Below are 115,343 nucleotides of genomic sequence, written 5' to 3'. Positions count from 1 at the left end.
ATGCAAAAAGTCAGGTGACTGTAGAGTACAATGATGTCGGTAAGCCCGAGCGCATCGATACTATTGTTATCAGCACACAGCACGATGAGTTTGTACAGCCCTCCGAAGATACCGATGAGGCACGCCTTATCGCCGATAAAGCTATGCAGGATCAGATACGCAAGGATATCGTAGATATTCTTTTGCCACGCGTAAGAGACTCGTACAATCACAAGGTGGCCAATCTTTTTCATGGCGACATCAAGCTATATGTAAATCCCACAGGTAAGTTTGTCATCGGAGGTCCGCATGGCGATACAGGGCTCACCGGTCGTAAAATTATTGTAGATACGTATGGTGGTAAGGCTTCGCATGGTGGGGGTGCATTCTCAGGCAAAGACCCTTCCAAAGTCGACCGCTCTGCTGCATATGCTGCCCGCCACATCGCCAAAAACATGGTGGCTGCCGGCATAGCTGACGAGATGATGGTGCAACTCTCCTATGCCATAGGTGTGGCAGAGCCTATCAATGTATTTGTAAAGACCAATGACACCGCTCATGTGGATATGACTGATAGTGAGATAGCTGAGAAGATTACCGAAATCTTCGATCTTCGGCCTTATGCCATTGAGCAAAGGCTCAAGTTGCGCAATCCCATCTATGAAGAAACCGCAGCTTATGGACACTTTGGTCGTGAACCTCAGACGGTAACCAAGTATTTCCCTACTTATCACAGAGGAATACTGGAATGTAACGTGGAGCTCTTTACATGGGAGAAGCTCGACTATACCGATAGAATCAAAGCCGTATTTGGCATCTGATTCTATTTTCCCTCAATAAAGATAGCCTGCCAATTCTTTGACGAATTGGCAGACTTTTTTATATATCATGTTTATCCAATAGGAGGGATTACTTACACCTTGTAAGGTTATGGCTGATATAACGGCATTCTGGATATATTTTTGCACATTGTGCGTGTGTTTTTACATGCTATAGCTTCCATTTTGACACATTAGCTAGGGCGAGACAATTATAGTTTATGAACATTTTTCACAAAATAAACGAAAGTGTGCATAAAATGATATTTATTTGATTCTAAAAGTGTTCAATATCAAAATTAATATTTCGAAAATGTTGTTAAGAGTTAAAAAATAAGCGTTAAATGTTATTATGGCTATGTAATATGAAAAATATGTTTAATTTTGTTTCGCAAAACTCTTAAATGGGTCTCTCTTCCCTTATTAAGACGTAAATTATTTTAGAATTAAAAAGAATAGATTATGAAAAGAATTTTTATGGCTGCCGCTATTATGGTTGCAGGTGTTTTCGCAGGTAATGCGCAGAGTTTATCTTATAAAGTAGAAGCCGGTGCTAACTTCTCTGACTTTGACACAAAGGTATTGGGTAGCACAAAAGATGTATCAAAGATCATCGTAGGCTATCGTGCCGGTGTAGGTATGGAAGTTAATCTTTCTGACAATCTTTACTTCTCACCTTACTTGATGTTCAAGATGAATGGTGCTAAGGCAGATAGTAAAGTTGAAATAGCAGGAAGGAAGACTTTAGATTTCAAGACTACTCTTCATTATCTTGCTATGCCTTTGAACTTGGGATTCCGTTCAGGTATCACTGATAATCTGGCTGTAGCTGTAGAGTTTGGTCCTTATGTTGCTTATGGTCTTAAAGGTACTCACTCTATTGCAGGTATCGATTTCGATGCATTCAAGAGTGACAAGAAAGCAGAGCTTTTCGAAGGTGGCGTAAAAAGATTTGACTGGGGTCTTAATGGTGCCGTAGCTTTGGAATATACTAACTTCTATTTCAAGCTTGGTGCAGACTATGGTCTTTACAACATCATGAAAGAGGGTAACAAGGACAATTCTTTCAAGAACATCGCTTTCTACACCAACGTTGGTTATAGATTCTAAAATCATAACTGATTAATCGTATGAAACGATTTATTATCACATTAGCCGTACTTGTTCTGGGAGCAAGTGCGGCTTCTGCTCAATTATTGGGCGGGAGCAATAAGTTGGCTATAAGGGTAGATGCTGCTGTAGGATTTAATAAAGGAGACTACAAGGTTGAGAATTTCTCGGATCTTACATCCAAGACTGTAGTAGGCTACAGATTCGGAGCTTCTGTGAATATACCGCTGTCATCCATGTTCTATGTAAGTCCCGGAATAGTGTTCCAATCAAAAGGATCAGAAACGTCTTTGGACAATTTAATTGTCGACACTATCAATCCTTTTGCTAACAAAGGTTCTATAAAGGTGAAGTCTCATTATATAGAAATTCCTGTACATGTAGGGCTTAGAATTCCTGTAACAAGCCTATTTGCTGTAAATATTCAGACAGGACCTTATTTCTCCTACGCACTCTCGGGAGAAGCTACATCGACGGATGAAAAAGGCTCTAAAACTACGTTTGATATTTATAAATCAGGTGTCAATGAAATCATGCAAGGCAAACGTTTCGATATGGGATGGGGAGCTGCAGCCATGGTAGATATTACTCACTATTATGTCCTTGTAGGAGCTGATTTCGGCTTTTTTGATACACTCAAGGATATTAAAAATTTCGATGCTACACTAAAGAATACATCTTTCCATGTAGGGTTGGGTATTCGTTTTTAACCTCTGAATAATATGAATGCAGATTCAAATAAAGGACTGCTTATCAAATCTAATCTTGATAAGCAGTCCTTTTTATATTGGGTAGCAAAAGATATTCAATGCACATAGTCTCCGCAAATATCTGATGGATATTTTTCTGATACCGCTAAAAGAAGAGACATCATCATCAAAATTACTACCCCAATTACCACCTCTGAAATTTCAGCCTATACGGACAACCGTTTTGTCGTACAAAGTCAGTCGTCCGTATACGATAAAACCTTGGTCCGTGTACGATAAAACGGTTGTCCGTATAGGATAGGTCAGTCGTCCGTGTACGATAGAATTTTCACTCGCGCTTTCCTTACTGAAAAGCCCTAGGGTGATAGCTAATAAATCTCTTAGCCAATCAATCTGTATCTTTTGAGACCGTTGCATAGCAGGCCAATTGCTTCGTTGCTTGCGAGATTCGCGCTTGGTCATTTACCTGAAGTAAACTCCCTGTGCACTCACTCTTAGCGCCTTGCACTTTACCTTCTCTGCCCGGTCAAAGTGTCTTTTGTCGGCTTTGCCTACAAAATCCACAAGACTGTTGACTTTTGCAACAGTCTCCTTTTACCCTGATGGGTTACTCCCTTCTTCTCCGGCATTCTGTTTTTATACAATCATCCGTTTTTCTCATGCATATTGTTTGTTACACTTCTGTAATTGGTGTTGATTCATTTACAAGATTATTTCTGTTTACTCTCAAAACAATCAATGATGCAGCCAGGAGCAGCCCGAAGACCAAGCTGTTCCAGCCTCCTCCTATTATCATGAGATAAGGCTGTGGCAGATATTGCCACAAAAAGCCCAGCCATAATGTAACCATAGGGTTTACAATTACTATCCAACGCGGATAGATAGTCTTTTTAGCCAGAACTATGCCGGCGAATATTAGCAAGCCTATTCCTACTAATATAAACATCCCGATGCCTAAATATGCGGCGTAGTTCATCAGCGGATCTATCAGCTCCGGATGTCCTTGTCTTGCCACAATGCCGAAAGCGGGAAAAAATGCGTGGTAGGTACCTCCAATTATGATGGCGATGCAGAGGATGGCAAGCATGATCTTTGCCATCATTTTTTGTGGCTCCCTTACGGCGAGGTAAAGATGATAAAATCCGATCAGATACATGCATACTGCTAACGGGCCGACCAATCCTCCCGCATACATCCTGCCGAGCGGAACACCTCCCATATTGGATAGTATCTCTTGTTCGATGTTGTCTACAGGCTTTGAGGTAAAGTACAGTAACATGTCGCCGGCAAACATGAGCAAGCTCCCCAGTAACCCGATATATCCGGTTATCATTAGTTGTCTGTAAGTTGTTCTATTCATATTTGTTTAGGTTTTGTATTTTGTTTTTTACATTCATAGTGTGGGTAAGTGTGATTATTTATCCATTATTTTACAATGGCGACATTTCCCTCTTATCAATCAAATAGGTGTGAACGAAGTGCCGTTAGGAAAGCCTTGAAGGAATCCGGTTATAACGTCTATCTTGTACTCCGGAGAAACAAGAATGAAAGGTAACTGAGTTATCTGCTCATGCTCATCCAGTCTAATAGCGTCCTTGGTTTTGCTTTTGCGAAGTATCATTGAGCGATATGAGTAATCTTTTTAGACGACAGTCGTACTGAAAAATTTCACACATGATTGCAATATTACAATATTTTAGTCACCTGTTGCAATACCCATAAATGATGATTTTTTCTTGTGTTTTTCATAAAGAATTCATCTATGACAAAGAATAATGACATGTATCACCATCCCCCATGTCCGTATAATAGGCTCAGGAGAGTAATTGAGAATACCTACTTATTTATAGTGAGGGGGGTACTCGTCTTTTGTGGAGAAATGTTTTCTTAGGGTATACTTATGCGGACTATCATAGGGGTGCGTATACCGGGTTTGATCTCACCGTTGATGACCAGTATATTGTGATCGTCTATTTTTACGGCTGTGGCTCCAGCCCGTGATAGTTTATGGGCATCGTGTGCACAGGTTTTCCATGTTGCCGATTGGGCTTTGTAGGCTAATAAGTAGGGGTTGAAACGATACCATGATACGGGATGTTTCAGATATATGCTCTGTACCTCTTTGAGAGAATCGAGGTTGGATACATTCACAGAGTCTGTCTGAAGTTTGTATATTCTATCCAAAGCCTCCATAAAGATATCCTTGTTCACACCTCCAAAGCATAAGATGTTGTGCCCCGTAGTCACGGCACATCCTCCCCCCACTGAAACGAGAGTGTCTTGATTTGTAGGGGCGGGTACTACCTGCCATGTTTGTGAGGAGTCTCCCACTGATAGGTCTAAGGAATAGGCATCGAGAGACAGAGTCGGTGGCAAGGATCCGTTACCCCCGTCGAATCCTCCCATGACAAAGAGGCGACTATCGCATACTGCGGACACCGGTTGCACTCGCGTTTTTCCCGGCAGATCACTAAGTCGGCGCCAGCCAGCCTGCATTTTGTTCAAATCAAGCCTCCATGTAGCCTTTGACGGTACATCATCCTGATTGCCGGCTACTACATATATATACCCTTTGTATAGAGACGCTGATCCATTGTCAAAGGTAAATGGTAATGGGGGGAGGGAGTCTAGTATAGCCTGTCCCTCCTTGTTAAGTCGCATACGCCATACATCACGGATAGCCTTGCCTACAGTCTTACCTCCGATGAGAATAAGTTCTTTACCGTTGCTTACCGTAGCTCCGTAGGCTATGTCGTAGGGCAACTCGCCTACCTTGTTCCATACAATGGTGTCACTATGCAGTGCGCCTTTGTAGATCTGCCGGTAAAAAATCTTTTGTCCACCCTCCGCTGCTGGGATAGCGGGAAAGTTGCACCCTCCCGCTATGAGTATATAGTCCTTGACACTCCCTGCAAAACAACCTGATACCCCTTTTGCATAAGCCGTATCAGGCATGATGCTCACTACTTCATGTAAGTTGGCTTGGCTTACATCAGCGCTTTGTGCACGACTGCAGCTCATACAACATGCTATCACACCGGGTAAGAATACTAGTGGGAGGATATAAATCAGGATCCGGCTTAGTTTTTTATTCATAAGATATAGGGGATGGAGGATGTGTCGGATTTATAATTTTACTTTGACAATGAGCTTACGTATTTTCCCTTGACCTATGAGTGGTGCATGTGCATCTTCGGGGTATACGATGGCGAATTGTCCCGGACACAGATCTACATAGGCCGAGGGCTCGTCGTAGTAAAGGATATAGTCATTCTCGTGATCAAATTCTCCTTTGGGCTTGGTACAATTGAAAGTTGGCTTCCAGCCGATGCGCTCTTTGCCTTCGAGTAGGATGTGGATGTCCAGATAATCTTCATGTACCTCCATGAGCTGGTCTTCTTGTTTCATGCTGTCAGGGTTTACGTTGTTGATAAAAAGGTCATTGCCTTTGATCTCAATACGCCCGAGTTCGTGGTGGAGCAAGTCGTTGTTCTTTATATATTCAAATGCATCTTTGAAAAGAGGGTGCAGTGATTCGTAACGGGCACTATCCCTCAAGCTGGCTACTATCATGATTATATTACGATTAGTTTTATTGATTTATACATTATTATTTCTCAGTCTAGAGTGTTGCACCATAGGCTATAGGTTCATCGTGCTTTTATAGTTTTCAGTATTCCCAAAGATAAGTGATTCATCCTTATCCGGTGAATAAATAATATTTTCGGCGACCTTACCTCCATCGGGAGTTACGCAAACGAAGGTAAACATCCATTTTACCAGTCGGATCTCAGGAGTGGTAAATTCTCTTACAGGCAACTTTATCAGGAATTCGTTCCACCCCTTTTTGAGATAAATCTTTGCAGGAGGGCGTGAGCATGCATTCTCATTTGTCAAGGGATGTTCGTTATCAGCACTTTTAGTTGAATTGATCCATTGAGGAGGCTGTATATACTCACCATTGACACGTATGCTACTCCCCCTATAGTCCCACTGCCTGAGTGGTGGAGGCATATCTTTTTCTGATCGAGAATAGTTCTGAAATTCAATCCATGCGCCTACTTCCTGTGCTTTATAGCTGTAGATATATGTATAGGCATAAACAGTACTATTAGGGTGCGGATGTTCCAGTAAGCTTTTTACCAGACTACCCCATGTATGGCGCAGATAGATGCCGGCACCCCGAGCGAGACGGGTAGTGTAGCTTTTACCTTGATAAGAATAGGTATTCTTAATCTCTTTCTCCGGCGGAAATGATTGACTCACATCTCCTGCGTTGGGAAATTGCTCCGTGACACGCCACAATATATCCGATTGTTTTACATAAGGGAAGCTTTCATCACGAAGTGAGTGTGCAGCATGACAGAGCATACGGTTTTCGAGCGATCTAAAGTCTGCCAGCCTACTATCATTGGGCTTTATCGGGAGGTTGGTACCATAGGTTCTGAAATAATCATACCCTCCGCCTCTCCAAGATCTTTCAGCAAAGACAAGTGCGTTGGGGTAAAAGGCATTCTCTTTCCATATTGCTTGTAGTGACTGCGGTATCCTGTCATTCCATACAGCTATCTCACCTCCGATAATATTCTCCTCGTTTTCCTGGTTATTGTAGCCTCCTATCTTACTATTGAATAGAGCTACAAGATCACCGAAGAGATCGAAGTGATTGAGATAATAATAGCGTGAATCTATGGCAGGAGTGCAGGATATGGGTTTTCCCCATGCACTCCAAAGTTGTACTCCGTCTATCTCTCCCGGTTTATAGCTCCAACCGGGATTCCATGACCAAGCTTTTACACCTTTTCCTCGGATAAATGCTACCATTTCGTTTACAAAAGAAGGGTCGGTAAACTTCACCTCATCAGTTCCTATATGGAGTATGGGGACTTTTACCTTGTCCAGAAACTCTGTGAGTAAGGCCTTAAGAGCCGCCTTGCCTTGCTCGCTTTGCATAGGGAAACCCAGAGCTGATGTAAATGCTTGGCTGTGCCCCGGCATATCTATCTCGGGCAGTAGAGTCATTCCATATTGGGTGCAATAATTGGCAAGGTCAGATAGTTCGTCCAAAGTATAGTATTTCCCTGCTTGGCGTAGTGTTACTCGGGGTTCATTGAGCTGTGGATAGATATGACTTTGTATACGCCAGGAGATATCTTCGGTGAGATGGAGATGAAAGTAATTGTATTTGAAACGTGATAATAGACGTATCTGCTTCTTTAATTCCTGCATTGGGATATAGTAGCGTGCCACATCCTGCATGACCCCTCTGTATTCGAAGGCCGGCCAGTCGGTAATGTCAATACACGGCAGTTGGTATCCGTATATTTCTTTCCACTGACTTAGCGTTTGTACTGCACGTAGCAACCCTCTTTTATCTGCCGCCTCTATAACGATCCCTTGTGGAAGGATGCTTAGATAGTAGCCTTCATGTTGTGCATAGTGAGGCACTGTGTCCAACTTCGCTGTCTTACGTATGCTGATGCGGGTCGCTTTTTGGTGCTGTGATATGTGGAATCCGTAATTCTCAAAAAACTTTTCACATTCTTTCCCAAATAGCTCATCATTGCACCAAACGGAAATAAACTCCTGAAGATGCAGCTTCCCCGGCATTGTCTGAAGGTATTGAGGATAGGGCAAGAGAGGGGCTTGAATCTTTGTTGTCGACAATGCGACTGAAAGATTCAATATAAAAATGCAACATAACGCAAGTAGCTCCCTCGATCTGTACATCTCTTATTCCATGTTATCTGTGGTGGGGCGCAGGAAGTAAAGTTGGATCAGGAGAGCTACCGCTACTATGGCACCAAGCCATGCAAAGCCCAAGCCGAGGTTGCCTCCATCTGTCCATTTGCCGAGCATCTGTGTCACAAAAGCCCCTGCAAAAACTCCTGTCATGTTCATGATACCGTATGCTGTGGCACGAAGTCGTGATGGGATAAACTGACACAGGATAGGCATGTTATTGGCATCGAACATTCCGAAACCTACACCAAACAGTACTCCCGCCATGATGATAAGCATAAGGTGATTGCCAAGCCCCAGTAATATCAGAGACGGAATAGTGAGTGCAAGCCCGATAGCTCCGGTATAGATACGGCCTCTGAGATTTTTTTGCACCCAACGATCGGATAAGGTACCTCCCAATATAACTCCTACGAATGATGATGCCGCAATGGTAATGGTGGATATGGGACCGGCTTCGGACATGGGGATATTAAGCTTCTCGGCAAAAAGAGTGGGGAGCCAGTTCTTGGTAGCCCATCCCGGAAGGCTGGGTACTGCGAAGTAGATAAGAATAGCCCAGAAAGCAATATTGGAAAAGAGCATCCCAAATCCACGGAGTATACTCATGTTGGAAGTCTTGTGCTTGTCATTTATGATCGTTTGCAATACAGGGCGGGGTTTTTCGTAAAGTAAAGCTATCAGGATTAAGGCATATACCATACCTACCAATCCAAAGATATGGAAGGTGGCGTGCCATGAATATGCAGCGGCTATAGTAGCTCCAAATCCTCCTATGGCCTGACCGGTATACAGTCCTGTCATGTGGATGCCTACGGCAAGTGATCGACTTTTGTTGGTATGATAGTCCGCAATTAGCGATAGCCCTGCCGGGATGTACAGAGCCTCACTTACGCCCATTAAGGCGCGGAGGATAAGTACTTGATTGAAGGTAGTGGCTACACCCATGAGATAAGTGACAAATGACCAAACGAAGATACTACCTACGATGAGCCATTTACGATTGATGCGATCTGCAATGGCTCCTGCAAAAGGACTAAGCAAGCCATATATCCATAGGAAAATAGACATCAAGCGCCCGAAATTGGTAGCGGATTGTAGCTCGGTGATATCTATCTGCATAGAATCTTTCATGGTACTGAGCATTTGTCTGTCCATATAATTGAGTAATGCTACTCCCCATAATAAACCTACTACTAACCACGGGTAAAACTTTCGATCTTTTAATGAATTTGTCATGATTTCTTGTATACTATAATCTTTATATAATGCCTTCTAAGGTCTTTAATTCAATGTTGAGTAATGGCGTACATTTTGTGTATCCGCCCCAAACGTACCCTGATATGCTGCATATCGTGAGTGCAATTTTATCTCTCTTGCTTATGGATTTGAATCTGCATGCAAGACAAATGCAGATGGTGAATAGGAAATAGCGAGCCTTCCATAGGGACCATGGAAGGCCCGCTTGTGATGCATTATTCTTTATTTATCATACCCGGGTGTTTGTAACACTTTCGGGTCAGAGTTAAGAACACCCTTGTCCAGAGGCCAGAGTGTTTTGTATGCCTCTTTAGTTTCCAGAATGGGGAATACTTCGGCAGAAGGGCTGAAGTTTACGGCATAATTAGCTTTTGCAGAGAATACGAGAGGTTTCTTCGTTGCATCTTGTAGGCGATTGACGTCAAACCAACGCTTATTTTCAGCCACAAACTCTTTGTCTCGCTCGTGCAAGATGGTAAGTTCATTAGTCGCAAAGTCTCCATCTTTGTATTCTTTACCGGCAAACTTGTCTCCATAGGCTCTTTTGCGTACCTGATTGATATATTCGGCACATGATTTACCCAATCCGTTTTGGACTTCTGCCATCATCAGCAAGGCATCAGCATAGCGGTAGATAATGATATTGGAGTCGAAGTATCTTTTGTTGTCATTACCCATTTGCCCCAATAGCTTCTTTATTACTGCTCCATAGGCTTGTACACCGTTTTTGTCCGGCTTCATCATATATTCCAGGAAAGTGCCGCTGCGACGAGTATCTTCTTTGTCGAAAGATTTTACCAACGCTTCTTTGTATTCATGACGCAAGAGTCCTGACCCTGATAAATCCAAAGGATCGGTTTCGTATAGCTTACCGTCGAGATCATACGCATTGTTTACAAGGTCACGTGGTGCATATACAAAGAGTTCTCCCCAGTTTGAGATTTCTTCTTTGTCGAAATAGATATTGAAGATAACCTCTTTGCCATTCTTATTTTTGGATGAGAAGATATCTTCAAACTTTGTTTCCAGAGAGTACTTGCCTATAACACCATTGAGAGCGGTTTCTGCTACACTAAAATCTTTGGATCGTCCGGGTTGATGATTGCCTGTAGCCACTTTTGCAGACCACAGGTAAATTTCAGCCTTGAGCATCTTGGTAGCATCTTTAGACCACAGGATTTTAGCATTGGCTGTTGCATCAGCTTCAAAATATTTATCAGACTTATTGATATCTTCTTTGATGAAATTCAGTGTACTTTCTGCATCCGAACGTTCTTTGTAGAGGAGTACCGCATCATCCACATGCTTGGCAACCTTTGGTTCGGTTTCTATCACTACACCACCATATGTTCTATAGAGCCAGAAGTAATAAAAAGCCCTTATACCATAAGCTTGACCTAAATAGTGATTGCGATCTCCATCAGAAAGGAATTTACACTCGTTCTGAACTTTTTCGATGAATTGATTGATTTGGAGTATTCGTCCGTAAAAATTACCCCAGTTGCCAATTCCGGTATTGTCTTTTGTTATCAGGTTATTCTTGATCGCATCATCGTCCAGAGAAGATGCTCCGGTACTCGCTGTTCCGGTACGCATGGTGCCTCCGCGTTCTTCTCCCAGTCTATAGAGGGTAGAGTAGGTATCTCTCATATCTTTGTGGACTCCATTCATAAAGCCTTCTACCTGACCTTTATTATTCCAGAAGTTATCAGCTCCGTAATAATCTTCAGGCTTTAGATCCAATCTATCGGCACAGGAGGTGAGCATCATGATGGATGCTACTATTCCTATAATTATATTGATTCTTTTCATGATTAATTTTGTTTGTATGATTAGAAGCTAACATTTAATCCTAAGATGAGAGTTCTCGGTAAAGAGTACCCACCCCATGAGTTTGCTCCGTATTCCGGGGAGTACACATGTTTAGCTGCAGTAAGGTAACCCAAGTTTTGTCCGGTAATGGATAACTCTGCACTTTGCAGGAATATCTTATTTACCCACTCCTTAGGCATTTGGTAGCTCAATGATATTTCACGGAAAGCAAGGTAGTCTCCTTTGTAAACAAACATGGACGATTCACGAGCGTAGTTTCTTTTACCCAACTGGTCTGCCCATGCGTATACAGGGTATTTGGCATTCATATTATTTTCACTCCATGAATTCTTTACAAGATCAAGCGTATTGAATGTTCCTTGCATATTACCCAATATCCAAGGAGTACGGCTATCAACAACCTTATGTCCTAAAGCATAGTCAAATCGTGCACTTAATGACAGACCCTTCCATCCCACACGGGTATTGAATCCTCCCGTAATAAGAGGTACTTCATTACCCACTTTAACTTTGTCAAACTGGTCAATCTTGCCATCATTATTAACATCGAGCCATTTTACATCTCCCGGTTGAATGGGTAGACCCTTTGATTTTTCTTGATCAGTCAGTTTGGCCCAAGCATCGGGTCCGTAAAGTATTTTATTGTTGGATCCGTTATTACCTAATGACATATCAATCAGATTACCTGCGATATCTTTGATGTCATTATAGATGCCCATAGCCTTATACACATAGATATCTCCCGGACGTTGACCTTCCTGATATCCTCCTACCCACATCTTCTCATCACCATTGCCGGTGTACACTTCAAATGCACCTTGGCGGTTGCGCTCGAGTTTGTTGTATGGCAGAGTGATAATTTTGTTCTTGTTAAACGCTCCATTCAGTGAGAAATCCCACTTCCAGTCTTTGGTGTTGATAATTTTAGCATTGAAATCAAATTCCAGACCGCTGTTCTGAATTTCACCGTTATTAGTTTTGAATGAGTTGATACCTACGTGTGATGGTAAGTCTATGTTTGCGAATTTATCTTTGGTACGTCTGTTGTAATAAGTCATATTGAGATTGAGGCGATTATCCAAGAACCCCAGATCTAGACCGATTTCAAATGTATTGGACTTCTCCCATCTCAATCCCGGGTTTGGTAGCCCCGTCATCAAGAATCCAGTATTACCACCGTATTTTACTAAGCTGTAACGACCTTGCAGATCATAATTACCGATACCTGAAACATTACCATTAGAGCCATAGCTTAGACGAAGTTTTCCAAAAGAAAGAACATCATTTATTCCTAAGTTATTCACAAAGTCTTCTTTGCTGAATACCCATCCGGCAGAGATGCCGGGGAAGAAGCCCCAGCGATTGTCAACAAGTTTGGAATAACCGTCACGACGCATCACCAATGATACGAGGTATTTACTCATGTAGTCGTAATTTACTCTTCCGAAATAAGAAAGTATTCTTTGTCTACTGTGCCATGAGTCTATTTCGCGAGCACCTTTGTCCGTGATGGTATATTCAAGATCCATGAAGTCTTCTACCGGAGCTCCATAGCCATATGCGTCAAAGCCTTTATAGTAAGAGTCGTAATACTCCATACCCGCCATTGCTGATATGTAGTGCTTTTCGTTGAGTTGTTTATTGTAATTAAATACACCGTTGTAGGTTTGATCAAGGAGCTCATCGGTAAAGGCGTAACTTTCGTGTTTTGTATCAAAAAGTTTTTCGCCATTTCTTGACCCTGTTAGCAGGTCTTTGTTGAATGCTTCCTTTTGTGTCTGGTTATAATACCAGTTACCACTCACCTTAAATGTAAGTCCATCCATGAGGTTTAGGGTAAATGCCTGTCCCATGTTGAACTTGTTGTTCGTATTATTGCGGAGGAAATTATTTTTATTCACATTATAGTTACCCTCCGATAAACTTCTTCCTAATAATAGCTCACCGTCAGCATTAGTGCCTCTGAATGTAGGAGGAATGCCCAGAACACGACCAAAATAATTGGCGATATCTGTTTCTCCCTTGATCCATTCTCTGTAAATCCCATACCATTTTGCCTGGGAGAAGGTTACATTAGATGTAGAAGTTAACCATTCACGTATCTTGTAATCTGCATTTACAGTAAAGTTGAGCCTCTTGTACCAGTTGCCTACGGCATTACCATTGCTCTTGTTGTAGCCGATGCTTGCATAGTAGTTACCTCTGTCGTTACCACCTGTGAAGTTGATGTTGTAGTCTTGTGTCAGAGCCACATCGTCAATGTTGGTATCTCGCAGGTTGAACTCTTTGAAGATAAGTTTATCCCCGTATATGGGGTCAGTCATCGTTTTCCAGCCTTCGTTGAGTAGAAACGCAAGGTTATCTGTATATTTCATGGTACTCCACACAGCACGCGGGTCCTTATTTCCGTCCAAGGGTTTGTTGGTTTTAGGATCGAAATAGAGGTTACCTGTTCCATAGGGTTGTATACCGCTGAGAGTACCCATGTTGGCAATGCCTTTCCAATCCCCTTTCGAGTCTTTCCATATTTGACCTGAACGCTTATAAGCTGTTCTCATGTAATAGAGATAGTCTTCACCTCCGAGGAAGTTGTAAACATCATTGAAGTAGTTGAAGCCGATCTTAGACTTGAAGCGGATTTCGCTGAAGCCGTTTTTACCTTTCTTCGTTGTGATCAGGATAACCCCGTTGTTAGCACGTGCTCCATAGATGGCTGTAGCACCGGCATCTTTCATCACCTCCATGGAGGAGATGTCGTCCGGGTTGATATCGCTCATGTTGCCTCGTACCTGGCCATCTACCACAACCAAGGGAGAACCTGTACCATCAAGATTGGTTCCACCACGAAGTACAATACGAGGAGATGCTCCCGGATCACCTGAGGTCTGTTCTACACGGAGGCCTGAGACTGCTCCTGACAGAGCTTGTGCGGGGTTGGCATAAAGTCCTTGTTTGAGTGTCTCGTCTTTTACTTTGGCTATAGAGTTAGTCACTTTGGTACGAAGCTGTTTACCCCCATAGGCGGTAACCACAACTTCTTGTAGGATTTCAGATTTCTCTTCTAAAACGATTTTTAGAGGAGTCCCTGTTTTGAAATCCGATGCGGGAAGTACTTTGTCGTTGTATCCGATGTAAGAAATCTGAATTTTTGATCCCGATTTTACGGTCAAAGAGAATTTCCCGTTGACATCTGTAGCAATACCGTTACCAGTATCCACTTCTTTGATGCTGGCACCAATAATAGGTTCATTGGATTTATCGACTATCACACCGGTGATAGTTTTATTCTGAGCCGATGCTACCAAAGAGCATAGGCTGAGAATAATAATGAATAAAGTCCTTTTCATGATAAATAATAATTATTGTGTTTGAGTATTAATTAGATTGACCTTAAGAGTTCATCACATAGCATGAAGCTTTTGATCATCATGCGCGGTATGTGGAAGGGCCCTTTAAAAATATTCCCCTTGGCAGGTTGAGATACCGATCCGTCACGATGTAGATATCCCACCCATTCTCCGAATTCATAGTCGGGAAAATGAGCGTATGTCCAGTCGCTGATACGGCGATGCATCTCCAAATATTTTTCATCATGAGTAGCCTGGTAGGCATATAATGTGGCTATAATCGCTTCTGTTTGCGGCCACCAGAATTTCATGTCGTGTGCGTAGTCTTGTGAGGGGAGCCCTTTACAGTCCCGGAAATTGATTATCCCGCCGTAAACTTCGTCCCAACCCCACTTCCATGACCAATCAAGTATCTTTACCCCCAAAGCTGTTAGTTCCGGATCATTATTCCTGTGTTTGGCTTCTTCGAGGATAAACCAAGCAGTTTCAATACAGTGCCCCGGATTGATAAGTCTGCCATTGATGGTATCGATAAATTCACCTTCAGGACCTACCATCTCCAGCAGAGCTTCAAATTCGGGATGGATGAAGTACTTCTTAAGGGTCGCTATAGATTCATCAATCTGTTTGTCAAGTGCGGGATCATTGATAGCTGCTCTCACACGGGCTGCCGTATTGATCAGGATCATTACAATCGAGTGCCCTTGAGCTTTGAGATTGTCGGTGTATTTGGGTTCCAATATGCCGGGAGTAGTAATAAAATGCTGAATATCCTTGAATAGCCTCAAGGCTTTTTCTGCGTATGACTTATCTCCGGAGGCAATAGCGTATTCGCTCATGGCTATGGTTGCAAAGGTTTCCGAAAACACGTACCTGCGTTTGCGTAGAGGAGTGCCGTCTTCTTCTACTTCGAAGAACATGCGCCCATCGGTATCGAAACAATGTTTTTCGATGAATTCGAGAGTGGTGCGTGATGCTTCCAGCCACTCAGGATTCTTTTCAATATGATTATAAGCAAAGGCTGCTACAAAAGCAAATCTACCCTGAAACCACACACTCTTAGTGGTGTCGAGCAGGTCACCGTTGCGGTCAATGCAAGTATATATACCGCCGTGTTTGCGGTCGAGTCCGTGACGCATCCAAAAGGGTAGGATGTCCGTCGTAAGATCTTCTTTATACCTATCTCTCCAGTAGGAGAGATAGTTTTGTATATTATTCATAATTATTTGTTAGTGCGCGCCAGGTGTGTGTTTAGAATTTATTGCCACGGTTGAAGAAATTAATAGCCTCGAGCTCAGCTTTCATCAGTGTTTCCTCTTCATCTGTCATATTACGGAAAGGCGTACGGTTGGGACCTAAATCCAATCCCATTAATTTCATGATACGTTTACCTCCTACGATGTTACCTCTATAGTGGCAGATGACATTGATGACTTCCTGATTGAAATTTTGCAGCTCACGAGCTTTTGCCAAATCACCTTCTTTCCATGCATCTATCACCCCTACCAATACATTGCCGCAGTAGTTGGCGGTACCGCTGATGCCTCCCTTGGTATCGCATGCTGCCAACGCTGCCAACAATGTCTCGTCCTGACCATGAAGCATATCGAACTTGCCGTTTTTGTAAAGCTTGCATTGGTTGTACTCGTAGAGACTCTCAAAGGTATATTTGATGCCGGCGAAATTGGGGATACGCCCGTCTACCGCTTGTAGGAAATCAAGCATGGGCAGATATGCACCGTTGAAAACCGGGATATGATAGTAGTAAAAAGGTAGTTCGGGAGCACCGCAAGCTATTTCCTCACAGTATTTTACCAGCTCCTCTATACGTGCCACTTTGGGGAAAGGTGATGCCATTGCTCCTATGCCCCAAGCCCCTATCTCTTGGGCGTGCCGGGCAAGTTTGTGGCTCGAGCGTACGCAGGTGCTACCTACATGCACGATGATCTTAAATTCCTTGGGAGCTGCCTTTACCCACTTCTCTGCAAGTTTCATACGCTCTTCGTCACTGAGCATGTAGCCTTCGCCTGACGATCCATTGATGAATACTCCTCTAAGTCCGTTTTTATGAAGCATTTGGGCATACTTCTCTATCGGCTCATAATTCACCTCGCCATTTTGTGTAAACGGCGTAAAGGGTGCTACAAGCAGGCCATCTATCTTTTCCATATTATTAATTATTTTAAATATTAGATATGCTAAAATCAAAGAATTGAGATATGTTCAAAGATAGAAAAAAAGAAATCGGACATCCGAAAGAAAATAGCAAAGAAATTGTAAAAGCGCCTAAATCGAGAAAATGGAGTAAAAATATTGATTATATATCCCCTGTATATAAAATAATTAAAATAACATGTGGGTTTTCTGCCTCCTGGATTGATTATATGTTGCACTCCTTGCCCCATTTACTAATTTTAACAAACCTTGTTTTTGTCCTTGAATTTAACTTTCTCATTGGTATATAATTATAAGTGTTTTTACGTGGCCAATTGGTCTTATGAGTGAAAGTCGCCAAGGTGTATATAAAAGTAGACTGAAAGAGCTCCCCGGATTGACACCCCGATGCGAGTTGTCATATCAAAACGAATCAGTCATTATCATTTTGTCATATTATCTCAATTTTTCCCATCTACCCATGTCTTAGCTCTTTTAGCTTTTTATGAGGTCTTGACAAAGGGGTGCTTGATGTTGTACCTTTGTTATTGTATGGATTGATGCTTATCCTAAATTGTGTTGATTAATATTAATATGTAGATATGACGACTATAAACTATGGTACATTACGAGCCTATACAAATCACAGCTTGAGACCGTTGCATAGCAGGCAAATTGCTTCGTTGCTTGCGAGATTCGCACTTGGTCATTTACCTGAAGTAAACTCCCTGTGCACTCACTCTTAACGCCTTGCACTTTACCTTCTCTGCCCGGTCAAAGTGTCTTTAGTCGGCTTTGCCTCCAAAATCCACGAGACTGTTGACTTTTGCAACAGTCTCAGCTTATTCTACCCCGAATACAGCCGATGTATCATAGCTTCTAATTCTCGAGCCCTGTTGTCATATTTAACATACCCCTGCTCTTCCAAGATCGCTAATCCTTAGCTTGTGCTTGGAATTGCATTTCCTTTCAAAACCACCCTCAACTCTTTTTCTCCAAACTTCAAATTCATGTGCCACCTGCTCCAACCTATGATAGTAGGTTGGCTGTTTCATGTACAAAGCCGACTGATCTATCATAGACAGTCGATCGGTTTGTCATATAAGGTCGGTTGACTTATTATGCACGGACGGTAGAATCATCCTAATAGGATTTCGAACATATCCGGCTAATCCGTCCAACCTAAGCATCATGATAATAAAATATAATATGTGGCACTTGGATTTTATGATTATTGGTTTTGTGGGCTCGAAATGGATCCCTGTTTTATTAACCGTCTGTTTAGACCCAATTACAGGTGGGTGTGGAGCTATTCTTATTTAGACTTTGTACAAATAAGCTCTTTATTTTAACTAAGACAAGATAAATTTCAGGTTTATTTTACACTTCTATAATTTATTTAGTTTACTTGTGCCTTGTTAGTTTTGTGAGCTTTTCTTCCTGATGAAATGGAGATGTGTTTTGACATATTGTCAATGAGATGTAGCTCTTACAACGGGCGAAATTTGTTGTTCTGAAAGACTCCAAATATGATTACTTTGCCTACATAGTAGTTACAAGTTAGTATTTTTATATCCTAAAGCTGTTATAAGGCGTTAAGAGGGTGTAAACTATAAAATTAATTATAGTACATTTGCAAGTGTTTTGGATGATAATTGCATTTGATTCACCACACACTTTATATTAAAAGCCAACTTCAATGACAGAAAGCGCAGAAAAACAGCTTGCATTAGACAAAAGATATTTGCGGATGGCGGAGATTTGGGCGGAAAATTCTTACTGTGTACGTCGCAAAGTAGGAGCCCTTATCGTAAAGGAAAACATGATTATCTCCGATGGATTCAATGGTACTCCCTCCGGCTTTGAAAATATATGCGAAGACGATAACGGAGTGACTAAACCCTATGTGTTGCATGCAGAGGCCAATGCCATCACCAAGGTGGCGGGTTCTACCAATGACAGCACAGGTGCTACTATATACATTACGGCCGCACCATGTATAGAGTGCGCCAAGCTGATTATTCAGAGTAAAATAAAACGTGTAGTTTATTGCGAAGAATACAGGCTCACCGACGGAAGCGAGTTGCTGAAGCGGGCGGGTATCAAAGTGGATTATATATCACTTAATGATTAAATAACGAGGAGGCATATTTCAATGAAAAAAGCCGGTATGCGCAACATCCTGGGTATCGTAGTGATCTCAGTGGTTATGTTTGCTGCGGGGTACGTTGGATTTTATTTTATAAACAGGAACAGGATCTTCAATGGATCCAGCCTGCTGGATCAGGTAGTGCGACTGATTGATAAGCACTATGTAGACACCGTAGATGTGGAGCAACTCCAGAGCGAGACTATTCCGCTTATGCTCAAAGGGCTTGATCCCCATTCGGCTTATTTGAGTAAGGAGATCAATCAGGCAGAGTCGGAAAGGCTGGACGGATCTTTCAGTGGTATCGGGGTACAGTTCAATACCATCACCGATACCGTTGTCGTAGTCAAAGTAATTCCCGGGGGGCCATCTGAGCGTGCGGGTATCAAACCCGGAGATCGCATCCTCCAAGCCGACAATAAGAAACTCTATGGCAAAGGGGTAACGCAGGATAGTATACTCAAGAGCCTCAAAGGGCCTCACAACTCTGTGGTGAAATTGGATGTGCTACGCAATGGATCCAATATCAAGGTGAATGTGGTGCGCGATGATGTCCCTGTCAATAGTATTGATGCGGAGTACAAAATCAATAATGACATACTCTACCTCAAACTTACCGGGTGGGGACGTAAAACACATGCTGAGGTACTTACGGCATATGCCGAGAATCGCAATAAGCTCAAAGGTATTATTCTGGATTTGCGGCAAAACAGTGGAGGTTATCTGGAGTCTGCTGTGGCTTTGAGTAGTGAATTCTTACCCAAAAATAAGCTGGTGCTGTATGCTGAGGGTAAGTCATTCCCTCGTGAAGATATCCGTACCGAACGTGACGGACTGCTAAAAGATGTTCCTCTGACCATATTGGTGGACGAGTTCTCGGCAAGTTCCAGTGAGATATTTGCGGGAGCCATGCAGGATCATGACCGTGCACGCATCATAGGACGCCGTACCTTCGGTAAGGGGCTGGTGCAACGCCCGTACTTATTGCCAGATAGCTCTGTGATACGCCTTACCGTGGCTCGTTACTATACACCGTCGGGCAGATGCATACAAAAGAAATATGGCAAGAATGACGAGCTTGGTTATGAAGAAGATATACAGAATAGGTTCTTGCACGGAGAGTTTTATTCCGCCGATAGTATCCAGATTGCTGATACGGTCAAATACTTCACCGATGGCGGACGCACAGTGTACAGTGGTGGTGGGATTACGCCGGATACCTTTGTGCCACGTGACAGTGTAGGAATCACCTCTTATTATTTGCGACTTATGGAGTCAGGGGTATTTCAGAAATTTACATTCCTTTACTCCGATAGAAACAGAGCCCGCCTGAGTGAGTTCAAGACTATAGAGGAGCTTGTACAACACCTTAGTCATCAAGATATTGCTCGTCAATTTGCTCGTTATGCCAATGACAATGGCGTGGAGATGCGCACCATGCTCTTTGAGCGCTCTCAGAAACTCATATTTAAGAATCTATGTGCACTCATTACGGAGTACTTCTTTGACAGGGAGGGGCTTTATCGCATACTCAACACCAATGACCGAGCAGTAGACTTGGCAGTGGAAGCGATCAAAAATAACGATACTAACCCCGGTAAGAAGAAGCCGATTGAGGGTGTTACTTCACTGAAGCGTGACCGCTATGAGTCTTCTGTATGGAACCAGACTGTATCGTGCTTTACACCTAAAACATTGATGCCTCGCAACAAGTACGCCAACCAAGCTTTATAAGAGCGGAATATACCCTCACAGTGGTGGGGGTATAGCCCTGCCTATACTTTCAATAACTGTGCTATGGAGATTACTACACCTAAACATGTGCTGAGGAAAAATCTTAGGACTTTGAGCCGAGAAGTGCTTACGGATGATATGAGGAGCCGTGGAGCTCGTAATATTTGTGAGCAGTTGCTGGCCGATCCTCATTTTGCCCGGGCTCAAAGTGTGGGGCTGTATGCAGCGTTGCATGATGAGCCCTCGCTTGATCACATTCTTCTCAATATGCATTCGGACAAAAAGTTTTTTCTGCCTCGAGTAGAGGGACCGGAATGCATCAACTTTTATCCGTTTGAGGGTGTGGATATGCTCTCTCGGTCATCTTCCTTCGGTATACAGGAGCCTACGGCGGGAATATCTGAAACTGTGGATCCCATGAGTCTGGATCTGATAGTGGTTCCTGCACTTGCTTATGATAGTTACGGCTACAGACTGGGGCGTGGTAAAGGTTATTACGACCGTTATCTTGCCCTTACGGATGCATATCGCATAGGTGTTACATTTGGGCTGCAAAAAATAGCATCTTTGCCGGTGGATCCGTGGGACAAGAAGATGCATATAGTCTATTACGCCTTCTAAAGCATCATAATCAATATCCGCCTTCTTTAATAGCACCCGGGTATGATGTATATTCGGATGAAAAACCATATATTAGGATTCATATAGACGAAGCCATAAACAGCCGCTGTGTATAATTACCAAAATTTATATTTTTAGAAAGATAAAATTATGGAGAAAACAAATTACAATTCAAAAGAACGAGAAGAGGTAATTGCGGGTAAACAGGAACTGCTCAAAACGCTGGAACACCATGTGAAATACCTCGCCGAAGTCAACAGAACTATCAAGATTATAGATGAGCATTTAGCGGAGATGACGGATTATTATTATAATGAATGGATCGATGACTACAATAATTTTGAATCGTCAGGAAACTATACCGTGCTTTCTCAGGATCATATTTACAATGCTATGCAAGATATTTATGAGAAAAAGATAAAAATCCTTAAGAAGATCGTAAGTAAATTACAGTAGCAATAATTACGATAAGCTCACATTTATTACCTATCTAGCACTACCCCGAAGGTTTCGGTTATTCCGGACTTTCGGGGTAATTGCATAATATTAGCACCGATCTTGTTAAAAAGAATAAAAGGAATTTAAATAAGATATTAGCCTCGAGGTATGCCGAAAGAAGCTATTGTTTTTGTCTATATTTGTATTGTGTCTTGGGGTATAACAGATCATGACACGGTCTGTAATGTACACACTGTAGTCATCTTAATAAACTATCTATAAATACAATACACATATTATGCATCCTTTTGTTCACTTACATGTACACTCTCAATATTCGCTACTCGATGGTCAGGCTTCTGTCTCCGGTCTCGTAGACAAAGCTATAGCCGACGGTATGCCGGGAATAGCTCTCACGGACCATGGAGCCATGTTTGGGATCAAAGAGTTTTACAACTATGTAAACAAGAAAAACAGCGGAGTAAAAGCTACCATCAAAGATTGTAAAAAAGAGATAGAATCTCTGATGAATAAGCAGGAGCTCAATAGCGAGGAAGCCGATCGAGTACAGAAATTACAGAAGAAGATACAGGAGAGCGAAAGCCAACTCTTCAAGCCTATTCTCGGCTGCGAAGCCTATTGTGCCCGGCGTACGCGGCATGATAAAGATGCCTCTGTGCAGGATCCTTACAGACCGGGTAGAGCCATAGATAATAGTGGTTGGCATATTATCTTGCTTGCCAAGAACCTACAAGGGTATAAGAACTTGATCAAGATGGTCTCTTACTCTTGGACTGAAGGATATTATTATCGTCCGCGTATTGACAAGGAATTGCTTGAGAAATACCATGAAGGTATTATTGTGAGTTCGGCATGTTTGGGGGGTGAAGTCCCCCAAATGATTATGGCTGGGCAACTTGACAAGGCTTCTGAAACAATAGAATGGTTCAAGAGCATTTTTGGAGATGATTTCTATCTCGAAGTGCAGAGACACGAAACACATAATCCGCTTGGCAATCAAAGTATATATCCTTTGCAACAAAAAGTAAACAGGGTGATCTTTGATCTCGCAAAGAAACACGATGTAAAGGTTATAGCCACCAATGATGTGCATTTTGAGAATGAGGAAGACGGTGAAGCTCATGATCGCCTTATTTGCCTGAGCACCAGCAAAGACCTTGACGATCCTAACCGTATGCGCTACACTAAGCAGGAGTGGCTCAAGAGTACGGAGGAGATGAATAAGATTTTCGAAGATGTGCCTGAGGTGCTTACCAATACGCTGGAGATACTCGACAAAGTAGAGTTTTACAGCATTGACAATGGAGCACTCATGCCCGACTTCCCTATTCCGCAGGAGTTTCAGGATGCTGATGATTACTTGCGGTTTCTTACGTATGAGGGAGCCAAAAAGAAGTATGGCGAAGAAAACCTCACGGAAGAAGTACGTGAGCGTATCGACTTTGAGTTGGGTGTGATCAAAAGCATGGGATTTCCGGGTTATTTCCTTATTGTCCAAGATTTCATTGCTGCCGCTCGTAAAATGAAGGTGTCGGTGGGACCCGGTCGTGGTTCCGCTGCAGGATCGGCTGTGGCCTATTGCCTCAACATCACAGATATTGACCCTATTAAGTACGACTTGCTTTTTGAGCGTTTCCTCAATCCTGACCGTATCAGTATGCCTGATATCGATGTCGACTTCGATGACGACGGACGTGCCGAAGTACTCCGATGGGTAACCGACAAGTATGGCAAAGAGAAGGTGGCGCACATCATTACTTACGGCACCATGGCTACCAAGAGTTCCATTAAGGATGTGGCACGTGTGCAGAAGTTACCACTTGCCGAAAGTAACCGTCTTGCCAAGCTTGTACCGGACAAAATACCTGATGTCAAGAAGATAAATCTGCGTAGAGCCATCGAGTATGTACCTGAGCTCAAACAGGCGTCATTGAGCCCCAATCCCGTTATGAGAGATACGCTCAAGTATGCTCAGATGCTCGAAGGTAATGTGAGAAATACGGGCGTGCATGCTTGCGGTGTCATTATCGGAAAAACGGATATTAGTGATATTGTGCCTATCAGTACCGCTCCCGATAAGGAGACGGGCGAAGACATGCTGGTAACCCAGTATGAAGGGTCCGTAATTGAAGAGACCGGACTGATCAAAATGGACTTCCTCGGACTCAAGACCCTGTCAGTAATCAAAGAAGCTGTACTCAACATCAAGAAGCGTCACGGTATCGATCTGGATATCGATAAAATATCGTTGGAAGACCCGGCTACCTACAAACTTTACAGTGAAGGGCGCACGGTGGGGACATTCCAGTTTGAGTCCGCCGGTATGCAGAAGTACCTGCGTGAGTTGGAGCCCACTTCATTTGAGGATCTTATTGCTATGAATGCGTTGTACCGTCCCGGCCCCATGGAGTACATACCATCATTTATCGCTCGTAAGCATGGGCGCGAACCCATTGCCTACGACCTGCCCCAGATGGAGCGTTATCTCAAGGACACCTACGGTATCACAGTGTATCAGGAGCAGGTCATGTTACTGTCGCGTGAGTTGGCTAACTTTACTCGAGGTGAATCAGACTCACTCCGTAAGGCGATGGGAAAGAAACTCATCGATAAGATGAATGCCCTGAAAGTCAAATTCCTCGAGGGTGGTAAAGCTAATGGACATAAGGAGCAAATACTCAATAAAGTGTGGGCCGACTGGGAGAAGTTTGCCAGCTACGCCTTCAACAAGAGCCATGCCACATGCTATAGTTGGGTGGCTTATCAGACGGCATATCTCAAGGCTAATTACCCTTCCGAATACATGGCTGGTGCTTTGAGTCGCAACCTCAACAACATCACGGAAATCACCAAACTGATGGACGAGTGTAAGAACATGAAGATACGTGTACTTGTGCCCGACGTCAACGAATCGGATTACAAATTCTCCGTAAATGCACAGGGGGATATCCGTTTCGGACTTAGTGCTATTAAAGGTGTAGGGCAGGGAGCTGTGGAATCTATTATTAAGGAACGTGAGGAAAACGGAGTCTACAAAGATATTTATGACTTTGTGGAGCGTACCAATCTATCGTCTTGCAATAGAAAGACCATGGAGTCACTGGCACTCTCCGGTGCTTTCGATAGCTTCGGGTTCTGCCGTGAAGCTTATTTTGCGGTTTCTGCCAATGGTGCTGAGGATTCCTTCCTTCTATCATTGATCCGTTACGGAAGTGTTTTTCAAGAGGATAAGCATCAGCAGGAATTCTCTCTATTTGGGTCCGACGATGGAGCTATGGCCATACCCCGTCCCATGCCGAGCGAGAATGTACAGCTCTGGACAGATCTTGATAAGCTCAATAAGGAAAAAGAGCTTGTGGGGCTGTACTTATCAGCCAATCCCATGGCGCCGTATCGTATCATCCTCGATCATTACTGCAATGTCCATATGTCGGAGCTTTCTGATCTTGCTGCTTTGGGGGTAAACCGGGAACTTGTTTTTGCAGGTATGGTCACCCGTACATTTGAGGGATTTACCCGTAAGAATACACCATACTCCCGCATGACATTGGAAGATCTCAGCGGTAATTTTGAGATTGCTCTCTTTGGTAATAACCATATCAAGTATAGTAACTATTGCAAGCAGGATCTCTTTCTTCTTATAAAAGCCACGGTGCAACCCCGACAATGGAACCCCGATGAACTTGACCTCAATATCAATAGTATCGAACTACTGCCTGATGTTGTGGACAATTTGATCCAAAAAGTAACTATAGACCTGGAGCTCGATGGTATAGACGATAACATTGTAGAGAGTATAGCAGCTACAATCAAAGAATACCCGGGCAATGCCGAACTCTCTTTTGCTGTGAGCGAACTTTCGGGAGAAAATGCTGTTATACTTAAAACAAATATAGGAAGCATCAACCCTACTCCGGACTTTTTTAATATATTTGAAGAGTTTGGCGTTACCTACAGGGTGAGCTGATATAAACGAAACATAATACAAACAATTAAATAAACATAGTTATGGCAAAGGAAATAACAGACGCGAATTTCGAAGCGCTCAAAGCTGAAGGTAAACCAATGGTAGTAGACTTCTGGGCTACATGGTGTGGTCCATGCCGCATGGTAGGTCCCATCATCGAAGAATTGGCTACTGAGTATGAAGGCAAAGTGATCATTGGTAAAGTGGATGTGGACGCTAACCAAACGCTACCAATGCAGTTTGGTGTACGTAATATCCCCACTGTGCTCTTTATCAAAAACGGCGAAGTGGTAAAGAAACTCGTAGGTGCGCAAAACAAAGATACTTTCAAGAAAGAGATTGACGCGTTGCTCTAATATAACACACATTACAGGCTATGATTACTCTCTGAGAGGTATATAGTCTTCTTGTACAAGCAAGTAGTATCCTGCCAAATAGGTTTTGTAACCTTTTTGGCAGGATTTTTATTTTCCTTATTTTTCACTTTTCTTCAAGGGTATCACCTATATGGTTTAACTAAAACACCGCTTTGTTTTAGTTAAAATACCGTTGTCCTTTAGTTAAAACACCGTGGTATTACAGTTAAAATGTTTTTGTGTTTTAACTAAAACGTTTTAGTGTTTTAGTTAAAGTACTTTAACCGCTATGCCACAAGATGTGTTTACCGCATTTGTGTGTCGATTTGCACCCCTATACTATATATAGGTGCTCCTGTATAGGCTTATCCTCATAACCTTTTACCGATTATGTTGGCAAACATAATTAAAACAATTGCTTTTTAAATAAATTCACTATCATAAAGATAGAACATTGTGGTAATTCTACTGTCACACGTTGCGATGTGCAGCATACCGACAAGATTTCAGCGTCGAAGGCTGTTATTTTGATAGTAAAATAATTTATATAGCTATTTGCAAAACAAGGATAGAGCATAAAAATTATGCCATCAGGTTTCAGTCCATTAGCTTCTCTTTTTATGAATTTTCATATCAATTTTCCTTATCAATCACTTCGTGTAAATCCAAATCAGAAGATATAGTCGCTCATATTCCTATAAATGGGAGTAACCGTTAGCCTCTGATAGTTCCTTCATCAACTCGAACAGGTATACGATCATCGTTTTTCCCAACATTAGGCTCCTTTATATGGTTTTATTATATGAAAGGCTATGGCATATTATTCTAATTAAAATATATCTTTGTAATAATACCTCTAAAACATAGCTTTATTCCATATGAATAGTAAATATCCTTATATCGAACGAGACGAGAGTTGGATGTATTTCAACAAAAGATTGTTGCTTGAAGCAGGCCGCTCTGATGTGCCTTTGCTTGAAAGGCTCAACTTTCTGGGTATTTATTCGAATAATCTGGATGAATTTTTCCGGGTACGTGTAGCATCGCTCCGCCGCATAGCCGAGTACAGTGGCAATATCCCCCGCAATACCCGCAAAAGAGCAGAGCACACTTTGCATGCTATCAGTTCGCTCAATACATGTTATTCCCGTCTTTTTGAAAAAACGTTCGATGATCTCTCTGTCGAGCTTGAAAAAGAGCATATACATATCATCAATGAGACACAACTCAATGAGCATCAGAAGGAGCAAGTGCTTTCATTTTACATGAATCAGTTCAACGGCTCTTCCAATCCCGTGTTTGTAGAAAGCATGACTTTCAACAAAGACTATCATCTCAAGGAAACGCTCTACCTCGCTGTAGAGGCTGGGCGTATCAATAAGCATGAAGAGGTCAAGGGTAAGGAGCTGGCCATCATTGAGATTCCCGTAAAAGAGTTTGGGCGATTTATCAGGTTGCCGGACGAAGCAGGTGAGTGCTACCTGATGTTCATCGACGATGTCATGCGCTTCTGCCTGCCTTACATCTTCACCGGTATGGACTTCGATCACTTTACAGCTTACAACTTCAAGTTTACCAAAGATGCAGAGGTGGAGTTTGAAGGCGACTTGCAGAGTAGTGTGCTGGAGAAAGTGTCACAGGGCATCAAGAAACGCAAGCAGGCACTAGCCGTGCGTATGGTGTATGACCACAACATGCCCAAAAGGATACAGGAAAGGCTGATGAACAAAGCCGGGCTGGAGAAGTCTGACATGCGCATTGCTGGCGGACGCTATCACAATCTCAGAGATCTCATGTCATTTCCTGACTGTGGCAGGAGTGATCTCAAGTTTGAGCCCCAGCCTCCGCTTTTTATGGACAAGGTGCAGTACTCAGAGAGCATGTTGCATAGGATTCTCGAGAAAGACTGCGGATTTCATTTCCCTTACATGAATTTCGACCATTTCCTCAGAGTGCTGCGTGAGGCGGCGATAAGCAAGGAAGTAACCAGCATCAAGATCAGCCTCTATAGGTTGGCTCCCAATTCCAAAGTTATCAAGGCTCTCATGGCTGCTGCCCAAAACGGCAAGCGAGTCACTGCAGTAGTGGAGCTCATGGCACGCTTCGACGAAGCATCCAATATCAACTGGAGTAAGAAGATGAAAGAAGCCGGGGTGAATGTCGTGTTTGGCCCCGAATCTCTCAAGATACACTCCAAGATGGTGCATATATCTACTGAGCATGGCGATATAGCCTGTATAGGTACAGGTAATCTGCATGAGGGTACGGCTCGTGTGTACACAGATTATATGATGATGACACATCACAAGGGTATTGTGAGTGATGTAAACAAAGTATTTCACTACATAGAGCGACCTTTTATCAATTTTAAGTTCAAAGAACTGCTGGTCTCTCCCAATGAGATGAGGCGCAAGTTTTACGCCCTTATCAATAAAGAAATCAAGAATAAAAAAGAGGGAAAGGATGCTTACATCCTGATAAAAATAAACCATATAGTAGATGAGAGTATGGTGCGCAAGCTCTATGAAGCCTCTACTGCCGGGGTGAGGATAGAGCTGTGCCTTAGGGGTAACTGCTCCATAGTGCCGGGTGTAAAAGGAGTGAGCGAAAACATATTTATCAATGCCATTATTGATCGTTATCTAGAGCATTCCCGTATCTTTATCTTCTGTAACGAGGGCAACGAAAAGTATTTCTTAGGATCAGCCGACTGGATGAATCGTAATCTCGACAGGCGCATAGAAGTGATATCACCCGTCTATGACAGCGATATCAAATGCCAGTTGAAAAGAATAGTGGAGTCCGGTCTACGTGATACAAGTCAGGGACACTATGTAAACTGCAACAAGGGAGAGCCTCGGCGCCTCACCGCCCCCAAACCTCTATACCGATCTCAGAAAGACTTGTATGAGTATTACAAAACGATATTAAACGATTGAGCTATGAACAAAGTAAACTATGCCGGTATAGATATCGGATCGAACGCCGTGAGGCTTCTGATAAAGTGTGTCAATGAAGAGGATTCGTTACAGCTCATGAGCAAAGTGCAACTGGTGCGTGTGCCTTTGCGGCTGGGTGAAGACTCCTTTGTAAAAGGACGCATATCCAAGAAGAAAAGTAAGCAGCTCATCAGCCTCATGAAGGCTTACAAAGAACTTATGACCATATATGAGGTGGTAGACTTCAGGGCTTGTGCCACCTCTGCCATGCGTGATGCTCAGAATGGCGACAAGCTGGTCAGGGAGATATATAACAAGACTGGGATCAAGATAGAGATCATAGACGGTGACGAGGAAGCCAAGATGGTATCTGATGACAGGCTGGAAAAGATTACATCCGGCGGAGGCAACTACCTCTATGTCGATGTGGGTGGCGGTAGTACGGAGCTCAACCTGAGTGTCAATGGTGACAAGGTATTCTCCCGCTCATTCAATATCGGTACTGTGCGCCTCCTGAGCGGTATGGTAAAGCCTAAGGTCAAAGAAAGTTTCAAAGCTTGTCTTGAGGAAATGAATAGTCAATATGACGATATTAAGATCATTGGTACGGGAGGTAACATCAACAAACTCATCAGGCTGGCTGCACCTGACCAATACACCGGGCAAATAAACTTCTTACCGCTGGAAAATCTACAGCGCATCACGGACGAACTCAAAAGTTACTCCAAAGAAGAGCGTATGTACCGGTACAACCTCAAGCCTGACCGTGCTGATGTAATAGTACCTGCAGGAGATATATTCCTTGCCGTGGCAAATGGTATCCATGCCAATGGGGTTATTGTACCTACTACAGGTCTTGCGGACGGTATTATTGACACGATCTATATGAAGCATCAGCAGCAGTAAGGCTTCTGAGTCCTGATCTTCGTAATCTATGTGAGAGCTTACTGCTTGCGGGTGGTAAGCTCTTGTACTGTACTTATTGCTGTGCCGTCGTGCAGGTCGGTGCGTAGCTTATCGCCGGGATGCAGATTTTCTACAGAGCGGATAAGTCTGCCTTCCGAGTCATAAACGAGGGCAAATCCTTTTTTCAGAATATTTTTGGGATTGGAAAGTCGTATGGCTTGTTCACTGCGATCGAGTTGCACTCTGAACTTCTCCGTATGTTTGCCTATGAGTAGGGGTAGTTTGTGCAGTGATACATCGAGTCGGCGACGGTATCGCTCGAGTCTGTTTTGCGCCGTATGGGGTAGCGTACGGTTGTACTTGTGTAGTAAAATCTCAGAATTGCGTATCATACGACGTGCATGGTAGCGCAGATTGCGCATGCTTGCATCTTGCCTGCCACGCTCTGTGCTTATACATCGGGTAGCTGCTGCGGGTAATCGATAGGTAAGCTCTTGTATATCTGTTTGTGACCGATATATTTGTTGGCGTGCACCTTTGCTCAGCTTATTAGTCAGCGAAGACTGTCTGGCAAATTCACCTGATATTTTGCGACTGGCAGCGGCGGGCAAGCGGTGGCTCAACTCCAAAACCTGCCTGTTGTAGCGGTATAGCTCTGTTGTTGTGGCCATAGATAGCCTCTTGCGATTGTTTTGTAGCAGGCGGTGCTGATCATGCAGTTTCTTTCGTGTAGCAAGGGGTAGGCGATAGCTCATATTTCCTATCCACTCATATCTGCCTGCCATAAGATAACGGTAAGCATTGGCGAGGCGCTCTGTTTTCCACACCAACTTCTCCAGCTCTCCATACAGGCGCATCATCAGAAAGTCCGCCACGGCCGTGGGTGTTTTCATGCTTACGTTGGCCACAAGGTCGAGTACAGACTGATCGCGCTCATGTCCGATACCACAGATGACAGGTAATGGATATTGGGCACAAGCCTCGCAGAGAGCATAGCTGTCAAAAGCCCTGAGCTCACTCACTGCTCCCCCTCCGCGTATGATCACCACAGCGTCGAAGATGTGCTCATATGCTGCGATGCGATCGAGTGCACTCAACACGGAGTCTTCCGTTTGGTCACCTTGCATCTTGGCGGGAAAAAGTTTGGTGTATATCTTGAGATTCCACTCATTGAGCGTAAGATGTCGCATGAAATCCTCATATCCTGCTGCTGTGGGAGAGGATATGATAGCTATCTTTCTGATAAGTCGTGGTAGGGGTAGTTCACGGTTGAGATCGAAAATCCCGTTTTTCTGAAGCCTGAGTATGACTTCTTGTCTTAGCTTGGCCACATCGCCTAAGGTGTAGGCGGGGTCTACATTGTTGATGACAAGGCTGAGCCCGAACTGCTCATGGAAGGAAATGCTCACCAGTGCCAAAATACTCATGCCGGAGTCCAGGGAGACTCCGGTCACTTTCTTAAACTCATGATCTATGGTTTTGAAGATATGAGACCATACCATCGCTCTCACTTTGGCTACGATGTTACCGGACTTGCCTTTTTCCAGCAATTCCATGTAGCAGTGCCCGCTTTGCATATTTACCCTCACGTCACTGGTTTCGGCTCTTACCCAGTATTGACCGGGGAGGCCGCTTTCCAAACATTTGCGTATGGCAGAGTTAAGCTCAAGGAGCGAGTATGTGGGCGTAGGCATCTACATGTATCAATTGTTATATTCCAAAAATATAAAATTAATACATTTCAAACGAATGCGAGTGTCTCTCTCGATACTTATTTCTCGGGTATGGAGATATTGCGGTAGAATCCCAGATCAAGAGAGATGAGCGTCTCGGTTCCTGTAATACCCGGTATTTCCTGGATAGTACCGTTGAGTATCCTCATCAAATCATTGTTGTCTGTTGCATATAGCTTTACCAGCATAGAGTAAGGCCCGGTGGTGTAGTGGCATTCTACAATCTCGGGGATTTCCATCAGCTTGGGGAATACTTCTTTGTAGAGAGAGCCCCGCTCCAACTTTACTCCTATGTAGGTGCAGGTATTGTACCCCAACGCTTTGGGGTTGATGCGATAACCTGAGCCTGTGATAATGCCCAATTCTATCATGCGCTGAACGTGCTGATGAATGGCTGCACGTGATACTCCACACTGCTCCGCCACATCTTTGAAAGGAATGCGGGCATTGTTTGAGATAATATTGAGGATCTTGAGATCCAGATTGTCCATTTTTTCCATATAGGTGTTATAATGGTTTATTTGATGACAAATATAGCAAATAAACGTGATAAAAATATCATAGTGTAAGAGAAGTCAATATATGTGATAGACTCGCATGTATTTATTTTTATTGTGCGATATGCTTCTTTTATATGAAGAATGCGCTGTGTATAGAGTCTTACGGATTGCGGAGCATAGCAAAGACAATGCCATGCCCGCATCATGATAGTAGTGCGTAGCCCTCTCTCCATCTACGTTTCGGAGGAGATAGTGTCCTCTCCCCATATGCTTTCCGTAGCGTGTTTAGTGTGATGAAAGTTTCCTTCACATCCTATAATATGTGGCAAATATATTTGCCACATATTATAGGATATTATCAGAAGGGGTATCCCACGGCAAGGTGTAGTCCCAATCCATCCTTGAATTTGGGGATATTGTAAAATCCTTTTCGAGAGGTTTCGTAAGGAAGATGCAGCCCTATACCGGCATCAAAGCGGATTACAAGATAGCTGAGGTCATAGCGCAATCCTGCACCAGTACCCAAAGCTATTTGCTTGAAAAAGTCTTTGGCTCCCTTGATTTCGCTGAGAGCTCCACCGGGACGTTGTTCGTCCTTGCGCAGTAACCACACATTGCCGGCATCGAGGAAGGCAGCTGCTTCCAACGCACCCACAAGTTTGATACGGTATTCGATGTTCGTTTCCAGTTTGAAATCCCCCACTTGGTCGATATAAGAATATCGGCTTTTGCCGGTGGGGATGTATTTACCCGGTCCCAAACTCCTCACCGTAAATGCACGTATACTATTGGCTCCCCCTACATAAAAGAGCTCGTTGTACGGGGCTGACTTCATATTGCCATAGCTGTAGATCGCTCCGGTGCCAAATCGGAAAGCCAAGCTCTGGTTACGATCCATCCGATGGGTGTAGCGTACTTCTGCCGTACCTTTTACGAACTGTGCGAAGGGAACCCCAAAAAGCTTCTTGGTATCATTGTATTTCTTACCGGCTGCGAGATAACCCAGATTGAGCAGATTACCTGCTTGTGAGAAGCTGCATCTGAGCCATAAGTGTTGATTAGCATTACCGTTGAGATAATTGTCGAAGGTAAAATAATAAGCCATCTGCGGGATAAACTGGCTCCTGAAGCTAAGCATCAGCGCAGGGTTTTGTGCCATAAGCTCCCTGAATCTTTCTGTTTGATGACCTAGCTTGTTGTATGCCAGACTGAGAGGTACAATGCGGTGATTGACCAGTCCATTGGGCTTGAAGTCATAGGCTATGCTGAGCCCGAAAGAATTCATACTGAAGAATCGAGCTCTGTTGAGTGTCGACGCACTGATCTTAAAGGTAGTGGATGTAGGGTAGGGATAGTACTTGTCCGTGAATTTTGGGAAAAGCAAAGCCGGAAACGTGAGCCCGAGGTCTGCCCCCAGTTGGTAACTATTGACATTGAATGATTTTTCGTTGGACGAACTTTGACCCGTAAGCCACTCATATGACCCATATAGATTGAGAGCCAGTACCTCTCCTCCTCCAAAAACATTGCTACGTGAAATCCCTACATTGGCTCCGGGGCCGATATAGTTGTTGCTTTTGAATTTGAACAGAGCCTCCAAAGATAAATCCAGTGGGCGGTCTTTGCGAAGAATCATGGTGAGGTCAAGAATCCCCGGGATAGTATCGGCTTTCATTTCCTCTATATTGGTTTCTCCCCCTGCCTTCTTTTCTTTTTTATCCTCGGAGCGCTCCTCTATCTCTTTCGGGTTACGTGGGCGGAAAAGAAACTCTGTCCCTGCCAGCGTACCCAAATTGGTGAGCGACATCAAGGTATTTTCCTGATTGGTCTGGCTGTAAAAATCATTACTATTGAGCCTGATGCGGTGCTGTAATACTTTTTTGCGGAAGGGAAGCTTGCCGTTGTGATAGACTGTAATCTTGTTGTCGAGCACCGTAGAGTCTTTGAGCTTGAGGTTTTCTTTCAAGTCTTTTTCACTCCATATCTGTACATTGATGTTCCCTATCTTCCACGGTTTTTTGGCTTGAGCTGGGAGGTTGGGCGCAAATAGCGTGCGTAGGTGTACTTTGTTGGGGGTAATGAGTGTGTCGGCTTCGAAGGCTACATCTTTGGCTCGGAAGTAGTAATATCCGTTGTCACGCAAGATATGTGTAATCTCTTTCCTGTCCGTGATCATATCATCCAGCATGAAATATCCGCCTTTTTTCAATACTGATATTTCTTTGTGATTGAGCGTGTCTCCATTGGCAAGGCGTATGGGAGGGAGGTATTCTATCGAGTCATAAGTGTAGGGCTTATTCATCTTGATGAAATAAGACACTTTGGCCTGTAACGAGTCCTTACGCATAGTGATCACACTGTCTCTGATCTCAGCATTGAGGTAACCATATTCATGCAGAATATTGGTGGCAACAATGGAGCGTGTGGGAGGATTGATATCAGAAATGAAAATGGGTTTGCTGCCAAAACGCTTGAATATCCATTTCCCCAGTCTTGTGGAGTCGTTGACATATTTGTTATATATAAGCAAACCTATGGGGGGGAGAGGTGACCGCATTTTGGCACTACCGAACAAAGCATTGTTGGGGGGAACCAATAGTGGCTTCTCCGCTGATGCTATTGCTTTTTGTCCATGAGCACTGCGATCTTCATCTTCAATCTTTATTTTTTTGACTCCAATATACAGTTGCTGTCCTTCGGGCAAGTTTTGGGTTACGGAACACCCTGCCGCTATGCCTCCTGCAAATAAGGCTGCAAGGACTCTGGTAAGTAAGATATGTTTGTTTTTGCGTCTCATCTTCATTGTATCGTTGCTTAGTCTTTAGGGGGAGTTATCACCGGAGGGTTGGCATACTTCTCATCAGGAACTTCCTTATTATTTTGAGGGATGGAATCAACCGGAGTTTTTGAGGGTTTCTTCTTCCTGAAGATGTCCAAGATATTATTGAGCTTACGACGGAAAATATAGCTACCACCTGTTTCGGTCAGCTCACCTTCGAGGATGTTATCGTTGGTGCGTTGGTGGAATATTTTGAGGAACTGAGATCCTGCTTGATCAAGTTGGTACTCCAGGGCGAAGTTGTCTATAAAAGTCTGCTCCCTGTCTGTGGGTACATTGCCTGACTGTACCTTACCTCCTATCACAGCTCGTAGACGATCATTGTAGAATCTCTTGCTGAATGAGTAGGTGTAGTCTGTGTATACATTCCCGCCATCGGCTCCGTCATGTACTTCCATACCCAGGTTGAAGTCGGTGCCTTGCAGTACTTTACCAAACATGTTGTTGATCTGCGACTGCAATACACTGGATAGTGTATGGTCAAAGTTGAAGCCTTGTCCTGAACTTTGGGAAGCAAGGAATACGCCTGTAGCCATGAGCCCTATAGCCTGCTTACCTCTTTCTTCAGGATTCATCCCGCTCAGGATGTTTTGTATAGAAAGATTTTCGGGGGCATTGAGGTCGAAAGTCACATTCAGTTTTTCCAAAGTCTCCTTGGCCTTGACACTCACGACGAAGTTGACACGCTGAGACGCTCGTCCGCCTTCACTCACGTTAGCTTTTACCTTTTGGTTTGCAAGGAAATCAATATAAGGATTCATCGGGTTGCCGTTCCATGAAATATAGCTTTTGGGGTCTATCTCAAACTTCTTTGCCCCTACTACAGGCATAGTGTATTTGAGGTTACCACCGCCCACCATGGCATATTTGCCGGTAAGGCTCATTTCGCCATAGGGAGGATAAGTAAAGTTGAAATCACCGCCTCCTATTACTTCTACAAAGTCACCAGACTCGCTGGACAAGTCTGCACGGAGCTGCACCGATGGATCGATATGAAGATTGACCACCATATCTAATCCACCCAATGACTTTTCGTCTATGGGCTCTTTGGTGAAAAGCGTATCGGCAAAGTCGGTAAAGGTCACTACATCCGACATGCGGTCATTGGTATTGAGTGTACCTCCCTTGACTACATAGGTGCAATTGGTACCTCCTTGTACAGACATATCTCCTCTCACCTTGAGAGCTTGTGCCGTACCGGTTACATGGAAGTTGGTCGAGCCTACAAGCTTGCCATAGACCAGCTGGTCGGCATGGCGTAGTTTTGTATTGATGATAGTTATATTATTGCCTTTGAGTGTAAGATCGGTTTGCAAAGCATTGTTTCCCATCAGAACAAACGAGCCGTTGAGGACAAAAGGATTGTCAAGATCGGCAGAAGACGTGATTTTGTATCGGTCAAAGAATATCTTTGATTCTTCCAGGCGAATAGGTATACTGTCCAGCTTGAGTCGTGTGCCGTAGGGAGTGAGATTGGCCCATGCATTTGCGAGATTGAATTTACCCGTGAGCAATGGTGCTTTTATGTCTCCGCCGAGATCGATCTTTCCGTTGGCTATACCTTCCAGCGTTCCTATTTCTTTCCCGATAAAAGGATTGGCAATGGCAAGAGGGAAGTCCTCCATGACTATGGTGCCGGTGAGTGCGGAACCTTCTTTTTGCGGTTGGTAAATACCATTGACCATCAAAGCCGGTATACCATTGTAGCTTATTTCACCTGTGATATAATGAGAGTTGTTGTCGCGAGGTTCATAGAACAAAGCCGAAGCGATGTGCCCCAATTCTTTGTTTTGGTATTTGAGTTTGTTGATAGAAAGATCCCCTGTGATTACCGGCTGGCTCTGTGAGCCGCCATTGCGGTTGAATCGCAGGTCTGTAAATACAGTCCCGCTTATCTCTGGCATGAATGGCATGTCTTTGAACCTGCTTAGCTCCAAGCGTTGTACCAGCAAATGTAATTCTTCGTAGCCCGGTACGCTGTCTACAGAGTGTAAACTTATCAAGCTGCTATCTGCTCCGGTGAGATCCAGATTGGCTTGTATGCGTTTGTCCTTTTTGTGAAGATAAATGTAGTTTTCACTATTGACTTTAAACTTATTATAAGCCAAAAGGAGCGTGTCACTTGTAATCTTGAGTCCGTATTTAGCTTTGTCCCATCTGCCCAATGCCTCTACTTTGTGTTGCAGTTGGTTGCGACTATCGTATAATGCCACTCCAGCCTTTGCCTGTTGCAGATTAAACAGCATTTCCATTGTAGCTATAAATGGCTTTTGGTTGCGATACTTTTCTTTGTTGATCACAACATTGAGTCCTAACGCCAAGCTATCGTTGCCTGTAATATTTTCGGCAAGCTTGGATTTATAGCGGTTGTTGCCCAGATCGGTAGATACATCTTCCAATGTTTTCTCATAGCGGTAGGTCTCCAGAAGCAACTGGGCAGAGTTGACTCTCAAGGTATCGAGCATAAATCCTTTGACATCCACAAAGCCTGTGATGCCGCTTTGCGCAGATGTTTTGATATGTGTGTCTAAGCGGTTGAAGGCAATTCTTTTCTCTTGCAAGTAGTATCGTAAAGCATTTTCACGTCCCATGTTTATATCAAGGCAGGCCGTAGGTAGCATCCTGACAAGTGTGGAAAGTTTGCCGTTGGTATCTTGTTCCTTGATGATAGATTCAATGTTTTTGTTGATCTCCTTGGAGAGATTGCTGGCGGTGATCTTAAACTTATTGATTCCTTCACCAATCCCTATATTTACATATAAATCTCCGGCTGTGACATTGGCTTTGATACTATCGGGGCGTGTATCTACCAATAGTTTGATTGCTTTGGGATCTATATTCTTCCCATTGAGGCGTAGCTTTGTGTCTGTGATATCAGCCGTGATATGGTGTGTTTCTTTGAGGTCGCTTTTGATCTCGCCGTTCATCTGCAAAGAAAGACTGAGCGGTGTGCCGTAAAATCCGAGGCTATACAAATCCAAGGTGTCAACATTGAAAAACATAGAGCCATCTATCCTCTTTTTATTGAGGAGTGCATCTATCTGTCCCGTGAGCATCGCATTGGAGCTTGTGCTGTTGAGTGCCATACTCATTACACCTTTCTTCAGTGAGCCGTCCAATGTGAGGTCTTTGATTACCATTTTACCGCGGTTGAAATAGTCTACCTTGGCTCTTATAGCTGCACGTGAACGCTCGCTCAAGATATCTGTACCTTGCCCTGAAGCTTTGATCGTGGCCTCTACGATACCAAGTGAATCTTTGGGCATAAAGCGTCGCAGATTGAATTGATGCGCCAGGATATCGGCCTGATATGTTTTGCTTCCTTGGGCAAATAACCCCTTCAGGGTGAGCTTAGAGTTGCGGTCTCTTACAAGCAGGTTAGCGTTATAATTGCCCCGCTTGATCTTCAGATCCCCATCGATGGTCATCCCTTGCGGAATGTGGTATTTGGCAGCTGTCTCCTTATTAATAAAAGACAGTAATGATGAGGCCTGCTCCTGAAAACCTGCACTGAGTTTGAAGTCTCCTGCTCGAGTTTTATCATTGGTCAGATTGTAAAACTTACCTTCGGCATCAAAGTCCATTACAGTGAGCCAAAACATAGACAGCTGATCTACGTTGAGCTCGGTAAGCGATCCTTTTGCAAATAGCGTGAGATCAATGGGTGGTAAAGACTCTTTGGATTCCCTGTGACCTCCGTATTCGCCTTTTACTTCTCTTAGAGCTATGAGCTTTTTGTCGGAAAATCGATTGAAGTCTTCAAGCCCCAATGAAAGCTGTACGCCGATGTCTGCTTTGGCTGTAGTATCACCACGGAAAATATTCCAAGGCATTTGGGCAGATCCGTATAACTCTGATTTCGAGGTGCGCATTGAGATGTCGGTCACAGACATTTGTAGCGAATCCATCTGATATCTTCCCTTGAGATACTCCAGAACAAGACCGCTACGTTCTTTGAAACTCCCTTTCCTTACTCTAAGATCGAGTTCAGAGCCGTGAGAATCTATCTTCTCTGCTATCAGATTGAGGTCGTCTGCATAGATATGCTTATAATCGAAGAAATCCTTGCGGGCAGGTAAGGAATCTTGAGCATATAGGCCGTAAGCTTTCTTGAGAGCCAAATATCCGGCTTTGAAATGCATTTCTTTCAAATCGGCTTTTACATCACGCAGTTTGCCTTCAGGGAGATTGATATCCAGAAGCAAACTGTCATACGGCATGATGATTTTGGTTTTCAGGCGGCTTATATCCAGTTTGTTCAGACTGACGTTCCAGAGTAATGTATCTTTCTTTTCCTCCGGCTTTTTCACCGTATCGGTGCTACTGTAGTAGACATAGGCATCGTCTATGTACCAATTGCCTAGTTTCGCTTTGTGCTTGTCCGGCTTTATCGATACTTCATATGCATCCAATGAGTTGATGAGCACTTTGGTGTGAGACAGGCCCGTACTATCGCTCATGGAGAAGCGAACCTTTTTGAGTTTGAGTACAGGGATAAGGTAGTCATTGGAGAGCAGCGGCAGGGGTGATATCAGAGTATGCAGTTCTCCCACTCTCAGCATAGTGTCTTGCGGAGGTTTTACTACCACTACATCGTCCAGTACGATTTTGAGAGGAAAAGAGAGGTGCAGGCTTTTTACCTTGATATCCATTCCCGTGGCTTTGGATGCCTTTTCGGCAACTAATTTAATGGCCCACTTTTGTACGGGTGGGGTATAAAGGAGCAATGCCGCCAATAAGACGAGTGCAATGGGGAGTAGTATGATAGAAAGAATGATTCGTTTCCAGAGTCTTTTCCGTATAGCCATCTGATTATATATGTGTTTCTATGCAAATGTAGTGAAAAGAGAATAAATTGATATAATCATATCCCTTATCTTCTGTGAGTATCACCGACAAAAGATATAGATTGACTCACCATTTCCGTTATTTATCCGCATAAGCCTACATGCCTCTGAGCAATGTAAAAAGCAATACCGCGACTATACTGATAAGCAAATAGTATATAAGTTTGAGCCATAATTTGTTTTTCGGGCTGTTGAGTTCCTTGTAGGAAAGCCATTTGCGGGCCTGCATATACAAGGTTTGTATTGCCACCAAAACGATGATGACTACCAATACTACTAAGATGATATATAGGGTAGGATTCATTGTTACGGGTATATTATTTGAGACTGTTAATTTAATAATAAAAGTGTTGAAACCAAACGTTTATGTCCTAAATGATATTAAATATCGGTTAAGATTTTATGTTGATGTGCGTTTTAGTGATAAAGGTTGGAAATAAGGATACAGTATAAAAGACGATGAAAACTGCTCAATTATCATAAATGCGTGAAATTACAGATGAAAAAGCTAACTTTGCAAAAATATTTAATTGCCATCATTATATATAAAAATGACAATACATAAAGAAGGAGCCGGTTTGCTCTTTAGTATGGCTGCCGTATTGGTAGCGATCAATACATCAGTATTCGCTTTTGCAGGAGGTATGGTATTCCCTTGGGTAGTACTCGTCCTCTCTTCCATATTATATCTCCTTGTCCTCAATTTCTTTCGTTATCAAGCTCGTAAGACCCCGTTGGCCGATGTGCCGGGATCAGTGATGGCTCCCGCAGATGGCAGAGTGGTTGTAATTGAAGAAGTGGAGGAGACTGAGCATCTTCATTGTCGTTGTAAGCAGATATCTATATTTATGTCTGTTTTCAATATACATGTCAATTGGATTCCGTGTAATGGTGTTGTGGAGCATTCTTCTCACCAGAATGGAAAATTTATGGCGGCGTATTTACCCAAAAGCAGTACAGACAACGAAAGATCTACAGTAATCATACGCACCCCTGAAGGTCATCGCATCCTGGTGCGTCAGATAGCCGGAGCTGTAGCACAACGCATTGTCACTTATCCGCAAGCCGGTGATGTAGCTCAGATCAACGATAATTTGGGCTTTATCAAATTTGGGTCACGTGTAGATGTCTTTTTACCATTGGACTCAGAGGTAATGGTAACTCTCAAGCAAAATGTACAAGGTAATATTACTCAAATAGCTCGTCTTCCATTATAATCTTATAGCACATACAGCTATGAACATCAAAAAACATATCCCTAACGCGATCACCTGTATGAATCTTTTGTCAGGTGTGTTGTCTATAATCTGTGTTTTGTGGCTAAACTCCGTTCAGTGGGCTATTGCCCTTATTATCCTTGCGGCTGTATTTGATTTTTTCGATGGCTTGGCTGCCAGAGCTCTGCATGTTTCGTCACCTATCGGCAAAGATTTGGACTCTTTGGCAGATGTAGTGAGTTTTGGAGTGGCACCCTCCATCTTACTTTTTTATGTTTTACAGCTTTCCGGTAATCTTTATCTTGCATTACCTTCTCTTCTTATAGGAGTTTTTGCAGCTCTCCGCTTGGCAAAGTTCAATAACGATACACGTCAGACCACCTCTTTTATAGGTCTTCCCGTCCCGTCCAATGCTTTATTCTGGATCGGTTTGTCGTCTATGCTCTATCAGCATCCTTTTGCTTTGTCTCCTTATTTTCTTTTCCCTGTCATGTACATTTTTATTTTGTTATTCTGTTGGTTCATGATTAGTGAGATCCCTATGTTTTCATTCAAAATTCACGGGTTGGGTTTCAAAGGCAATGAAAGCAGATACGCTTTGATTATTTTGAGCGTTATATCTATAGGAGTATTTCATCTTGGCGGATTTGCGCCGGCTGTATTACTTTATATATTACTGTCGGTTATTGGTGAGAAGAAAAACTAATTGATTATATTTGAATGTAAGTCTTACTTAATTATTCAAGGCAAAAAATGTTTTACATACTGTTATTAGTAATCCTGCTTGTTTATTTATTGTGGCCGTATATCAGCCGTTGGGCTTTTAATAAAGCCATGCGTACTATGCAGGAAAAAATGAATGAAAGAGCACGGCACTACACCGATGCCGGTCGTAGAGGAGATTATGATACTACACAATCAGAAGATGAAAAATCTGCCGAAAAGGTAGATTTCGATGATATAGCCAAGCGTAAATTTGAAAAAAAGAATAGTGATGACTATGTCGAGTTTGAAGAAGTAAATAAATAAATTTCACACATCCATAGGGCAAAATTCGATATCTTCCCCCTGGTTTTGATTGGATTTTGTTCTTTTGCGCCCTGAATTTGCCTCATATTTATCTTTTTTAAGAATAAATATGAGGTTTGTCTCATATTTATGCCATATATTTGTAGTGATTCAAATTACCTATTGATCATGGAAGATTTACAGGTTCGTAAAAACCCGTTTAAGAGGGTATATCATTTTTACAGGCAGGGATTTAGGGAAATGAAACTTGGACGTAAGCTATGGGCTATTATTATTATTAAGCTCTTTATCATGTTTTTTGTACTGCGTCTGTTCTTTTTCCCCAATTTTCTGAAGCAACAATCATCTGATCGTGATGGTCAGTCCCGTTATGTTCAAAAAGAACTTATTGAACGTGGTAACGAATAATAACAAATAATATATGACCAACATAATCAATAAATAATATTCATATGCACTTAGAAGCTTTACTCAATTGGTCCAGGGCTCAGTTTGCTCTGACCGCAATGTATCATTGGCTGTTTGTCCCGTTGACTTTGGGCTTAGGTGTCATTATGGCAATTGCCGAAACTAAGTATTATAGAACCGGAGAAACTTTCTGGAAAGAATCGGCAAAGTTTTGGCAGAAACTCTTCGGTATCAACTTTGCTATTGGAGTGGCTACAGGGATCATCCTTGAGTTTGAGTTTGGTACCAACTGGTCCAACTATAGCTGGTTTGTAGGAGATATATTCGGTGCTCCACTGGCTATCGAAGGTATCCTAGCGTTTTTTATGGAAGCTACTTTCATTGCTGTTATGTTTTTTGGATGGGGCAAAGTAAGTAAAGGTTTCCACCTTACATCTACTTGGCTCACTATTATAGGAGCAACACTTTCGGCTATATGGATTCTTATAGCCAATGCTTGGATGCAAAATCCGGTGGGCATGAAGTTCAATCCTGAGACAGTCCGCAGTGAGATGGAAAATTTTTGGGCTGTAGCATTGTCTCCTACAGCGATGGTCAAGTTTTGGCACACTGCTACTTCATGCTGGACTTTGGGCGCTGTTTTTGCCTTGGCTATCTGTTCATGGTATCTAATAAGGAAGAAAAACGTGGGCTTTGCTTTGCGTAATGCCAAAATGATCGCTCCTTTTGGCCTTTTGGCAGCTGTCCTTACAGCCGTAACAGGTGACTCTTCTGCCTATGACATTGCTCAGCATCAACCTATGAAACTTGCTGCGATGGAGGCCCTTTACGATGGAGGCCAAACTAATGCACAAGGCCGTAATGCTGACGGCAAAGGTACTCCCCTCAGCATGTTTGGTATTCTTAATACCAAAAAGACTATCGGCAATGACGGAGTTGATCCTTATGCTTTCAATATTCCTTTTCCCGGTATGCTGTCTTTGATGGCTACCCGCACTGTTGATGGCTTTGTCCCAGGTATTGATAACATTCTCGATGGCGGATATGTAAAGCAAGACGGTACAGTGGCTCTCTCTGCAGATAGCATGATGAGTCGAGGACAAGTGGCTATAGGTGCACTCAAGGATTTTAGTGAAGCCAAAGCCAAGAATGATAAGGTAACCATGGAATCGAGTCGAAAGACACTTGAAGATAATTTTAATTATTTTGGTTATGGCTATCTCAAGGATAAAAGCCAACTAGTACCCAATGTACCTATGATTTATTACTCTTTCCGTCTGATGGTTGGAGCCGGTATAATCTTTATCCTACTCTTCATCCTTACATGGATTTTTGCATCGAAGCCTGATAAATTCAGATCTCAAAAATGGTTCCATATCGTAGCTTTGTTTTGCTTACCACTTGTCTACATGGCCAGCCAGTCCGGTTGGATTGTTGCTGAAGTAGGGCGTCAGCCATGGGCAATACAAGGACTTCTTCCTGTACAAGCGGCTATATCTAAACTCGAGGTTTCGTCCGTGAAAGTGACATTCTTCCTATTCTTTATCCTGTTTACTATCTTGCTTATTGCCGAGATTAAGATTATGATTGAAGCTATCAAACAGGGGCCGACTCAGGAAAATAGCAATCACTAACATATTCTCAACCGATAAATAAAACATACAAATATGGATTATACAACATTACAGCAATATTGGTGGTGCTTGGTTTCGCTGTTGGGAGCCTTGTTAGTTTTTCTCCTTTTCGTTCAGGGAGGACAGTCTTTGATTTTCAGTTTAGGAAAATCTGAAATCAATCGTAAGATGCTGGTCAACTCCACCGGTCGCAAATGGGAGTTTACTTTCACCACACTGGTTACTTTCGGGGGAGCATTCTTTGCTTCATTCCCACTCTTTTACTCTACCAGTTTCGGTGGAGCCTATTGGGTGTGGATGCTCATATTGTTTTGCTTTATCATTCAGGCAGTCTCTTACGAGTACCAAAGTAAGCACGGTAATGTCTGGGGTAAGAAAACCTATCAGGTATTCCTCTTTGTCAATGGAGTACTTGCACCCGTACTCCTCGGAGCAGCAGTATCCACATTCTTTACAGGATCCAATTTTATAGTCAATAAAAACTCCATTATGGATATCATGGGAGGTAATCAGATTATTTCCCAGTGGGTCCCTTACAAAGGAGTGCAACTTCACGGACTTGAAGCAGTGCTCAATCCTTGGAATGTAGTTTTGGGCTTGGCAGTATTCTTCCTTTCACGTACCACAGCATTGCTTTATTTTATCAATAATATCAACAATGAGTTTGTGGAAAAGGAAAGCCACAAGAGACTTATCGTCAATGCCGCATGCTTCCTTGTGTTTTTCTTGGCTTACGTAGGTTTTATGCTCACAGCTACGGGGTATGCAGTAGATCCTGCTACAGGAATTATCTCACTCGAACCCTACAAATATCTTCACAATTTCTTGGCTATGCCTCTTGTCCTGATTGTTTTTCTTTTGGGAGTAGTAGGCGTATTGGCCGGTCTTATTCTGACTCTGCTCAAGCCTCATTTCAAAAAAGGTATTTGGCTCGAGGGTACAGGAGTAGTATTGGCAGTATGGGCTATGCTTTTAGTAGCCGGTCTCAACAATACCTCATATTATCCTTCAGTGGCAGATATGCAAAGTTCGCTCACGATCTATAATAGTTCTTCAAGTCCCTTTACGCTCAAAGTTATGAGTTATGTATCATTACTCATACCTTTTGTGCTGGCATATATCTACTACGCTTGGAGATCTCTGGATTTACACAAGATCACCAAAGAAGAGATGGAAGTATCCGATCATACTTACTAATCTCCTTAGAAGTATCTCGATTGAATAAATCCCTTGAGAAGCATAAGGCTTCTCAAGGGATTTCTCTTTATATAGCCTAAATCCTGAAGAAGCATAACCTGTAATTCTATTTTATTCGATCCTTAAAAGCATATTTGAGCGATACAATTTTTATGGTTAGTGTATCGCTCAAATATGCTTTTTAAGGGGCGACGAATTAACACATTCTTGCTCTTTGCTTAAGCAGACAGCCCCTTGTCATAATGTTTTGTTCCAATTGTGTAAAGTTAATTCTTTTGCGGCTCAACTTAGTCTCCAGATAAAGTTAGGTAGTCCAGTAGGAGACTGTTGCAAAAGTCAACAGTCTCATGGATTTTGGAGGGAAAGCCGACAAAAGACACTTTGACCGGGCAGAGAAGGTAAAGTGCAAGGCGCTAAGAGTGAGTGCACAGGGAGTTTACTTGAGGTAAATGACCAAGCGCGAATCTCGCAAGCAACGAAGCAATTTGCCTGCTATGCAAAGGTCTCAGTAGGTGAGTGATGCGTTTTGATGAATGGTGTGAGGGCCGCTAAAACTTACATTTTTATTAGACTTCGGGTTGTCATAATGATGCTGATATGCTTATTTTTATACCATTGTGGTTGGTAGTATTCCTGCTTTGATTCTTTTTGTTTTTAGGCGTCATGGCTTTTTATTGCAAAATAAGGTGGTGTGGGTGTGCTAAGGGATTGATTAGTGCTGTAATTGTAGGATGATTTTTTCTTAGTTACGTTTCATTATTTTCTTAGTTACGCTCCACTATTTTCTTAGTTACGAAAGTCTGATGTCTTAGTTAGAAAAAAACTTTTTCTTAGTTACAAAAATATTGGAGCGCAACTAAGAAAATCCTTATTGCCTGATGTAAATAAAAAATCCGCAAACAGAGGGCAAAGTTCTGCTTACGGACGATTTGTGTCTGTTTTATATCTATTTTTTACATACTGACATTTTGATATTTGGGGTTTATAGATCTAATTCTGACAAAATGTAAGGGCATATAATGCCGGGGGCACGTACCGGTATTTTGCGAATAAGTGATGATTCGCTTTGGGGCTTAATGCAGTATTTATGTTCTTATTCATATCGGTGTCCGTGGCTGTGCTTTATAGTTTGTTGGGTAATTTATTTGTAGTGTGCGGAGATAGCTGTGTTTTGCAACAAAGATACAACATCACACCCCCCTTTGTCAAGAGCTTGAGCAGATTTTTTTCATAGCCCTTTCATGTTGGTAGCAGCTCTCGTATTGCTTATCGCAGATGAACTCATCAGTGACAAACGAGCTTTATACTTGGGGTAAATATTGTGGTAAACTATTTCCGGGGGGACTATCCTTTTTTCGTTTTACTCATTGAAATAAGTGCTTGAAATGTTAAATCTTCTCTCTCATGAAAAGAAAACTGTAAAAATATTTGCAGAATGAATATTCGTTCATTATCTTTAACCCATTGAATTTTATTAAATGAACAAGAATATATGAACAGAGAAATTATTTTTAAGTCGAGACCTGTGGGAATGGTGTCTCGCGACAATTTTGAGATAAAAGAAGTATCCGGAAGTTATGAATTGCATGACGGAGAAGTCCTTGTACGGGCATTGTATATATCTGTAGACCCATACATGAGAGGCCGTATGTCGGATTCTAAGTCATACATTCCCCCTTTTGAAACGGGCAAGCCTCTGGAAGGCGGTGTAGTTGCAGAGGTCGTGGAAAGCAAGTCAGGTGCACTCTCGAAAGGCGAGGTTGTGCTGGGCAATTTACCTTGGAAAGAAGAGCAAGTGGTACGAGCTGATAAGCTCAACAAGGTGGATGCCAACATAGCTCCTGCAAGTTATTATCTGGGTATATTAGGTATGCCGGGACTTACTGCCTATCTGGGGCTGACTCGTATAGGGGCACCTAAGTCCGGTGAAACAGTAGTGATATCAGGAGCTGCCGGAGCTGTGGGTTCGGTAGTGGGTCAAATAGCCAAAATCATGGGTTGCCACGTAGTGGGTATAGCGGGGAGTGAGGAGAAGGCAAACTTCCTGAAGAATGAGTTGGGCTTTGATGCCGTGATCAACTATAAGACAGCCGGAGATCTTTCCAAAGCTGTAGCCGAGTGTTGCCCCAATGGCGTGGATGTCTATTATGACAACGTAGGGGGAGAAGTATCGGATGCTGTACTGCTTCACATCAATAGATTTGCGAGGATTATCCTTTGTGGGCAGATCTCTCTTTACAACAGTACTGAGATGCCTATGGGACCTCGTCCGCAAGTCGCTTTGGTAAAAAACAGCGCTCTTATGAAAGGCTTTATAGTCAATGACTACAATGAGTACTACCCCGAAGCCATAAAACAACTTGCCGAATGGATCAAAGAAGGAAAACTTCTTTATCATGAGACTGTATTGCAAGGGTTCGATAAGCTGCCCGAAGCTTTCATCGGACTTTTTGAAGGAAGAAATACCGGTAAACTACTCGTCAAAGTGTCAAAATAATAAAAATCAATTTTATGCAACTTATATATCAAACACAAGCTACCGCGGTAGGCGGACGTGAAGGTAAAGTGTCGTCAGCCGATGGCGTACTGGATTTTAAGATCGAAATACCCAAAGAGATGGGAGGTAAAGGCGGTGCTTTTACCAATCCTGAGCAACTTTTTGCGGCAGGTTATGCTGCTTGCTTCGATAGTGCATTGAATCTGGTGGCTCGTAAGCAGCGTATACGGCTCAAAACCACCGAGACTACTGCAAAGGTGGGTATCGGTGCTAATGAAAATGGTGGCTTCAGCTTGGCTGTGACCATTGAGGTACTTATCCCGGATGTGGAAAGAGAGGTCGGGGAGCAACTTATTGCTCAGGCTCATCAGGTTTGTCCCTATTCCAATGCTACCCGAGGTAATATCGACGTTGAGGTAAAGCTATTGTAATGCCATTGATTGCTCTTGGTTGAGCCAATCAGTATTCCTATTTGTTACTTGTTTTATAACTAATTTAATCCTTTGAAAAAACAGCCGGGGCTGTCCTTAGTCTTTAATAAGATCTTAGGACAGCCCCTATTATTGCTGAGAGATCGGAACGGATTTTTACTTTTTGGGCTTAGGCGTTGTATTGGTTTTTGCGGGATAGGAACCTATAAACGCTCCATGTCCAAAGAAGGAAAATAATCTGTACAAAGACACGTATAATAGCAACTTTATGATTGCCTATGGCCGGTGTATCTGAGAAAACATCCCAAATATGAATGGGCATAAACACAAGCATCATCACAAATACCGCAAGTCCTCCCCAACGAGATATACGAGGAGGAAAGAAAAGGCATGCTCCTACCAATACTTCCGCAATACCTGAGAGCAATACTATACATTCTTTCCAAGGCAAAAATGCCGGAACAAAAGGAATGTAAAACAAAGGTTTCATGAAGTGTTGGGCCCCTGCGTATATCATAAATACAGCAAGAAGATAGCGCAGGCCTTGCATGATGTATGAGCTGATTTTTTTATTCTGCATAGTAAATGTTTGTTTTATACGCCGGAGCCTGTACTCAAAAAGTGTAGGCATGCCGACGTATAAGAAGAGGGTTGAGTTTAAATATTAAATTTCAGGAAAAAGCATCGTTTCCGGTTTGCGTACTTTGGGTAGCTTTTCGTAAGCATCCTCTGCAGATCTGTAACCAATAGGTAGGATGTGAACGGCATTGAGTCCCTGAGCATCAAGTCCAAGAATACGATTTACTTCCTTGGGTTCGAAACCTCCCATAGGACAAGCATCTATCTTGAGCTCTGCGCATGCTGCTATAGCTATGCCTACGCTAATAAACGTTTCGTGGGCTGTCCATGCGGCAAGTTGTTCGGCATTTTTGTCGGATGCTATTTTAGCAGCCACCCCTTTGAATTGTTGTACCATGGCTTCGTCACCATTGCGTTCAGATCGGTGCAGTTCGGCACAAGCATCGATATATTCAGCCGGAAGGGAAGTCATGTTACAAAAAACAAGCAGGTGCGAAGCTTCGGTGATTTGTGGTTGTCCCCAAGCCAAAGGTTGTAGTTGCTGACGTATTGCCGGATCTTTTACGGTCAATACCACGTAAGGTTGTAATCCTATGGATGAGGGAGAAAGTCGGATAGCTTCCTTAATTGTAGCGAGGTCTTCTTCGCTCACTTTTTTCTCAGTATCGAACTTTTTAGTCGCATAGCGCCATTCTAGGGCTTTAGTTAATTCCATAATCAAAATAAGTTTTATTGTTATTAATAGTAAACGGGACTAATCTTTTGTAATATTTTCCGGCAGGGGCTCATACAGCTTCTTGCCGTTTCGGCGGTGGCGAAAGAGGCTCAGGTTCCTATAGATCGTGATGCGGGCACGATTGATACCTCCAAGAGGTTCATTGGCTTTGAGTGTATTGGAGGGGGAGAATGTGAGAGCTTCACTGAGTTCTTCGTGGCGTGCAGTACAGAAATCCTGCGGATCTATACTGAGCTCTGCCACTTTGATATAAGGCGCATCAAATTCTTTCCATTCGATGGCTGCATCTTCGATAGGAGTGGTTTGCTCGTCCTTGAAATACTGTATCATGAAATCGAACGTTGCAGGTGCATTCTGTAAATGTTTTTTCATATTATCCCGCAGATAATCAGAGGTAAGATGCGAAGGGAGAGCAGACCGATAAGTGGAGGTCGGTACTAATTTGTATTTTACAGCCGTATCACCCAATCTATAGGGAGTGGTGCTCCAGTAATTGAGATCAAGGGGAGATGTGTCGTGTTTCTTGCCTTGGGCAAGATGCTTGAGTATGGAAGCATGGCCACCAAAGAGAAATTTGAGCACGAGGAGTAGCGGACTTTTCTTGATGGAGTAATATACTGCATCACGGAAAAGCTGTACAGTACCCAAAGGCATGATAGGATAGGTCATCAGCAAAAAATCTTGAGTTTGCTTCTCATCCTGATTGAGCCTTTCTCCTTCTACACCCATCAGTTTGATGCCTATGCCGCGGAAGTCCTTCTTTTGGTCGGATTGTATACTGCCGCTGGCGTTGGAAAATCTTACCCATGCCTGATATTCGCCCGGAGTAGAAAAAATTCCTGCCACCTGTGACACTTGAGAGGGAATATCTTCCATAACGCGGAACTTAGCTTGCATCAGTCCCAATGTTTTAGGGTGAGCATCACGCTTGGTTTCGCCTTGTGCATAGTCCTTCTCCATCTTTTCTTGTAGGATGGATTCCATTTCGGCTATGAGCTGCTGTTCTTTTGATTGATCGATCATGTTTTTGTGTGTATGTTTGTTCGGTCTGTTTTATCTCAATTTGATAGCATCCCATGCGGCACGATAGGCTTCTCCGAAAAGGCTTTCGCACTCTTGGCTGTCATATCTCTCATATGCTGTGAAAATGAGGAAATTGATAGGATATACAAAATAGGCGTAAAGCAGATAGCTCGAAACATCTTTGATGATTTTATTTTCTTTGCCATATTGCCATATCTCCAATAAAGGATTCATGAATTCGATTCCTTTCTTGAAAGTCTCTTTGTCTACAATGGGAGATGTGTCGCATTGCATCAGAAAGGCCGACTCTGCTTTATTTTTAATTTTGTAGTTTGCAATATTGTACCATAGTTGGCGGAAAGTAGCTTCGTCAGGTTTATGCTCGTTTAGCTCGATGTTGCCGAAGGCTTTTTGGCAGAAATCACGTTTTACAGTGATATAAAGCTTGTTGATAAGCTCTTGCTTACTCTTGAAGTAAATGTAGATAGTGCCTACAGCTACGCCCGCGTTTTTTGCAATCTTGGACATGGGCGCATCATGAAAGCCACTGTTATTGATCATCTCCAATGCTGCTTTGAGCAGTGCTAATTCCTTTTCCGGTAATGTTTCCGTCAAGTTGTCCAACCCCATAATTCGTTTTTCTTTATGTTTGATAATGCAAATATAAGAAAAGCGAATGAATAATCGTTCATTTCTGAGGGTTGCTTTGTTTTATCTTAAAAAAACAAGTAGGGGATAGAGATAGAAGGTCTTAACTTCCATCACTCAAACTTCCTTTTTTAAGCGGGATTTGTTTTTGGGTGTATTAATGAGAGGGGAATGTGGATAACAGAAAATCTTTTGAGACTGTTGCAAAAGTCTGAAATAATAAATCTGATGACTGCAGGTCCTGGTTTTATTTGTCAATTATATGACTTCGATTCCGGTGAATTTATGAAAGAATTTGTATTTCACGCCTGTTCTTGGGGATCCCACACCTCGAGATAAAAAGCGGAGCCATCCCACACCCCGAAGGAGAAGTAAGATAACCAATCACCCAAAATAACGACCCGTTTGTCATTTTTGATGGCAAGATCCATCATAATGTGCCTGTGACCGTAGATAAAGAAATCTATATCAGGGTGTTGTAAACTGTATTCTTTGGAAAACTTTACCAGCCACTCATCTTCCACATTGAAGTACTCATTGCGATAAGCGTGAGGAATCTTGCCCTCTGTCTCCTGCTTGAGACCTTTTTTCCTGCTACGTAATGACCAGTTCATGGCGAACCCCACCGTCCATCTCGGATGAATGGCTCCGTACAGCTTGATGAGTAGGGGCGATCGGAATGCATGATAAAGAAAATTGTAACTTTTCTTTAGTGGACAATATTCGGAGTCGCCATGAGATAGTCTAAATCTTTTGCCCAGAAGATCGGTAATAATGGGGCGATGGTGTATGGTAGCTCCTATCTCTTGTCCAAGGTAATCGGTGAACCATATATCATGATTGCCTGCAAAAAAATGTATCTCTACACCCATATCACTTAACTCCGCCAGCTTACCCAGAAAACGCACATGCCCTCGGGGAACTACCGTTTTGTACTCGAACCAGTAATCAAACATGTCTCCCAAAAGATACAGTGCGATGGCTTCGTATTTGATACTATCGAGCCAAGCGGTGAGTTTTCGCTCGACTGCAAGAGCATCCTGATGATAGTATGAGCCTAAATGGGCATCGCTGGTAAAGAATATCTTTGTTCTTGCCGGAGGAGTGAGTGTTGGTTCCATATACATGCTTGGAATATGTTTGTACAGATCAAAAAGAGCTAGGGGGCATTTACATAAATCCGAGCTCTAATAAAGCCTCTTCGCTCATCATATCTTTATTCCACTCAGGCTCAAAAGTGAGATTAATCATAACGCCTTTGACTCCTTTTATACTCTCTACTTTCATTTTTACATCTTCTATGATAAAGTCTGCCGCCGGGCAATTGGGCGCTGTAAGTGTCATGGTGATGGTGACGAAGTTCTGGTCATCAACATCTACATTATAAATAAGCCCAAGATCATATATATTTACCGGAATTTCGGGGTCGTACACCGTTTTTAGCATCATTACGATGTTTTCTTCCAGTTGCATAAATTCATTTTCCATAATTATTGAGTTTGCGAATTTAGACGAAAATACGAAAAAACACTCAGATTACACTTCATCCTTTTCATTACCCATTTCAAGCCATAGATAAGAATGATATAAAAAAGAGATTCGATAGAATGTATCTATTGATATTGCTGTGCTTATTAGTCAATTCATTATTTGTCACATTGCACCTTATAACGTAAATTTGCTTCTTGTAAAAACATGGAAAAATATAGGACGTATATGTCGAAACATTGTAAGATAGCCCTTGTGCTTACCTTGGCGGTAAGTATGCTGGCAGTAAGTTGCGGTACTCGCAAAAGCGCATTGAAAGAGCAAGTGGAATATCTTCCTGCCAAACGAGAATTTCGAGGAGCTTGGGTCCCTACCATCCACCGCAATGAGTACAGCAGACTTACAGCTGATCAGGCACGAAATCTTCTATTGGCAAGGATATCCGATCTTCGCCGTGCGGGCTGTAATGCCGTAATCTTCCAAATACGTCCCGAAGCCGATGCTTGGTATGATTCACCTTATGAGCCATGGAGTAGATTCCTTACCGGAGTGCAAGGACAAGCGCCCAATCCTGCATGGGATCCTCTCGCTTTTGTAATAGAAGAGTGCCATAAAAGGGGAATGGAAGTACATGCCTGGATCAATCCTTACAGGGCATCCGCAAATCTGTCTAATAAATTGAGCCTAAAACATCCTTACCACGTGCACCCCGAGTGGTTTGTCACGTATAATAACCAACTTTTTTTCGATCCCGGCATCCCGGCATGCAGGGGCTACATCTGTAATATTGTCAAGGATGTGGTGTCTCGATACGATGTGGATGCTATACATATGGACGATTATTTTTATCCATATCCTGTAGCGGGAGAGCCTTTCCCTGATCAAACAAGTTTTGCCACCTATGGTATTCCTGAGGGATATACTCCTGCCAACAAAGCCGACTGGCGCAGGAAAAATGTAAACATGCTGATCAAGGAAATCAAGTCAACCATTTTGGAGACCAAGCCATGGGTGAGATTTGGCATAAGCCCTTTCGGGATATATCGTAACAAAAGGAACTGGGCCAAAGGAAGTAATACCAACGGATTACAAAACTATGATGACTTGTATGCCGATGTAATGGAATGGGAAAAGCGCGGTTGGATAGACTATGTATTGCCACAATTGTATTGGAACATTGGTAATAAAGCAGCAGATTATCAAGAATTATCGCAATGGTGGAGCAAAAGCATGACTAGCAAGTCGCATCTCTATTTCGGACAGCATATCCGAAGAACGATGGATGGGCGTCAAATGGCTCCTAAAATGTTGCTCGCCCGTAGATTCTCGCAGGGTAATGCTTGGTGGCCTGCCGAAGACATCTGGAGCAATTACAAGGGGTTTGCTGATACGCTGACACGAAAATACCAAAAACACCCTGCACTTTTGCCGGAATATAGCCATATGTACCAAGGTATCCCGGATGCGGTGCCTTCATTACATGCCGAGTGGGTACCTGATGGTTTTGTACTGATGTGGGAGGATGTACGGGATCAGAGTCGTGCCGATCCTACCAAACCTTATTACTATGCTGTATATGCTTTCCCCAAAGGTGTCAAAGTCGATATTGATGATCCTCGAGCCTTGGTAAGCATATCCAATACGCCTTATTACAAGCTACCGTTTCGTGACGGTAAATTTAAGTTCACATATGTCGTTACCACTATCGATAGGTTTTGGAACGAGAGCAAAGCCAAGAAGATAACGGTAAAGCTATAGTAGAGGTCAAGAAGATTCGCCGCACTTTATCATACAAAAACACCAATCCTTGCATATGTTTACGATATATGCAAGGATTGGTATTTATGAAGCAAAGGAAATATCGGGACTCAATTTATACCACTCTGCTTATGGGGCGGTCTTCTTGTAAGAAGCCCAGTACATTATCCACAAGCTCGTGTATCATGGATAAGCGTGCATCATATGTTTGAGTGCCTACGTGCGGAGTCATACACACATTTTCCAATTCATAGAGCTGAGGCGAGGGGATATCTTTATTCTCAAAAACATCTAGTCCTGCGGCTCGTATAGTGCCACTTTGAAGTGCTTTGACCAAAGCCGCTTCGTCTACCACAGCTCCCCGAGATGTATTGATAAATATAGCCCCGTCCTTCATCATGCCGAACTCTTTTTCTCCGAACAGATGGTGAGACGAAGCGCTGTAAGGTGTATGTACAGAAATAACATCGCATCGTTTCAGTATTTCTTCCAAAGAAGCGTAGGTAAGCTCCTTCTCTTTTTCAGTAGCTTCGTCCAGCCTATTACGTTTGTTGTATAGGACCTTCATCCCAAAGGCTCTACATCGTCGGGCTACGGCTTCTCCGATATTGCCATACCCCACAATGCCTATTGTCTTGCCATAGAGATCACAGCCCAATCTGTCCAGACGCGTGATCTTGAGGTTATCTCTCTCTTGTCTCATGAGTCGGTCCAATTCTACCGTTTTTCTCGAGCAACTCATCATCAATGCCATAGCAAGCTCTGCTGTAGGTTCCACCACTGATTTGGGCGTGTTAGTAACAACGATGCCTTTTTCACGAGCGAAATCAATATCTATATTATTGTAGCCTACTGCATAGTTGGAGATCAGTTTTAGGTTGTTCCCTTTTGCTATGAGGTCTTTAGTTATAGGGATGTCAAATACGGAGCATAGTACATCATAGTCAGCTACCATGTCCATGAGTTCGTCTGCTGTAAAGTCTCTGCCTTCCGGCGCGAAAGTGACTTGGTGTTTCTCTTTCAATTCTTCAAAACCCTCTTTGAGGGTATTGAACGCTATTAATATCTTTGCCATACGTGTATCTTTAAGAGTTATGCTATCTTCTATGTGTTTATCCCAAAGATAGCAAAACCTTTCCCAAGTATATATTTTTTAGTCGATAGATTGTGCATGCTGAGGCTATATTCGCTTTCTACTTAACATCTTCTTATATCCTTATTCTATCTTTATCTGTAGAGCTCCGAGGAGATATTGATCTCTGGATGTCTTACTTAATATCCTTATGCGTAATGAAAACGATATCGATGGCGAAAGCTACAAATTACGGTAAATGATTATCTTTGTTAATATCGCGGTAGCGCACACACTTTTATAATTATGTTTTATATATGAAAACAAATAGTAAAATATTCTATTCTATCAGCGAAGTCGCGGCTATGTTTCAATTGGAGCAGTCGACCCTGCGATATTGGGAGAAGGAGTTTCCTTTATTGCGTCCCAACACTACCAATAAAGGCACCAGAAAGTACACTCATAAGGATATTGAGAATATCCGTACGGTGCAGCACTTGCTCAAGGTCAAGGGTATGAAAATAGATGCTGCGCGTAAGACATTGTCTATGAATTATGATGATGCTGCGCGTAAAGTAGAACTCATCAGTCGTATGAAAAGTATAAGGAATGAACTCGTCAGTTTAAAAAAGGCTCTAGATGTAATAGAGCCTGAAGCTCAGCCGGCGCAAGAATGCATGACTGCCGGATAATTGTATGGACTATATGCTGTGTAGCATAATATACTCTTCCTAAAAATGATTATTTATGATATTATCAGACAAACTCTCACATATCACACTCAAAGAATATCACAGACTGTCGGATACAGAGAAAGATTACGCTATAAATCAATTGGTACATCCCGTATATCACCAAAGTTTTCCCGAACACGAACGAAGGCCCTGGACTGATTTTACAGTGTTGCTTGATACCGAACCTGATTTTACTCTCTTTATCGTTTATGCCACAGAGACTGAAGCTCCGGTGGGTTTTGTTACTCGTTGGAATATTGACAACTGGGTATACATTGAGCATTTTGCCATTGATCATAGCCATCGTAACAAAGGGTTTGGCGCCATGGTGATCAATGCTGTAAAGTCTTTAGCTCCATCCAGCCCTTTGGTTTTGGAAGCAGAGCCTCATGACGGACTTATGGCCAGCCGTCGTATCCGCTTCTATGAGCGTTTGGGTTTCCAGCAGATGCCTTTCGATTATTTTCAGCCTCCTTATCGCCCCACAGCCAAGTCTGTTCCATTGGTGCTGATGGCTACAGTGCCGGCAGATAGAGCCGAAATATCTCGTATTGCTGATCTCATACACCACAAAGTTTATCGATTTCATTGATTTTATTTGATGTGAATGAACATTCATATGGGGTATTTGTTCCATCTATACAATTAATCACTTATATATATTGTATTGCTATATGAATAATTTTAAATTCAGAAATCCTACCGAATTGATCTTTGGCAAAGGTATGGTGTCCGAGCTTTCCAAACGGGTACCACAGTCTGTCCCTGTACTGATTACCTTTGGCGGCGGTAGTGTAAAGAAAAATGGAGTTTATGATGCTGTAAAAGAAGCATTGAAAGACCACAATACCATAGAATTTTGGGGTATTGAGGCCAATCCTAAAGTAGAGACTCTCAGAAAAGCTATTGAACTGGGGCGTGAGCACAATGTGGGTTTTATCTTGGCTGTGGGAGGCGGATCGGTTATCGATGGCAGTAAACTTATAGCAGGAGCTATACTCTCTGATATGGATGCTTGGGATTTGGTAAAGTCACATAAGATCCGAAATAAAACCATACCGTTGGGTACAGTACTTACTATACCCGCTACAGGATCGGAGATGAACAACGGAGGCGTAATCTCGTGCCTTGCCACCAAGGAGAAGTTTGCTTTTGCCGGAGAGTTCCCCGTATTCTCCATTCTTGATCCGGAGTACACTTATTCTCTTCCTGAGTATCAAGTCTCATGCGGTATAGCAGATACCTTTGTACATACATTGGAGCAGTATCTCACGGTTACCGGACAGAGCCGTCTGATGGATAGATGGGCTGAAAGCCTTATGCTTACCCTCACAGAAATAGCTCCTATTATACGTCAGGATCCTCAGAACTATGATGCTCGTGCCGAAATGATGTTGTGTTCTACCATGGCTCTCAATGGCTTTATTGCTATGGGGGTATCGCAGGACTGGGCTACACATGGCATCGGACATGAACTTACAGCCCTCACCGGCATTACTCACGGACACACGCTTTCTATCGTTATGCCGGGTACTATGCGAGTGCTTGGGTATGGACAGAAAAGAGGAAAGATGTTGCAGTATGCCGAGCGTGTGTGGGGCATCACTGAAGGTGAAGAGGACGACCGTATAACCCAAGCCATAGAGAAGACAGAAGATTTCTTCCGTTCTCTCGGGCTCAAGACTCGTCTTGAAGAGATGGAAGTAAGCCATGATGTTATCTTGGAAATAGAAAAACGTTTTGCTGAACGTGGAGTCAAGATGGGCGAAAACATGAATATCGAGTCGAGCATCTCTCGCCAGATATTGGAGAGTGTGTACCCGCGCAAAGCCTAACAAGCTTCGCTGTAGCATACACACCCCGTTGATATATTAAACGTGTAAAAGCCCTGCCCGGATCTTCCCGGCAGGGCATTTCTTTATCTATCAGTCAAGGTGGATGTCAAAGAAATGTCTTTAATATCTCACCCATTTTATTGTTAGTTCTTCTCTGCGATAAGGGCTGTGGCATAGCACGCCATTCCTTCCATACGCCCTGTAAACCCGAGGCGCTCTGTCGTTGTAGCTTTGAGTGAGATACGATCTTGAGGCAAGTTCATCACCTCAGCCAGTATTTTACGCATCTGTGGGATATGAGGGTTAAGCTTGGGCTTTTCCGCAGCTATGGTAGCATCTATATTACCTATCTCAAATCCTTTATCCATAAGCAGGTTTACCACATGTTCCAGCAGCACCTTGCTGTCTATACCTTTATATTTCATATCCGTGGGTGGAAAATGCACTCCTATATCTCCCAATGCTGCTGCACCCAACAAGGCATCACAAATAGCGTGTATTACCACGTCGGCATCAGAGTGCCCTTCGAGTCCTTTATCATGATCTATCTTTATTCCCCCCAACCACAGAGGATAGCCCGCTTCGAGACGGTGTACGTCGTAGCCAAATCCGGTTCTATATGGAATCATCAGCGAAATAAGTTTTTGAGTTCAGGAATATTTAGCCCTACAGTCAGTCGGAATGTCTGATCCAGAGGATTGCTTTGCACAGTAGATATCAGGTAAGATACATCTACTCTGAATACCTTGTGTTTGAAGCCCGCACCCAAGGTCATGAATTGGAGATTACCCTTGTCAGGGTGCATGAAGTGATAGCCTGCTCTTCCGAAAAACTGATTGTTGAAACCATATTCCGTACCTATAGACCAACTAATCTCTTTCATCTCTTCCGCAAAACCTTTGGGTGCATCTCCGAATGATTTGAATATACCACCTATAGAAGAAGTATTGAAGTAGTTTTCTCTTTTCTTATCCTTATCCACATCTTTGGGGTCATACAAGGGGGGGGTAGGTACCAAAAGTTTGTTAAACTCCGTGTGGATTGCCAGGGTATTCATCTGATCGAATGCGATGGATATCCCTGTGCCTATGCCCAGATTGGAGGGGATGAAGTTATTGTTTGGGCCGGAATCTCCGTAGTTTACCTTGGTCCCTATATTTTTTACATTGAACCCTGCTGACCATACTACATCTTTATGGAAGATACTATAAGTCTTATTGAAGAATCCGGATATATCCATGGCAAAAGCATGACCTGACCCGTTCCCCTCTTTCAAATCTTGATTGGAGTGGATATATCGCATGCCCAATGCCATTGAGAAGTAAGGACTCAGTTTGCGTGAGTATGCAAAGTCTATTGCCATTTCATTGGGATGAGCCACACCCAGCGACTGTCCCATATCATCCCACTGATCCACCTTGCCCATATCGAAGAAACGAAGTGAAGCACTGATGGCCTGATTGTCCTTGGTGCCTATCTTATAATGCCCTCCTATCTCATACAAGGCTATATCATTGACAAGCTTGGACAACCACGGAGTATAAGAGAAGTTGAAAGATGCCTTACTGTCCATAAAAGCATATTTGGATGCATTCCAATATTGAGAGTATTCGTCTGGAGAGGTTGATGTTCCTTGATCACCCAAACCCGCTGCCCGCGCATCCGGAGTAATGTTGATCGATGGTACACCTGTCAGGATAGGATTGAAGTTCTGAGCCAAGACGTCGATGCTTCCCGCGGTCAAAGCTAATGTTACTCCCAGTCCCATGGACAAAACTATTCTTTTTATATTCATTATCAGGGTGTGTTTTTGAAAATTATGGTCTAAAGGTATAAAAGAAAGAGTAAAGAATAAACATTACTGTGTCGGAGGTTACCCGTAATCTTTTATTTGATGTCTATTTCCAGCAATTTTTGATCTCTGATGAACCCTTCAAGTCTCTGGCCTATCTGTACGGGTCCCACTCCGGCAGGCGTACCGGTGAATATGATGTCCCCTATCTTGAGTGTGTAGAACATGCTTGCATAGGCTATGATATGATCTATTGTATGCAACATCTGTGAGGTATTGCCTTGTTGCACCGTGTGGCCGTCTATACACAAAGAGAAGTCTATATCCTGCACGCCTCTATCCCCAAGGCTCTCTACGGATATAAAGTTGCCCAATGCGGCACATCCGTCAAAAGCTTTGGCGTTGGACCACGGAAGGCCTTTTGCCACCGCATCCTTCTGGAGATCGCGTGCTGTGAAGTCAACGCCTATGCTTACTTCGCTGTAATATCTGTGAGCGAAACGCTCTGCGATATATTTGCCCGTACGGTTGATCTTTACTATGATCTCGGCCTCGTAGTCGATACGCTTGCTGAAGTCAGGGATAAAAAACGGGAATCCCTGCCTTACCGGAGCATCGCCTTTGAGAAAAAGTACCGGCTCTTTAGCTGCCATAGCAACGTCTCCGCCCATCAACTTATGTCCTACGATGGGTGCTATCTCTTCCGTATGTTTGGGATAGTTCATCCCTACGGCAATCATTTTCATTCAGCTTACGGGTATAATTTCGATGATTATCCGTTACTCTTCATTCTGTTGAACATTACAGCCAGATGAGCATACATAGAAGTATTCTGTACCACTACACCTTCAGGCACGCTGATACGAAAAGGTGTAAAATTCCAGATAGCTCTGAAACCATAATCGATAATTTTGTTGGTAACATCCTGAGCCGATTGTATGGGCACCGTGAGGATAGCGATGTTTACAACGGATAAATCTATTTTGGAGCTGAGTTCATCCATATGATATATGGGTGTTCCTTCCAGAGTTTTGCCTATCAATTCGGATTTGACATCAAAGCCGGCCACTATTTCCAGGCCGAACTGTCTGAGTCCGTGATCCGATAGTAGTGCTGCTCCCAGACTACCCACCCCAAAGATTACCGCTTTGTGCGTGGTGGTAAATCCGAGAAAATCATCCAGTACGGCTATCATCTCATTGATTTTATAGCCCACACGTGTTCTTCCCTGTAGGTCTACATATGACAAATCTTTTGCCACAAGAGATGAATCCACACCAACGCCTCTCGCGATCTGAGTAGATGATACTTGCTCCTGCCCTTCGGCTTGGAGAAATTTTACGTACGATAGATACCATGGAAGGCGTCTTAGTGAAGGCTCGGGTATAAAAAGGCCTTCGTTTGATTTGGAGTTGCTTAGTGTATTGCCTGACATGTTCAATAATTTTGCTTTTACAAAGATAAAAGAATTGTTTCTTTAATCGAATTTTGTACGTACCTAATTATAAATGAAGGTGTGATTTTTTTGAATTAGCGATGTGCAATGACATTACCGTCAAGTATATATTCGTATTGATGCGCCAATAGGTACTCCAATGCTTGAGCTACTTGCGGAGCCGGGTAGTCGAGTTTTCGGCACAATTCCTTTATCTCAAAGGTCTCTCCCGCCTCTCTGATATTGTTTTTTATGAAATCTTTTACATCATTCACCACATAGTTGGGTATTCCCGCAGGAGAGCGTTTGAGGCATACATCGCACATACCGCAACTTTTGTCCGATCTTTCTCCGAAATAGTTGAGTAGCAATTTACTGCGACAGATATTGTCTTCGGTGATAAATCCCAGTACACTACCTATTCTGTTAGCCATGCGTTCCTTGCGGTCTTCGTACGCAGTGCGGGGTATATACAGGTACTGCGTATCTTCACGTCTGATCTTGAAATACAGGCGAGGTATCTTTTTCTTGGGGATGTAATGTACAATATCTCTATTGCTCAGGTAGGAGAGTAACTCATACACCTCTTGTGCCGATATAGCCGTTTTTACAGCCAGCACTTTCTCATCGATAAACACATAGTCCGTGAATATTCCCGGATAGGTGCGCAGTACACTCCTCATCAAGGCATCATATTCGTGACTTTTGAGGCGGTACAGTTCATCCCTCGTCACCGTGATCCTGAGGCGCGAGCGGCTCTCATCGTCATTGTAAGTCCAGAAGTTGGCAGCCTCCATTATCTTGATGGCAGAGAGCGTATGCACCGGGTGCATCCTGAAGCGACGCATAAATAGCTCCAAGTCGAAGTCATAGTTGTGTCCCAATCCTTCTCCCTCACCGATGCGTAGGAAGTTGCACACCGAGTCAAAGACTTTGAATATATACTCTTTGGGCGGGAATTCGTCCGATAGTCGCCTCTTGAGTTTTGTGTCGTCTCCCTTCTCTACCAATGCCACCGCATAGGACTTTTGCCCGTCACGTCCTGCACGTCCTGCTTCCTGGAAATATTCTTCTAAGGAAGTAGGCATCATCAGGTGGATCACCAGCCTTACATCAGGCTTGTCTATACCCATACCGAAGGCATTGGTGGCTACCATGACCCGTACCTCGCCTTTCATCCATCGGTTTTGGCGCATTTCCTTCTCAATATGTGTGAGCCCGGCGTGGAAGTAATTGGAGGATACTCCGTTTTCGTTGAGGTATTTGGATATCTCACGGGTAAGTTTCCTATTACGGCAGTAAATGATAGCTGCTCCGGGTACCTTGCTCAAGATATGAAGCATCATCTTTTCTTTGCCAGAGCATTTGCGTATGGAATACGAAATGTTGGATCGGAAGAAACTCTTGGATACAATCTTGTAGCCCGGTCTGAAACCCAAGTGCATGATGATGTCGTCAATTACTTTGGGGGTTGCTGTAGCCGTAAGAGCCAATACGGGCGCATGGGGGAGTTGCTCCCTCACTTCGGCGATACTCAGATAAGACGGGCGAAAGTCATAGCCCCACTGGCAGATGCAATGGCATTCGTCCACAACAATCATACTGATGTTGAGCGCTTCTATGCGAGACAAAAACAGAGGAGAAGTGAGCCTTTCCGGGGAGATATAGAGAAACTTGTACCTGCCGTAAATACAATTGTCCATTGCCGTCACTATCTTGTCACGGTACATGCCCGAGTGTATTGCCGTGGCCTTGATACCCTTGTCTATCAGGTGATCTACTTGATCTTTCATCAGCGATATCAAGGGCGTTATCACCAGGCACAGCCCTTCACGCATCAACGCCGGGACTTGAAACGTAATACTCTTGCCCCCTCCCGTGGGCATGAGCCCCAGTGTATCATTGCCGTCGAGTGCGCTCTGTATGATGTCCTCCTGTTTGGGTCTGAAGGTATCGTAACCCCAGTATTTTTTGAGTATCTCCGGGGCTGAGAGTGAGTGATCTGATTGTATTTCATCCCCCGCAGTAGTTTCATAGCCATGAAGCTCCTCTTCCAATGGCGGTAACCACTCGAAGTCGGGTTCAGCATGATTGTCTTCGGGCATTTCTTCCTGAAGGTCATGCTTATCAAATTCCTCGATCATTTCGTCCTCTTGCTGCATGGAATGAAGTTATGTGATGCGATAGTTACCGCTTTTCGTCAGTAATAAGACCATACGAATTTAATAAAAAAGAGGAACACGCATCGCCATGATACCTCGTTCCTCTCCGATATGTGCCTTGTGGCGCATGGCCTTTGGGCGTTGTACTCTGGGGCTATGGCTCCTCTTCGATCCTGATATCCTTCACCAGAAGTTGCAGGAAGGTATTGGTGCTGTAATTATTCTCCTCTATGGTGTAGCAAATGCTGAATGGCTTTTGCATCTTGATGTCACGGGTGTATTTGGCTTGTTGGAAGGCAATACCGTTGATGGGCTTTATTTGCCTGAATCTGTCCGTAATATCCAGCTTGAGATGCTCAGCATGCTTACCTACCGCTTTGGATCCTCCCGCATCACGTACATAGCGTGATACGAATACGGGCTTCTCATTGCCGGCTCCGAAGGGTGCCATGGACTTGAGCTCGTGCATCAGCTTGAGAGAAACATCTTCTATGGGGATTTCCGCATCCACCTCGATCTGTGGGATCAGGGTCTCCGGCACTACCGTCTCATGCGCATAAGCTTGTATCATGTTGGTAAATGCTTCTAAGCTGTCCTCCTTGATAGTAAGTCCTGCAGCGTAAGTATGCCCTCCAAAGTTGACGAGAAATTCTTTGCAATGCTCTATGGCTTTGTAAACGTCAAAGCCTCCCAGTGAGCGAGCCGACCCTGAGATGTAATTGCCGTTTTTGGTAAGTACTATAGTGGGACGTGAATATTTCTCCGTAATGCGTGATGCTACAATGCCTATCACACCTTTGTGCCATTCCGGCTGATACAGCACCAGTAACTTCTGGTCGTGCATGTCCGGGCTTTCCTTCATGAGCGTAAGTGCCTGCCCGGTAGTTTCCTTGTCCAGCTCGCGGCGCTGCATGTTGTACTCGTTTATATTGGCACTCTTTTTCTTGGCAGACTCCTGATCTTTGGCCAGGAGGAGGTCTACAGACTCTTTGCCGTTCATCATGCGTCCTGATGCATTGATGCGAGGCCCTATCTTGAATACGATGCTGCTCATATCTATAGGCTTGCCCTCGAGCCCTGCCGTCCTGATGATACCTTTGAGCCCGAGCGAGGGGTTCTGATTGAGTTGTTTGATGCCGAAATAAGCAAGTATGCGATTTTCGCCTACGATAGGCACAATATCCGCCGCTATGCTCACTGCCAGCAGGTCGAGATGCCTATACAGCCTTTTCTCATCGAAGCCGTTGCTGCGAGCAAAAGCCTGCATGAGTTTGAAGCCCACGCCACAGCCTGAGAGATGCTCAAAGGGGTACGTGTTGTCCGGCCTCTTGGCGTCCAGTACAGCTACTGCAGGTGGGAGTATGTCGTCGGGGTTATGATGGTCGCATACGATAAAGTCGATACCCAGGCTTTTGGCATAAGCTATCTTTTCCACGGCCTTGATGCCGCAGTCTAGTACTATAATGAGCTTGGCGCCCCAAGCGTGTGCGTAGTCGATGCCCTGCTTGCTGATGCCGTAGCCCTCATCGTCTCGGTTAGGGATGTAATAGTTGAGTTCGGAGGCCGAGCACACTGTACTCCTCAGGTACTTGTATACCAGAGTTACAGCGGTAGTGCCGTCCACGTCATAGTCTCCATAGACCATGATCTTTTCCTTATTGCCTACTGCTTTGTTCAATCGTGCCACCGCCTTGTCCATATCCTTCATGAGGAAAGGGTCGTGAAGGTCTTTGAGACTGGGGTGAAAAAACTTTTCCGCTTCTTCTTCAGTGGTAATCCCGCGATGAACAAGTAACCGCCCTACGAGGGGGGTCATCTGCAGTTTTTGGGCCAAAGTATTGCCCTGCGCAATCTCCGTTTCTGAAAACTGTGCTACGTTCCACTTTTTTATCATTACAATTCTTCATTTTTTGCTTGTTTTGGAAAAGCTCCGCATTTGAGTTCCTTTTGTTTTCCCGCCCGTAATCTTGTCTCTCACTATGCTCCGCCATCGCAGATGCTCTATCAAAATTTGGAATAAATGTACAGATGCTTTAAAATAATTATAGGTTGTGTAAAGTTAACAAATTCTCAACATTAATGTTTATCCGTTTTGCAAAAAAGGAGGGGCTGTGATCGATTATTTTTTTTCGTGTCAAGCCCTTTAATTCCTAAGCAGTTGTAGAGCTTGGCGAATAATATGCTATACGCTCATATTGTCTCCGAATCATCAGGTGACAGGTGGTTTATGGTGGGGGATAGTGGTGCGAGCTTGTATATCTGTTTGATTTTGACATTTTGTCAAATCGGCTCTCGCATCCCCGCCATCGTCGGTTGGTGGATAAGTTTTTATGCATCTGCAAACTAAACGATTTGAATAATTGTGATCACGACTTCAAATTTATGGTTTTGTAGTTATGTCATTGGGCTTATTTGTACAAAGTCTAAATAAGAAGTAGCTTTTTGTAAGGCTAAAAGCTGCCTAAGTGAGGTGCTAAATAAATAGGGTGGTGGTATTGTGAGTTGTAAATAAATATTTGCTGAATATTGCCCGGTTATATTGCGATTCTTTATGGATATATCCCTACACGGGGTGATAATGGAGTTGTACGCAATTTTATTATGATAAGTCTGTCGTCCGTGTACATCGGATTGTTGTCCGTATAGGATAAGTCGATTGCCCGTATACGATAGGTCTATTGTCCGTATAGGATAGATCTGTTGCCCGTATATGATGAGTTTGCCACTCTTGTATATGAGGGGCTTCATCTATGAGATTGAATTGGAGAGGGATCAAAAGGGTGGTGTAATCCTGAGGTAGAAGATGCGGCAGGTATCAGATGTGTAGTGTAGGGAAGCTATGGCCATGCACGGCTCTGCTATAGCGTATTGGTGTGCTTTGGCATACAGACTGGATAACTGTGGACTATGCTGAGCTTAAAACCCACTGCATATTCAGGAAATAGTATTCCTCTATATCTCGGTTACTTTCGGATGTGTTGCAGATAATTGTGTTCATGTTGCGGGGAGTATGAAATAATATTGAGGTTGATTTGATCAGTGTTTCGGAGGCGTAGCGGTAAATAAATTGTTCCATTACAAAGATACAACAAGCCCCCCCTGATGTCAATACCCCCAAATTTTGGTTGCAGAGGGAGTATGGTTCGTTTCATGCACGCCTTGTTTTTACTTACGTTTTGATACATTATAATGGGATTGTTGCTATAAAGAGCAGGTTGGTTGTAACACTTTGTATTGTGGTGATCTTATGAAGTGAGCGGATACAGCTCCTTGAATTTTTAGTTGGCTAATAATTTGTATTTCAGTAAAATTGTATTAATTTTGTGCCCGATCTACCTCCGTTTCGGCGGGCGTAGTATTATTGTTTAACAATTAGAGTTCATAAAAATGTACTTAGACTCAGCAAAAAAAGCCGAACTTTTTGAAAAGTATGGCAAATCAGCTACCAACACAGGTAGCGCAGAGAGCCAGATCGCACTCTTTACCTTCCGTATCTCACACCTTACTTCTCACTTGCAGAAGAATCGTAAGGATTTCAGCACAGAGCGTGCTCTGAAAATGTTGGTAGGTAAGCGTCGTCGCATGTTGGATTATCTTATCAAGACTGACATCGAGCGTTACCGCGCGATCATCAAAGAACTTGGAATTCGTCGTTAAGAATGTGATATGTCCTCTTTAGTTTAGAGGCATAAATATTATACGACTATCTCAAAGCGCTTCGTTTGTATAAAACGAGGCGCTTTTTTTATTACAAACAACTCTTTGTCCTTGTGAGTGTAAGACGATAAAGAGTAAGCTGGCATAGCTTAAATCATTGAATGGCTGAATGACTTTATAGATTGGGTCTATTATGAAATATGGCATAAACCCTTTCATAATATAATTTCTTATTATATATTTGTGCACATAAACGGTTCATTTGTGCATGTGCACTAAATGCTTTGAATATAAAAAAACCAGAACCTACTGTTTATTTTATTTGCGTTCATCAGAAGGTGATTTGTCATTTAGATGACGCAATACCGTTCTATTGCATCAAGCCCTTATTGGGTATCATTGCATCTTTGTCAGTGATGATAGGATTTTGGAATTGTTTTTGGCGCTAAAAACATTCGTCTATTCGGTCATTTATTGTCAGGAAAACTTTAACCACAACTTAGTATGTTTAGTCTTATTGTGTTTTTATTCGGAGTCATTTCTTTATAAATGATTCTTTTTACAAAAGCTTCATTCCCAAATGTTTTTGTTGTATCAAAATTGTCTATTGAATGCACGAGATACCTTCGTGTAGCAGCCCTTTTTACTACTTCTCCAAAAACATCACTGCATAGGGATACTGGAAATAGAGCAAATACTTGTCATCGCTCCTATTAAAGTGAAGCTTATATTATTATTCATTAATATATTCAAAATTATGAACAAAAAAAACAAATTATCATTGACAGCCGTAGTCACTTTATTTCTACTGACTCTGAGCTCTTGTAGTAAAGATATATCTGATAGGGTCTCTATCCCTGACCCCAAATACTATGAATCTGTAGAAGTTCTTGCCCTTAGCGGAAATGCTAATGAATGGGTGACAGGTAATCAAATGAGTACAAAAGGAAAGTCTTATGATGAGATGGTGTCTATGCTGGACAGTGTAAACCTTGTGTTTTCAGACATTGACAAATCCACTCCGGCTGACGATGTAAAGCTTTTGAAGAAAGCCTATAAAGATCAAAGAGGTTTACTTCTTGACGTCAAAGGTGTGGAAGGGCAGAAAAAGATGAAGCAAATAGCCGGGATCAATATGGGTGATGGTTTGTATTTCTTTCGTCATGATGAGGATGGCGTTTATCAAGGAAGCATTTATCAGCCACAAGATGTTACCCCGTCTTTCGATACTCTTCTGAAAAGAAAGCCGGAAGTAAAAGAGAGTTATGACTCCTATACAGAAGCATGTACCAACATGCTTGATACAGCAAAATATGTAGGATTTACTGAAGACCATTTCAATAAGCTTAAGACCGATTATTCAAAAGATAAATGGGCTGAGATTAAAAAGACTTTGATTGAGAATCTGGGAGAAGACAATGTGATGTATGCCGATGAAAACAATATTGATGGAATCGATATGGACATGGCTATGAAAGATCAGATTACCAAAGATCTTAAGAAGAGCAAGACTGTAGCTCACATTGGGCTTAGATCAACTGCGGCTAACAATAAACTCAAAGCTCCTACAATGAAGTTTGTGGCATTCTGCTATATTACTGACAAAGACGAAGTGATTAAAGGCACACCCAAGAAAGCCGATATGCCTCATATCCGTTTTATAGTACAGGTAAATTGGGTGGCTCGTCTATACAAATTGCAGAAATATGGCAACGATAACATTATAGAATTCTTCAATGAAGGCCCTGGTACTCTAACCAATATGAAACAAGAGTTTTATGGAAACTGGTTTAGCTGGGTAAACAATACGGTACACAACGTCCCTTCCAACATTATATATTACATCGAGCCTATAGAGCCCTTGGGAAATCTTCAGATCAAGCTTTCATCTTTTGCCCCTAAAACAGTTCCCCATACAACAAAGACTGTAACGGACAAAACGAACTTTAGTCTCACAGTAGCACAATCAGGACCAAGCGGAACTTTGAGCGTCGGTAGAGAAGTTACTTATACTCAAGACAAGGCAGAGACAAATACCAATGTAGACCCTATAACAAATGGTATTACTTGGGAGCATACGTATACTACCTTTGATACTTTCAACAAAGTCCCTTCACGTGAGTACTCGTTCTTCAAAAGCTTACATATTGGTTCTGTGATAGGATTCAAGTACAACGATATGAAGCCTATTAAAGACCTTCCTGAGCAGTACAGAAAGCACTGGACATTGGAGCACTCTGCTGTATATGAGGTTTCAAAGAATGTAAATAATGTGAAGTTCAAAACCGGGATCAAATTAGAAATTTCAAATATAACTATGCCTTATCGTGGTGTATTCTGGGATTTGATTGTAGCCGGATGGGCAAGACCGGAAGTAAAGACCAGCAAATTCGATATCAATACAGTGATGGATGTTGATTGGTCAGCATATCCTGATTTGAATTAATTCTTTTGTTGATGACTAGTCCCCTTATGTGGACTAGTCATTATTTTTAATAGCCCACAATCTATTCTATTTTTTCCATGTAAGCACTCTGACCCCACGCTTGCCTAAGGTGACATGACCATCGTGGCGAGTAATCTCTTTATGGGTCAATATGTCTTCGAAAGTATCTGTGCCTTGTAATACTTCGTTATATTCATTCAGTTTTATTTCTTTGCTAGAGTCTGTACCGTTTATTAGAATCAAAACACCGGCTGCGGGCGTAGTACGGGCATATACATATACTCCGTTTGATGGGACAAAGTGTGTCATCGCTCCCTTAGCAATTACTTCATTACCTCTGCGCCAGCGCAAAAGAGTGGAGAGGAAGTCCCAAAAGTGGTTTTGTAGCGGGCTTCTGCCGTGAGCGTCAAAGAAGTTTGCCTTATCACTGTGCCATCCGCCCGGCATATCTCGCCTGATGTTGCCATCGCCATGTTGCTTAGTCCCGTACATGAGAGTCTCTGTGCCATAGTACAGCTGGGGTATTCCTGGTATGGTGAGTATGATGGTGAGTGCCTGCTTGAGGGACGCCAGATCTTCTTCCGTAGTCGGTAATTGTTTGAGAAAGCGGTCGGTATCGTGGTTCTCAATAAAGCGGAGTACCTTCATCGGATCAGAGTAGAGATAGTCTTGTGCGAGGGAGTGATGCACAGATGCAAGTCCTCTAGAAGCAGTAGTAGCATCACGTGTAGCCGTGGGGAGAATACTCTGTAAATGGAAGTCCATAACGGAGGGGAGGCGGCTATCGCTGTGAGTATTGAGTCTCGATCCCGCTTGCCAGTAGGCACTACCCGAGGAGTCACTCTCCTAAGCTTCTCCTACGATGTTGAAGTGTGGATACTCGTGCATTACACGTCGGCACCACTCTGCCATCATGGGTGCGTAGGGGTAAGGATAGGTATCTTGCCTGATGCCGTCGATACCTGCGTATTCGATCCACCAAATTGAGTTTTGAATGAGATATGTTGCCAGATGTGGATTCTTCTGATTGAGATCGGGCATAGAAGGCACAAACCAACCGTCGGTAAACGCTGTGCTATCTCGCCTGCTGGTGTAGGGATCGTAATAGCAGGACTTCACATGATTGGTATTCACATAGCTATCGGAAGAGTTGATCCAGTCACGGAATGGTAGATTGGTTATCCACGGATGCAGTGCTCCACAGTGATTGAATACGGCATCCATGATTACTTTCATGCCACGCTGATGGGCTTGTTGTATCAGCTTGCAGTAGAGTTTGTTATCACCCAATCGGGGATCTATCCGATAATAATCAGTGATGGCGTAACCGTGATATGATCCTCTGCCCATATCGTTGGTCTGTACGGGAGTCAGCCACAAAGACGTTACTCCCAAGCTATCAAGATACCCCAGTCGGTGCATAATTCCCATGAGATCTCCCCCATGCCTGTCGCCTTGTGCTTTGCGATCGAGAATATCAGGGTGTTTGACTCTTTGGCTACGGTCATTAGTCCCGTCTCCATTGGCAAACCTATCGGGCATAATAAGGTAAACCACATCAGAGCTATCGAAGCCCTGAGCCCCGTGTGCGAGTTGTCTCTTTTTTAGCTCGTAGGGTAGCTCTATAGATTTGCCACGGGCTTTGGTCCTGAGGGAAATCGTAAACTTCCCCGCTTGTGCATGAGCGATATTGAGGTAGATGAAAAGGTAGTCCGACGTTTTATTATCGGGAGTGTATATGTGCTTCACTTCTCCTTGCTGCATATCGATGCTGAGACGTCCCGCGGAAGGATCGCCTGAGACAATGCTGTCGATAGTGATGTGTGGGGCGGAAATACTCACCAGCCTATCACCGATCTTATCGCCCCGTAGCATGAGCTGTAGTTGTGGATGTTTCATCCCTGCCCACCAGAAAGCAGGCTCTACCTGCACTTGTTGTTTTTGGGCGTACGTGTGTATATGGGGGATAGAAGTATCATGAGCAGAAAGGCTGTGCATAGCCCATGGCTCTTCCGGAATTTGTATTCGATGTTCATATTGCGATAGAAATAATTTGATTGCAGTAGAGCTGTCTTATGATGACTCTACCAAAAAACAATACCTTCAGCACCTTCCGATGGGGGATAGGGCTGAAGGTATGATGCGATCTATAGGGTTCTTGAGCGCCCTGACTATTTTTTCTTCTTACTGATATAGGGCTGGTAAGGGTCGGCAGACGGAGGCGGTACCTCTATACCCCAGTTTTTGTTGGGTTTAGGCCCCATTTTTAAGACCAATGAGCCTCCGCCCACGATGTCACTATGCTTGAGCCAGGGCTTGTTGAGCTTCTTGCCGTTGAGCTCAGCACTTTGGATGTATTTGTTTACCTCACTCACATTATCTGCTGTGATGACAAACTTACGTCCGCCGGGCTGTGTGATGGTTACTTCCGGGAAGAAAGGACTACCTATGTTGTATACAGGCATGCCCGGAGTCACGGGATAGATACCCATCATGGAGAAGACTACGAACGCACTCATGCCACCGCCGTCTTCGTCACCCGGCACTCCCATAAGATCATTACGGAACCACTCACCCACCAGTTTCCTGATCAGCTTTTGGGTGCGCCACGGCTGACCTGCGTAGTTGTACAGATAAGGGATGTGCAAGCTGGGCTCGTTGGCCATGGAGAATTGACCCACATTCCCTGTTTGGTCAGGCATCTGATAATAAAACTCAAACCGATTGCCATCGATCGGAGTGCGGAAGGTGGCGTCGAGGTTCTTGATAAATTGCTCTTTGCCCCCCATCAGATATATCAGATCGGCAGGGTTGTGCTGTACGTCCCAGCGATAAGTGTAGCCGTTATTCTCATCATAGTAGTCGCGTGCGCCTTGTCCGCCCGATAGCTTGTAGTCAAATGGCGTGATGAACTTTCCTTGGTTGTCTTTCGGGTGAAAGAAGCCTGTTTCATAATTGAAGAGATTCCTGTAATTATAAGACTTCGCAAGGAATTCTTTAGACTCCTCCGCTTTACCGGTAAAGTTAGCCAGTTGGCTCAGACACCAGTAGTCGTATGACGCTCCCAGAGTTACAGCAACACTTTGCCGACGTTCCCACTTGGACACTTTGGGCTCTGTCTCCCGCTCGCCGGGGTGCAGTGCCGGGTAGTAACCTTTGTCGTCCATAAACTTGTCTATCTCGACTTTGGGGAACTTCATCCAGGGGATAAATGTCTTCTCACTCATCACCTTCTTTGCGGCTTCGTAGCCCTCATTGAGGTTAAAGCCGTTGATCCCCTTGGCGTATGCATCTGCTATGATGGCTATGGCATGATTGCCGTTCATTCGGTGGCTATCGCCCGTCACTTCGGGAAACGTAGGCAGCCAGCCATCAGGGCTCTGCTTAGCCATGCGGATGTAGGATGAGATCATGTAAGCCTCCTTTTGCGGGTCAATGAGCATACGCAAGGGATGAGCTGCCCGATACGTATCCCATGCCCAGTCATCGGTATAGAAGGGTATCCCCTCGTCATTATGCACTTTGCCGTCGGATGCGCTGTAATAATGTCCGTCTTCGGAGATACAGATCATACGCTCAAATGTCCTGTACAAGCTTGTGTAGAAGACAGCCCGCTGATCCTCTGTCCCACCCTGAACCTTAATGCTGTTAAACGCCTTTATCCACTCGTTTTTACCTCTCTTCGCCACTACGTTTACTTCATATGACGCAATCTCACGCCTCAAGTTCTTACGTGCTTGTTCCACGCTGATAAATGATACGCCATAACGCATCTTCACAGCTTTGGTCTTTGATTTGTACCATGCCAATACCGTTTTCCCTGTAAGTACGCCGTGGTTTACATACGCCGAGTCGATACTTGTTACATCACCCGTAAGCAGTTTGCCGGTGAGAGAGTCACGCACACCCACGCCTTCAGGATCTTCGCTACTTTCCATATAGATGTACACCTTGGTGCTGTCTTGCAGAGTCTGGTAGCCGTAGAAGGTGTTGTCGTGCACTTTGAGTTGTCCGTTCGCAGTATTCAAGACAACGGCCGGATTCTTCTCATTGTTTTCAAAGCTGAACTCGTAAATGGCACTTTGGAACGATGGAGCATAGTCCACACTGATATTCTCTTCGTCCAGATCCACTTTATAGCGGTATGGTTTTACGTATTCGTTGTCGTAGGTGTAGTCTTTCACTTCGGGCAGTGAATCATTGAGCCCCGATATCGGAGATATGCGAAAGGCCGACGTACCTCTATGGCTGGTCACTATCGTGGGGAGTCCGTGTATAATCTGGGCAGTATAATCCGCACGCTCGGGGTACACTCTCATCATGCTGTTGGGGAGATGTACCGTCGGATACGTAGGGACCAACAAGTGACTGATATTGCCCATGTACGGATTGATACAATCCACAGGGTCTTGTACCGAAGTCAATGACATCGGTTTGTGGCAAGCAGTGAGCCCTATCGCTGTCACTATCGCAAGGGCTATCGTTTGTTTCTTCAGTCTCATTACTTCAGTCCGTTGTATTATCTTATTTCAGCTTTTCGTTTGTGAGAGAGTATGGTTTGTCTGTCTCTTCGATACCTCTTTCCTTATTCGGCTTAGAAGTCATTTTGAAGTTCAGCGTTGCACCACGGCGGAGTTCCTCGTGCGTGAGGTAATTACGGGTAACAGGACTACCATCTATATCCAATTGGTCGATGTACACATTACTTGATGAATTGTTCATAGCGTTGATCACGGTTTTGTTGCCGTTTTCGAAGTGCAATGATACTCTGGGGAAAAGCGGAGAGCCTATAACGTACTGATCTGTGCCGGGTGTTACGGGATAGAACCCGAGAGCTGAGAATACATACCAGGCAGAAGTCTGTCCGTTATCCTCATCGCCACAATACCCGTCAGGCTCAGGGGAGTACAACTTCGCCATTACTTCTCGTGCTCTTTGCTGTGCTTTCCATGGCTCTTTGGCATAGTTGTAAAGATAGATCAGGTGTTGGATAGGCTGATTGCCATGAGCATAATTACCCATATTGATCAGTAGCATCTCCCTGATCTCGTGGATCACAAAGCCGTAGTAGCTGTCGTCATACACGGGAGGGAGGTTAAACACGTTGTCCAGCATGTAAGTGAATGTATCCTCGTCGCCCATCAGATTGATGAGCCCCTGCACGTCGTGGAATACCGACCAGGAATAGTGCCATGCATTACCCTCTGTAAAAGCATCGCCCCACTTGAACGGGTTGTAAGGCTCCTGATAGCGCCCCTTGCGAGTGCGGCCCCGCATCAGATAGCTTGTGGGGTCATAGAGATTACGATAGTTTTGAGCTCTCCTGTAATAAGTCTCTTGTTCCGATTGCGGACGTCCCAGTTTCTGTAACAACTTGTATATGCACCAGTCGTCGTAGGCATATTCCAGCGTGCGTGCGGCACTTTCTTTGATATCCACATCACACGGCACATAGCCCAGTTTGTTGTAAAACTTGTATCCTTTGCGACCGGTAGATGAGATGGTAGGGTGCTCACTATTGGCTGTCTTGAGTATCCCCTCTATCAGCGTTTTGCTGTCTGCCACCTGTACCCCTTTGAGGTAAGCATCGGCAAGTACAGAGGCGGAGTTGTTACCCACCATACAATCACGGTGACCCGGGCTCGACCACTCGGGGAAGAATCCGCTTTCGCGGTAAACATTGAGTAATCCTTCCTGTATCTTTTTGTTTTCGTCGGGATAAAATAAGTTGAGCAGGGGGAATAGCGCTCTGAATGTATCCCAGAAACCCGTATCGGTGTACATATATCCCGGTAAAGTCTTGCCGTTGTACGGGCTGTAATGGATAGGCTTGTCCGCAGGATCCAATTCATAAAATCTTCTCGGGAAGAGCAGGCAGCGATAAAGATTGGAGTAGAAGGTACGCATCTCACGGGTAGATCCGCCCTCTACAATAATGCGTCCCAGCACTTCGTTCCAGCGATCACGCCCCTCTTTTCTCACCTGATCAAAGCTTTTGATGTCTACTTCTCTCAAGTTGGTTACAGCTTGCTCCGGGCTGATGAATGATGATGCCACCTTGGCCGTAACCAAGGGGTTCTTTTTCGTATCCAACCGCACTGCGAGCATAGTATGTTTGCCCGTTTTGGGGTCTTCCGTTACCTGTTTCTTTACCTCCAGAATAGGGCGATCCAGTGTGATAACGAAATTGCAACGGAAATTATCCGGCACACCTCCACTGTTTTTGGTGGAGTAGCCTGTGATCTTATTAGATCCTTGTGCTGCTTCTATGTCAGAGTCCGTGTCGAAGGCGTCAATAATGATCCACGCAGTCTTGAACCCTGCTTCCACCGACGAGGACGGATACTTGAGGCGGAATATGGCCGCCCTTTCCGAAGGTGTCATCTCAGCCGTGAGGTCATAGTCTGCCAGATAGACCTTGTAGTAATAAGGGGTGGCTATCTCTGTCTTGTGACTGAACCAAGATGCCCGCTTCTCCTCATCGAATACCACGGAGTCACCCACAAAAGGCATGATGGAGAACTGTCCGTAGTCGTTGATCCACGGACTGGGCTGGTGGGTCTGTTTGAATCCCCTGATCTTGTGTGCCGTGTAGGTGTACTGCCAGCCATCGCCCATCTTGCCCGTCTGGGGAGTCCAGCTATTCATCCCCCACGGGCGTGATATTACGGGGTAAGTGTTACCGTTGCTGAGTTCAAAACTGCTCAGCGTACCCACCAGCGGATTCACCAAATCCACAGGCATCAATCTGTCAGCTATCTCTTCCTGGGCACACATCCCCACCGGTATCAGAGCCATACTTATCGATAACATCAAACTCCTGATGCTGTTTATCATGCTTTTTCTCTTCATCTTTATATCTCTTGTTGTTTTATTTCTTTGATCACCCTTTTGAGTTGCTCATTGGTCATGTCCGAGGCATACTTGTCGAAGCTGAGCCTGAATGCACACCCCTGAGCATAGGCACTACAGCCATAAGCCGTTTTGCCCTTGACTATATATCCTGCACCGCACGACGGGCACACCGGCAGGTCAGGTGCTTCTGAGGCTTGGCCTCCCGCTTGCCTGCCACCCACATTACCGCGCATCACATCCTGTACCAGCTGTTGCACCAGTTGCTTCAGTTCGTCCACAAACAACGCTGCCGACAGCTCCTTGCGCTCTATCTTGCGCAGTTTGCACTCCCACTGCCCTGTGAGTTCGGCACTCTTGAGCAGTTCGTAGTTGATAGTATCAATCAGTTCCAGCCCCGTAGCAGTGGCACGCAGACTTTTGCGTTCTTTCACGATGTAGTTGCGCTTGAATAGCGTTTCGATGATATTTGCCCTGGTGGAGGGGCGTCCTATACCGTTTTCTTTGAGCGCTTCCCGCAAGTCATCGTCCTGCACGCTCTTACCGGCTGTCTCCATGGCTCTGAGGAGCGTAGCCTCGGTATACGGTTTGGGAGGTTGGGTTTGCTTCTCTTGCAAGTCGGGCTTGTGATCACCGCTTTCTCCTACTTTGAAAGTGGGCAAAACCTTGCCCGAAGGCTTGTTGGAGCTACTGTCATCTGCAGAGTCATCCTCCTCGTCCTCCTCATTATTACTAAAGACCATGCGCCATCCCGGATTGAGAATCTCTTTGCCACTTGTCTTGAAGGGTACCTTACCGGCCTCGCCCTGCACCGTGGTGGTGCTGAAGTCGCAATCAGGATAGAAAGCCGCTATAAAGTGGAGGGTGATGATGTCGAATACCTGTTGCTCTTTTTCCGTAAGCCCATGCACCGGCTGTCCCGTGGGGATGATGGCATGGTGGTCTGTGACCTTGTCATTGTCAAAGACTTTTTTGTTTTTGCGTAGCGGAGCACCGCCCAGCAGAGGAGCTGTGAGTTCCCTGTATGCTACCAGCCCCGTAAGTATCTTGGGGATCTTGGGATAAATATCTTCGCTCAGGTATGTTGTATCTACACGGGGGTAAGTAGTAATCTTCTTTTCGTAAAGCGATTGTATGGTAGAGAGCGTTTCCTCCGCACTCATGTTGAACTTCTTGTTACACACCACTTGCAGGCTGGTCAGGTCGAAGAGTTTGGGGGGGCCTTCCTTGCCCTTTTTCTTTTTTACGTCCTTGATCTCAAATGTAGAGCCTGTGATAGCCTCCAGAGCCTCTCGGGCTTTTGGCTCCGTGTCGAATTTGCCCTTGGATGCATTGAAGGTGGTATCCCTGTAGACTGTTTTGAGCTCCCAGTAAGTTACGGGTTTGAAGTGCTCTATCTCACGCTGCCTGTTTACAATGAGTGCCAGAGTGGGGGTTTGTACACGTCCTATGGAGAGTACCTGCCGGCTCTTGGCATATTTGAGGGTATATAGTCGGGTTGCATTCATCCCCAGTAGCCAGTCTCCTATGGCACGGGCAAGGCCTGCTTCATAGAGAGAGCGGAAGTCCTCCTCGTCTCTCAGGTGCTGGAAGCCCTCACGTATGGCTTCGTCCGTAAGAGAAGATATCCACAGCCTTTTTACAGGACATTGGCACTGTACCTTCTGTAGTACCCAGCGTTGGATGAGCTCTCCTTCCTGCCCGGCATCACCGCAGTTTACCACCATTTCCGCATTTTTTACAATGGAACCTATCACCTCAGCTTGTCGCATGTAACTATCTTGTTCGATGAGTTTGATGCCGAAGCGATCCGGTATCATGGGGAGCCCCGATAGGCTCCAAGGTTTCCAATAAGGTGTATAGTCGTGCGGCTCTTTGAGCGTACAGAGATGCCCGTACGTCCAAGTGACTTGGTAGCCGTTGCCTTCGATATACCCTTGTTTGCGGCTCGTAGCTCCGAGTATCGCCGCTATTTCCCTAGCCACGCTGGGCTTTTCAGCTATGCAAACGATCATCGGCTCAATCTATAGAAGTTGTTCAATACCATAGTTACAAAAATAATCATACTTATTGAAATACCTCTTATCCTTTCTTTTCCGTCTTATACGTCTCCTATCAGAGGGGAGGTTATGATCACGGTGATTTTGTGCTCAACCATCATGCTTATGCACATTTGTAGTGCCGAGGGTTGGGTGAATCTTTTTTGACAAAATGTCAAAAAACGGTGTTGCTGTCTCGGGGCTAATCATTCGCTCCAATAGACTTGTGGTAAGGTTACTAAATAAATTCAAAATCAGTCCAGGAGCCTTGAAATTTCCCTTCTCTTAGTTAAGACACGAGGCTTATTTGTACAAAGTCTAAATAAGGAAGGGCTTTTGGGCGCATCAAAACGATCTGCAAACGGTGTCTAAATAAAATGAGTCTCCGATTATGGCGCACAAAATCAATAATCATAAAATACACAGCCTGTATATTTCACTTCTTTATTGCTGCGTCTCGATTAGGTGGGGGAGGTGCAACGTCTAAAATTCTATTAAGATGAGACCGCCATCCGTGTACGATAGGTTTGTTGTCCGGATACGATAAATCGATCGACCGTATAAGATAGGTCTGTTGACCTTATAGGATAAGTCTATTGACTGTATAGGATAGGTCGGCTGACCTATTATGATAAGTCAGCAGATACATGTGCACGGAAGTGAGATCCGGGGCAAATGGTAAGAAATCGTATTAAGGGTAAGTACTGTGCAGGTGTAGGCTATGCGCGCGCGCTATTATGCTCGAGGCTCAAGGCGTGAGCTTGCTCTGACGATGAGCGATGATGAGATGCGATGCTCTCAACGTGTTCCAGGGGGAACAAGCTGTGAGCAGTGAATGTGCATAAAGTATATTTCGTTACGGTACTCATATCCTGGTGTCTGTATAAATCCTTATGCGAGCGTTGCAATCAGTACGGAAGGAAGTTTATATTACAAAGATACAACACACAGCCCCCCTTTGTCAATACCCTGCATCTTGTGGTAAAGAGCTCGGAGATGCGATGTATAAAACAGCCTCGAAATCTGACAAAATGATAGTATTGTTTTCATTTTGGGATATGCCGTACCTCCGTACCCCTGATTTATCTTTAGCCCTAGCGATAGATAAGTCCTAAATTTATGATTGTTATATACTTTATGGGCTAGTATTGACGTTGTTTAGAAAAACACAAATGCAGTACTATGCAACAGATAGCCTGTTACTCCTTACTTATAATTATCTCTACCATTTCTGTGACCCATGCACAGACGCCAAAGAATAAATCAGGAAGAGATAGCTTGATTCTTTTTAAGCCATTGGAACGTCACGTCCCTTCGTTGTCGCTACCCGATTCCTTGCCTGCGACAAAGTTGCCGACTAATACTCCAAAAACAATGAGCCCTCTATTTACGGATGTAAAATCTCTCTTGAAGAAACCCGATACCAAATCGGTTCCCTATTCAGAAAAAGCCTTCGATTTGGGACTGGTAAGTAAACAAGCGGGAGGGGCACGCATTGGATCAGTAGATATATTGGGATCGGCACAGGCGCATCAGTGGGTAGATAGGGCGAATGCTTACAATGATGTGAAGTCACTGGGGGTGAGTGTGCGACTTGATAGACGGATTTCGCTCAATGGTTCCGTGGATATAGGCCTTACATCATCGCCTTTTGTAGCCACGATAGAGAAGTATTACCGTGCCGATCTGGGTGTGACCCTGAGGCCTATGGATAATATGAGGTTGAGTGCGGGCATTGGCTACGGATCCTATATGAGACAACAATTTATAAATCCTTATATGAATGCAGGTATACGCCTGGGCGACCATGTAGATGTGATGCTCAATGGCGGAGCCATGCTGTATAATACTCCCTTCTCACAAGGGTTTAACAATGCCAATTACTATGGAAATATGCGTGTGAATTATATGTTTACCCCCGGATCAGGCTTTTATATCTATGGTACGGGCTACGGCGGTTATAGTAGCTCCCCGTACTTTAATCAGAACTTCAATGCAATGAACCGCTCATTTGGTGTGGGTGGTGGTGTAGGCTATATGGTAGAGGGCGGCGGACGCATTGAGGGCGGTGTGAACTACGAGTATGATCCCCGCACAGGGCGCATGAGACCGGTACCCTATGTGAACCTCACAGGGCTCATAGATCTGATTATCAAAAAAATCAAGGACGCTTCAGAGTAAAGAGTTGCTCCCTTTTCTTATAGAAGATAATTCTCTTGTGATGGGAAATCGTCAATGGAGGAACGTGAGGGGGCGTTATTTTTTCAGTAACCGTACGCCCACATTTTCTATACCGTTTGCCCCGGATACATCCAAGGGTGATACGTTGAGCTTGTAAATACCTGCTATGGGTGGTGATATAGAGTAATAGACGGGGCAGGATATTTCTTTGAGTACCACGCCATGCCCCAGCCATTTGCCCGGGGCTGAGGCGAGGTTGAGATGCAGGGTATCTACCCTGCGGTACTGATAGTCACGCATAAACTCTACCCGGATGCTTACCCTGCCACTGGGATAGTCATTGTTGTGGCGCAGCAGGAGTTGTAAGCTGTATGTATCTCCGATCTTGGGGAAGAACAGATCGAAAGTCACAGGCATATCAGGGCTCCAAGTATTGTCGTCGACTTTGCGATAACTGATAAACTCCTTGTCCGGTCCCGGGCTGTCGCAGCCTGTAAGAGCTAGGCACAACATGGCACTACATAGCAATACTGCCATGTAGTGCTGCCTGAGGTAATGGAGTAATAGTGGTATCACTGTATCGTAATGACTGATGGGTTGGTTTATTCCTTATTGTCGGTAGCAGGACGGTTTTCTCTAATGTTTCGTCCCTGATTGTTACCGTTTTTATTTTCTCTGTTGAATGCTCCGTTTCTTATCTGCTCTGTTTTGCGGGGCTGATTGTTGGGATGGCCATTTTGTCCGCCCTCGCGCTGCCTGTTGCTCCTATCCGCCACACGCCTTTGCTCCTCTGTTCTTCTATTTTCGTTCTTGGGGTTGGGACGTGAGTCCTGTAACTTGTCAGGCTGTTGCATAACGGCGTGGGGTGGCTTCCTATTGCGATTCCTGTCGCCATTACGTCCATTGTGAGATCTCTTGCCTCCTTGTCCGTTGTGTTCGGCTCCGCCATCAAATCGTGTAAGGCTGTTCTCGTTGAGGATGTCTGCCGTTTGCTTTTGAGGCTTGTCGTTGAGCGAGTCATATTCCAGAGTCTCAGGTTTCTCTCCACGCCTGTTCATCGCTATGATATCGAATACACGCTTGGCTGGGATGGTGACCATATGCATCGTGGAGGTCTTGGACGGGCTGTAGGTAAGCATACGCTGGAAGTTGTCCGTCTTGAAGTGGTAGTATGATCCGTGTAGTGTTTCGAGCACCACCTCTTTGCTGGGCAGCTTCTTCTGCACCTCAAGATAAGCATCTACTTCGAAGTTCATACAGCATTTGAGCTTGGCACATTGTCCCGTGAGTTTCTGCGGATTCATGGACAGATCTTGGATGCGCGCGGCAGAGGTATTTACAGATATAAAGTTGGTCATCCATGATGAGCAGCACAGCTGCCTGCCACAGGGGCCTATACCTCCGATGCGACCGGCTTCCTGCCGTGCCCCGATCTGTTTCATCTCGATACGTACATGGAAAGTATCGGCCAGTACACGTATGAGTTGGCGGAAATCGACTCGCCCGTCGGCAATGTAGTAAAAGATTGCCTTGTTACCATCGCCCTGATACTCTACGTCGCCTATCTTCATATCCAGATTGAGATCGGCTGCTATTTGCCGTGACTGTATCATCGTGTCATGCTCACGTGACTTCGCTTCTTCCCATTTTTCAATATCTCCGGGACGAGCTATACGATATATCTTACGGTCTTCGTTTTTCTCCGGATTGTATTTGTGCTTCGCCATAGCCAGCGGTACCAGCTTTCCGGTGAGCGTAACGATACCTATATCGTGACCGGGGGAGGCCTCTACGGCAACGATGTCTCCTTTGTACAGGTCTATCTTTTCTGTGTTGAGGTAGTAGCCCTTGCGCGTGTTTTTGAACTGCACTTCCACGTAATCGCCGGATTCATGGAAGTGAGGTATATCCGTGAGCCAGTCAAATGTATTAAGTTGAGTCTTCAGACAACCGTTGCTACCGGTCTTGTTCATACGGCAGCAGCCGTTTGTAGACTTGGAATTGATATATTTCATGTAAAATTGAATCAAATAATGCAATAAGAATATCCTGTGCCGGTGTTTATGCCTCGTGCACGGATTTGTTATCCATATGATATACAAAAGTAATGAATTATCACTCAAATCATATAAGGTATAAAGCTTTAGGTGTTTATTTCTTTGGAGATACTTATGGGATGGGCGTTTTTTCCGATACATTATTATTACCTTTGATAGAATTATTGGAAAAATCAATTTTAACATTACTCGTTTAACATGAAGCATATATACTTCCGGTATTTTTCATTGCTTTTTATCGGATTTACACTCTTTTCATGCACCCCGGCTGCGAAGCGGAAAAAGCAGATTGCAGTGACGATAGAGCCTCAAAAGGCCATCATCAAGACTATTGCCGATACACTCTTTGACGTTGTCACATTGGTGCCCAAAGGGCAGAGCCCAGAGACTTACGATCCCTCCCCACAGGAGATGCAACAACTGGCTGACTGTGAAGCGTATTTTTACATAGGCCAACTCGGGTTTGAAAAGAATTGGGTGAAACGCATAGGCGAGGTGAATGCCGGTATCAAACTATTTGATATGGAACCGCAAGTAGGCGGGTGCACGTCTGCTCCCGGCAATAACAACGGCACATGCAATAGCGATCATAAGCACGACGATACACATATCTGTACTGATCCGCACTACTGGACAAGCATCTCCGGTGCATTGGAACTTGCCCGTAACACCTATGCCGCACTGGTTAGTCTCAGTGATCCCCATGACTCGATATCTATGAAGATGATGGAGCGCAATTATAACTCCCTCGTGGCTGACATCGATAAAGTGGGTGCCGATATCAAGTCTATCTTGAGCGGTGTTACTTCACGCTCCTTTGTGATATTCCACCCGTCGCTTACCGACTTTGCCAAGGACTTCAACCTTACCCAACTGGTAGTGGAGCAACATGGCAAAGACCCTAATCCCGCCCAGCTCAGAGATCTTATAGACCGCGCACGGCACGACCACGTGAAGGTAGTACTGTTGCAACCGGAGTTCAATACGGATATTATCCGAAATATAGCTCAGGAGATCAATGCTGAGATTGTGACAATAAACCCTCTGGACGGTGACTGGAAGGCGCAGATGTATCACGTGGCACGTTCCATAGCTCATGCAGACCAAGCCCATCATTGAAATCAGCGATGCTGTAATAGGCTATAAGGATCGCATTGTCAGGCAGCATGTCGACTTTACTGTGCACAGGTCGGAGCATTGGGCTATTACAGGGCCTAACGGCGGTGGTAAAACGACACTCATCAAAACGATACTGGGGCTTACTCCGCTCTTAGGCGGATCGCTCCGTTTTTATGATGTAGCGGGGAATGTATGTGGCAAACCCGCTATGGGTTATTTGCCGCAGATCAGTCGCATCGATCATGCTTTTCCCATCAATGTAGCCGAGGTGATAGATTCCGGACTGCCTGGAGGCATGCCTCGTATCGAACGGAAGCAACGTGTAGCGCACTTGCTTCAGGCAGTGAGTCTGGAGTGCAAGAGCACTGCTCCTATAGGTCGCCTCAGTGGAGGGCAGCTCCAGCGGGTGTTGCTGGCAAGGGCTTTGGCTTCGGATCCCGAAATACTCATCCTCGACGAACCGATGAGCTTTCTCGATAACACGGCTCAGACACAGTTCTCCGAGTTACTCGAAGCCTTTCGCAAGGATGAGATCACCATCCTTATGGTTACGCACGACGCTATTCCCGAAGACGGGGGATTCTGGCAACGGTATAACCTGGGCTGAGTGCAGAGATAGCATCCTGATCTCGGCAGTGTACTTATTGTTTGTGGTGGAGAGGGGAGGCTGATACTCCTGTAAAAGCGTTGTAAAAGTACCGTGCGTATACTTTTGCCTCCGTACTGCCGTTTAATTGTATTATGTGTACCAAGCGGAGTGTATAGCTCCTATGAGATATTATCTTGATCAATCTATTTTACTACTGATATTATGAAAAGGAAATTAGTAATTTTTTCAATCTTGTTGTGGGCCATGGCTATGCAGGCCTATGCCCAGTTTCCGGGCGATAAGTCGAACGATAATTTCTATGGTGTCGATAGCACCACATATGCTGTGGGCGATGTACTTATTATCACAGCTCCCCAAAAGGGAACCAGATTTGCATCCATCTTTCGCTATGCCCGCAAGTCTTTTCTGGGTAAGGCTGTAGATGCCATCAATTCTTTGGCGGGCGGAGACTCTGCCGGTAACAACTCTATTGTCTTGGCTGATCTCGCTGTGCGCAATTATAAGTCGCCTATCCTATACTTCAGACGTTTTACCAATGAGAAAGGCCAAATCAAGACTTTTGCGATCCTCAAGTTCAATTCGTCCGATGAGCTGGCGGTAGATATGGATCAGGCACTGCTCTCCGGTGAGATACAGTCCAAGAGTCCGACCTACAATGCCACTCACAGGCAACCGCCCCATGGCATCGATACGCCTCCTTATGTGAAGTCGTTTTCTGCCAATTTCAATGTGCGCTTGATATCGGCCGTAGGTTCCATACAGAATCAGACAGTGACACTCAACTTCGAAATCAGCCATAACCTGCCCTCGCAGGAAGTTTGTCTCGATTGTTCCGCAAGCAACTCTTTTATCAAAAGTGCAGCCGGCAATACTTACAAACCTTTGGAAGCATACATACTCTCGGGTACGCACTCTACACGTACATTCAGCAAAACCGTTTGTGGCATAGTCGCCAAAGGCGCTAAGGTGAAGTGCGGCATGGTGTTCAAGCCCGTCTTGTCCGATGTCAAAGCACTGACAATAGGTGCTGTAAAAGTCAGCTACAAAGGTAACGACCAAGATGTGTTCGACTCTAAGTCTGGTATTATAGAGCTGAATAATATCAAGATCGATTGGAGATAATCGGTCATAGGGTGGTGCAATACCATCCCCTGTCTGTGCAATGTGAATATTATCTATAAATCGCTTAAATAAGCGGGCTGTTGCATCACTGTCTCCGGCGCTTGCATCCCGTAAGGTGGCGATACATGATACCTGTAGAAGGGTGGAGGCAACAAGGCTTCCACCCTTCTTTGGCAAGAGGGGCAGTATTTCAGTGTTTAATCCGCAAGGTATACTGCCTCACTCTTCTCTTCTTTTTGTCAGGTGCAGTAGGCTTTACTATCGCACTCAGCTCGCTGTATATTCGTGATAGCATAACTTATAGATAATTTATTATTAATAATAGATTCATTTGATCAAAGTCTTAAATAAGTTATCTTTGTCAAATCTTCTTTCTTTAGTATTGACACTATGTACTATAAATAAATAAGCAAGAAGCCCGTCCTTTGACATAAAACTTGTTTCATTATAATAAGATTGATTACTACATGAATAAACAATTAGCCTTAATGTTTGCTGTGAGCCTACTGTCGGTCATAGGCATCAAAGCCCAGAGCAATACACAGAGAGAGTTTTGGCATGAAGACTTCTCCGGCGGCAAACTGCCACAGGGATGGACCCTCGGCGACTCGTGCTCCAAAGCCGAGTGTAAGTGGATTGTCACCGACCAGCCTTATCCCGGCTCATTCCAGTTCAACCAGCAGGCTCCTCCCATTGCCTCTATCAGTCGCGGATTTCATATTCAGTACCGCCCCGGTACTATTACTAATGAAGATGTGACCAAGTGGAACCAAAGCAAGGTTTATCCCAGTGCATACTTTCAGACGGGTGCCATAGACTGCTCGGCAGAGAAGCAGGTCATCCTCAAGTTCGTACACACAGCTCGCTGGAATGACTGGTTTACCGACAAGGATGCAGGGCTGTACGTCATGGTCAGTAATGATGCTAAGACCTGGAAGTGGTACAACCTCACCCCCTCAATTCCCGCTGTGACCAGCCCGCACAAACCTATACAGGAGGAAATAAACATCACGGACGTGGCAGCAGGTAAGCGCACTGTGTACCTGCGTTTTTACTGGAAAGGTATCTTCTCATGGTATTGGATGATCGATGACATCGCCCTTGCCAACCCGCTCCGAAGCGATCTTGCCGTCACCGAGCTTACATCACACAAGCCTGAGGGCAATAACTTCAAAAAAGGCGAAGTAATCAAAGTAAAAGTAAAGAATATGGGATCCGATCCCGTGACCGGAGATGTGCCGCTCAAACTGACGGTCGACGACAAAACAGTCCTCAATGCCGTGCTCTCCGGCTCCAAACAACCACTGGCCTTCAATCAAGAACGTGAGGTGGCATTTCCTGCCACCGACCTTGCCGGCAAGGGCTCCCACTCCCTCGAGATCGTATCTTCACTTCCCGGTGACCAGCGTCCCGCAAACGACACCCTGCGTGTCAAACTTTTTGCTACAGCCATGAATCTGGGCAATGTATCCGCTGTGAAGCGCCTTGCTGATCATGAATACGAAGTGGCTTCAGGCGATAGTCGCCTCAAGATTTCGTTCTTGCGTGACGATATCTTCAGGGTGTGGTTGGCTCCCGAAGGCAACTATACCAACCCTGCCGGTGATGCTATCGTGGTCGATTACAAAGTGCACAGCCCCAAGGTAACGATGAAGGAGCAGCGCGACTACTACGCTTTCAGCACACCTCACTGCGTACTCCGTGTGTACAAGTCGCCTCTGCGCATGGCCTTGTACGGTGCAGACAACAAGACGCTCAAGTTTGAGGAGCTGTCGCCCCTCACATACGGACAAAAGACTTACCAGCAGATCAGACGTCAGGACGATGAATATTTCTTTGGCGGAGGTATGCAAAACGGTCGCTTCTCACACCGTGACAGCCTGGTCAAGATAGCTGTAAGCGGGGGGTGGGACGATGGTGATGTGCCCAACCCTGCGCCATTTATGATGAGTTCCAAAGGTTGGGGCGCCTTCCGCAACACCTTCTCCACGGGCGAATATGACTTCAAAGCCACCACTAAACTGAGCCATGATGAGAACAGATTCGATTGTTTCTACTTCGCCGGCAATACGCTCAAGGACAACCTCAACCTCTATACCGACATTACAGGTAAACCTTTTATGCCGGCTATGTGGATGCTCACCATGGGCGATGCCAACTGCTACAACAAGCCCGAGCAACGAATAGGTACGCCACAGTCTACCCCCGACGTGCTGCCTCTGGTAGCAGACAAGTATGTACAGTATGATATGCCACGTGGTTGGATATTACCCAATGACGGCTATGGCTGTGGCTACGTCAAGCTCGATAGTGTAGTACGAGAGTTACACAAGCGTGGCTTCATGACGGGTCTCTGGACAGAAAACGGCGTGGCCAAGATAGCCACCGAGGTAGGCACCTACGGCACACGCCTCTGCAAGCTCGATGTAGCCTGGGTAGGTAGTGGATACGACTTTGCCCTGAATGGTGCCAAGGCTGCGTTTGAAGGTATACAGAACAACTCCGATGCACGTGGCTTTGTCTGGACAGTCTGTGGTTGGGCCGGTACGCAGCGCTATGCCACGGTGTGGTCTGGCGACCAATCGGCCAACTGGAAGTACATCGAGTACCACATCCCCACAGTAGTAGGCTCGGGACTCTCGGCTTTCAACGCTGCTACCAGCGATATCGACGGCATATTCGGCGGGTCTCCCATGACCTACACACGTGACTTGCAGTGGAAGGTGTACACCCCCATACTCATGACCATGAGTGGCTGGGCTCCTGCCAATAAGCAACCGTGGGTGTATGGTGATCCTTATATAGGCATCAACAGGCACTTCCTCAACCTCAAGATGCGTATGCTCCCCTACCAATACACTTACTGCCGTGAGGCTCATACGTCAGGCACCCCAATGGTGCGTGCTATGGTGCTAGAGTTCCCTCACGACAAGGAGACCTACAAGCCACATGCCGGATACCAGTTTATGAGTGGCGAGTGGCTCATGGTAGCACCGGTGTATACCTCCAAGAAGTGGAGCACGGTGCGTGACAGCATCTATTTCCCCCGGGGTGCAGAATGGTATGACCAGCTCACGGGCGAGAAGATGAAGAGCGGTGAGTGGCTCAAGGAATACAAGTGCAACCTCAAGGACATCCCCGTATTTGTGAAGGCAGGTGCTATCATACCCATGTATGACGCCATGCACTATGTGTGGGAGAAGCCCCATGATCATCTCACCGTAGAGCTGTGGCCCAAGGGTAAGACTTCTTTTGATCTTTATGAAGATGATTTGCTCACACGCAAGTATGAGCAAGGTGAATATGCTATGACAAATATTACGTCGGAGCTGGACAATAGTGGTAAGAACCTTAAGGTGCAGATTCACCCTGTCAAGGGGCATTATCAAGGCATTTTCGGTGAGCGCAGTTATACCTTCGACATCCGCTGTACTGCCACACCCAAGGTAGTAGAGGTACAAGGCAAGCGACTCACAGCAGTGGCTACCCGTGCAGCATGGGAATCAGCTGCTTCGGGCTACTTCTATGACAGTGCCGATCGCAAGGGGCGTCTCTGGGTCAAAGTAGCCAAAACGCCTACCGACCGTCTCATGAAGCTTGAGGTGAAGCTCTAATATAGCTCTCTCTCTGCCTCCCTGTAGCTCCAGGCTACTAATGCCCCGCATCGGACTAAAAGCCTGATGCGGGGTTGCTTTTATTAACGGCTCGGAGCTCGAAACGAACTGTTTTTGAGGATATTTAACACATGACGATTCTTATTATTTCTAAAATATATCGCCCTGTTGGTCATGGTTAAATAATATCTTTACTAAGGAGGCTTGAGATGATAATGTTATTGCGCCAAGGGCTTAAGCAAAGAGGAAAAACTTATTAGGCATACCTACTAATCCGCCCCTCGTGTATGTGGGTGGATAGGAGAGTTGTCATGGTCTTGTGTTTTAGTTAAGATACGAAAGTGTTTTAACTAAAACGTTGTGGTGTTTTAACTAAAATGATTTCGTGTCTTAACTAAACTACCATCGTGTTTTAACTAAGATACGACTCTGTCTTTAACTCTAATATCGTAAAAAAAAAGCGGACACGGAAGAGTGGAGTATCTTCTGTGTCCGCTGTGGGGAATATGATGTTTTGGGGAGGCTTTCCTATAGGTGCATACTGTTTACTGTAGCGACGTATGACGCTGTGCCGTTGTCACGAGGAGGCCGTTGTGCTCCTCCTTGCGTGTACATCATTGCTGACCGGCAGTATAGTCTTGCCTAAAGGATATGTAGGGAGCACTTATCCCATGGCTACGGGTAAGTACAGATAAGTAACATGTGCGTATAGGGGTGGTAAGCATGGAGTGTAAATAGAGTGTAAAAAGTGAATAAACTATAAGCGAAGTAAAAGCGGATGAATATCTGTGCAAATATACATCCCCGGCATACCCCTTGTCAAGAGCGAGATGCTAAAAAATGTAAATCATTCGCCTTACTCTCAATCGCATACCGGGTTTATTCAGACAAAAAGTTCTGTGGTGCAGATGCGGAGTCGCATTGATTCTAATATGCTCTCCCCGCATCCGTTTGCAAATCACAAACATGTATAGCCGCCCCGGAGATATTGCACAAATTGTGATAGATCTTTTTACACATGGGATTCAGACTTATTGATGTTTATTGTTTACATTTGACTTGCGAGCCAAAGCTAAAGTTTTATATATGCATTTCATTATTAAGAGGATTATTATGAAAACACTACGAACAGATTACGGGATCAAGACCTCCTGCCGTAAGATACGGTCTACAGCTGCATTGTGGGTGTTGCTTCTTGTTGCTTTTACGTCTATACAAGCGCAAAATCCCCGTTACAATCAGCTACACGAGCAATACAAGCTCAAAGAAGTGGTGGTGCTGAGCCGCCACAACATACGTGCGCCACTCTCGGGCGGTAATAGCGTTCTGGGCAAAGTGACGCATGGTAAGTGGACACAGTGGACTGCCAATGCCAGCGAACTTACTCTCAAGGGCGGTGTGCTGGAGACTATGATGGGACAATACTTCCGCAAATGGTTGGAGGCGGAGGGGCTTTTCAAAGACGGGGAGTGCCCCGGTAGTGACGAGGTCAATGTATACGCCAATAGTATGCAGCGCACCATTGCCACGGCACGGTACTTTACCACGGCTTTCTTCCCCACTTGCGATGTGCCGGTACATCATCGCTTCGCTCCGAGCAAGATGGATCCCGTGTTTTTTCCTCGCATGACCAAGCTGAGCCCTGCCATAGAAGCCCGAGCCACAAGTGAGATAAACGCTATGGGAGGCAAGGGCGGACTCAAAGGGCTTACCGAAACGCTGAAGCCCGCCTTCCGCACCATAGAGAAGGTGCTGGATATGAAGCATGCCCCGGCGTGCGAGACAGAGCATATCTGTAGCCTCGACGACTATGATACCAAGCTTATCTTCAAGCTCAACGAAGAGCCTAACCTGAGCGGATCACTCAAGCTCGCCACACGCATAGCGGATGCACTGATACTGCAATACTTCGAAGTGGCTGATGACAAGCAGGCCGCTTTCGGGCACAAGCTCAGTGAGCAGGAGTGGGAGAGTATATCGGGTGTAAAGGATGTATATGGCGATATTCTATTTACAGCGCCATCTGTGGCTGTGAATGTGGCACATCCCTTGCTAGTATATATGAAGGACGAACTGAGTGCCCCCGAACGCAAACTCACCTACCTTGTAGGACACGACTCCAATATAGGCTCAGTAACCAAAGCGCTCAAGGTGGAAGACTATTCACTGCCCTCTACGATAGAGAAGAAAACGCCTATAGGCTGTAAACTGCTCCTCGAGAAGTGGGCCGATAAGCAAACGGGCAAAGAGTACGTGGGGGTGAGTCTCCTTTATCAGTCCACGGATCAGCTGAGAGGGCTGCAACCGCTGTCTCTCAATACTCCTCCCATGACCTATCAACTCCGTCTGGCAGGGCTCAAAGCCAATGCGCAGGGACTGTACGAGCTTGCGGATGTCAACACCCGTTTTGCAGAAGCTATCGCTGAGTACGAGTCGCTTAAATAAATAAACCACTCTACGGATAGTATTTTAAAATATCCATAAAAAGTATTTTCAAGTACACAAGGCTTCGGTAGCAATATTTAGGTATATTCACTATAAATATTTATTTCGGGTTATATATCTCTTAGATAGCTTGTTTTTATGTATATAGCCCTCTTGGATAGACTGTTTTTAAGAAAATATTGAGTCTACTGCTACCGATTTTAATACTAATTATTGGTCATTTTAGATATTATTACGTACATTTGCCTGCGTAAAATGGAATCTTAACTTGACAAACACGCAACTTAACGGACAGTTCAAAAAAGATGAAAGAGACCATCCAGCAAGAAGGTGTCATCACTAACATCAAGCCCGGTGAAATCACGGTGAGCATTGAGCAAAAAAGCGCATGCACAGGATGTCATGCAGCCTCATACTGTGTAAGCACCGACTGCAAAGACCGTACTGTGAAAATCAAGTCCTTCAACAATAAAGATTATTCCCTAGGAGAGCGAGTACTTGTCATAGGCTCCCGTAGCATGGGGCACAAGGCTGTTTTGCTCTCATTCGTTCTACCGCTCGTTCTGCTATTGGTTGTGGCAGTGCTGTGCATCAGTGTCTTCCATACGTCCGAAGTCCTAGGCGCAGGTATCTCGCTGGCTTCCGTAGTACTGTATTATTTATTCCTTAGTCTATTCGAAAAGAGATTATCACGAGATATGATATTTATGATAAAAAAGATATCAATCACAACAAACTAAGATATGTCAATTACTATTATTGTCCTGGCCATAATAGGAGCTATAGGTGCACTGCTTCTATTTTGGGCTTCAAAGAAGTTTGAGGTAAAAGAAGATCCGCGCATAGCGCAGGTCGGCGAAGTCCTGCCTCAAGCCAATTGTGGCGGTTGCGGTTTTCCTGGTTGCTCGGCTTTTGCAAATGCATGCGTGAAGAACGAGAGCTTGGAAGGGTTGTTCTGTCCTGTAGGGGGCGCTCCTGTGATGGAAAGAGTGTCCGTTATCCTCGGGCTGGAAGCCAAAGCTGCTGATCCGCTTATCGCAGTGGTACGATGCAACGGTACCTGCGATGCAAGACCACGCACCAATATTTACGACGGAGCATCGAAATGCTCCATAGCTTCGGCGCTTTACAAAGGCGATACGGACTGTAGCTTCGGCTGTCTGGGGCTGGGCGACTGTGTGGATGCTTGCGACTTCGATGCTATCCACATCAATCCCGTAACACGCCTGCCCGAAGTGGTAGAGGACAAGTGCGTAGCCTGTGGTGCTTGCGTAAAAGCTTGTCCCAAGACTATCATCGAGCTCCGTAAGAAGGGCCCCAAGAGTCGCCGCATATTTGTCTCTTGTGTGAATATGGACAAAGGCGGTGTGGCCAAGAAAGCTTGTGCCAACGCCTGTATCGGTTGCTCTCTCTGCTTGAAGCAGTGCGCCTTCGAAGCCATCACCATACAAAACAACCTATCTTACATTGATCCCGTGAAATGCCGTATGTGCCGCAAGTGCGTGAGCGTATGCCCGACCAATGCTATACACGAACTCAACTTCCCGCCACGCAAGCCTAAGGTGGAGACTGCTGATGCCGTAGCAACGGGTACACCGGATCTGAAAGCTAACCTTGAGAGAAAAAACATAGTCAATAACCCTACAGCCGAAGCATAATTATGTTGAGAACGTTTCGTTTAGGAGGGATACATCCGCCTGAAAATAAATTGTCTGCCGGCAAACCGGTAGAAGAGATACCATTGCCCAAGCAGGTGATCATACCCGTGGGGCAACATATCGGAGCTCCTGCCACTCCCGTGGTGCAAAAGGGTGAAGAGGTCAAAGTAGGTACCGTGATAGCCAAAAGCTCCGGCTTTATTTCTGCCAACATACACTCTTCCGTTTCGGGAAAGGTGTCCAAGATAGATGCTGTTTTCGATGCCGGTGGTTACAAGCGACCCGCTATTATCATAGATGTAGTGGGCGATGAGTGGGAGCCTGTAATAGACCGCTCTGAAGAACTGGTCAAAGAATGCCTGCTAAACTCCAAAGAGATTACCGAGCGCATAGCCCAGTGTGGTGTAGTAGGCCTTGGCGGTGCTACTTTCCCTACACAAGTAAAACTGTCACCTCCTCCCGATGCTAAGGCGGAGATTTTGATCATCAACGCTGTAGAGTGTGAGCCTTATCTTACATCGGACCATATCTTGATGATGTCCAAACCCGAAGAGGTGCTTGTGGGCGTAAAGATATTGATGAAGGCGATAGGGGTGACCAAAGCTGTGATAGGTATAGAAAACAATAAACCCGATGCCATAAAACTATTGGGTGACTTGGCTGCAGGTTATCAGGGCATAGAAGTGATGCCGCTGAAGGTACAATATCCACAAGGCGGTGAGAAGCAGCTCATCGATGCCGTGATACGCAAGCAGGTCAAGAGCGGAGCGCTACCTATTTCTACAGGTGCTGTAGTACAAAATGTGGGTACCGTATTTGCCGTATACGAAGCTGTACAAAAGAATAAACCGCTTTTGGAGCGTATAGTTACCGTGACCGGTAAGCACCTCCAAGTTCCTGCCAACTATAAAGTAAGAGTAGGTACACCTATCAAAAATCTGATCGAAGCTTCAGGTGGTTTGCCCGAGGACACAGGTAAAGTCATTGGCGGTGGTCCCATGATGGGCAAAGCACTGCTGAGCATCGATATCCCCGTCACCAAAGGTACATCCGGCATTTTGTTGCTGGGACGTGAGGAGTCGGAGAGAAAGCCTATGCAGTCATGCATTCGCTGTGCCAAATGCGTCAATGTATGCCCTATGGGACTTAACCCTGCTTTCCTGATGAAGGATGTACAGTTCAAGGACTGGGACGATGCCGAGAAGAACTATGTAGTCGATTGTATAGAGTGTGGTTCTTGCAGCTACACATGTCCGGCCAATAGACCTCTGCTCGATTATATTCGTCTGGGTAAACAAACAGTGATGGGTATTATACGATCAAGAAAAAAGTAATGTATGGAAAATAAGTTTTATATCTCACCTTCGCCACACATTCACAGTGGCGATAGCATCAGCAAAAATATGTTCGGTGTGCTGATCGCATTACTTCCGGCTTATGCTGTATCCCTTGTCCAATTCGGTTTGGGAGCTTTGGTCGTAACATTGGTCAGTGTGGGTGTATGTTGCCTCACCGAATTTCTAGTGAGTAAATACCTTTTGCACAGAACTCCTACGTTGTATGATGGCTCTGCTATTCTCACCGGCGTGTTGCTGGCGATGAACCTGCCTTCTAACCTTCCTTTCTGGATCGTGGCTATAGGTGCACTCATTGCTATAGGTATGGGTAAGATGTCTTTTGGCGGATTGGGTGGCAACCCTTTTAACCCGGCTTTGGTAGGACGTGTGTTCCTGCTGATCTCTTTCCCTGCCCAAATGACGGTATGGCCCAATCCTCATCAATATGCTTCATATATGGATGCTGCCACAGGTGCTACTCCTCTGGGGATCATGAAAGGCATTATCCATGGAGCTCCCGGTGCAAGCTGGGATCAGATGCCATCGGCAATGAATATGTTGCTGGGTGTGCAGTCGGGCTCTTTGGGCGAGATTAGCGCATTGGCACTGCTTGTAGGTCTCATCTATATGCTGTGGCGCAAGATCATCACATGGCACATTCCTATCTCTATCCTGGGTAGCGCATTCATTCTTGGTGGCATTATGCATATGGTCAATCCTGCTATCTATCCGCCGGCTTGGTTTCATCTCCTCACGGGAGGTCTGATGTTGGGAGCTATCTTCATGGCTACCGACTATGTCACCTCACCCATGAGTAAGAGCGGGCAGTTGCTTTACGGGTGTATCATCGGTATTCTCACCGTATTGATTCGTCTGTTCGGCGCATATCCTGAGGGAATGTCATTTGCCATTCTTATCATGAACGGCTTCACACCCCTTATTAATATGTATATGAAACCTAAACATTTTGGAGGGAAGTAATCATGAAAAAGCTATCATCTACATTACCCAACATGTTGCTTTCCCTGACCGGTATCTGCATCATCATTGCCGGTATTCTTGCAGGTATGAATAAGATCACAGCTGCTCCCATAGAGCAGGCCAAAGTGAAAGCTAAGGTGGACGCTATCAAGAACGTAACACCTGCGTTTGATAACAATCCTTACAACGAAGCCTTCTCAATACTCAAAGAAGGCGATGCAGACTCCGTACATGTCTATCCTGCCAAGAAAGGCAACGATATCGTAGGCTATGCTGTGGAGTCATATACCAACAGCGGATTCAATGGCCGCATCTCTGTTATGGTGGGCTTTGATAATGCCGGTAAGCTGGTAGACTACTCAGTGCTAGAGCATGGCGAAACTCCCGGTTTGGGATCCAAGATGCAGGACTGGTTTCACCAACCGTCTAAGACATCAAATCTACAAGACCTCAAAGGTGTGGACATGGCTGCACAATACCCCTTGGTAGTATCCAAAGACGGAGGTAAGGTTGACGCCATCACGGCAGCAACGATCAGTAGCCGTGCATTCCTCGATGCTATAAACCGTGCATACGACGCTGTAAAACAAGCTAAAGAAAAGGAGGCTAAAAAATGAAACCATTACAAATAATCAAAAACGGTATTATCACCGAAAACCCAACCTTTGTGCTTTTGCTTGGTATGTGTCCTACTCTGGCTACTACATCTTCTGCCAACAACGGTATGGGTATGGGGCTTGCCACTATGTTTGTACTTATCTGCTCCAATACGGTGATCTCAATGATCAAGAAGCTTATTCCCGATCAGGTGCGTATCCCTGCTTACATCGTGGTCATAGCCGGATTCGTTACTGTGGTGCAGATGCTCATGCAGGCTTATGTGCCGGCTCTGTATGCCAGTCTGGGACTTTTTATCCCTCTGATTGTGGTAAACTGTATAGTGCTGGGACGTGCTGAGTCTGTAGCTGCCAAAAAAGGTGTTTTACACTCAGCGCTGGATGGAGTAGGTATCGGTCTGGGATTTACAATATCGCTTACCGTGCTCGGTATGGTGCGTGAGTTCCTCGGTGCAGGTACCTTCTTTGGTGTTAAGATCTATCCTGATACCTTCGGATCATTGCTCTTTATCTTGGCTCCCGGTGCTTTCATCGTGTTGGGGTACCTTGTTGCCATAGTCAATTCAATATCCAAGAAAGCTTAGTCAATAACATTAAATTAGATTCATTATGCATTTTATAATCATATTTATTGCCGCAGTTTTCGTAAACAACGTTGTACTGTCTCAGTTCCTCGGTATCTGTCCGTTCTTGGGTGTTTCCAAGAAAGTAGATACTTCCATCGGTATGGGTGCAGCTGTAACATTTGTTTTGGCTATTGCTACTATGGTTACGTGGCTTTTGCAGAAATTTGTGCTTGATCCCAACGGATTGGCCTTTATGCAAACTATCGTATTTATCCTTGTTATCGCTGCGTTGGTGCAGATGGTTGAGATCATCCTCAAGAAAGTATCTCCATCGCTGTATCAGGCGTTAGGCGTATTTCTACCATTGATCACTACGAACTGCTGTATCCTCGGTGTGGCTATTCTGGTGATCCAAAAAGATTTTGATTTCCTTGAAAGTCTTGTTTATGCTATATCCACAGCTATTGGTTTCACATTGGCTATGGTGGTATTCGCGGGTATTCGTGAGCAGTTGAGTCGCACCGAACTCCCCAAAGCTATGCAGGGCATTCCTGCAGCTCTTATCACTGCCGGTATCTTGGCAATGGCATTCATGGGCTTCAGCGGTATAGTTCGTCTCTGAGATTATATCCATATAAACAGAATGCAGGATTGGTCTAAAGTTGACCTATCCTGCATTTTTTATATGCTACCCGTTCAATATTGACCTATAGGTCTCAATATTTTAGATTCTCCTTTTAGCCGAAAAGTCGTATCCAACTATTGTCAGTGTAAAAACCGGTGTATTGCATCCGGCTAACCGATGTGAGGTTGAGTCTCCGTATCGGGCCCTTAAAAATAAACTTACCGCAATCTATTGCTATGACTTCCGTAAGGTTTACTCCTTTTCCCTCCTGATCATTACTCTATTGTCTCCGAACTCGAATTACAGCTTCTTGAATAGCCTTATCCATACGTTTGTACGTCCTATTCTATCCGGGACGGTGACATCGTACATCAACGGAATCGCTTTAAACCTCTCAAAAAAATGAGAGCTGAATTCGTAAAAGGATATATTATCAATGTACATCGAGTGATTCGTTAATGATATCCATTGCAAACTCAATAAAAAAGCACGACTATTGCAGTCGTGCTTTTTTACTATGAAGTGTATTTTATTATCAGGCTTTGCTGGTTGCTGTAGCCTGATCTTCCTTGTACCGAAACAGTATCGTAAATAATATAGCTATCACCAGGGCATAAGCTGCGAATATAAACCAGATAGGTTGCCAACGGGTGATACCGTCAACCGTGTAATGATCCACAACCCAACCACTGCCAAAACCTCCGAGAATAGCCCCTATACCATTGGTCATGATCATAAATAAGCCCTGTGCGGATGCCCTGATGGCTGGATTTACTTCCTTCTCTACAAACATAGAGCCCGAGATGTTGAAGAAGTCAAATGCCATACCGTATACCACCATGGAAAGGATAAGGAATATAAACCCGCTGCCAGGATTGCCTATACCAAAGAATCCAAAACGGAATACCCATGCTATCATACTCATGATCATCACACGTTTGATGCCATAACGACCCATGAAGAAAGGTATGGCAAGGATGAAAAGTGTTTCGGATATCTGAGAAAGAGATAAGAGCACATTGGGGTGCTCTACTGCAAAGCTTGTTGCATACTCAGACTTGAAACTATCGAGGAAAGGATTGCCAAAAGTATTGGTTATCTGCAAAGCTGCTCCCAGCATCATGGAAAAGATGAAGAATACAGCCATCTTACGATCCTTGAACAATACAAAAGCATCCAGCCCCAGCGCTGTAGCCAGGCTTTTCTTTTCTCGAACAGTCTTTACGGGAGGGCACTTGGGTAAGGTAAAAGAGTATACACCCAGAATAAAAGCAAATACGGCTGCCACATAGAGCTGCAGCGGAGAGCGGCCAAAACCGGCAACATCCACAAACCACATAGCTATGATAAAACCTACCGTACCCCATACTCTGATCTTGGGAAACATCTTTACGATGTCCATACCTTCTTTCTCCATAGCGTTGTATGAGATGGTATTGGTGAGTGCTATGGTGGGCATATAACTCATGCTGATGAGTAGGAGTAGGGGATAAAATACGGAATACTCTGTGACGTTAGCAGCCGCTGCCAATAAAACAGCTCCCGCCAAATGGCAAATACCCAACAAACGCTCAGCGTTGACATAGCGGTCTGCTACGATGCCCAGTAAGCCGGGCATGAAGAGCGAGGCTATCCCCATGGTGCCGTATATAGCGCCCACTTCGAGACCTGTATAATGGAGTATTCCCATCATATAGCCACCGAGCGAGATAAGCCATGCCCCCCAGACAAAAAACTGGAGGAAGATCATCACCGTGAGGCGAGTTTTCAAGTTTTTCATTATTTAAAACAGATAAAATAGATTAGCAAATTAACGTAGCAATAAGGGTATCCTCCCTCCTTGTCTGTCAAGCTGAATCAAAGCATGGCCGACATTATTTATTTGTCGGATTGCTTATGATATTCCGTTGTTACAATACCCATACGCGCACCTACATCTTTCTTTAATATCTGTGCTGCTGACGGGAAAAGGAAGTTACTGATGTCAGTAGTTTTGGATCCACTGCCTGATTCTGAAAGAAAAGCTCTCTCTACAGGGATCAGATATGCTACTAGGTCTTCTTTGATTTCGTACTTACCGGCTCCATTGTCTTTGCCGTGCTTCTTGATATGCTCCGCAATCATGGGGGAGATATTGCTGAAGCTGTATGTACGATAGTTGATATTGTATGAATTGGAGAGGAACGCCGAGTTGGGGCGAGTATACTCCGTTTCGTGGTTTTTGAAGAAATTATCTACCGAGTCAGCTACAATACACAGCATATAAGGTGCGGGATTGATGACCGATTTGGCTTTGGGCGGCTCCACGTTGACTCTGTATTGAGCCTCATTGATCACCCAAGTAGATGTTTTGTGATTAGAAAAAACTTTTTGCAGTCTCTCTTTTGTCCACACCACTTTGGTCACAACGCCTGCCGGTGATTTTACAAAAGAATATTTGTCATTGGGCTTGAGCAAAGATTCTATATCCTCGTTCTTGAAGCCCTGTATATGCATTTGTTCTTTGGTGTTTACAAATATTTCTCTTACCGGAACCTTTACTTCCTCTTTCTTGCCATCAGCCGATACTTTTTCTCTTTTGATGGTGTAATATATACTCAAGTCCACCCCATATATACGCAGTACAGAGCCTGTACCTGTAGTGGTGGTAAAGAGCATCTTGCCCAGCACGTTCTTTTCGAAGCTTTCCTGGGTGTCGAAGTATTCAGGATGTGACGATGTATATTCGTATATCTTTTGTCCCAAAGACTTGTCCAAAGGTATTCTCACAAAACGAGCTTTGGTTATGGAGTCCAAGTTTGAGGTTGCTACCGAATATGTTTTGTTTCCCAGCAGATTGGCAGGCTGTATGTACTTATCCAGGTCAGTTAGTGACAGACCTGTATCAGGTAGCTTAGCATCTACTTTATATGCCGCAGCTTTGAGCATGGCAGTGGTATCACCTGAATATGTCCCGATGCGCAAATCGAGAAACACGGAGTCCACCTTGTTGTCAAGAGGGGTTTCGTGAAACTTAAAGTTGCGTGCAGTACGCACCGAGGTGATAAAGTTACCCTTGAAATCACCGTAAACGGGATCACTAATCTCGCCTAATAAGCTAAAACTCGAATTGCTGTACACTGATGACAGCTGGACCGTGGAATAATCCAAATCGATCGAATCCATCCGGGCATTCACTTTATCATCATTAGGTTGGATGCTTTCGCCTACGGATGACAGATCGTCATTACAGCCGACAAATATAGAGGCTACGATAGCGAATGGTATCAAGAACCATGCTTTTCTTTTCATTCAATTATAATTGATTATAGAAATTATCAAATGCGGGGGCATAATCTTCTTTTCCTTGATATGGCAGGAACGGCTTACCGCTCTCGCCAATATAAGCCGTAAGAGCTTCATCAATATGCTCACTGCCCTGTATTACGCCATCGGCGTGTGCTATGGCTAATTTATTTAACGCCACAAAGTCAGTCTTATTGTCCATCATAGCGTAATTAGCCGGTTTGATATGATCAAACTTCAGTTTGTCAAAGAGTGTTTCAGGTATCACGCCGGCTTCCGGTTCATTGTACACGGTATACACCACTTTGGCTTTCTTGAGGCATGGGTCATCATGATATACTTTTTTCAGGTATACCATTGCCAAAGCCGTAAACCATCCGTGGCAATGAATAACGTCGGGTATCCAGCGCAGTTTCTTGATAGCCTCCAGCGCTCCCCTTACAAAGAAGATAGAACGCTCATCGTTGTCATTGACGGGGCGGTTATCGGTGTTGAACATTGTCTTGCGCTTGAAAAAGTCATCATTGTCGATGAAATAGACCTGCATTCTTGCAGCCTGGATGGAGGCAACCTTGATGATCAAAGGGTGGTCATTGTCGTCAATGATCATATTGATCCCCGAAAGACGGATGACTTCATGCAACTGATTACGTCGTTCGTTCACAATTCCGTATCTCGGCATGAAAATTCTCACTTCATTGCCTATCTCTTGTATTGCTTGTGGTAGCTCTCGAGAGATTTTGGAGATTTCCGTTTCGGGGAGATAAGGGTAGATTTCTTGTGAAATGAACAGTACGCGTTTAGAATCCATTCTTACATTTTTTACAGTTATTGGTGCAAAGATACAAATTTTCGCCCGATAATGTAACTTTCAGATATCAAGCCCTCATAGCACTCTCTCAACACAAGTCACTTACATCATAGCCTGTGCGGGATCGGCAATAGCTTTGAGCTCTCCGTTTTTTATACGGAAGAATACCGGCAGCTGCCCCACATTATAGTTTTTGAGTGATTTGCCGTCAGAGTCGTATACACATATCCAAGGCAAATTGCGCGATGCATTTTGCCAGTAGTAGCTATCGTTGTCCAGTGACACTTCATAGATCTCCAGTCCCTGATCATGATATTTATCGTACAGTGCTCTCATCTTGTTGACCAAAGCGGGTGACCACTCTGCGCTGTATGCCGTAAAGCTGAGCAAGACCGTCTTGCCACTTGTAGCTATATGCGACAAGCTCACTTCTTTGCCTGAAGCGTTTTTGAGGGTGAGTTCAGGGAAATCTACCGTCTTCACAGAGTCAAATTGATTGATTTGCTGTGCAAAAGCCACAGCCTGGCGTTTGCGGGCAATAGACTTAAGTGCCATATCCTTGAGAAACGGTGCATAGGGAGCCATGGGGTAATAAGTGTCGTATGCTGTAGCCACGGCGGCAAAGGCGCGCGAGTCGGCATGATCTTCAGTGTCGAAATACATCACATCATTCTTCTTTTGGAAAAGTGCGTAGTACGAAGCCGGGCTTCGGGGGTTGACATAGATATATTTAGTGGTAAGGTCACGTTTGAGTTTGTCGGCAAGTGAGGTAATGAGCCTGCTCACCGAGTCAGCCGACATTTTACCTGCGTGGAAATCAGCAAGAGCCTCATCGATCTCCATATCCGTACTATACCGTTGGTGACTGATATCTCTGATTTGTCTGTTTTCAGAGTCGGCATCAGTCCAGTCGTAGCCACCGAAGAAGTCCTTGCCCGAGGCTTTGAGCACAAGGTGTGTCGCAGAGTCTGCCGCAAAAGGGATAGAAGAGCGGTTGAGTCTCAGGCGGTAGAACATGGGGTAGTAAGTACCTTCGTGGGTGAATGTGAAGGCTCCATTCTCGTCCAGTTTCACGGAGTCCAGTGACACCACATTGCCGGTACCCACTTCGTCCAGAAAGAGCATTTGTCCTGCAGCATCGGTCACGCTGCCCTCCACTACAAATTTATTACGTCCATTATTCTTACATCCCGTAAAAATTACCGCACCCACCATGATGGGTAATATATGCTTGGAAAGTCTCATAATATGTCTACGTCTTATTTAGTTTATGGTATTAACACTGTTATAGTTCTTATTATTCTGCAAATGTAGCATTCTCTTTTGATATGTAGTCCTGCACTTCGTCCATAAGTGCAAATAGTTCGCCTTTTGTAGAGGCTCGCAGCATAGCTATTTTCATTTGTTTGAAGTTGGGTATCCCTTTGAATATAGGGCTTACGGCGATATGCCGGCGTGAGTGTAAGATACCTCGGCGCTCGTCCAGCTTTTCGATGTTGTTGTTGACTTGCCTGCGTAAGATGTCCATGTAGTACCCAAATTCACGCAGGGGCAACAGCTCTCCCGTACGGAGGTAATGCTTGATCTCTTCGAATATCCATGGGCGCCCTATACTGCCACGTCCTACCATCACGGCATCCACACCGTATTTGTCAAAAGCCTCACGTGCTCCTTGGGGTGTGGTGATGTCGCCATTGCCAATGATGGGGATGTGCATGCGGGGATTGTTTTTTACTTCGCCTATGAGGCTCCAGTCTGCCTCGCCCGTGTACATCTGTGCTCTGGTGCGACCGTGTATGGTGAGGGCTTTGATGCCGCAGTCTTGCAACTGCTCTGCAAGCTCTATGATGATGCGGCTGTCATGGTCCCACCCCAGACGGGTCTTCACGGTCACCGGGGTATGCACGGCTTTTACTATTGACTCGGTGATCTCGAGCATCAAGGGTACATTGCGCAGCATACCGCTACCGGCACCCTTGCCGGCAACACGCTTTACAGGACAGCCGAAGTTGATGTCTATGATATCCGGCGCAGCCTCCTCGCATATGCGGGCAGCCTGCACCATGGTGTCTACATCCCTGCCGTATATCTGTACGGCCACGGGGCGTTCCGCTGCATCTATCCGCAACTTCCTTTTGGTGCCGGCTACATCCCTTATGAGTGCGTCGGCGCTCAGGAATTCCGTGTACACCATGTCTGCCCCAAACTCTTTACATAGGAGCCTAAATGCTACATCGGTGACATCTTCCATAGGAGCCAGCAGTACCGGCTCATGTCCCAAATCTATATGATCTATTTTCATTGAATCTAAATTAAACAATAGTACGAGCTACTTCCACAGCTTCGTTGATATCTCTACAGATAAACTGTCGTCCCACCATGTCGGCAACACCCGTTTGCTCAAGCGACTGTCTCACTTTGTCGTTGACGCCGGAGAAGATAAGCTTTACGCCTTCGCTCTGACATGTGCGACACAAGGTCTTGAGGTTGTGTATGGCGGTAGAGTCCATGAAGGGTACAAAGCGCATTCTGATAATCCGCACGCCGGCTCTGTCTCCTGCCTCACGCATCGCTTCGTCAAACCTATTGGCTATACCGAAGAAGTAAGGACCTTCTATTTCGTACACCTCCACTCCGTGCGGCAGCTCCAGTACCTGCTTACCTTTGGCTACATCATCACCCTCGCGGTGTAGCTCCAGTACATCCTTGGAAACCAATATATTTGTGCTCTCTACCATGCGTTTCATAAAGAACAGCATAGAGAATATAAGCCCTATTTCTATAGCCACCGTAAGGTCTACAAGCACGGTGAGCAGGAATGTGATCATCATCACCGCGGTATCACTCTTGGGCCCCTTGAAAAGGCTTCTTACCGATCGCCATCCGCTCATATTATAGGATACCACTATGAGCACTCCTGAGAGGCACGCCATAGGGATGTAAGCTGTGAGGGGGCCGAGGAAGAGGAATATAAGGAGTAGTATCAGAGCATGTATCACGCCTGCCACGGGTGTTTTACCACCGTTGTTGATATTGGTCATGGTACGGGCTATAGCGCCTGTGACGGGTATACCGCCTACAAAAGGTACCGCTATGTTGGCAAGTCCTTGCGCTATCAGTTCCGTATTGGAGTCATGCCTGTCCCCTGTAACACCGTCTGCCACGCTGGCCGAGAGGAGTGACTCTATAGCTCCCAGCATAGCTATGGTAAAGGCCGGAGTGATCAGTTGCTGTATCTGCGTCCAGCCGAGTTGTGGCATGTCGGGCATGCTGATAGAAGCACTTATCGTGAAGCGGTCGCCTATGGTCTCTATCCCTTGCACTCCTTGATAAGTGCGTAGCCAATACACTACTACCGTCATGAGTATGATGGCAATGAGTGAGCCGGGAATCTTTTTGGTAAAACGGGGCGTGACCTGTATGATAGTGATGCTGACGATGCCTATGACCAGCGCTATCCAATTGAATTTATCCATATTTTCCAGCACCATTCCCCACTTAGGGATGAATGCGGCAGGCATGCCTTTGAGTCCTAAGCCCAGAAGATCATTCATCTGAGTGGAAAAGATGGTAAGTGCTATACCTGCTGTAAAGCCTATGACTATGGGGTACGGGATAAACTTGATCAGTGAGCCCAACTTGAGCACCCCCATCACCAGCAATAGTAACCCTGCAATGAAAGTGGCTACCAGCAGCCCCTGTATACCAAACTCCTGAATGATACCGTAAACGATAATGATAAAAGCGCCTGTGGGACCTCCGATCTGTACTGAGCTGCCACCGAACATGGCTACGATGAATCCGCCTATGATAGCGGTGATGAGTCCTACTTCAGGTGCTACACCACTGGCTATAGCAAAAGCTATGGCAAGGGGGAGCGCCACTATACCAACAATAATGCCGGCCATGGCATCGGCTGCAAACAAAGAAGCATTGTACTGCTTCACCGCCTCGAAAAAACGAGGCTTAAATACAGAACTTTTATCCATTGAAATTATCTGATTTTATGTCATAGGAGTTGCAAAGTTAGGACAAAGATTGTACAGATAAAAACATTATCATTACAAACTACTTCACAGATAATTATATCAGGCTATGGAAATGCTGTAAGCGGGCGTGAGGACTTATCTAATACACAGATGCGAAGCTACAAAACAGGGTGTGTACTACGCCTTTACTTATGTGGGGGTGATATGTTGACAAAATGTCAAAATAGACCTCCCTTTTTGTTGTAAAATGCAAAATGATATTTTATTAGCCTAATGGCTACTAAATAAAATTAATAAATGTGTAAAATGGTGGAAAACAGAGCCTCTTAGTTAAGAAAAAACGCTTATTTATACTTTGTCTAAATAAGGAGCTGCTTTTCTCCTCAATAATTTTATCCTGAATGAATGCCAAATAAATACAAGCCTTATATTTTGCTTCTTAAATAAATATCTGAGGAATATGGCTATTCTATAATGTATTTTTTAGTCTCGAAGTAGGGCTGGGAAGAGTGAGAGGCAAGAACTGAAATCCTATTATGATAGGTCTGTGGACTGTGTATGATAAGTCCTTCGTCCGTGTACATAAGTCAGTAGTCCGTATAGGATAGGTCAATTGTCCGTATAGGATAGGTTTGCGCACTTTGTATGATAGGTGAGCCTACTTTTATATTAAGTGGAACTAAGCGCATGGATGTGCGGTGTTTGAGGTGGTATATCGGGGGCAGACTGGGGCGTCACAGTAACGCAGTGGATCAGGAGGGGATTAGTACTGCCGGGGAAGACGCAGTGTAGAATAGGGGATGGTGGTTTGCGTATTATGAGATGCGGTAAGCGGCACGTATTCAATTGCGGGTGGGTTGGCCATTGTAGTTGATTTCAGGCAGTTACCGGTGATAGTCCTCATAGTTGTATATTAGTAAAGTTGGTCTTAATCAGTGTAGGATTCGGGTCTAAGTGTAATGAGCAGATAAAATAGTTGTTGCATTCACAAAGGTACAACATCTTACCCCCCTTTGTCAATAGCCTCTAAATATGTTTCATGGGCTGTCGTCTGTCCGTCAAGAGAAGTCGAATAAAACTGACATTTTGATAGGTCAATACTCCTACGATAGAAGTAATGGATGGTTGCATCTGCTTACCTCACACGAGCCGGGGTGTAAAATAATATTGTGTAAATATAAAACGTCTCCGTAAAAGAATATATACTTCACGAAAAAAGACAATGCCGCTGTCTGAGCGGCACTGAATTATACGTCGAAAAAAAAGTATCTCTGTAGAGAATTCTTTATTTCTCTATCTTACGGTTGATAAAGATGTGTGTGAAGAAACCGGCGATGATCAAAATAAGACCGGTCCATAGAGTTCCGTTTGAGGATGTGTTTGTAAGTGCCGGAATTGCCAAAACTAATACTCCGACTAAAAGAATTACAACTCCGAGGTATTTCATGAAATCGTTCATAGCACTGTATATTATAGTTTTTAATTTATATCTATCTGCAAATAACGCAATAATCCGCCAAATAAAGAAACATTCGGCTTATATATTTTAATAATGCCTGTCAAAATTAAAATAAAAATGGGAAACTAATCGTGACGTAGCACAAACTTTTGCGTTTTCATTTTGTTAGATTAGAGAATAAATGCAAATAAGGAGACTGCACATATGGATTTTAAACCGGTCGAACTGGCCGATAGAGAGATTATTAACCGATTTACAACCCCCTCAAGCCTGAGGATCTGCGACATCTCATTTTCAAACCTTTATGGTTGGAGCACATATTACCACACTTGCTGGGCAGTGATAGAAGACCATCTGGTGGTGCGATTTCAGACTTCACATCGCAATCACCCGGTTTACCTATGCCCCGTATCACCTGGAGGCTGTGACCTGAGGGCACCACTCAGGGTGCTGGAAGAGATGGCTATGCAGGGTGATTACCCGCTTACACTCATGGGGATTACTCCACAGTGCAGGGAGGCTCTGGAAAAGTCGCGGCCGGGGGAATTTTATTTTATCAATGACAGGGCATACTATGACTATATCTACTTGAGAGAGCAGCTTTGTACCCTGAGTGGTAAGAAGTTGCAATCCAAGCGCAATCATATCAATAAATTCGAACGCAACTATCCGGACTGGAAGTTCGAGCTCATCACTCCCCAAAACGCTATGGAATGTATGGAGATAGAAAAGAACTGGATAGGAGACAAAGGTCATGACCAAGGCAGGGAGAACGAACTGCGAATGATAGGCCGCATACTGCGACATATCGATGAGCTGGGAGTAACCGGAGGTGCCATCAGAGTAAATGGCGAAATTGTTGCATTTTCTATTGGTTCTCCGATAAATCATGATACCTTTGGAGTTCACATAGAGAAAGGTTCCTTAGACTACGAAGGGGCATTCGCTATGATCAATAGAGAGTTCGCAAGGAACATCCCCGAAAATTATTTGTACATTAACAGAGAGGAGGATTTGGGACTGGAAGGTCTGCGAAAATCAAAACTTTCTTACCAGCCTGAGATCCTGCTCCCCAAAGAGACAGCCATATTGAGACATGAAAACAAATGACGAAAAGAAAAATGATGCACGTCGGTTGTGGGAGATTTGCTTCAACGACACCAAAGCCTTTGTAGATTTTTACTTCAATAAGGTGTACAAAGACCAAGACACCTTGGTCCGTTATGATGAGAATAACAACGCCATAGGGCACGTACAGATGCTGCCTTATACCCTGTATGCATGGGGTAGGAACTTCGAGGCAGGATATATCTCCGGCGCTTGCACCAAGCCCGAGAACAGGAAAGAAGGCGTCATGGAAAGCCTGATGAAAGAGGCTATGGTGAAGATGAAAGAGCGAGGCGAGATGATAAGCTTCCTCATCCCTGCGGACGAATATCTTGCCGACTACTACGACAAGGTGTGCTCTTACGGCAGAGTGTTCTTTGAGAAGACCGCTACCACGCTCGAAGAAGTAATGATGGCTCCTGCCGAGCAGATACTGCCCAAAGGCCCCATAGACTTTATCATGGAGGCGGAGGAATGTCGCTCTTACCCGCATGTAAAACATACAAGAGAGCAGATACGTCTGGTCATGGAAGATTATAAGATGAGTAATGGCGGCATGTACACCTTCCCCCGAAACATGGATCACCCCACGGGCATCTGCTTCTACCGTGTCGAGGGAGATACGCTTTATGTCAAAGACCTTTTCGGGTCACCCTCCGTACGTACCGAGATGCTCAAAGAACTTATGACTCTTAATCATTGTATGAGGCTCAAAGCTACGGTGCCTACCGGTGATAAAACTCATGCTTTCCCCCGTGGTATGCTCCGCATTCTGGATATTCCCGAGTTTACACGCCACTATGCCCTTACACATAATAATATGACTATAGGATTTAAAATCAGGGATCGTCAAATGCCTGAGAATAGTGGTGAATATTATATCTCCAACGGTAAGCTTACATTCAAATCCAACCTTAACCAAGAGGAAGGAATAAGCCCTGCAGCTCTTGCCCGCACACTCTTCTCCGAAGACCCGGGGTTCTTATCGCTGATGATGGAATAGCATACCATAACATACGCTAACCTGCTGCTGCATACAGCCAAGTTGCATTCAATGCGACCAAAGCCAACAAAAATCATTAAATTTGCGGTTAAAGTTAAAAATAACAACAGCATAATAAAGTAGCAGTAGGTTATGAATATATCCTATAAATGGCTCAAAGAGTATGTCAATACTTCGCTTAAGCCTCAAGAGATAGCAGACGCCCTCACATCCATCGGACTCGAAACCGGCAGTGTGGACGAAGTAGAAACAATCCCCGGCGGACTCAAAGGTTTGGTTATAGGCGAGGTGCTTACGTGCGAAGCGCATCCCAACTCTGATCATCTACACCTCACCACCGTAAATATCGGCGAGGAGGCCCCTCTCAAGATAGTTTGCGGAGCTCCCAATGTACAAGCCGGCAAAGCTGTAGTGGTAGCCACTATAGGTAGTGTGCTTGGCTCAGGTGATGAGAAGTTTACCATCAAGAAGTCCAAGATCAGAGGCGAAGAAAGCTTCGGTATGCTTTGCAGCCAAGTGGAGATAGGTGTGGGGCATGACAATAGCGGTATTATCCTGCTCGACCTTGCGGATGTCACCATAGGCATGCCGGCAGCTGAGTACTTCGGTGTAGAAAGCGATTACTGCCTCGAGGTCGATATCACCCCCAACCGTGTCGATGCCACTTCGCACTTTGGTGTGGCGCGCGAGTTGGCAGCTTACCTCACGCAGCACGTAGCGCCGGTAAAGGCTATATTGCCGGAGACGGCTTATACTGCCGAGTCGGTGGATAAAGGCGCACCGTCGCCCATCACAGTGGAAGTGGAAGACAGTGCTTTATGCCCCCGCTTCCAAGGCGTCGTGATCCGTGGTGTGAAAGTGGGCGATAGCCCCGAGTGGCTACGCAATAGACTCACCTCTATCGGACTCAAACCCATCAACAATATCGTAGACATCACCAACTTTGTACTGCACGAAGCCGGGCAACCGCTACATGCGTACGACTTGTCACATATCAAAGGTAGCAAACTCATCGTGGCTCCTGCCCGTGAGGGAGATACTATCACAACGCTTGATGGGGTAGAAAGAAAACTCACGGCTAATGACCTAGTCATTGCCGATGGGGATCGCACCCCCCTCTGCATCGCAGGTGTTATGGGCGGACTCGTATCAGGCACTGTGCATGAGACTACGGACATCTTTTTAGAGTCGGCCAACTTCAATCCCACTTCTGTAAGAAAGACTGCCCGTCGCTTCGGAATCAACAGTGACTCATCGTTCCGCTTCGAGCGTGGATTGGATGCGAATCGTACCACATGGTCACTGCTTCGTGCCGCATCGCTCATTACAGAGATCGCAGGCGGAAGCATCGATGGCGGTATAGCCGACTTTTATCCCTCATCTATGACACCACACCATGTTGAGATGTCTATCTATCGTTTCAATAACCTTGTGGGACAAGAGATTCCCCTAAACGATATCAAAAGTATTCTGGGCAGTCTCGATATTGAGATATTAAGCTCCGATGGCGATAAATGGACGTTGGCTGTGCCTCGCTACAGAGTCGATGTAACGCGCGATGTCGATGTGGCGGAAGAGATCATGAGAATCTATGGCTATAACAGCATTGAGCTCTCGGGATATATCCGTGCCAACCTCAGCTTCAAGACGGATACCGACAAAGCCTATCACCGTCAACTTCTCGTATCGGAGCAGTTGGTAGGCGCAGGCTTCAATGAGATACTCAATAACTCACTTACCGCTGAGGCATACTATACAGACCTCACCACCTATCCGGCCTATCACTGCGTGAAACTGATGAACCCTCTGAGTCAGGAGCTCAACAGTATGAGACAGACACTGCTCTTCGGCGGTTTGGAGACAATAAGTCACAACATGCGCCGTCAGCAAAACGCATTCTACCTCTTCGAGTGGGGAGCTTGCTACAGCTTCAACAAGCGGGAGCACGACGCTCACCAGGACAATGTACTGGCCGGATATGATGAGAGCCAAAGGCTCGGGATCTGGACGGCCGGGAAAAGAGTGCACAACAGCTGGGCACACCAAAACGAAGACGTATCGCCTTTCGAGCTCAAGGCTATGGTCGAGAATATATTTACACGTCTTGGTATTTGTCCTGCTTTCTTGAAGATGAATACCATTGAGAACGAAATATTCGCCGGTCATGTTGTAGAAATTCGCTCGGCATCCAACCAGTTTATAGGATATCTCGGCGAGGTTAGCCCTGCGCTCACCAAACAATTCGACATCAATATGCCGGTTTACTTTGCCGAGTTGGATTGGGCTGTAGTCAACAAAGAAGCCTCCAAGTACAAACTCGAAGCCAAAGACCTACCGAAGTATCCGCAAGTGAAAAGAGATCTGGCATTGCTACTCGACAAACATATCCCCTTTGTAGAAGTGGAAGACACTGCATACAAGTGCGAAAAGAATCTGCTCAAAAGGTGTGAGCTCTTCGATGTGTACGAAGGTAAGAACCTACCCGCAGGTAAAAAGAGCTATGCAGTGAGCTTCTATCTGCAAGATGATAACAAAACGATGAGTGACAAGCAGATCGATGCTATCATGCAAAAGATACGCAAAGCTCTGGAGATGAAACTCGGAGCAGAGCTTCGCTAACGACTGATTATAACAAACAATAATATTCACCATTATATGGGAAGAGCATTCGAATATCGTAAAGCAAGAAAAATGAAACGCTGGGGCAACATGGCTCGAGTGTTTACGAAACTGGGTAAGGAGATCACGATCGCTGTCAAAGCAGGTGGTCCCGAGCCTGAGACCAATCCGCGTCTGCGTGTCCTCATCCAAACGGCAAAGAAAGAAAACATGCCCAAGGACAATGTGGAGCGTGCCATCAAGAAAGCAACCTCTAAGGACTTCTCGGATTACAAAGAGATGAACTACGAAGGCTATGGCCCCTACGGCATCGCTATCTTTGTGGAGACAGCTACCGACAATACTACCCGCACCGTAGCCAATGTGCGTAGCTACTTCAACAAACATGGCGGTTCGCTGGGTACTACCGGTAGCTTGGAGTTCCTCTTCGATCACAAGTGTGTCTTCCACATTGTCAAGAGGGATGACATGGATCTAGAGAGTCTGGAGCTGGAGCTTATCGACTATGGCGTAGACGAGCTGGAGGAGGACGAAAATGAAATCATCCTTTATGGCGATTTCGCTCAAAACTCCGTTATACAAAAGTATCTCGAGGATGCCGGCTATGAGATTGCCTCGGCAGAGTTTGTGCGTCTGCCCAAGGATACCAAAGAAGTTACGCCCGAGCAGCGTGAGCAACTCGACAAACTTATCGACAAACTTGAAGAGGATGAAGACGTGCAAAATGTATTCACCAACATCAAGGAAAGCGACGACGAAGAGTAGTCTGCGCTCTTACCCATTGTAGTCTCAAAGCCGCTTCGTTCATCATGAGCGCAGCGGCTTTTTTATTTATCAGTACTATTGCCGTGCTGCGAGAGGCAATCTTTCCCCATGTTTTTTCAAAAAATATTTCATGTTCATGCAATAAAATGATTATCATTGCATTTACAAGTCAATAAGATTCATAAACCGTAAATATCATCAATATGAAAAGATTGAAAAGATCTCTTGGTAAAATATCTTACGCAGTAGCCGGTGCGCTATTGATGATACTGGGCTTCACTGCATGCGGAACTAGCAAAAAATATAATGAAGCCAAGCCCCCGCAGAAAAAAGTGCCCAAGGATCCGCCAATGCAGATGATGTATGGTACACCTTACAGAACCTTTGAGCTCCAAAATACGGCAGACACGCTTACCCCCACGACTAAGCCTGACAGCACTCTCCTTAAATAAAACCTTGACCAATATCAAAACATCGCATAATATGAAAAAAATCTACATTCGGGTAGGCAACCTTGTAGCTCTATGCTCGGGTTATCTGCTTAGTCTGCTCGGATTTGTAAGCTGTAGCGAAAATCCTTTCAAGCCAAACATGGAATACGGTACTCCCTATGCAACCTTCAAAACCAAAGTCCGGGTGATGGATGAGACCGGCAAGGCTATTGAGGGTATAGAAGTCAAGATAAAGGAGTTTTCTACCGAGCATACTGCTGTATCTACTGAAATTTACAACGCCCAAGGGGTTACCGATGTAAATGGAGACTGCAATATCATTTATAAAAGCTTTCCGCCTCGTCACTTGAATTCCCGAGCGGTAGCCACTGATATTGACGGAGACAAAAATGGAACCTTTTTGCCTGATAGTACTACCTTGCAGTACGTAAAAAATGAAAAAGTGAAGTCTAAATCATGGTTTATGGGAGAGTATTATAACAAACCCGTAACCATACGACTCAAAAAGAAATCCTGACCCCTCCCATGCCCACTGCTCCACTCGGTTTTAGGAAAAGACTGGCCCTCGAGGCCCACCGCCTCCAGCACAAGCAGCGTGTGCGTGAGCATGAGTTGCGCACGCTTTTCTGGGAGTGCACTCTTCGTTGCAATGTATCATGCAGGCATTGTGGTAGCGATTGCCGTCAGTCATCCGGGGTAGACGAACTTAGCGGAGAGCAGTTCCTCAGCATCGTAGACTGTATTACACCACATGTCGATACGCACAAAGTCCTCATTATATTCACCGGTGGTGAAGCTCTTGTGCGCCCTGATATTGAGGATATAGGGTTACAGCTCTATCGGAGAGAGTACCCGTGGGGCATAGTGACTAATGGTATGTTGCTTGACGAAAACAGATTGGAAACTCTACTTCAAGCAGGCATGCACACCCTCACAATCAGTTTGGACGGATTCGAAAAGGAGCACAACTATTTGCGCCGTCATCCGCTGAGTTTCGCTCGTGTTATGGGGGCTATAGATGCTTTGGCACACATACCTCACGAACTCAAATGGGATATAGTTACTTGTGTCAATCCTACAAATATCGATTACCTCCCCCAATTCAGAGATTTTCTTATCGAGAAGGGCGTTCCCGCTTGGAGGCTTTTTAGCATTTTCCCTGTGGGCAGGGCTGCCGGGGACATGGGGTTACAGCTCTCGGATCAGCAATATGTGCGTCTCATGGAGTTCATAGCGGATACACAGGCAGGTGGCAAGATCACAGCATCCTACGGGTGCGAAGGTTATTTGGGCGAATACGAAACCAAAGTGCGGGAAAACTTCTATACCTGCCATGCAGGCGTGTCTGTAGCTTCTGTGCTGTGTGACGGTACTATCAGCGCCTGCCCCAGCATCCGTAGCAACTACTATCAGGGCAACGCCTTGCAAGATGACTTCATGACAGTGTGGAATGAGCGTTTTGCACCCTATCGTGACCGCTCATGGGCGAGGAAAGGGAGGTGTGCCGACTGTGCATCGTGGCGATACTGTGAAGGTAATGGTATGCACCTGCATGACGATGACGGAAACCTCCTCGTGTGCCACCTCGAGCACATCCGCAATGGATTGAAACCTGAGCGATAACTGACCTCCACTCCCGTTCTATTATCCCTGTCATGCAACACATGCGTGACACACGCCCTATAGGTGACTTCTCTTATCTCCGATATTTCTTCTTTGGGGGATTGGGTAAGCCGACATTGCGGTACAGTCTTCAATGACACTATTCCCGAATATGAGCTTTCTTTTGACATAATGTCAAATTTACAAATATCCCAATAGATTTATGTTTAGTTATCAATGTGTTGTAGTTTAGTATATTAAATATATTTGCGAATAGCTTATTCGACTTGAATTTTCTCTTCTCTTAGTTGCAATATTGAGCTTATTTATACAAAGTCTAAATAAGAAACACCCTTTTTAGGTGCCAAAATTTACCTCGAGATGTGGCTAAATAAAGCAGACTTTGTTTTTGCGTCCTGCAATTAAACAGTTGTAATATGTACTCCTGTTATATTATACTTCTTAATCTTGTACTATGCCTCATCGCCTCCGGGTGATGCTGAGTGTAATTTTATTATGATAAGTCAATCGACCTATCGTACTAAGTCGTCCGACTTATCGTATTAAAACAACGTGAGTTCGATATAAGGGATAATAGGAATAATAGAGTTTACAAAGTGTTGTAAATCAGTGTAATTTCTTATGTG

At 44.6% G+C, this 115,343-nt stretch carries 91 protein-coding genes (1 of these 91 running past the window's edge); 46 read left to right on the top strand and 45 right to left on the bottom strand.

What is annotated here, in order from left to right; genetic code table 11:
- The 3 genes from metK to VYJ22_RS00445 form a co-directional block, all read left to right on the top strand.
- Positions 1-800, top strand: partial view of a methionine adenosyltransferase gene (gene metK, locus VYJ22_RS00455; RefSeq protein ID WP_329904378.1) — the 3' portion only. 493 nt of this gene lie to the left of the window's left edge; only the last 800 of its 1,293 coding nucleotides appear in the window; its start codon lies off the left edge, out of view; it ends in the stop codon at positions 798-800.
- A gap of 459 nt (positions 801-1,259) precedes the next feature.
- Positions 1,260-1,907 (top strand): porin family protein, encoded by a 648-nt coding sequence (locus VYJ22_RS00450; RefSeq protein WP_329904377.1) that lies wholly within the window; start codon positions 1,260-1,262, stop codon positions 1,905-1,907.
- Between the two features lie 20 nt (positions 1,908-1,927).
- Positions 1,928-2,617: a porin family protein gene (locus VYJ22_RS00445; protein WP_329904376.1), complete on the top strand. Its 690-nt coding sequence runs from the start codon at positions 1,928-1,930 to the stop codon at positions 2,615-2,617.
- 201 nt (positions 2,618-2,818) lie between these two features.
- On the opposite strand, the gene VYJ22_RS00440 is transcribed toward VYJ22_RS00445, so the two are convergent.
- From VYJ22_RS00440 to VYJ22_RS00390, 11 genes are all read right to left on the bottom strand, one after another.
- Positions 2,819-3,079 carry a hypothetical protein gene (locus VYJ22_RS00440; protein WP_329904374.1) on the bottom strand — a complete coding sequence of 87 codons (261 nt, stop codon included), beginning with the start codon at positions 3,077-3,079 and terminating at the stop codon, positions 2,819-2,821.
- A 211-nt stretch (positions 3,080-3,290) separates the two neighbouring features.
- On the bottom strand, positions 3,291-3,977 hold the full coding sequence (locus VYJ22_RS00435) for a DUF6796 family protein (RefSeq protein ID WP_329904373.1): 687 nt from the start codon (positions 3,975-3,977) through the stop codon (positions 3,291-3,293).
- Between the two features lie 99 nt (positions 3,978-4,076).
- Positions 4,077-4,238 (bottom strand): hypothetical protein, encoded by a 162-nt coding sequence (locus VYJ22_RS00430; RefSeq protein WP_329904372.1) that lies wholly within the window; start codon positions 4,236-4,238, stop codon positions 4,077-4,079.
- A gap of 266 nt (positions 4,239-4,504) precedes the next feature.
- On the bottom strand, positions 4,505-5,713 hold the full coding sequence (locus VYJ22_RS00425) for a cyclically-permuted mutarotase family protein (RefSeq protein ID WP_329904371.1): 1,209 nt from the start codon (positions 5,711-5,713) through the stop codon (positions 4,505-4,507).
- Between the two features lie 30 nt (positions 5,714-5,743).
- Positions 5,744-6,190 (bottom strand): YhcH/YjgK/YiaL family protein, encoded by a 447-nt coding sequence (locus VYJ22_RS00420; protein ID WP_329904369.1) that lies wholly within the window; start codon positions 6,188-6,190, stop codon positions 5,744-5,746.
- Between the two features lie 69 nt (positions 6,191-6,259).
- The gene (locus VYJ22_RS00415) at positions 6,260-8,347 is read right to left on the bottom strand and encodes a family 20 glycosylhydrolase (RefSeq protein ID WP_329904367.1); all 2,088 of its coding nucleotides are present in this window, start codon (positions 8,345-8,347) and stop codon (positions 6,260-6,262) included.
- 3 nt (positions 8,348-8,350) lie between these two features.
- Positions 8,351-9,493: an MFS transporter gene (locus tag VYJ22_RS00410; RefSeq protein ID WP_407989481.1), complete on the bottom strand. Its 1,143-nt coding sequence runs from the start codon at positions 9,491-9,493 to the stop codon at positions 8,351-8,353.
- A 348-nt stretch (positions 9,494-9,841) separates the two neighbouring features.
- Complete coding sequence (locus tag VYJ22_RS00405) at positions 9,842-11,431, bottom strand: RagB/SusD family nutrient uptake outer membrane protein (RefSeq protein WP_329904364.1); 1,590 nt, start codon at positions 11,429-11,431, stop codon at positions 9,842-9,844.
- 20 nt (positions 11,432-11,451) lie between these two features.
- A complete protein-coding gene (locus VYJ22_RS00400) occupies positions 11,452-14,799 on the bottom strand; it encodes a SusC/RagA family TonB-linked outer membrane protein (protein WP_329904363.1) in 3,348 nt (1,115 codons plus the stop codon).
- Between the two features lie 32 nt (positions 14,800-14,831).
- Positions 14,832-16,019 carry an AGE family epimerase/isomerase gene (locus VYJ22_RS00395; RefSeq protein ID WP_329904362.1) on the bottom strand — a complete coding sequence of 396 codons (1,188 nt, stop codon included), beginning with the start codon at positions 16,017-16,019 and terminating at the stop codon, positions 14,832-14,834.
- Between the two features lie 31 nt (positions 16,020-16,050).
- Positions 16,051-16,968, bottom strand: coding sequence for a dihydrodipicolinate synthase family protein (locus VYJ22_RS00390; RefSeq protein ID WP_329904361.1), 918 nt, complete (start codon positions 16,966-16,968; stop codon positions 16,051-16,053).
- Positions 16,969-17,018: 50 nt separating this feature from the next.
- On the opposite strand from VYJ22_RS00390, the gene VYJ22_RS00385 reads away from it, so the two are divergent.
- Complete coding sequence (locus VYJ22_RS00385) at positions 17,019-17,264, top strand: hypothetical protein (RefSeq protein WP_329904360.1); 246 nt, start codon at positions 17,019-17,021, stop codon at positions 17,262-17,264.
- A gap of 594 nt (positions 17,265-17,858) precedes the next feature.
- Here the strand turns inward: VYJ22_RS00385 and VYJ22_RS00380 are convergent.
- Positions 17,859-18,032 (bottom strand): hypothetical protein, encoded by a 174-nt coding sequence (locus tag VYJ22_RS00380; protein ID WP_329904359.1) that lies wholly within the window; start codon positions 18,030-18,032, stop codon positions 17,859-17,861.
- Between the two features lie 620 nt (positions 18,033-18,652).
- On the opposite strand from VYJ22_RS00380, the gene VYJ22_RS00375 reads away from it, so the two are divergent.
- The 8 genes from VYJ22_RS00375 (at position 18,653) to VYJ22_RS00340 (ending at position 30,084) form a co-directional block, all read left to right on the top strand.
- A complete protein-coding gene (locus tag VYJ22_RS00375) occupies positions 18,653-19,087 on the top strand; it encodes a dCMP deaminase family protein (protein WP_329904358.1) in 435 nt (144 codons plus the stop codon).
- 21 nt (positions 19,088-19,108) lie between these two features.
- Positions 19,109-20,836, top strand: a complete 1,728-nt coding sequence (locus VYJ22_RS00370; protein ID WP_329904357.1) for a S41 family peptidase — start codon at positions 19,109-19,111, stop codon at positions 20,834-20,836.
- Between the two features lie 63 nt (positions 20,837-20,899).
- Complete coding sequence (locus VYJ22_RS00365) at positions 20,900-21,457, top strand: 5-formyltetrahydrofolate cyclo-ligase (protein ID WP_329904356.1); 558 nt, start codon at positions 20,900-20,902, stop codon at positions 21,455-21,457.
- A gap of 150 nt (positions 21,458-21,607) precedes the next feature.
- Positions 21,608-21,913 (top strand): DUF4298 domain-containing protein, encoded by a 306-nt coding sequence (locus tag VYJ22_RS00360; protein ID WP_329904355.1) that lies wholly within the window; start codon positions 21,608-21,610, stop codon positions 21,911-21,913.
- 280 nt (positions 21,914-22,193) lie between these two features.
- Positions 22,194-25,883: a DNA polymerase III subunit alpha gene (gene dnaE / locus VYJ22_RS00355; protein WP_329904353.1), complete on the top strand. Its 3,690-nt coding sequence runs from the start codon at positions 22,194-22,196 to the stop codon at positions 25,881-25,883.
- Positions 25,884-25,924: 41 nt separating this feature from the next.
- Positions 25,925-26,239, top strand: a complete 315-nt coding sequence (gene trxA, locus VYJ22_RS00350; RefSeq protein ID WP_329904352.1) for a thioredoxin — start codon at positions 25,925-25,927, stop codon at positions 26,237-26,239.
- Positions 26,240-27,117: 878 nt separating this feature from the next.
- On the top strand, positions 27,118-29,178 hold the full coding sequence (locus VYJ22_RS00345; RefSeq protein ID WP_329904351.1) for an RNA degradosome polyphosphate kinase: 2,061 nt from the start codon (positions 27,118-27,120) through the stop codon (positions 29,176-29,178).
- Positions 29,179-29,181: 3 nt separating this feature from the next.
- Positions 29,182-30,084, top strand: a complete 903-nt coding sequence (locus VYJ22_RS00340; RefSeq protein ID WP_329904350.1) for a Ppx/GppA phosphatase family protein — start codon at positions 29,182-29,184, stop codon at positions 30,082-30,084.
- A gap of 38 nt (positions 30,085-30,122) precedes the next feature.
- Here VYJ22_RS00340 and xseA read toward each other — a convergent pair whose 3' ends face one another.
- The 5 genes from xseA to VYJ22_RS00315 all read right to left on the bottom strand — a co-directional run bounded on the left by xseA (position 30,123) and on the right by VYJ22_RS00315 (position 40,307).
- Positions 30,123-31,778 carry an exodeoxyribonuclease VII large subunit gene (xseA, locus tag VYJ22_RS00335; protein ID WP_329904348.1) on the bottom strand — a complete coding sequence of 552 codons (1,656 nt, stop codon included), beginning with the start codon at positions 31,776-31,778 and terminating at the stop codon, positions 30,123-30,125.
- Positions 31,779-31,855: 77 nt separating this feature from the next.
- Positions 31,856-32,317 carry an Lrp/AsnC family transcriptional regulator gene (locus VYJ22_RS00330; RefSeq protein ID WP_329904347.1) on the bottom strand — a complete coding sequence of 154 codons (462 nt, stop codon included), beginning with the start codon at positions 32,315-32,317 and terminating at the stop codon, positions 31,856-31,858.
- 358 nt (positions 32,318-32,675) lie between these two features.
- Positions 32,676-35,114: a translocation and assembly module lipoprotein TamL gene (gene tamL / locus VYJ22_RS00325; protein ID WP_329904346.1), complete on the bottom strand. Its 2,439-nt coding sequence runs from the start codon at positions 35,112-35,114 to the stop codon at positions 32,676-32,678.
- Between the two features lie 17 nt (positions 35,115-35,131).
- Positions 35,132-39,964, bottom strand: coding sequence for a translocation/assembly module TamB domain-containing protein (locus VYJ22_RS00320; protein ID WP_329904345.1), 4,833 nt, complete (start codon positions 39,962-39,964; stop codon positions 35,132-35,134).
- Between the two features lie 136 nt (positions 39,965-40,100).
- Positions 40,101-40,307 (bottom strand): hypothetical protein, encoded by a 207-nt coding sequence (locus VYJ22_RS00315; RefSeq protein WP_329904344.1) that lies wholly within the window; start codon positions 40,305-40,307, stop codon positions 40,101-40,103.
- Positions 40,308-40,554: 247 nt separating this feature from the next.
- Between VYJ22_RS00315 and VYJ22_RS00310 the strand changes: the two genes are divergently transcribed.
- The 8 genes from VYJ22_RS00310 to VYJ22_RS00275 all read left to right on the top strand — a co-directional run bounded on the left by VYJ22_RS00310 (position 40,555) and on the right by VYJ22_RS00275 (position 48,416).
- Positions 40,555-41,220 (top strand): phosphatidylserine decarboxylase family protein, encoded by a 666-nt coding sequence (locus VYJ22_RS00310; protein WP_329904343.1) that lies wholly within the window; start codon positions 40,555-40,557, stop codon positions 41,218-41,220.
- Between the two features lie 19 nt (positions 41,221-41,239).
- Entirely contained in the window at positions 41,240-41,926 is a 687-nt protein-coding gene (pssA, locus tag VYJ22_RS00305; protein ID WP_329904342.1) for a CDP-diacylglycerol--serine O-phosphatidyltransferase, read from the top strand.
- A 47-nt stretch (positions 41,927-41,973) separates the two neighbouring features.
- Complete coding sequence (locus VYJ22_RS00300; protein ID WP_329904341.1) at positions 41,974-42,249, top strand: DUF4834 family protein; 276 nt, start codon at positions 41,974-41,976, stop codon at positions 42,247-42,249.
- 168 nt (positions 42,250-42,417) lie between these two features.
- On the top strand, positions 42,418-42,657 hold the full coding sequence (locus VYJ22_RS00295) for a DUF4492 domain-containing protein (protein ID WP_329904340.1): 240 nt from the start codon (positions 42,418-42,420) through the stop codon (positions 42,655-42,657).
- Between the two features lie 44 nt (positions 42,658-42,701).
- Entirely contained in the window at positions 42,702-44,291 is a 1,590-nt protein-coding gene (locus VYJ22_RS00290) for a cytochrome ubiquinol oxidase subunit I (RefSeq protein WP_329904339.1), read from the top strand.
- A gap of 33 nt (positions 44,292-44,324) precedes the next feature.
- Positions 44,325-45,488 (top strand): cytochrome d ubiquinol oxidase subunit II, encoded by a 1,164-nt coding sequence (locus VYJ22_RS00285; protein ID WP_329904338.1) that lies wholly within the window; start codon positions 44,325-44,327, stop codon positions 45,486-45,488.
- Positions 45,489-46,980: 1,492 nt separating this feature from the next.
- Positions 46,981-47,985 (top strand): NADP-dependent oxidoreductase, encoded by a 1,005-nt coding sequence (locus VYJ22_RS00280; protein ID WP_329904337.1) that lies wholly within the window; start codon positions 46,981-46,983, stop codon positions 47,983-47,985.
- 14 nt (positions 47,986-47,999) lie between these two features.
- On the top strand, positions 48,000-48,416 hold the full coding sequence (locus VYJ22_RS00275) for an organic hydroperoxide resistance protein (protein WP_329904336.1): 417 nt from the start codon (positions 48,000-48,002) through the stop codon (positions 48,414-48,416).
- A 169-nt stretch (positions 48,417-48,585) separates the two neighbouring features.
- On the opposite strand, the gene VYJ22_RS00270 is transcribed toward VYJ22_RS00275, so the two are convergent.
- The 6 genes from VYJ22_RS00270 to VYJ22_RS00245 form a co-directional block, all read right to left on the bottom strand.
- Positions 48,586-48,996 (bottom strand): DoxX family protein, encoded by a 411-nt coding sequence (locus tag VYJ22_RS00270; RefSeq protein WP_329904335.1) that lies wholly within the window; start codon positions 48,994-48,996, stop codon positions 48,586-48,588.
- 84 nt (positions 48,997-49,080) lie between these two features.
- Entirely contained in the window at positions 49,081-49,710 is a 630-nt protein-coding gene (locus VYJ22_RS00265; RefSeq protein WP_329904334.1) for an NAD(P)H-dependent oxidoreductase, read from the bottom strand.
- 39 nt (positions 49,711-49,749) lie between these two features.
- Positions 49,750-50,754, bottom strand: a complete 1,005-nt coding sequence (locus VYJ22_RS00260) for a catalase family protein (RefSeq protein ID WP_329904333.1) — start codon at positions 50,752-50,754, stop codon at positions 49,750-49,752.
- A 30-nt stretch (positions 50,755-50,784) separates the two neighbouring features.
- Complete coding sequence (locus VYJ22_RS00255; RefSeq protein WP_329904332.1) at positions 50,785-51,384, bottom strand: TetR/AcrR family transcriptional regulator; 600 nt, start codon at positions 51,382-51,384, stop codon at positions 50,785-50,787.
- Between the two features lie 320 nt (positions 51,385-51,704).
- A complete protein-coding gene (locus tag VYJ22_RS00250) occupies positions 51,705-52,523 on the bottom strand; it encodes a UDP-2,3-diacylglucosamine diphosphatase (protein ID WP_329904331.1) in 819 nt (272 codons plus the stop codon).
- 49 nt (positions 52,524-52,572) lie between these two features.
- Positions 52,573-52,890, bottom strand: a complete 318-nt coding sequence (locus VYJ22_RS00245; RefSeq protein WP_329904329.1) for a metal-sulfur cluster assembly factor — start codon at positions 52,888-52,890, stop codon at positions 52,573-52,575.
- Positions 52,891-53,118: 228 nt separating this feature from the next.
- Between VYJ22_RS00245 and VYJ22_RS00240 the strand changes: the two genes are divergently transcribed.
- The gene (locus VYJ22_RS00240) at positions 53,119-54,648 is read left to right on the top strand and encodes a glycoside hydrolase family 10 protein (protein WP_329904328.1); all 1,530 of its coding nucleotides are present in this window, start codon (positions 53,119-53,121) and stop codon (positions 54,646-54,648) included.
- 115 nt (positions 54,649-54,763) lie between these two features.
- Here VYJ22_RS00240 and VYJ22_RS00235 read toward each other — a convergent pair whose 3' ends face one another.
- Positions 54,764-55,723, bottom strand: coding sequence for an NAD(P)-dependent oxidoreductase (locus tag VYJ22_RS00235; protein WP_329904327.1), 960 nt, complete (start codon positions 55,721-55,723; stop codon positions 54,764-54,766).
- Between the two features lie 314 nt (positions 55,724-56,037).
- On the opposite strand from VYJ22_RS00235, the gene VYJ22_RS00230 reads away from it, so the two are divergent.
- The 3 genes from VYJ22_RS00230 (at position 56,038) to VYJ22_RS00220 (ending at position 58,289) form a co-directional block, all read left to right on the top strand.
- A complete protein-coding gene (locus tag VYJ22_RS00230) occupies positions 56,038-56,412 on the top strand; it encodes a MerR family transcriptional regulator (protein WP_329904325.1) in 375 nt (124 codons plus the stop codon).
- A 55-nt stretch (positions 56,413-56,467) separates the two neighbouring features.
- A complete protein-coding gene (locus tag VYJ22_RS00225) occupies positions 56,468-57,046 on the top strand; it encodes a GNAT family N-acetyltransferase (RefSeq protein WP_329904324.1) in 579 nt (192 codons plus the stop codon).
- Positions 57,047-57,128: 82 nt separating this feature from the next.
- Positions 57,129-58,289 carry an iron-containing alcohol dehydrogenase gene (locus VYJ22_RS00220; protein WP_329904323.1) on the top strand — a complete coding sequence of 387 codons (1,161 nt, stop codon included), beginning with the start codon at positions 57,129-57,131 and terminating at the stop codon, positions 58,287-58,289.
- A gap of 143 nt (positions 58,290-58,432) precedes the next feature.
- Here the strand turns inward: VYJ22_RS00220 and ispF are convergent, their stop codons facing one another.
- From ispF to recJ, 6 genes are all read right to left on the bottom strand, one after another.
- Entirely contained in the window at positions 58,433-58,915 is a 483-nt protein-coding gene (gene ispF / locus VYJ22_RS00215; RefSeq protein WP_329905622.1) for a 2-C-methyl-D-erythritol 2,4-cyclodiphosphate synthase, read from the bottom strand.
- 2 nt (positions 58,916-58,917) lie between these two features.
- Entirely contained in the window at positions 58,918-60,084 is a 1,167-nt protein-coding gene (gene porV, locus VYJ22_RS00210) for a type IX secretion system outer membrane channel protein PorV (RefSeq protein ID WP_329904321.1), read from the bottom strand.
- A gap of 92 nt (positions 60,085-60,176) precedes the next feature.
- Positions 60,177-60,827, bottom strand: coding sequence for a fumarylacetoacetate hydrolase family protein (locus VYJ22_RS00205; protein WP_329904320.1), 651 nt, complete (start codon positions 60,825-60,827; stop codon positions 60,177-60,179).
- Between the two features lie 26 nt (positions 60,828-60,853).
- Positions 60,854-61,516: a redox-sensing transcriptional repressor Rex gene (locus tag VYJ22_RS00200; protein WP_329904319.1), complete on the bottom strand. Its 663-nt coding sequence runs from the start codon at positions 61,514-61,516 to the stop codon at positions 60,854-60,856.
- Positions 61,517-61,611: 95 nt separating this feature from the next.
- Complete coding sequence (locus VYJ22_RS00195) at positions 61,612-63,660, bottom strand: RecQ family ATP-dependent DNA helicase (protein WP_329904318.1); 2,049 nt, start codon at positions 63,658-63,660, stop codon at positions 61,612-61,614.
- Positions 63,661-63,832: 172 nt separating this feature from the next.
- The gene (gene recJ, locus VYJ22_RS00190) at positions 63,833-65,572 is read right to left on the bottom strand and encodes a single-stranded-DNA-specific exonuclease RecJ (RefSeq protein WP_329904316.1); all 1,740 of its coding nucleotides are present in this window, start codon (positions 65,570-65,572) and stop codon (positions 63,833-63,835) included.
- 1,493 nt (positions 65,573-67,065) lie between these two features.
- Here recJ and rpsO point away from each other — a divergent pair.
- Both rpsO and VYJ22_RS00180 read left to right on the top strand, forming a co-directional pair.
- Positions 67,066-67,335, top strand: a complete 270-nt coding sequence (gene rpsO, locus VYJ22_RS00185; RefSeq protein ID WP_329904315.1) for a 30S ribosomal protein S15 — start codon at positions 67,066-67,068, stop codon at positions 67,333-67,335.
- Between the two features lie 757 nt (positions 67,336-68,092).
- Positions 68,093-69,781, top strand: coding sequence for a hypothetical protein (locus VYJ22_RS00180; protein ID WP_329904314.1), 1,689 nt, complete (start codon positions 68,093-68,095; stop codon positions 69,779-69,781).
- Between the two features lie 66 nt (positions 69,782-69,847).
- Here VYJ22_RS00180 and VYJ22_RS11655 read toward each other — a convergent pair whose 3' ends face one another.
- The 5 genes from VYJ22_RS11655 to VYJ22_RS00155 form a co-directional block, all read right to left on the bottom strand.
- Complete coding sequence (locus VYJ22_RS11655) at positions 69,848-70,546, bottom strand: cyclomaltodextrinase C-terminal domain-containing protein (protein WP_456238423.1); 699 nt, start codon at positions 70,544-70,546, stop codon at positions 69,848-69,850.
- Positions 70,547-70,627: 81 nt separating this feature from the next.
- Positions 70,628-71,779 (bottom strand): alpha-amylase family glycosyl hydrolase, encoded by a 1,152-nt coding sequence (locus VYJ22_RS00170; RefSeq protein ID WP_407989053.1) that lies wholly within the window; start codon positions 71,777-71,779, stop codon positions 70,628-70,630.
- A 173-nt stretch (positions 71,780-71,952) separates the two neighbouring features.
- Complete coding sequence (locus tag VYJ22_RS00165; protein ID WP_329904313.1) at positions 71,953-74,283, bottom strand: GH92 family glycosyl hydrolase; 2,331 nt, start codon at positions 74,281-74,283, stop codon at positions 71,953-71,955.
- A gap of 22 nt (positions 74,284-74,305) precedes the next feature.
- The gene (locus VYJ22_RS00160; RefSeq protein ID WP_329904311.1) at positions 74,306-76,633 is read right to left on the bottom strand and encodes a GH92 family glycosyl hydrolase; all 2,328 of its coding nucleotides are present in this window, start codon (positions 76,631-76,633) and stop codon (positions 74,306-74,308) included.
- Positions 76,634-76,635: 2 nt separating this feature from the next.
- On the bottom strand, positions 76,636-78,648 hold the full coding sequence (locus VYJ22_RS00155; protein WP_329904309.1) for a DNA topoisomerase 3: 2,013 nt from the start codon (positions 78,646-78,648) through the stop codon (positions 76,636-76,638).
- Positions 78,649-79,854: 1,206 nt separating this feature from the next.
- On the opposite strand from VYJ22_RS00155, the gene VYJ22_RS00150 reads away from it, so the two are divergent.
- Entirely contained in the window at positions 79,855-80,853 is a 999-nt protein-coding gene (locus VYJ22_RS00150) for a hypothetical protein (protein WP_329904307.1), read from the top strand.
- Positions 80,854-80,928: 75 nt separating this feature from the next.
- Here the strand turns inward: VYJ22_RS00150 and VYJ22_RS00145 are convergent, their stop codons facing one another.
- Positions 80,929-81,429: a gliding motility lipoprotein GldH family protein gene (locus VYJ22_RS00145; protein WP_329904306.1), complete on the bottom strand. Its 501-nt coding sequence runs from the start codon at positions 81,427-81,429 to the stop codon at positions 80,929-80,931.
- Between the two features lie 26 nt (positions 81,430-81,455).
- Positions 81,456-82,868: a regulatory iron-sulfur-containing complex subunit RicT gene (gene ricT / locus VYJ22_RS00140; protein WP_407989049.1), complete on the bottom strand. Its 1,413-nt coding sequence runs from the start codon at positions 82,866-82,868 to the stop codon at positions 81,456-81,458.
- Between the two features lie 240 nt (positions 82,869-83,108).
- Between ricT and VYJ22_RS00135 the strand changes: the two genes are divergently transcribed.
- The 12 genes from VYJ22_RS00135 (at position 83,109) to rsxA (ending at position 97,601) form a co-directional block, all read left to right on the top strand.
- Entirely contained in the window at positions 83,109-84,029 is a 921-nt protein-coding gene (locus VYJ22_RS00135; RefSeq protein WP_329904304.1) for a metal ABC transporter solute-binding protein, Zn/Mn family, read from the top strand.
- Positions 84,007-84,636, top strand: a complete 630-nt coding sequence (locus VYJ22_RS00130) for a metal ABC transporter ATP-binding protein (RefSeq protein WP_329904303.1) — start codon at positions 84,007-84,009, stop codon at positions 84,634-84,636. Before VYJ22_RS00135 ends, VYJ22_RS00130 begins: the two co-directional genes overlap by 23 nt.
- Positions 84,637-84,840: 204 nt before the next feature.
- Entirely contained in the window at positions 84,841-85,761 is a 921-nt protein-coding gene (locus VYJ22_RS00125; RefSeq protein WP_329904302.1) for a hypothetical protein, read from the top strand.
- Positions 85,762-86,228: 467 nt separating this feature from the next.
- Positions 86,229-89,375, top strand: coding sequence for a glycoside hydrolase family 31 protein (locus tag VYJ22_RS00120; protein ID WP_329904300.1), 3,147 nt, complete (start codon positions 86,229-86,231; stop codon positions 89,373-89,375).
- A gap of 1,113 nt (positions 89,376-90,488) precedes the next feature.
- Positions 90,489-91,820: a histidine-type phosphatase gene (locus tag VYJ22_RS00115; RefSeq protein WP_329904299.1), complete on the top strand. Its 1,332-nt coding sequence runs from the start codon at positions 90,489-90,491 to the stop codon at positions 91,818-91,820.
- A gap of 305 nt (positions 91,821-92,125) precedes the next feature.
- Positions 92,126-92,560, top strand: a complete 435-nt coding sequence (locus tag VYJ22_RS00110; RefSeq protein ID WP_329904298.1) for a SoxR reducing system RseC family protein — start codon at positions 92,126-92,128, stop codon at positions 92,558-92,560.
- 3 nt (positions 92,561-92,563) lie between these two features.
- The gene (locus tag VYJ22_RS00105; protein ID WP_329904297.1) at positions 92,564-93,478 is read left to right on the top strand and encodes a Fe-S cluster domain-containing protein; all 915 of its coding nucleotides are present in this window, start codon (positions 92,564-92,566) and stop codon (positions 93,476-93,478) included.
- Between the two features lie 2 nt (positions 93,479-93,480).
- Positions 93,481-94,812 (top strand): electron transport complex subunit RsxC, encoded by a 1,332-nt coding sequence (gene rsxC, locus VYJ22_RS00100; protein WP_329904295.1) that lies wholly within the window; start codon positions 93,481-93,483, stop codon positions 94,810-94,812.
- 3 nt (positions 94,813-94,815) lie between these two features.
- Positions 94,816-95,796, top strand: coding sequence for an RnfABCDGE type electron transport complex subunit D (locus tag VYJ22_RS00095; protein WP_329904294.1), 981 nt, complete (start codon positions 94,816-94,818; stop codon positions 95,794-95,796).
- 2 nt (positions 95,797-95,798) lie between these two features.
- Complete coding sequence (locus VYJ22_RS00090; RefSeq protein ID WP_329904293.1) at positions 95,799-96,413, top strand: RnfABCDGE type electron transport complex subunit G; 615 nt, start codon at positions 95,799-95,801, stop codon at positions 96,411-96,413.
- Positions 96,410-96,997 (top strand): electron transport complex subunit E, encoded by a 588-nt coding sequence (locus VYJ22_RS00085; RefSeq protein WP_329904292.1) that lies wholly within the window; start codon positions 96,410-96,412, stop codon positions 96,995-96,997. Before VYJ22_RS00090 ends, VYJ22_RS00085 begins: the two co-directional genes overlap by 4 nt.
- 25 nt (positions 96,998-97,022) lie before the next feature.
- Entirely contained in the window at positions 97,023-97,601 is a 579-nt protein-coding gene (gene rsxA, locus VYJ22_RS00080) for an electron transport complex subunit RsxA (protein ID WP_329904290.1), read from the top strand.
- Between the two features lie 538 nt (positions 97,602-98,139).
- On the opposite strand, the gene VYJ22_RS00075 is transcribed toward rsxA, so the two are convergent.
- The 7 genes from VYJ22_RS00075 to VYJ22_RS00045 form a co-directional block, all read right to left on the bottom strand.
- Positions 98,140-99,384 (bottom strand): nucleoside permease, encoded by a 1,245-nt coding sequence (locus VYJ22_RS00075; protein WP_329904288.1) that lies wholly within the window; start codon positions 99,382-99,384, stop codon positions 98,140-98,142.
- Positions 99,385-99,482: 98 nt separating this feature from the next.
- Positions 99,483-100,895, bottom strand: coding sequence for a DUF4270 family protein (locus tag VYJ22_RS00070; RefSeq protein WP_329904287.1), 1,413 nt, complete (start codon positions 100,893-100,895; stop codon positions 99,483-99,485).
- 4 nt (positions 100,896-100,899) lie between these two features.
- The gene (locus VYJ22_RS00065; protein ID WP_329904285.1) at positions 100,900-101,700 is read right to left on the bottom strand and encodes a glycogen/starch synthase; all 801 of its coding nucleotides are present in this window, start codon (positions 101,698-101,700) and stop codon (positions 100,900-100,902) included.
- 102 nt (positions 101,701-101,802) lie between these two features.
- Positions 101,803-102,945: a redoxin domain-containing protein gene (locus VYJ22_RS00060; RefSeq protein ID WP_329904284.1), complete on the bottom strand. Its 1,143-nt coding sequence runs from the start codon at positions 102,943-102,945 to the stop codon at positions 101,803-101,805.
- Positions 102,946-102,997: 52 nt separating this feature from the next.
- Complete coding sequence (dusB, locus tag VYJ22_RS00055) at positions 102,998-104,002, bottom strand: tRNA dihydrouridine synthase DusB (protein WP_329904283.1); 1,005 nt, start codon at positions 104,000-104,002, stop codon at positions 102,998-103,000.
- Between the two features lie 10 nt (positions 104,003-104,012).
- Complete coding sequence (locus VYJ22_RS00050; protein ID WP_329904282.1) at positions 104,013-105,689, bottom strand: SulP family inorganic anion transporter; 1,677 nt, start codon at positions 105,687-105,689, stop codon at positions 104,013-104,015.
- A gap of 1,285 nt (positions 105,690-106,974) precedes the next feature.
- Positions 106,975-107,148: a hypothetical protein gene (locus tag VYJ22_RS00045; RefSeq protein WP_329904281.1), complete on the bottom strand. Its 174-nt coding sequence runs from the start codon at positions 107,146-107,148 to the stop codon at positions 106,975-106,977.
- A gap of 204 nt (positions 107,149-107,352) precedes the next feature.
- Here VYJ22_RS00045 and VYJ22_RS00040 point away from each other — a divergent pair, with 204 nt between their 5' ends.
- The 4 genes from VYJ22_RS00040 to VYJ22_RS00025 all read left to right on the top strand — a co-directional run bounded on the left by VYJ22_RS00040 (position 107,353) and on the right by VYJ22_RS00025 (position 112,642).
- Positions 107,353-108,258 (top strand): DUF2156 domain-containing protein, encoded by a 906-nt coding sequence (locus tag VYJ22_RS00040; protein ID WP_329904279.1) that lies wholly within the window; start codon positions 107,353-107,355, stop codon positions 108,256-108,258.
- A complete protein-coding gene (locus VYJ22_RS00035; RefSeq protein WP_329904278.1) occupies positions 108,245-109,258 on the top strand; it encodes a GNAT family N-acetyltransferase in 1,014 nt (337 codons plus the stop codon). The genes VYJ22_RS00040 and VYJ22_RS00035 overlap by 14 nt, the downstream gene beginning before the upstream one ends.
- A 132-nt stretch (positions 109,259-109,390) precedes the next feature.
- A complete protein-coding gene (pheT, locus tag VYJ22_RS00030) occupies positions 109,391-111,877 on the top strand; it encodes a phenylalanine--tRNA ligase subunit beta (RefSeq protein WP_329904276.1) in 2,487 nt (828 codons plus the stop codon).
- A gap of 36 nt (positions 111,878-111,913) precedes the next feature.
- Positions 111,914-112,642 carry a YebC/PmpR family DNA-binding transcriptional regulator gene (locus VYJ22_RS00025; RefSeq protein WP_329904274.1) on the top strand — a complete coding sequence of 243 codons (729 nt, stop codon included), beginning with the start codon at positions 111,914-111,916 and terminating at the stop codon, positions 112,640-112,642.
- Here the strand turns inward: VYJ22_RS00025 and VYJ22_RS00020 are convergent.
- Entirely contained in the window at positions 112,617-112,799 is a 183-nt protein-coding gene (locus VYJ22_RS00020) for a hypothetical protein (protein WP_329904272.1), read from the bottom strand. The two genes, VYJ22_RS00025 and VYJ22_RS00020, sit on opposite strands and share 26 nt — an antisense overlap.
- A gap of 46 nt (positions 112,800-112,845) precedes the next feature.
- Here VYJ22_RS00020 and VYJ22_RS00015 point away from each other — a divergent pair, with 46 nt between their 5' ends.
- Genes VYJ22_RS00015 through VYJ22_RS00005 form a run of 3 tightly spaced genes read left to right on the top strand, consistent with a single transcriptional unit; the run spans position 112,846 to position 114,717 of the window.
- Complete coding sequence (locus tag VYJ22_RS00015) at positions 112,846-113,094, top strand: hypothetical protein (protein WP_329904269.1); 249 nt, start codon at positions 112,846-112,848, stop codon at positions 113,092-113,094.
- A 31-nt stretch (positions 113,095-113,125) separates the two neighbouring features.
- Positions 113,126-113,611: a radical SAM-associated putative lipoprotein gene (locus VYJ22_RS00010; RefSeq protein ID WP_329904268.1), complete on the top strand. Its 486-nt coding sequence runs from the start codon at positions 113,126-113,128 to the stop codon at positions 113,609-113,611.
- Positions 113,612-113,619: 8 nt separating this feature from the next.
- Positions 113,620-114,717 (top strand): TIGR04133 family radical SAM/SPASM protein, encoded by a 1,098-nt coding sequence (locus tag VYJ22_RS00005; protein ID WP_329904267.1) that lies wholly within the window; start codon positions 113,620-113,622, stop codon positions 114,715-114,717.
- Positions 114,718-115,343: the final 626 nt, after the last annotated feature.

The sequence above is a fragment of the Porphyromonas pogonae genome, from assembly GCF_036320655.1.
GTDB classification, from domain to species: Bacteria; Bacteroidota; Bacteroidia; order Bacteroidales; family Porphyromonadaceae; genus Porphyromonas; species Porphyromonas pogonae.
The sequence above is the reverse complement of the archived record's forward strand: the minus strand, read 5'-3'. Positions and strand labels throughout refer to the sequence as shown.

Bases quoted from the DNA above. Each gene is read 5' to 3' on its own strand.
- VYJ22_RS00400 (WP_329904363.1), bottom strand. From the start codon at position 14,799: ATGAAAAGGACTTTATTCATTATTATTCTCAGCCTATGCTCTTTGGTA.
- VYJ22_RS00155 (WP_329904309.1), bottom strand. From the start codon at position 78,648: ATGATCGTTTGCATAGCTGAAAAGCCCAGCGTGGCTAGGGAAATAGCG.
- VYJ22_RS00025 (WP_329904274.1), top strand. From the start codon at position 111,914: ATGGGAAGAGCATTCGAATATCGTAAAGCAAGAAAAATGAAACGCTGG.
- VYJ22_RS00020 (WP_329904272.1), bottom strand. From the start codon at position 112,799: ATGATAATCATTTTATTGCATGAACATGAAATATTTTTTGAAAAAACA.
- VYJ22_RS00345 (WP_329904351.1), top strand. From the start codon at position 27,118: ATGAATAGTAAATATCCTTATATCGAACGAGACGAGAGTTGGATGTAT.
- VYJ22_RS00005 (WP_329904267.1), top strand. From the start codon at position 113,620: ATGCCCACTGCTCCACTCGGTTTTAGGAAAAGACTGGCCCTCGAGGCC.
- VYJ22_RS00300 (WP_329904341.1), top strand. From the start codon at position 41,974: ATGTTTTACATACTGTTATTAGTAATCCTGCTTGTTTATTTATTGTGG.
- VYJ22_RS00405 (WP_329904364.1), bottom strand. From the start codon at position 11,431: ATGAAAAGAATCAATATAATTATAGGAATAGTAGCATCCATCATGATG.
- VYJ22_RS00135 (WP_329904304.1), top strand. From the start codon at position 83,109: ATGAAGCATATATACTTCCGGTATTTTTCATTGCTTTTTATCGGATTT.
- VYJ22_RS00280 (WP_329904337.1), top strand. From the start codon at position 46,981: ATGAACAGAGAAATTATTTTTAAGTCGAGACCTGTGGGAATGGTGTCT.
- VYJ22_RS00110 (WP_329904298.1), top strand. From the start codon at position 92,126: ATGAAAGAGACCATCCAGCAAGAAGGTGTCATCACTAACATCAAGCCC.
- VYJ22_RS00315 (WP_329904344.1), bottom strand. From the start codon at position 40,307: ATGAATCCTACCCTATATATCATCTTAGTAGTATTGGTAGTCATCATC.
- VYJ22_RS00150 (WP_329904307.1), top strand. From the start codon at position 79,855: ATGCAACAGATAGCCTGTTACTCCTTACTTATAATTATCTCTACCATT.
- VYJ22_RS00440 (WP_329904374.1), bottom strand. From the start codon at position 3,079: ATGACCAAGCGCGAATCTCGCAAGCAACGAAGCAATTGGCCTGCTATG.
- VYJ22_RS00010 (WP_329904268.1), top strand. From the start codon at position 113,126: ATGAAAAAAATCTACATTCGGGTAGGCAACCTTGTAGCTCTATGCTCG.
- VYJ22_RS00225 (WP_329904324.1), top strand. From the start codon at position 56,468: ATGATATTATCAGACAAACTCTCACATATCACACTCAAAGAATATCAC.
- VYJ22_RS00380 (WP_329904359.1), bottom strand. From the start codon at position 18,032: ATGATAGATCAGTCGGCTTTGTACATGAAACAGCCAACCTACTATCAT.
- pheT (WP_329904276.1), top strand. From the start codon at position 109,391: ATGAATATATCCTATAAATGGCTCAAAGAGTATGTCAATACTTCGCTT.
- VYJ22_RS00375 (WP_329904358.1), top strand. From the start codon at position 18,653: ATGACAGAAAGCGCAGAAAAACAGCTTGCATTAGACAAAAGATATTTG.
- VYJ22_RS00260 (WP_329904333.1), bottom strand. From the start codon at position 50,754: ATGATCGATCAATCAAAAGAACAGCAGCTCATAGCCGAAATGGAATCC.
- VYJ22_RS00045 (WP_329904281.1), bottom strand. From the start codon at position 107,148: ATGAACGATTTCATGAAATACCTCGGAGTTGTAATTCTTTTAGTCGGA.
- xseA (WP_329904348.1), bottom strand. From the start codon at position 31,778: ATGCCTACGCCCACATACTCGCTCCTTGAGCTTAACTCTGCCATACGC.
- VYJ22_RS00385 (WP_329904360.1), top strand. From the start codon at position 17,019: ATGTTCAAAGATAGAAAAAAAGAAATCGGACATCCGAAAGAAAATAGC.
- VYJ22_RS00120 (WP_329904300.1), top strand. From the start codon at position 86,229: ATGAATAAACAATTAGCCTTAATGTTTGCTGTGAGCCTACTGTCGGTC.
- VYJ22_RS00165 (WP_329904313.1), bottom strand. From the start codon at position 74,283: ATGAGACTGAAGAAACAAACGATAGCCCTTGCGATAGTGACAGCGATA.
- VYJ22_RS00320 (WP_329904345.1), bottom strand. From the start codon at position 39,964: ATGGCTATACGGAAAAGACTCTGGAAACGAATCATTCTTTCTATCATA.
- VYJ22_RS00035 (WP_329904278.1), top strand. From the start codon at position 108,245: ATGAAAACAAATGACGAAAAGAAAAATGATGCACGTCGGTTGTGGGAG.
- VYJ22_RS00050 (WP_329904282.1), bottom strand. From the start codon at position 105,689: ATGGATAAAAGTTCTGTATTTAAGCCTCGTTTTTTCGAGGCGGTGAAG.
- trxA (WP_329904352.1), top strand. From the start codon at position 25,925: ATGGCAAAGGAAATAACAGACGCGAATTTCGAAGCGCTCAAAGCTGAA.
- VYJ22_RS00340 (WP_329904350.1), top strand. From the start codon at position 29,182: ATGAACAAAGTAAACTATGCCGGTATAGATATCGGATCGAACGCCGTG.
- VYJ22_RS00060 (WP_329904284.1), bottom strand. From the start codon at position 102,945: ATGAGACTTTCCAAGCATATATTACCCATCATGGTGGGTGCGGTAATT.
- pssA (WP_329904342.1), top strand. From the start codon at position 41,240: ATGAACATCAAAAAACATATCCCTAACGCGATCACCTGTATGAATCTT.
- VYJ22_RS00115 (WP_329904299.1), top strand. From the start codon at position 90,489: ATGAAAACACTACGAACAGATTACGGGATCAAGACCTCCTGCCGTAAG.
- VYJ22_RS00250 (WP_329904331.1), bottom strand. From the start codon at position 52,523: ATGGAACCAACACTCACTCCTCCGGCAAGAACAAAGATATTCTTTACC.
- VYJ22_RS00195 (WP_329904318.1), bottom strand. From the start codon at position 63,660: ATGATCGAGGAATTTGATAAGCATGACCTTCAGGAAGAAATGCCCGAA.
- VYJ22_RS00070 (WP_329904287.1), bottom strand. From the start codon at position 100,895: ATGAAAAGAAAAGCATGGTTCTTGATACCATTCGCTATCGTAGCCTCT.
- VYJ22_RS11655 (WP_456238423.1), bottom strand. From the start codon at position 70,546: ATGGACTTCCATTTACAGAGTATTCTCCCCACGGCTACACGTGATGCT.
- VYJ22_RS00425 (WP_329904371.1), bottom strand. From the start codon at position 5,713: ATGAATAAAAAACTAAGCCGGATCCTGATTTATATCCTCCCACTAGTA.
- VYJ22_RS00200 (WP_329904319.1), bottom strand. From the start codon at position 61,516: ATGTCAGGCAATACACTAAGCAACTCCAAATCAAACGAAGGCCTTTTT.
- VYJ22_RS00085 (WP_329904292.1), top strand. From the start codon at position 96,410: ATGAAACCATTACAAATAATCAAAAACGGTATTATCACCGAAAACCCA.
- VYJ22_RS00395 (WP_329904362.1), bottom strand. From the start codon at position 16,019: ATGAATAATATACAAAACTATCTCTCCTACTGGAGAGATAGGTATAAA.
- VYJ22_RS00220 (WP_329904323.1), top strand. From the start codon at position 57,129: ATGAATAATTTTAAATTCAGAAATCCTACCGAATTGATCTTTGGCAAA.
- dusB (WP_329904283.1), bottom strand. From the start codon at position 104,002: ATGAAAATAGATCATATAGATTTGGGACATGAGCCGGTACTGCTGGCT.
- recJ (WP_329904316.1), bottom strand. From the start codon at position 65,572: ATGATAAAAAAGTGGAACGTAGCACAGTTTTCAGAAACGGAGATTGCG.
- tamL (WP_329904346.1), bottom strand. From the start codon at position 35,114: ATGAGACGCAAAAACAAACATATCTTACTTACCAGAGTCCTTGCAGCC.
- VYJ22_RS00370 (WP_329904357.1), top strand. From the start codon at position 19,109: ATGAAAAAAGCCGGTATGCGCAACATCCTGGGTATCGTAGTGATCTCA.
- VYJ22_RS00410 (WP_407989481.1), bottom strand. From the start codon at position 9,493: ATGAAAGATTCTATGCAGATAGATATCACCGAGCTACAATCCGCTACC.
- dnaE (WP_329904353.1), top strand. From the start codon at position 22,194: ATGCATCCTTTTGTTCACTTACATGTACACTCTCAATATTCGCTACTC.
- rsxC (WP_329904295.1), top strand. From the start codon at position 93,481: ATGTTGAGAACGTTTCGTTTAGGAGGGATACATCCGCCTGAAAATAAA.
- VYJ22_RS00090 (WP_329904293.1), top strand. From the start codon at position 95,799: ATGAAAAAGCTATCATCTACATTACCCAACATGTTGCTTTCCCTGACC.
- VYJ22_RS00105 (WP_329904297.1), top strand. From the start codon at position 92,564: ATGTCAATTACTATTATTGTCCTGGCCATAATAGGAGCTATAGGTGCA.
- VYJ22_RS00130 (WP_329904303.1), top strand. From the start codon at position 84,007: ATGCAGACCAAGCCCATCATTGAAATCAGCGATGCTGTAATAGGCTAT.
- VYJ22_RS00180 (WP_329904314.1), top strand. From the start codon at position 68,093: ATGAACAAAAAAAACAAATTATCATTGACAGCCGTAGTCACTTTATTT.
- VYJ22_RS00365 (WP_329904356.1), top strand. From the start codon at position 20,900: ATGGAGATTACTACACCTAAACATGTGCTGAGGAAAAATCTTAGGACT.
- porV (WP_329904321.1), bottom strand. From the start codon at position 60,084: ATGAATATAAAAAGAATAGTTTTGTCCATGGGACTGGGAGTAACATTA.
- VYJ22_RS00125 (WP_329904302.1), top strand. From the start codon at position 84,841: ATGAAAAGGAAATTAGTAATTTTTTCAATCTTGTTGTGGGCCATGGCT.
- VYJ22_RS00420 (WP_329904369.1), bottom strand. From the start codon at position 6,190: ATGATAGTAGCCAGCTTGAGGGATAGTGCCCGTTACGAATCACTGCAC.
- VYJ22_RS00445 (WP_329904376.1), top strand. From the start codon at position 1,928: ATGAAACGATTTATTATCACATTAGCCGTACTTGTTCTGGGAGCAAGT.
- VYJ22_RS00065 (WP_329904285.1), bottom strand. From the start codon at position 101,700: ATGGATTCTAAACGCGTACTGTTCATTTCACAAGAAATCTACCCTTAT.
- VYJ22_RS00015 (WP_329904269.1), top strand. From the start codon at position 112,846: ATGAAAAGATTGAAAAGATCTCTTGGTAAAATATCTTACGCAGTAGCC.
- VYJ22_RS00450 (WP_329904377.1), top strand. From the start codon at position 1,260: ATGAAAAGAATTTTTATGGCTGCCGCTATTATGGTTGCAGGTGTTTTC.
- VYJ22_RS00415 (WP_329904367.1), bottom strand. From the start codon at position 8,347: ATGTACAGATCGAGGGAGCTACTTGCGTTATGTTGCATTTTTATATTG.
- VYJ22_RS00310 (WP_329904343.1), top strand. From the start codon at position 40,555: ATGACAATACATAAAGAAGGAGCCGGTTTGCTCTTTAGTATGGCTGCC.
- VYJ22_RS00240 (WP_329904328.1), top strand. From the start codon at position 53,119: ATGTCGAAACATTGTAAGATAGCCCTTGTGCTTACCTTGGCGGTAAGT.
- VYJ22_RS00205 (WP_329904320.1), bottom strand. From the start codon at position 60,827: ATGAAAATGATTGCCGTAGGGATGAACTATCCCAAACATACGGAAGAG.
- VYJ22_RS00245 (WP_329904329.1), bottom strand. From the start codon at position 52,890: ATGGAAAATGAATTTATGCAACTGGAAGAAAACATCGTAATGATGCTA.
- VYJ22_RS00235 (WP_329904327.1), bottom strand. From the start codon at position 55,723: ATGGCAAAGATATTAATAGCGTTCAATACCCTCAAAGAGGGTTTTGAA.
- rsxA (WP_329904290.1), top strand. From the start codon at position 97,023: ATGCATTTTATAATCATATTTATTGCCGCAGTTTTCGTAAACAACGTT.
- VYJ22_RS00285 (WP_329904338.1), top strand. From the start codon at position 44,325: ATGGATTATACAACATTACAGCAATATTGGTGGTGCTTGGTTTCGCTG.
- VYJ22_RS00270 (WP_329904335.1), bottom strand. From the start codon at position 48,996: ATGCAGAATAAAAAAATCAGCTCATACATCATGCAAGGCCTGCGCTAT.
- VYJ22_RS00075 (WP_329904288.1), bottom strand. From the start codon at position 99,384: ATGAAAAACTTGAAAACTCGCCTCACGGTGATGATCTTCCTCCAGTTT.
- VYJ22_RS00160 (WP_329904311.1), bottom strand. From the start codon at position 76,633: ATGAAGAGAAAAAGCATGATAAACAGCATCAGGAGTTTGATGTTATCG.
- VYJ22_RS00170 (WP_407989053.1), bottom strand. From the start codon at position 71,779: ATGCACAGCCTTTCTGCTCATGATACTTCTATCCCCCATATACACACG.
- VYJ22_RS00360 (WP_329904355.1), top strand. From the start codon at position 21,608: ATGGAGAAAACAAATTACAATTCAAAAGAACGAGAAGAGGTAATTGCG.
- VYJ22_RS00435 (WP_329904373.1), bottom strand. From the start codon at position 3,977: ATGAATAGAACAACTTACAGACAACTAATGATAACCGGATATATCGGG.
- VYJ22_RS00230 (WP_329904325.1), top strand. From the start codon at position 56,038: ATGAAAACAAATAGTAAAATATTCTATTCTATCAGCGAAGTCGCGGCT.
- rpsO (WP_329904315.1), top strand. From the start codon at position 67,066: ATGTACTTAGACTCAGCAAAAAAAGCCGAACTTTTTGAAAAGTATGGC.
- VYJ22_RS00295 (WP_329904340.1), top strand. From the start codon at position 42,418: ATGGAAGATTTACAGGTTCGTAAAAACCCGTTTAAGAGGGTATATCAT.
- VYJ22_RS00265 (WP_329904334.1), bottom strand. From the start codon at position 49,710: ATGGAATTAACTAAAGCCCTAGAATGGCGCTATGCGACTAAAAAGTTC.
- VYJ22_RS00390 (WP_329904361.1), bottom strand. From the start codon at position 16,968: ATGGAAAAGATAGATGGCCTGCTTGTAGCACCCTTTACGCCGTTTACA.
- VYJ22_RS00330 (WP_329904347.1), bottom strand. From the start codon at position 32,317: ATGGAAAAAATGGACAATCTGGATCTCAAGATCCTCAATATTATCTCA.
- VYJ22_RS00275 (WP_329904336.1), top strand. From the start codon at position 48,000: ATGCAACTTATATATCAAACACAAGCTACCGCGGTAGGCGGACGTGAA.
- ricT (WP_407989049.1), bottom strand. From the start codon at position 82,868: ATGAAATATATCAATTCCAAGTCTACAAACGGCTGCTGCCGTATGAAC.
- VYJ22_RS00255 (WP_329904332.1), bottom strand. From the start codon at position 51,384: ATGGGGTTGGACAACTTGACGGAAACATTACCGGAAAAGGAATTAGCA.
- VYJ22_RS00095 (WP_329904294.1), top strand. From the start codon at position 94,816: ATGGAAAATAAGTTTTATATCTCACCTTCGCCACACATTCACAGTGGC.
- VYJ22_RS00290 (WP_329904339.1), top strand. From the start codon at position 42,702: ATGCACTTAGAAGCTTTACTCAATTGGTCCAGGGCTCAGTTTGCTCTG.
- VYJ22_RS00430 (WP_329904372.1), bottom strand. From the start codon at position 4,238: ATGATACTTCGCAAAAGCAAAACCAAGGACGCTATTAGACTGGATGAG.
- VYJ22_RS00040 (WP_329904279.1), top strand. From the start codon at position 107,353: ATGGATTTTAAACCGGTCGAACTGGCCGATAGAGAGATTATTAACCGA.